General features: G+C 33.1%; 93 protein-coding genes and 1 pseudogene (1 of these 94 running past the window's edge). 31 read left to right on the top strand and 63 right to left on the bottom strand.

Annotation, left to right across the window (positions count from 1 at the left end; translation table 11 throughout):
• Positions 1-1659, bottom strand: a 1659-nt coding sequence (locus IEU88_RS10190) for a YSIRK-type signal peptide-containing protein (RefSeq protein WP_188350417.1), incomplete at its 3' end; no start/stop codon positions are given.
• A gap of 575 nt (positions 1660-2234) precedes the next feature.
• Here IEU88_RS10190 and lqo point away from each other — a divergent pair.
• Positions 2235-3725: an L-lactate dehydrogenase (quinone) gene (gene lqo / locus IEU88_RS10195; protein ID WP_096808159.1), complete on the top strand. Its 1491-nt coding sequence runs from the start codon at positions 2235-2237 to the stop codon at positions 3723-3725.
• Positions 3726-3952: 227 nt separating this feature from the next.
• Positions 3953-4054: an SE2200 family small protein gene (locus tag IEU88_RS10200; RefSeq protein ID WP_096808158.1), complete on the top strand. Its 102-nt coding sequence runs from the start codon at positions 3953-3955 to the stop codon at positions 4052-4054.
• A gap of 124 nt (positions 4055-4178) precedes the next feature.
• On the opposite strand, the gene speB is transcribed toward IEU88_RS10200, so the two are convergent.
• The 3 genes from speB to IEU88_RS10215 form a co-directional block, all read right to left on the bottom strand.
• Positions 4179-5153 carry an agmatinase gene (gene speB / locus IEU88_RS10205; protein ID WP_103373225.1) on the bottom strand — a complete coding sequence of 325 codons (975 nt, stop codon included), beginning with the start codon at positions 5151-5153 and terminating at the stop codon, positions 4179-4181.
• Between the two features lie 31 nt (positions 5154-5184).
• A complete protein-coding gene (locus tag IEU88_RS10210; protein WP_369967530.1) occupies positions 5185-6576 on the bottom strand; it encodes an MFS transporter in 1392 nt (463 codons plus the stop codon).
• 261 nt (positions 6577-6837) lie between these two features.
• The gene (locus tag IEU88_RS10215; RefSeq protein WP_096823736.1) at positions 6838-7731 is read right to left on the bottom strand and encodes a LysR family transcriptional regulator; all 894 of its coding nucleotides are present in this window, start codon (positions 7729-7731) and stop codon (positions 6838-6840) included.
• Between the two features lie 190 nt (positions 7732-7921).
• Between IEU88_RS10215 and IEU88_RS10220 the strand changes: the two genes are divergently transcribed.
• Together IEU88_RS10220 and IEU88_RS10225 are read left to right on the top strand one after the other, a co-directional pair.
• Positions 7922-8566, top strand: a complete 645-nt coding sequence (locus IEU88_RS10220; RefSeq protein WP_103373227.1) for a DUF2975 domain-containing protein — start codon at positions 7922-7924, stop codon at positions 8564-8566.
• Positions 8567-8578: 12 nt separating this feature from the next.
• Positions 8579-8788: a helix-turn-helix domain-containing protein gene (locus IEU88_RS10225; RefSeq protein ID WP_096808154.1), complete on the top strand. Its 210-nt coding sequence runs from the start codon at positions 8579-8581 to the stop codon at positions 8786-8788.
• A 275-nt stretch (positions 8789-9063) separates the two neighbouring features.
• On the opposite strand, the gene IEU88_RS10230 is transcribed toward IEU88_RS10225, so the two are convergent.
• Positions 9064-10773, bottom strand: a complete 1710-nt coding sequence (locus tag IEU88_RS10230; RefSeq protein WP_103373230.1) for an ABC-ATPase domain-containing protein — start codon at positions 10771-10773, stop codon at positions 9064-9066.
• Between the two features lie 252 nt (positions 10774-11025).
• On the opposite strand from IEU88_RS10230, the gene IEU88_RS10235 reads away from it, so the two are divergent.
• Positions 11026-12246, top strand: a complete 1221-nt coding sequence (locus IEU88_RS10235) for an MFS transporter (RefSeq protein ID WP_229719066.1) — start codon at positions 11026-11028, stop codon at positions 12244-12246.
• Between the two features lie 217 nt (positions 12247-12463).
• Here the strand turns inward: IEU88_RS10235 and IEU88_RS10240 are convergent, their stop codons facing one another.
• From IEU88_RS10240 to melB, 3 genes are all read right to left on the bottom strand, one after another.
• Positions 12464-13285, bottom strand: coding sequence for a poly-gamma-glutamate hydrolase family protein (locus IEU88_RS10240; protein ID WP_229719067.1), 822 nt, complete (start codon positions 13283-13285; stop codon positions 12464-12466).
• A gap of 205 nt (positions 13286-13490) precedes the next feature.
• Positions 13491-16466, bottom strand: coding sequence for a glycoside hydrolase family 2 TIM barrel-domain containing protein (locus tag IEU88_RS10245; RefSeq protein ID WP_103373229.1), 2976 nt, complete (start codon positions 16464-16466; stop codon positions 13491-13493).
• 15 nt (positions 16467-16481) lie between these two features.
• Positions 16482-17873 carry a melibiose:sodium transporter MelB gene (melB, locus tag IEU88_RS10250; protein WP_103373231.1) on the bottom strand — a complete coding sequence of 464 codons (1392 nt, stop codon included), beginning with the start codon at positions 17871-17873 and terminating at the stop codon, positions 16482-16484.
• Between the two features lie 177 nt (positions 17874-18050).
• Here melB and IEU88_RS10255 point away from each other — a divergent pair, with 177 nt between their 5' ends.
• Together IEU88_RS10255 and IEU88_RS10260 are read left to right on the top strand one after the other, a co-directional pair.
• Positions 18051-18896, top strand: coding sequence for an AraC family transcriptional regulator (locus IEU88_RS10255; protein ID WP_096808149.1), 846 nt, complete (start codon positions 18051-18053; stop codon positions 18894-18896).
• Positions 18897-19123: 227 nt separating this feature from the next.
• On the top strand, positions 19124-20218 hold the full coding sequence (locus IEU88_RS10260; protein ID WP_103373065.1) for a flavin monoamine oxidase family protein: 1095 nt from the start codon (positions 19124-19126) through the stop codon (positions 20216-20218).
• 105 nt (positions 20219-20323) lie between these two features.
• Here the strand turns inward: IEU88_RS10260 and IEU88_RS10265 are convergent, their stop codons facing one another.
• Both IEU88_RS10265 and IEU88_RS10270 read right to left on the bottom strand, forming a co-directional pair.
• A complete protein-coding gene (locus tag IEU88_RS10265; protein ID WP_157772534.1) occupies positions 20324-20746 on the bottom strand; it encodes an OsmC family protein in 423 nt (140 codons plus the stop codon).
• 353 nt (positions 20747-21099) lie between these two features.
• Positions 21100-22389, bottom strand: a complete 1290-nt coding sequence (locus IEU88_RS10270) for a YhgE/Pip domain-containing protein (protein ID WP_103373066.1) — start codon at positions 22387-22389, stop codon at positions 21100-21102.
• A gap of 159 nt (positions 22390-22548) precedes the next feature.
• Between IEU88_RS10270 and IEU88_RS10275 the strand changes: the two genes are divergently transcribed.
• The 5 genes from IEU88_RS10275 (at position 22549) to IEU88_RS10295 (ending at position 29664) form a co-directional block, all read left to right on the top strand.
• On the top strand, positions 22549-23163 hold the full coding sequence (locus IEU88_RS10275) for a TetR/AcrR family transcriptional regulator (protein ID WP_096808145.1): 615 nt from the start codon (positions 22549-22551) through the stop codon (positions 23161-23163).
• A gap of 480 nt (positions 23164-23643) precedes the next feature.
• Positions 23644-24468: a BglG family transcription antiterminator LicT gene (licT, locus tag IEU88_RS10280; RefSeq protein WP_103373067.1), complete on the top strand. Its 825-nt coding sequence runs from the start codon at positions 23644-23646 to the stop codon at positions 24466-24468.
• A gap of 303 nt (positions 24469-24771) precedes the next feature.
• Positions 24772-26730, top strand: a complete 1959-nt coding sequence (locus tag IEU88_RS10285) for a beta-glucoside-specific PTS transporter subunit IIABC (RefSeq protein ID WP_103373068.1) — start codon at positions 24772-24774, stop codon at positions 26728-26730.
• A 27-nt stretch (positions 26731-26757) separates the two neighbouring features.
• Positions 26758-28188, top strand: a complete 1431-nt coding sequence (locus IEU88_RS10290; protein WP_103373069.1) for a 6-phospho-beta-glucosidase — start codon at positions 26758-26760, stop codon at positions 28186-28188.
• A gap of 24 nt (positions 28189-28212) precedes the next feature.
• Positions 28213-29664, top strand: coding sequence for a glycoside hydrolase family 1 protein (locus tag IEU88_RS10295; RefSeq protein ID WP_103373070.1), 1452 nt, complete (start codon positions 28213-28215; stop codon positions 29662-29664).
• A 102-nt stretch (positions 29665-29766) separates the two neighbouring features.
• Here the strand turns inward: IEU88_RS10295 and IEU88_RS10300 are convergent, their stop codons facing one another.
• The 10 genes and pseudogenes from IEU88_RS10300 to IEU88_RS10345 form a co-directional block, all read right to left on the bottom strand.
• Positions 29767-31038, bottom strand: coding sequence for an amidohydrolase family protein (locus IEU88_RS10300; RefSeq protein WP_103373071.1), 1272 nt, complete (start codon positions 31036-31038; stop codon positions 29767-29769).
• A gap of 451 nt (positions 31039-31489) precedes the next feature.
• Positions 31490-32548: a penicillin-binding protein PBP4 gene (pbp4, locus tag IEU88_RS10305; RefSeq protein ID WP_103373072.1), complete on the bottom strand. Its 1059-nt coding sequence runs from the start codon at positions 32546-32548 to the stop codon at positions 31490-31492.
• Between the two features lie 115 nt (positions 32549-32663).
• Positions 32664-33341 carry a M15 family metallopeptidase gene (locus tag IEU88_RS10310; protein WP_103373073.1) on the bottom strand — a complete coding sequence of 226 codons (678 nt, stop codon included), beginning with the start codon at positions 33339-33341 and terminating at the stop codon, positions 32664-32666.
• Positions 33342-33726: 385 nt separating this feature from the next.
• The gene (locus IEU88_RS10315) at positions 33727-35226 is read right to left on the bottom strand and encodes a glycosyltransferase (protein ID WP_096808137.1); all 1500 of its coding nucleotides are present in this window, start codon (positions 35224-35226) and stop codon (positions 33727-33729) included.
• A 156-nt stretch (positions 35227-35382) separates the two neighbouring features.
• A complete protein-coding gene (locus tag IEU88_RS10320) occupies positions 35383-36879 on the bottom strand; it encodes a glycosyltransferase (RefSeq protein WP_103373041.1) in 1497 nt (498 codons plus the stop codon).
• A gap of 413 nt (positions 36880-37292) precedes the next feature.
• On the bottom strand, positions 37293-39308 hold the full coding sequence (ptsG, locus tag IEU88_RS10325; protein ID WP_103373691.1) for a glucose-specific PTS transporter subunit IIBC: 2016 nt from the start codon (positions 39306-39308) through the stop codon (positions 37293-37295).
• A gap of 189 nt (positions 39309-39497) precedes the next feature.
• Positions 39498-40331, bottom strand: coding sequence for a glucose PTS transporter transcription antiterminator GlcT (gene glcT / locus IEU88_RS10330; RefSeq protein WP_096808134.1), 834 nt, complete (start codon positions 40329-40331; stop codon positions 39498-39500).
• A gap of 436 nt (positions 40332-40767) precedes the next feature.
• Positions 40768-41049, bottom strand: a pseudogene (locus IEU88_RS10335) (cation efflux transmembrane domain-containing protein); the annotation flags it as partial.
• Positions 41050-41447: 398 nt separating this feature from the next.
• Complete coding sequence (locus IEU88_RS10340) at positions 41448-41870, bottom strand: carboxymuconolactone decarboxylase family protein (RefSeq protein WP_103373297.1); 423 nt, start codon at positions 41868-41870, stop codon at positions 41448-41450.
• Positions 41871-41992: 122 nt separating this feature from the next.
• The gene (locus tag IEU88_RS10345) at positions 41993-42874 is read right to left on the bottom strand and encodes a LysR family transcriptional regulator (RefSeq protein WP_103373296.1); all 882 of its coding nucleotides are present in this window, start codon (positions 42872-42874) and stop codon (positions 41993-41995) included.
• A 117-nt stretch (positions 42875-42991) separates the two neighbouring features.
• Between IEU88_RS10345 and IEU88_RS10350 the strand changes: the two genes are divergently transcribed.
• Complete coding sequence (locus IEU88_RS10350; RefSeq protein WP_103373295.1) at positions 42992-43768, top strand: 3-hydroxybutyrate dehydrogenase; 777 nt, start codon at positions 42992-42994, stop codon at positions 43766-43768.
• Positions 43769-44059: 291 nt separating this feature from the next.
• Here the strand turns inward: IEU88_RS10350 and IEU88_RS10355 are convergent, their stop codons facing one another.
• On the bottom strand, positions 44060-44947 hold the full coding sequence (locus tag IEU88_RS10355) for a 5'-nucleotidase, lipoprotein e(P4) family (RefSeq protein ID WP_096808130.1): 888 nt from the start codon (positions 44945-44947) through the stop codon (positions 44060-44062).
• A 273-nt stretch (positions 44948-45220) separates the two neighbouring features.
• Here IEU88_RS10355 and IEU88_RS10360 point away from each other — a divergent pair, with 273 nt between their 5' ends.
• Complete coding sequence (locus tag IEU88_RS10360) at positions 45221-46639, top strand: anion permease (RefSeq protein WP_103373294.1); 1419 nt, start codon at positions 45221-45223, stop codon at positions 46637-46639.
• A 192-nt stretch (positions 46640-46831) separates the two neighbouring features.
• Here the strand turns inward: IEU88_RS10360 and IEU88_RS10365 are convergent, their stop codons facing one another.
• The gene (locus IEU88_RS10365) at positions 46832-47413 is read right to left on the bottom strand and encodes a TetR/AcrR family transcriptional regulator (RefSeq protein ID WP_103373293.1); all 582 of its coding nucleotides are present in this window, start codon (positions 47411-47413) and stop codon (positions 46832-46834) included.
• Between the two features lie 165 nt (positions 47414-47578).
• Between IEU88_RS10365 and IEU88_RS10370 the strand changes: the two genes are divergently transcribed.
• From IEU88_RS10370 to IEU88_RS10400, 7 genes are all read left to right on the top strand, one after another.
• Complete coding sequence (locus IEU88_RS10370; RefSeq protein ID WP_103373292.1) at positions 47579-49270, top strand: CocE/NonD family hydrolase; 1692 nt, start codon at positions 47579-47581, stop codon at positions 49268-49270.
• A 229-nt stretch (positions 49271-49499) separates the two neighbouring features.
• Positions 49500-50333 (top strand): alpha/beta hydrolase, encoded by an 834-nt coding sequence (locus IEU88_RS10375; RefSeq protein ID WP_103373291.1) that lies wholly within the window; start codon positions 49500-49502, stop codon positions 50331-50333.
• A 36-nt stretch (positions 50334-50369) separates the two neighbouring features.
• The gene (locus IEU88_RS10380; RefSeq protein ID WP_103373290.1) at positions 50370-51215 is read left to right on the top strand and encodes an NmrA/HSCARG family protein; all 846 of its coding nucleotides are present in this window, start codon (positions 50370-50372) and stop codon (positions 51213-51215) included.
• Positions 51216-51267: 52 nt separating this feature from the next.
• Positions 51268-52299 carry an amidohydrolase family protein gene (locus tag IEU88_RS10385; protein ID WP_103373289.1) on the top strand — a complete coding sequence of 344 codons (1032 nt, stop codon included), beginning with the start codon at positions 51268-51270 and terminating at the stop codon, positions 52297-52299.
• A 366-nt stretch (positions 52300-52665) separates the two neighbouring features.
• A complete protein-coding gene (locus tag IEU88_RS10390) occupies positions 52666-54123 on the top strand; it encodes a carboxylesterase/lipase family protein (RefSeq protein WP_160148676.1) in 1458 nt (485 codons plus the stop codon).
• Positions 54124-54337: 214 nt separating this feature from the next.
• Complete coding sequence (locus IEU88_RS10395; RefSeq protein ID WP_103373287.1) at positions 54338-55291, top strand: NAD(P)-dependent oxidoreductase; 954 nt, start codon at positions 54338-54340, stop codon at positions 55289-55291.
• Positions 55292-55305: 14 nt separating this feature from the next.
• On the top strand, positions 55306-55671 hold the full coding sequence (locus IEU88_RS10400) for a cupin domain-containing protein (protein ID WP_103373286.1): 366 nt from the start codon (positions 55306-55308) through the stop codon (positions 55669-55671).
• A gap of 247 nt (positions 55672-55918) precedes the next feature.
• On the opposite strand, the gene IEU88_RS10405 is transcribed toward IEU88_RS10400, so the two are convergent.
• From IEU88_RS10405 to IEU88_RS10430, 6 genes are read right to left on the bottom strand one after another with little or no spacing between them, the layout of a single operon-like run.
• Complete coding sequence (locus tag IEU88_RS10405) at positions 55919-57007, bottom strand: DUF871 domain-containing protein (RefSeq protein WP_103373285.1); 1089 nt, start codon at positions 57005-57007, stop codon at positions 55919-55921.
• A gap of 6 nt (positions 57008-57013) precedes the next feature.
• On the bottom strand, positions 57014-57301 hold the full coding sequence (locus IEU88_RS10410; RefSeq protein WP_096808125.1) for a hypothetical protein: 288 nt from the start codon (positions 57299-57301) through the stop codon (positions 57014-57016).
• Between the two features lies 1 nt (position 57302).
• Entirely contained in the window at positions 57303-57623 is a 321-nt protein-coding gene (locus IEU88_RS10415) for a PTS lactose/cellobiose transporter subunit IIA (RefSeq protein WP_096808124.1), read from the bottom strand.
• Positions 57624-57640: 17 nt separating this feature from the next.
• Positions 57641-58936: a PTS sugar transporter subunit IIC gene (locus tag IEU88_RS10420; protein WP_103373284.1), complete on the bottom strand. Its 1296-nt coding sequence runs from the start codon at positions 58934-58936 to the stop codon at positions 57641-57643.
• Positions 58937-58972: 36 nt separating this feature from the next.
• Positions 58973-59272, bottom strand: a complete 300-nt coding sequence (locus tag IEU88_RS10425; protein ID WP_096808122.1) for a PTS sugar transporter subunit IIB — start codon at positions 59270-59272, stop codon at positions 58973-58975.
• Positions 59273-59286: 14 nt separating this feature from the next.
• Complete coding sequence (locus IEU88_RS10430) at positions 59287-60171, bottom strand: MurR/RpiR family transcriptional regulator (RefSeq protein WP_255312511.1); 885 nt, start codon at positions 60169-60171, stop codon at positions 59287-59289.
• Between the two features lie 518 nt (positions 60172-60689).
• On the opposite strand from IEU88_RS10430, the gene isaB reads away from it, so the two are divergent.
• Positions 60690-61652, top strand: coding sequence for an immunodominant staphylococcal antigen IsaB family protein (isaB, locus tag IEU88_RS10435; protein ID WP_115359549.1), 963 nt, complete (start codon positions 60690-60692; stop codon positions 61650-61652).
• A gap of 332 nt (positions 61653-61984) precedes the next feature.
• Here the strand turns inward: isaB and IEU88_RS10440 are convergent, their stop codons facing one another.
• The 3 genes from IEU88_RS10440 to IEU88_RS10450 all read right to left on the bottom strand — a co-directional run bounded on the left by IEU88_RS10440 (position 61985) and on the right by IEU88_RS10450 (position 65010).
• A complete protein-coding gene (locus IEU88_RS10440) occupies positions 61985-63445 on the bottom strand; it encodes a Mur ligase family protein (RefSeq protein WP_103373281.1) in 1461 nt (486 codons plus the stop codon).
• Between the two features lie 151 nt (positions 63446-63596).
• Positions 63597-64451, bottom strand: a complete 855-nt coding sequence (locus IEU88_RS10445) for an anti-sigma factor (RefSeq protein WP_103373280.1) — start codon at positions 64449-64451, stop codon at positions 63597-63599.
• The gene (locus IEU88_RS10450; protein WP_103373279.1) at positions 64441-65010 is read right to left on the bottom strand and encodes an RNA polymerase sigma factor; all 570 of its coding nucleotides are present in this window, start codon (positions 65008-65010) and stop codon (positions 64441-64443) included. The genes IEU88_RS10445 and IEU88_RS10450 overlap by 11 nt, the downstream gene beginning before the upstream one ends.
• A gap of 594 nt (positions 65011-65604) precedes the next feature.
• Here IEU88_RS10450 and IEU88_RS10455 point away from each other — a divergent pair.
• From IEU88_RS10455 to IEU88_RS10465, 3 genes are all read left to right on the top strand, one after another.
• On the top strand, positions 65605-67125 hold the full coding sequence (locus IEU88_RS10455) for an AbgT family transporter (protein ID WP_103372721.1): 1521 nt from the start codon (positions 65605-65607) through the stop codon (positions 67123-67125).
• Positions 67126-67233: 108 nt separating this feature from the next.
• Entirely contained in the window at positions 67234-68751 is a 1518-nt protein-coding gene (locus IEU88_RS10460) for an AbgT family transporter (protein ID WP_103372720.1), read from the top strand.
• 98 nt (positions 68752-68849) lie between these two features.
• Complete coding sequence (locus tag IEU88_RS10465; RefSeq protein ID WP_096808114.1) at positions 68850-69584, top strand: NAD-dependent protein deacylase; 735 nt, start codon at positions 68850-68852, stop codon at positions 69582-69584.
• Positions 69585-69818: 234 nt separating this feature from the next.
• On the opposite strand, the gene IEU88_RS10470 is transcribed toward IEU88_RS10465, so the two are convergent.
• Genes IEU88_RS10470 through IEU88_RS10485 form a run of 4 tightly spaced genes read right to left on the bottom strand, consistent with a single transcriptional unit; the run spans position 69819 to position 74660 of the window.
• On the bottom strand, positions 69819-70385 hold the full coding sequence (locus tag IEU88_RS10470; RefSeq protein WP_103372719.1) for a cytidylate kinase-like family protein: 567 nt from the start codon (positions 70383-70385) through the stop codon (positions 69819-69821).
• A gap of 23 nt (positions 70386-70408) precedes the next feature.
• Entirely contained in the window at positions 70409-71815 is a 1407-nt protein-coding gene (locus IEU88_RS10475; RefSeq protein ID WP_103372718.1) for a glycoside hydrolase family 1 protein, read from the bottom strand.
• A gap of 34 nt (positions 71816-71849) precedes the next feature.
• Positions 71850-73736: a beta-glucoside-specific PTS transporter subunit IIABC gene (locus IEU88_RS10480; RefSeq protein ID WP_103372717.1), complete on the bottom strand. Its 1887-nt coding sequence runs from the start codon at positions 73734-73736 to the stop codon at positions 71850-71852.
• Positions 73737-73769: 33 nt separating this feature from the next.
• A complete protein-coding gene (locus IEU88_RS10485; RefSeq protein WP_103372716.1) occupies positions 73770-74660 on the bottom strand; it encodes a LysR family transcriptional regulator in 891 nt (296 codons plus the stop codon).
• A gap of 149 nt (positions 74661-74809) precedes the next feature.
• Here IEU88_RS10485 and IEU88_RS10490 point away from each other — a divergent pair, with 149 nt between their 5' ends.
• On the top strand, positions 74810-75580 hold the full coding sequence (locus IEU88_RS10490) for a sulfite exporter TauE/SafE family protein (protein WP_103372715.1): 771 nt from the start codon (positions 74810-74812) through the stop codon (positions 75578-75580).
• A gap of 191 nt (positions 75581-75771) precedes the next feature.
• Here the strand turns inward: IEU88_RS10490 and IEU88_RS10495 are convergent, their stop codons facing one another.
• Genes IEU88_RS10495 through IEU88_RS10505 form a run of 3 tightly spaced genes read right to left on the bottom strand, consistent with a single transcriptional unit; the run spans position 75772 to position 78087 of the window.
• The gene (locus IEU88_RS10495) at positions 75772-76332 is read right to left on the bottom strand and encodes an HD-GYP domain-containing protein (RefSeq protein WP_103372714.1); all 561 of its coding nucleotides are present in this window, start codon (positions 76330-76332) and stop codon (positions 75772-75774) included.
• The gene (locus IEU88_RS10500; protein WP_103372713.1) at positions 76322-77188 is read right to left on the bottom strand and encodes a Sir2 family NAD-dependent protein deacetylase; all 867 of its coding nucleotides are present in this window, start codon (positions 77186-77188) and stop codon (positions 76322-76324) included. The genes IEU88_RS10495 and IEU88_RS10500 overlap by 11 nt, the downstream gene beginning before the upstream one ends.
• Positions 77189-77208: 20 nt before the next feature.
• On the bottom strand, positions 77209-78087 hold the full coding sequence (locus tag IEU88_RS10505; protein WP_103372712.1) for an SIR2 family NAD-dependent protein deacylase: 879 nt from the start codon (positions 78085-78087) through the stop codon (positions 77209-77211).
• A gap of 111 nt (positions 78088-78198) precedes the next feature.
• On the opposite strand from IEU88_RS10505, the gene IEU88_RS10510 reads away from it, so the two are divergent.
• On the top strand, positions 78199-78528 hold the full coding sequence (locus IEU88_RS10510; protein WP_096808105.1) for a winged helix-turn-helix transcriptional regulator: 330 nt from the start codon (positions 78199-78201) through the stop codon (positions 78526-78528).
• Positions 78529-78594: 66 nt separating this feature from the next.
• Here IEU88_RS10510 and IEU88_RS10515 read toward each other — a convergent pair whose 3' ends face one another.
• Positions 78595-79059, bottom strand: coding sequence for an Lrp/AsnC family transcriptional regulator (locus tag IEU88_RS10515; protein WP_103372711.1), 465 nt, complete (start codon positions 79057-79059; stop codon positions 78595-78597).
• A 123-nt stretch (positions 79060-79182) separates the two neighbouring features.
• On the opposite strand from IEU88_RS10515, the gene IEU88_RS10520 reads away from it, so the two are divergent.
• Entirely contained in the window at positions 79183-79734 is a 552-nt protein-coding gene (locus IEU88_RS10520; protein WP_039067942.1) for a cysteine hydrolase family protein, read from the top strand.
• Between the two features lie 371 nt (positions 79735-80105).
• On the opposite strand, the gene IEU88_RS10525 is transcribed toward IEU88_RS10520, so the two are convergent.
• Complete coding sequence (locus IEU88_RS10525; RefSeq protein ID WP_103372710.1) at positions 80106-81482, bottom strand: cryptochrome/photolyase family protein; 1377 nt, start codon at positions 81480-81482, stop codon at positions 80106-80108.
• 191 nt (positions 81483-81673) lie between these two features.
• Here IEU88_RS10525 and IEU88_RS10530 point away from each other — a divergent pair, with 191 nt between their 5' ends.
• Positions 81674-82099: a pyridoxamine 5'-phosphate oxidase family protein gene (locus tag IEU88_RS10530; protein WP_096808101.1), complete on the top strand. Its 426-nt coding sequence runs from the start codon at positions 81674-81676 to the stop codon at positions 82097-82099.
• 61 nt (positions 82100-82160) lie between these two features.
• On the opposite strand, the gene IEU88_RS10535 is transcribed toward IEU88_RS10530, so the two are convergent.
• From IEU88_RS10535 to IEU88_RS10605, 15 genes are all read right to left on the bottom strand, one after another.
• Positions 82161-83666, bottom strand: coding sequence for a phytoene desaturase family protein (locus tag IEU88_RS10535; protein ID WP_103372709.1), 1506 nt, complete (start codon positions 83664-83666; stop codon positions 82161-82163).
• On the bottom strand, positions 83663-84538 hold the full coding sequence (locus IEU88_RS10540) for a phytoene/squalene synthase family protein (RefSeq protein WP_103372708.1): 876 nt from the start codon (positions 84536-84538) through the stop codon (positions 83663-83665). Before IEU88_RS10540 ends, IEU88_RS10535 begins: the two co-directional genes overlap by 4 nt.
• 56 nt (positions 84539-84594) lie before the next feature.
• Positions 84595-85635 (bottom strand): glycosyltransferase family 2 protein, encoded by a 1041-nt coding sequence (locus IEU88_RS10545; RefSeq protein WP_103372707.1) that lies wholly within the window; start codon positions 85633-85635, stop codon positions 84595-84597.
• A gap of 66 nt (positions 85636-85701) precedes the next feature.
• Complete coding sequence (locus tag IEU88_RS10550) at positions 85702-87192, bottom strand: phytoene desaturase family protein (protein ID WP_103372706.1); 1491 nt, start codon at positions 87190-87192, stop codon at positions 85702-85704.
• Entirely contained in the window at positions 87193-87666 is a 474-nt protein-coding gene (locus tag IEU88_RS10555) for a glycosyl-4,4'-diaponeurosporenoate acyltransferase CrtO family protein (protein WP_103372705.1), read from the bottom strand.
• A 4-nt stretch (positions 87667-87670) separates the two neighbouring features.
• A complete protein-coding gene (locus IEU88_RS10560) occupies positions 87671-88171 on the bottom strand; it encodes a TspO/MBR family protein (RefSeq protein WP_096808095.1) in 501 nt (166 codons plus the stop codon).
• Between the two features lie 46 nt (positions 88172-88217).
• Entirely contained in the window at positions 88218-89717 is a 1500-nt protein-coding gene (locus tag IEU88_RS10565; protein WP_103372704.1) for an NAD(P)H-binding protein, read from the bottom strand.
• Positions 89718-89934: 217 nt separating this feature from the next.
• The gene (locus IEU88_RS10570) at positions 89935-90654 is read right to left on the bottom strand and encodes a TspO/MBR family protein (RefSeq protein ID WP_096808093.1); all 720 of its coding nucleotides are present in this window, start codon (positions 90652-90654) and stop codon (positions 89935-89937) included.
• A gap of 630 nt (positions 90655-91284) precedes the next feature.
• Positions 91285-91653 (bottom strand): DUF1722 domain-containing protein, encoded by a 369-nt coding sequence (locus tag IEU88_RS10575; RefSeq protein ID WP_229719071.1) that lies wholly within the window; start codon positions 91651-91653, stop codon positions 91285-91287.
• 183 nt (positions 91654-91836) lie between these two features.
• The gene (locus tag IEU88_RS10580) at positions 91837-92505 is read right to left on the bottom strand and encodes a hypothetical protein (RefSeq protein ID WP_103372703.1); all 669 of its coding nucleotides are present in this window, start codon (positions 92503-92505) and stop codon (positions 91837-91839) included.
• A 79-nt stretch (positions 92506-92584) separates the two neighbouring features.
• Positions 92585-94387 (bottom strand): purple acid phosphatase family protein, encoded by a 1803-nt coding sequence (locus IEU88_RS10585; RefSeq protein ID WP_103372702.1) that lies wholly within the window; start codon positions 94385-94387, stop codon positions 92585-92587.
• 513 nt (positions 94388-94900) lie between these two features.
• The gene (locus IEU88_RS10590) at positions 94901-95269 is read right to left on the bottom strand and encodes a hypothetical protein (RefSeq protein ID WP_103373619.1); all 369 of its coding nucleotides are present in this window, start codon (positions 95267-95269) and stop codon (positions 94901-94903) included.
• Positions 95270-95901: 632 nt separating this feature from the next.
• On the bottom strand, positions 95902-96342 hold the full coding sequence (locus IEU88_RS10595; protein ID WP_107644020.1) for a universal stress protein: 441 nt from the start codon (positions 96340-96342) through the stop codon (positions 95902-95904).
• 757 nt (positions 96343-97099) lie between these two features.
• The gene (locus tag IEU88_RS10600; protein WP_103373711.1) at positions 97100-97954 is read right to left on the bottom strand and encodes an MBL fold metallo-hydrolase; all 855 of its coding nucleotides are present in this window, start codon (positions 97952-97954) and stop codon (positions 97100-97102) included.
• A gap of 573 nt (positions 97955-98527) precedes the next feature.
• Entirely contained in the window at positions 98528-101377 is a 2850-nt protein-coding gene (locus IEU88_RS10605) for a YhgE/Pip domain-containing protein (RefSeq protein ID WP_096808087.1), read from the bottom strand.
• Positions 101378-101594: 217 nt separating this feature from the next.
• Between IEU88_RS10605 and IEU88_RS10610 the strand changes: the two genes are divergently transcribed.
• On the top strand, positions 101595-103796 hold the full coding sequence (locus IEU88_RS10610; protein ID WP_103372473.1) for an amidase domain-containing protein: 2202 nt from the start codon (positions 101595-101597) through the stop codon (positions 103794-103796).
• A 131-nt stretch (positions 103797-103927) separates the two neighbouring features.
• Here the strand turns inward: IEU88_RS10610 and IEU88_RS10615 are convergent, their stop codons facing one another.
• Positions 103928-105949 carry a hypothetical protein gene (locus IEU88_RS10615; RefSeq protein WP_103372472.1) on the bottom strand — a complete coding sequence of 674 codons (2022 nt, stop codon included), beginning with the start codon at positions 105947-105949 and terminating at the stop codon, positions 103928-103930.
• A 207-nt stretch (positions 105950-106156) separates the two neighbouring features.
• Positions 106157-107008, bottom strand: a complete 852-nt coding sequence (locus tag IEU88_RS10620) for a LysR family transcriptional regulator (RefSeq protein WP_103372471.1) — start codon at positions 107006-107008, stop codon at positions 106157-106159.
• A 115-nt stretch (positions 107009-107123) separates the two neighbouring features.
• Here IEU88_RS10620 and IEU88_RS10625 point away from each other — a divergent pair, with 115 nt between their 5' ends.
• Positions 107124-108200 carry an oxidoreductase gene (locus IEU88_RS10625; protein WP_096808084.1) on the top strand — a complete coding sequence of 359 codons (1077 nt, stop codon included), beginning with the start codon at positions 107124-107126 and terminating at the stop codon, positions 108198-108200.
• 352 nt (positions 108201-108552) lie between these two features.
• Here the strand turns inward: IEU88_RS10625 and IEU88_RS10630 are convergent, their stop codons facing one another.
• The 6 genes from IEU88_RS10630 to IEU88_RS10655 form a co-directional block, all read right to left on the bottom strand.
• Positions 108553-108885: a winged helix-turn-helix transcriptional regulator gene (locus IEU88_RS10630; protein ID WP_103372470.1), complete on the bottom strand. Its 333-nt coding sequence runs from the start codon at positions 108883-108885 to the stop codon at positions 108553-108555.
• A gap of 241 nt (positions 108886-109126) precedes the next feature.
• Complete coding sequence (locus IEU88_RS10635) at positions 109127-109984, bottom strand: arginase family protein (RefSeq protein ID WP_103372469.1); 858 nt, start codon at positions 109982-109984, stop codon at positions 109127-109129.
• Positions 109985-110270: 286 nt separating this feature from the next.
• Complete coding sequence (locus tag IEU88_RS10640; protein ID WP_096808081.1) at positions 110271-111689, bottom strand: sodium:solute symporter family protein; 1419 nt, start codon at positions 111687-111689, stop codon at positions 110271-110273.
• A 407-nt stretch (positions 111690-112096) separates the two neighbouring features.
• Positions 112097-112486, bottom strand: a complete 390-nt coding sequence (locus IEU88_RS10645) for a tautomerase family protein (RefSeq protein WP_096808080.1) — start codon at positions 112484-112486, stop codon at positions 112097-112099.
• 128 nt (positions 112487-112614) lie between these two features.
• Positions 112615-114114: a sodium:solute symporter family transporter gene (locus IEU88_RS10650; protein ID WP_103373487.1), complete on the bottom strand. Its 1500-nt coding sequence runs from the start codon at positions 114112-114114 to the stop codon at positions 112615-112617.
• Positions 114115-114131: 17 nt separating this feature from the next.
• Positions 114132-115343: the 3' portion of an LLM class flavin-dependent oxidoreductase gene (locus tag IEU88_RS10655; RefSeq protein WP_103373486.1), read on the bottom strand. The gene runs 165 nt beyond the window's last position; 1212 of the gene's 1377 nt are visible here — the last part of the coding sequence; the start codon falls outside the window, past its right edge — the gene reads right to left on this strand; its stop codon occupies positions 114132-114134.

Genomic DNA, 115343 nt, shown 5'->3' on the forward strand with positions numbered 1-115343 from the left:
TTCACTCTCACTTTGTGACTCAGATGAACTTAGCGATTCGCTCTCGCTTATTGATTCAGAGGCACTCAATGACTCGCTTTCACTTTGTGACTCGGAAGCACTCAACGATTCACTCTCGCTTAATGACTCAGAGGTGCTCAACGATTCACTTGAGCTAAGGGATTCAGACTCGCTTATTGATTCAGACTCACTACCATCATCTTCTAAAACTATCGTATCATCATTACCATTATTTGAAAGAAGATCAACATCTATTAAACCTGTTCCTACAGCTGAAGTGAAATCATATTCATGCCTTCCTGGTTGATTTGACCCGGGTAATATACCTCCTTCTGTTAATGAGTTTAAATCTATGTTCAAATTATAAGAAACTCTACTTCCAACACTTAAATTCAATAAATTTCTAACACTCCCAAAAATCACTCCAGTGTTAGCATCAATATTTAGATTATCACCGTTAATCGTGCCTTTATTTCTTATAGCTCCTAAAACGCCTGGTAGGTCATAATCTAATGTGACTGCGTTTTTGAAGTTAGGATTTGTCATTAAATTATAAAATTGTTCTGGTAATTGAAAAGTTGGATAAGTATTTCCTACTCCCAGACTTACTAATGGATACCCTTCTAATTTTAAACTTAACACTCCATCATTATGGCTCGCTATCAAATCCATATTATCTAAGAGTGTAACATCTGCAAGAGCAGCCATTCTTATGTTTTCATTAATAAGTTGGTTATTTTCAATTGCTCGTTGTTGAATTGTTACATTTGTTTTGTTATTTTCTTTTCCTGATTCATCTCGCACTGATTCAACAGTTTCTTGTCTATCTCCCTTTATTAATTCTAGATTTTTTTCCAATTTTGTTATTTCTTTGTTTTCTTCTGTCTCTTCTGATGAAGGTGCCTTATCTTCTTCTACTTCTGGATTGCCTTCTGTCTCTTCTGATGAAGGTGCCTTATCTTCTTCTACTTCCGGATTGCCTTCTGTCTCTTCTGATGAAGGTGCCTTATCTTCTTCTACTTCCGGATTGCCTTCTGTCTCTTCTGATGAAGATGCCTTATCTTCTTCTACTTCTGGATTGCCTTCTGTCTCTTCTGATGAAGGTACCTTATCTTCTTCTACTTCCAGATTGCCTTCTGTCTCTTCTGATGAAGATGCCTTATCTTCTTCTACTTCTGGATTGCCTTCTGTCTCTTCTGATGAAGGTGCCTTATCTTCTTCTACTTCCGGATTGCCTTCTGTTTCTTCTGATGAAGATGCCTTATCTTCTTCTACTTCCGGATTGCCTTCTGTCTCTTCTGATGAAGGTGCCTTATCTTCTTCTACTACTTCTGCCCTTTCTTGAAGAGATTTATCCATTTTATTATCATATTTAATTGATAATTCCGAATTTTTTTGTTTCTCCTCCTGAGTATTCCCTATATCAGTAATTTCTCTGTTCTTACTTTCTTGAAAGTATTCTAATGATGAGTCACTCTTTTTAAGTGAATTCTCATTCCCTATATCACTATCAGATAGAACTGAAGTTGATTGCCTTTCATTATTTTTTCCCTCATTAGCCTCTGCAACATCTCCAGTTGAATAAATCGTTAGACCAATCAATATTGATCCAACACCAACGCCCAACTTTCTTATAGAATACCTTCGTCTTTCTTTCACAGCAATAATTCCCCCTTTTAATAAGTATAATTACATATTACATTGCATTTCTGAAAAATACTATATGTTTATTAAAAAACAAATTATTAATCTTGATAATTACTTTTTATTTTAAAAATTAATTAGTAATATATTTATTTAAGATATATATTGCATCTTTTTTCTGATGAAATGTATATCATAGTAATCAAAAGAAAATATGCATATTATTATAAAAAGTCAAAAATTATTTTTTAATAAATTATTTCATTTGCTCAATTGCTTTTCTGCTTTTCACAATTTTCTCCTAATCTTCAATAATTTTTACTGTTAATGTATTCACTTGTACTCTCCTGACAATATAATGTAAAATTACTATACAGCACTTATAAATGTCTATACTATGATTTATATGCATAATATAGGGTAAATATTTATATGTATATCGACGTATTCCATAGTAGAATATGTTCTATGACTAATATGTATTTTTACATGTAAGAATAGCGTAATATAATAGTAAATAAAGACATAAGATGAGTGACAATGTGTGACACACTGTTACTGATGTTATTAAGAATGAAAGGTGAGGAACTATGGCTAAAACTGAGTCAAAAGACGTCATTCTTATTGGCGCCGGCGTATTAAGTACTACATTTGGTTCTATGCTTAATGAACTTGAACCGGATTGGAATATTAAATTATACGAACGTTTAGATCGTCCTGGTGAGGAAAGTTCAAACGAGCGTTATAACGCAGGTACAGGGCATGCTGCACTTTGTGAATTAAATTATACAGTTCAGCAACCTGATGGTTCAATTAACATTGAAAAAGCAAAAGAGATTAATGAACAATTCGAAATCTCTAAACAATTCTGGGGTCACTTAGTTAAAAATAAGTATATCGAAAATCCTAGAGAATTCATTCATCCATTACCACATATCAGTTTTGTAAGAGGTAAAAATAACGTCAAGTTTTTAAAAGACCGTTACGAAGCTATGAAAAACTTCCCTATGTTTGATAATATCGAATATACTGAAGATATAGAAGAAATGAGAAAATGGATTCCATTAATGATGCAAGGTCACAGCGCAAGCGATATTATGGCTGCCAGTAAAATTAATGAAGGTACAGACGTAAACTTTGGTGAATTAACTCGTAAAATGGCAGCAAACCTTGAAAAAGACCCGCATGTAGAGGTTCAATATCATCATGAAGTACTTGATTTCAATCAACGTAATGACGGTAAATGGGAAGTTCATATACGTAATGTGAATACTGGTGAAACACAAACACAATTGGCGGATTATGTATTTATCGGTGCTGGTGGTGCCGCTATTCCATTACTACAAAAAACAGGTATTCCTGAAAGTAAACACTTAGGCGGATTCCCTATCACAGGCCAATTCCTAACATGTACAAATCCAAATGTTATTGAAGAACATGGTGCCAAAGTATATGGTAAAGAACCGCCAGGCACGCCACCAATGACTGTACCGCATTTAGATACACGTTTCATTAATGGTCAAAAAACACTATTGTTTGGACCATTCGCAAGTATCGGTCCTAAATTCTTAAAATATGGTTCAAACTTAGATTTATTTAAATCTGTTAAACCATATAACATCACAACATTATTAGCAGCGGCAGCGAAAAACTTACCGCTACTTAAATATTCATTTGATCAAATTTTAATGACAAAAGAAGGTTGCATGAATCACTTGCGTACTTTCTACCCAGAAGCACGTGATGAAGATTGGCAGTTATATACTGCAGGCAAACGTGTTCAAGTAATCAAAGATACTGAAGAATACGGCAAAGGATTCATCCAATTCGGAACAGAAGTTGTAAATTCTGAAGATCACTCTGTCATTGCATTACTTGGTGAGTCACCAGGTGCATCAACTTCTGTATCAGTTGCATTAGAAGTATTAGAGAAAAACTTCTCTGAATATAAAAATGACTGGGAACCTAAAATCAAAAAAATGATTCCTTCTTATGGTAAATCATTAATTGATGACGTTGATTTAATGAGAAAAACACGTCGTCAAACTTCAAAAGATCTTGAATTAAACTATTACGAATAGACTTTTGATTGCTTAAGTGTGAAAATCTAAAATGAACTTAGACTAAGATACGATTAAACACCTATTTATGAACCTACACTCATAGGCTCATTTCTGATACATCTTGTTCTAAATGTCTCTAGAAATTGAGTCATTAAAGTAATCATATCGGTTTCTTATGTCTATTGTTCATTGGCATTTTTTAAAGATACTTTGTTATCATTGATTCACTTAAAGGAGCGAAATTTATGAAAAAATTATTAATTGTTGTGGCCATAGGTGCATTAGCATTCGTAGGCCTTAAACGTTATCAACAACATGTAAACCAAGCGCCAAATATTGAATATTAATAAAGCTTGTAAGCCGTCACAAGGTAGTTTCACCTGTGACGGCTTTTTTATACTGTACCGCAAAAAGATGGCTATAAACTTGTGGTCGTCTATAGCCATGCTTTTTTTATAATATACGCCCTATTTATCTCTCACCTTTTAACTCTCTTTCTTTTAATACATAACTCAATAAATCCAACATAATACGTGCGGCAGTCTGACCTGTCATACCAGTTGGGTCATAAACAGGTGCCACTTCTACTAAGTCAAACCCGACTACTTCATTGTGTTTTGCTACTGCTTTTAATAATTCATTCACTTCGTCATAAAGTAAACCGCCGGGAGATGGTGTACCAGTGCCAGGTGCAATAGAAGGATCAATACCATCGATATCAATTGTAATATATAATTTTTCGCCTTCCGGAATTAATGCAGCTAAATTTTCAGGACCCTTTTCACGCATTTGTTTCGGCGACAAAATAGTTGCACCATAATCACGAGCCGCATCTACATCTTCTTTTAAACTACTGCTAATGCCTCGGATACCATATTGGTATATGTTTTTTACATGATCCATTTCAGACAACCTTCTAATACAACTGCCATGACCGTATCTTTGTCCTGAACGATGGTCAGCCCAATCTAAATGTGCATCGATTTGCAACACATGGAATGGTCCCAAAGCTTCAACACCTTTTCCTGTAGCAGCAGTAATTGAATGATCTCCGCCGATAATGACTGGCATGACACCTTTATCAACAATTTTTTGTAATGTTGCTTCGGTGTTATCATGACTTTGCATAATGTCTCCATGCACGATATCCACGTCACCTACATCAAATACTTTCCATTTTGGCCCTAAATATGTGATATCATTTTCAATATCATAAGCACCTTCTAGACCAAAGCTATATAGTGTAGAACCTTCTCTCACGCCACGTGGCCCCATACGAGCGCCTGATTTCCATTGTGTTCCCATATCGTTAGGCACACCAATTACTGCCACATCTGCGTTAATATCTGATAATTTTTCAATATTATCACACACTGGATATTTACCAAATGTACAAATACCTGTAAATGGTAAATTTAATGTTTGTTTTTCTTCTGGTTTCATCATAATAAAATACCCCCGTTTAATTAAAATGTGTTTATATACAATCAGCTTTCATAGACTTCTCATACATTGTCACCATCAAAATAACAATTGAAATAATGCCGAAACCTAATGGTGTTAACATACCAAGTGCGCCCGCCAAGTGTTCATTGTGAAACAGTTCAGCAAATGAAGTATATATTGCGGTAGAAATAGCAATACCAAATGAATAACCTAAAGAACTAGCCATTTTGTAAATACCTGAACCAATCCCTACTTTGTCGTCGTTTACGTTAACCAATAATGTATCTAATGAAGGCGTTGCATACAAACCAATACCAATACCTGCAATTAAAAATCCAATAAATACAACGATAATGTATGGTAAATTAGGCAAAAATGTTAATGCTCCAAAACTCATACCTACACTCGCTATAATAATTGAGATAAACATTGGTTTATAAGGGCCAATTTTCTGTAATAATCGTTCTCCTACGCGTATCATCAACAATAAAGCTATAATATTGCCCAACGTCAGTAACCCTGTTTGAAAAGCCGTAAAGCCTCTTCCAATCTGAATATATGTGTTCGCTACGACAATGGTTCCAGCAATACCATTTTGCAAGAAATTGGTAAGTACAGCACCAGTAAATGGTTTAGATTTAAATAACTCAAAATCTATAAATTGATGTTTTCTTGTTCTTTCAAAAAAGATAAATATGAATGTTAATATGATAGATGCAATGAATAATGCCACAATAGGAAAGCTTGTCCATCCTAAGTCTTGTCCTTGTGTCACAATAATATTAATAACTAATAAGGTAACTACAAAAATTGAAAAGCCAATAATATCAAATTTTTCTTTATTTGCTTTAGCAACTTTCGTTTCTTCTATATTTTTCAATAAGACCATCGCAATGACTGCAATCGCAATAGAAAGAATAAATATCATTCGCCAATCAAAATAGGTAGCGATTAATCCACCCACAAATGTAGTTATACCGCCACCGCCCCAAGAACCAAATGACCAATAACTCAAGGCACGTTGTCGTTCACTTTCTTGAAATGTTGTCTTAATCAATGCTAATGTAGCTGGCATCACAAGTGCCGCAGATAAACCTTGAAGCACCCTTGCAAAGATCAATAAAACAGGTTCTCTTGCCAAAATGACAAGTAATGAACCGACGATGCTAATAACTAAACCAACGTAAGTCATTTTCTTTCTCCCAAGTCTATCTGAAATACCTCCGCCGACTACAATAAACAACCCACAAAATAACGAAGTTAGACTCGTGGAAATATTTAAAATACCTGACGAAACATTTAGATCTTTTTGCATTGTTGGAATGATATTAATCATTGATTGTGCAAAAAGCCAAAATGTTAATATTGCCAAAACCATGCCTAAAATATACAAATCTATTTGTCTTTTAGCTTTCATGGCAATCCCCCTTTGATTTGAAGGTTCCTTCAAATTAGTTGAAGTTTAGCACCATGTTTGCAATTCAGCAACTTTGTTTCTGAATAGTCTGACAAATTATAATTGGATATTTTTTTAAAAAGTATTGATATCATAGTGTTTATTTAGGTGATTTTGTTATAAAGTACAGAGGGTTATAAAATTTCTTTATGCGCTTATAAAAACGATTACAAATAGTAAAAAATAAAACGCTAAGCAGCTTAAAAAACCACTTAACGCTATTTTAAATTACTCTATTTCAAAATATATCTTACAAAATGATATAAAGTTTTTTATATCATTATTCATTGCTTCTTCTCTATACAATAACCATGTATTTCTTGTGATACTATCACCGTTTTTAAATTTCAAATCCTTAGTATAAAACGAATCATTATCTAAAATACATGATTTAGGAACGATAGCATATCCCATACCTTTCTCTACAAATTTTTTACATATTTCAATTTTATCAGCTTGAAATATGTTTCTAGCGTACGTATCGTAACGTTCATTCCACCAATCATTGATTGATTTAGTAATTGAATTTTCTAGCTCAATATAGGTGTTGAAATTTTGATGTGATTTATAAACAATTCGGTATTCTTGATGTAAATGTTTCAAACTTATCGGTTTTTTACTAATAATTGTTAATGGATCACGTTTCAATAATATTTTCTGACCATACCAATCATAATCACCTGTTAAAATCCCCACATCAAGATCATTATTTTCCATTTGTTCCAAAATTTCGATACTCCAACCACTTGTCATAGATATATAAATATCTGTATAGGCTTGATAATATTGTTGGATTAATTCTGGCATTGTATATATAGCAAAATTTGTATTTGCTCCTAGTTTCATATTACCTTTCAAATTTTCTCGAAGTTCATTAATATTTGATTTTAAATTTTGAATTTCAAATAAAACTTTATTAGAAAATTTGACTAGATACTCTCCCTCAGGTGTGAACTTAAATTGATTTCCCATTTTTTCAACTATATTAATCCCAAAATCTTTTTCAATTTTTTTTAACCTATAGGAAAGTAATGGTTGAGACATAAATAATCGTTTGGCAGCTTTAGTAAAACTTTGTTCTTTATTAAGCATCGCTAAAATTTTATAATCTTCTTCTTGCACAAAGCAATCCCCCTTTGCTTAAAACACTTATACTCATTCTACATTATTATTATTATATTTTCTTTTTTTATAATATCCGAGTATTGGCTGAGAATTAAAAACATATTTTTATCGTTATTCGATAAAAAAGTATTGAATAGCGATAAAATTAAGATATAATGTAGATAGAAAATTAAAAAGGAGAATTGATATGACTACAATTAATAACAAACATTTTAATATTTTAGTAAAAACTTTAACTGTTATCGCTACTATCGCTTTAGTATTAACCACGCTTATTATGTTACCAATTTTTATAGCAATAATCGCAATTTTAATCATCCCCTCTTCATTTATCAATACGCAACTCGATAAAGCAGATAAATCTTTTTGGGTTGATTCATTAGGCGTGACTGCGCAAAATATTACAAATTATGATTTAAATAGTATTACTTTTTCAAAACCATCTGTTATATTAATACTATTATTAATGGCTCTATTAACCGCTTTGTATATTGTAATTATTGATCAAATAAGAAAATGGCTTAAAAATGTGAGTAGAGGTTATATTTTTACATATAAGAATGCTAAGATAATTATTTTAATTTCATACTGTTTCGTATTATTAGGCCTCTTTGAATCCATTATTAAACTAGCTGGCAATTTTGCGATGTATCATTTTTTAGGACATAATAGTAAATTATATGCACTCATCGATAAAGATATCGAAACTTTCGGTGATTTCTTTTTTAATTTCAATTTCACGCTTATATTTGCTGGTATTATTATTTGGGTGATTGGTAATGTATTTAAATATGGTGCATTTTTGCAAGATGAATTTGATTATACTGTTTAGGAGATTTTATAAATGATTGTAGTTCGATTAGATCGCATATTAGCCGATAGAAAAATGAAACTTAGTGAATTAGCAAGCGAAATTGATATTACAGTAGCAAATTTATCCAATTTAAAAACAGGAAAAGCAAAAGCAATCCGTTTTTCTACTCTAGATGCCATTTGTAAAGCACTAGAATGTCAACCTGCTGATATTATAGAATATACTGATAATGAATCGTGAGCAACGAATAACGAACAGAAATCTTATTCTCTTTGTAAGGGCTGGTCATTCTACTATGGCGGACTATAGTTTGATAAGACTTATCATAAATTTTTCTTTAAAAAGCGATTAACAAGGAGCATATTATATGTGCAGTTAGATTACACGTTGCTATACAGCTTTATATCTTAACTGGTAGGCTCACGTGTGTATGGCCTCAGACTCCCCACCTGCTTATAATGCTTTTTATAAATAATAAGCGTGTCTCAAGTATTCATGCTTGGACACGCTTATACTTACTTACCTTTAATTTTTAATCCTCTATAGCGATTAAGGGCGCCACAGAACTCTTGTTTTCTAGGCAATGCTAAGTTACCAGGATGTCCATCATGAGGTGAGATAACCTCTAATCCTGTTTCATCAATAAGTTCAAAAATTTTATCAGCTGCTTGAGACACAGTGTCTTGTTCATTTAATAAATTACTTTGATAATAATCAATCATCATGGCTAAACAATTGGTTTGGCTTGAGTCGACAAGTTGCTCCAAACCAGAAATATCGATACGTGCTTTACCGTATAAAATTGTATGCATACCTTTCACTTTAAAACGTTGGTCTCTGCCTTTATTAGAAAAGCTAGATTTTAATGGAATTCGTTTGGGTATTTCACCAAATTGATAATGAAGATAATGTCCTGGTTGATAGTTATCTGTCTCAGCAATTGCTTTAGCTTTATCTGTAACATCTTTTAGTATATATTCATCCATCATAAGTACTTGATCAGCTACTTCAAAATAATCACCTGAACCGCCTACGATTAAAATCGTTGAAACCTGATGCTTTTCAAACAAAGGCTTAACTTTATTAGCAAAGGGTGTAATAGGCTCTTTGTCCAGAGCTATTAATTTTTGCATTCTAGTATCTCTAATCATAAAATTAGTCGCTGAGGTGTCTTCATCTATTAACAATAATGATGTTTGTGATTCTAAAGCTTCCATTACGTTCGCAGCTTGTGATGTACTACCACTGGCATTTTCAGTAGAAAATTGCGTCGTATCTTTTTTACCTGGTAAATTATTGATAAATGGTTCTATATTCACCTTTTCAATACTACGGCCATCTTCTGCGCGAATCTTCATTGCGTCTTCACGTGTAATTATCATTTCACGACCATCCCCAGGTACATGATGGTATACACCACGCTCTAAGGCCTCAAGTAATGTAGACTTGCCATGAAAGCCACCGCCTACAATCAACGTTATACCTTCAGGTAAACCCATTCCTTTAACTATTTTACCACTGGGTAAAGTCATTTGAATTTCAAATTTTTCAGGGCTTTGGAATAAAACAGCACCAGGTAATGGCTTGCCAGATACACCACTTTTTCTCGGTAATATTGAATCATTAGCCACAAAAGCGACTAAATGTTGGTGTTCAAGTGTTTCACGTATAAATACTTGGTCTGTAAACAAAGTCACTTGTTCATTTAAGGCCGCTTGATTCACATGTTTATATAATAATGATTGTTCTACTATTTTGGGTAATAAATCTAGAAATATATGATCAGCTACTTTTCCTAAAATCTTCCTTCCAGCAGCTGGTAAACCAACTTCAAAACGGACTTCAATATCACATTTATTGATGATTACAGAGGACCGTTTTAACATCTCTTGCCCACAATGATCTATAACAATATCTGGAGTTTTTTTCGAAAATTGATCAGATTTAAGGACGGATTTAATGCGATCGCTAAACGTTCTTGTTAAAAAATCAGAGACAGCAATGATTTTAGCCGATGAGTCTAATAATTCATTAGGTATTTTAGCAATATCTCGCTTCATTTTGACACGTACTTTAGATGGTGGTGCGTATGGATCTGCTTGTATATGATCTATAGCTAAACGAAAATGGTCAAATTGATATTCACCTTTGAGCCGTTTATATGCGCCATATTTTTGCCCATCTAACGATTTTAATAATTTTTCAAATTCCAATGCATTTTTCAACATGCACACTCCTTCAACCTATGTTAATGCTTTGTTATTTTATACCCATGTTAGCAATTAGTTGAAACTATCTATCGTATCAAAACCATTACATTATAGTACAAATGTGAATCGTTTAAAAATTTTAATTTAAAAATTAAAAGATGTAATTTATTTCAATTCCGCACAATATTTTCGTCGATTTTACCAAATCCTATTTCCCAGAAAATAGTTACTATCAAATTGAATAAACTTATGAAAGGAGTATCTTATATGCAACAAGAAACAACACCCATCCATAAAACATATTGGATTAAGTTAGTTACTATTTTCACGTTTGGTTGGCTCGTGATTTATGCTGCCCGAACTATTCTAAATCCTATTATGGGAGACATCAAACAGGCATTTTCATTAAACAATGCACAGTTAGGTTTAATTATGAGTATCTTCTTTATTGGTTACACATTAACGCAAATTCCTTCAGGTATTTTAGGAGATAAAGTCGGTCGTAAGACAATACTTGTACCTAGCATGCTTATTTTCGGTATATTTACCGCCGTTACCGGTACGATGCCATCTTTCTTCCTATTCATGTTTGCTTGGCTCATGGTAGGCCTAGCACAAGGTGCGTACTATGGGCCACAATATGCCCTATCTTCGGAAGCAATCCCTGAAAAACATATCACATTAGGTAGCGCACTGATTAATAGTGGCATGGCTTTTGGGACATCCATTGGATATTTTATCTCAAGTTATACGGTTCAAGAGTTTGGTATGCATTGGCGTGTACCTTTCTTTATTATGGGCATTCCAGTGCTTATCTTAGCTTTGCTTATGTATAAAGTAATCAAAGAACGCCCGAAGCAAATCACCATTTCTAATGAATCGGTTCAAGAACCATTTAAATTTTCAAGTTTGTTTAAAAATCGAAACCTTATTTTAGCGTATATTATTATTTTCTGTTCTATTTATGGTTTTTTTATGATTATCACATGGTTACCTTTTTACTTAGAAACTGAACGAGGTATTAGCGGCGCACAAGTCGCTTTTGTCGCGTCACTTGTACCTTGGGCAGCGATACCTGGCTCTTTATTCTTTAGTTGGTTATCTGATCGTTTAGGTAGACGTCGTCCAGTGCTCATTATCATGTTGCCATTAGCATTTATTTTCACAATATCTATAGTGATGTTTAATAATTTATGGGTTTTATATATCGCTTTAATTGGGTATGGTGTTGTTGGAAAAATAAGTACTAACCCTGTGCTCATCGCTGTGGTATCAGCCAATGCGCCTAAACATGCATTGAGCACTTCTTTTAGCGTCTATAACTTTATTGGTATGACCGCTTCTATATTAGCGCCTTATTTAACAGGTTACTTAACCGATTTAACTGGCAAAATGGCAACTGGTTTCTACCTAGCAGCTGGCCTACTCATTATCGGATTTATTTGTGCTCTTTTATTAAGAGAACATAATAAAATAAAAGTAAGCTAATTTTAAGCATTGGGCTATACTCATAGTCTTCTCGTTTAATAAACATAGTATTCATATGATGACTAGGTTTTAGAGCATTTTGATACATCTTATTCGAAATCTAGTCATTTTTGTTGTTCATCACTTATTATAATTATATATATAAATAATATATTCGATTGACTTATTTCAAATTAGGCTAATTATAATCTTCAATAAAATTGAGCTGAATCTCTTGTCATTCTTCTATTTTCACTTTGTTAATTGCTTGATTAATTGCTTTGGCCATATCTAACATAGTCGCACTATAATTAGACTCGTCGCTTCTCGATTGGCTACTTAAATCATTATTAGAGAATAACTGTTCTCTTAAAGCAGTTGTCATTTCAATTTGTACGCCCTCTCCTTTTTCATTCATATTGGCTGGATTACTATTTGCACGACCTTCAATTAAATCAGGCGCTTCTTCTGCTTTAATTCCTTTGGATTTTAATTCATCCGTTATCTCTAAACGTAATGCTTTATCCTTACCTCCTATATAAGCAATCGCTTTATCCCCTTTATAACCATGGATCATTACACTATATTGCTTATCTGAAACCATGTTGTGCAATACGTCATTATTATAATTTACTGATGTGACATGTAATTCAGAGTTATTTTCACTTCTAATACCTTCAAACGAAAAATAATCATAGTTGCCAAGTCGGGCAGTATATTTTGCTAACTCTGTAGTACCTGGTTCAATTGCGCCTCCATGCATAGCTGCAATAATTGTATCGCTGTCATTTTTTTCTGTGTTGATTTTCCAATCAACACCTTCATTTGTTTCTTTTTGGAGCTCTTCCATAGATTCATATTTATCAGGATTTCGGTTAGCAACTTCATAATTAATATGGTATGCATTTATGGTGTTTGGATTTTCAATGTTGTGTGTTTCAGATGCATCACTTTTATTTGAGTTAAAAATCAAAATACCTAAAACATTTAATATAAACAAACTACTCACGATAATCATTTGATTCAATTTAAAATACTTTTTTAAAATATTTCTCCTCATGGTTAACCCCCTTATTATAGATACAGATATGCTGAATGTGAATTTAAATCAAATTAAAATATTTTAGTTATTTTATATTTATGTATTACCACTTACTTTATTAAAATATCTAAACCATAATTAAATTTTTCAATTAGACGTAGAGATTATAAAAATGCAAACTCCCCACAAAATCAAATGTGTTTTGTGGGGAGTCTTACTTCATTTATTTAAATCTCAATTCAAATTGGAAGTGGATATATTTGTCGTTTAAACGGTAAGCTTCGCTTAATTCTGGTCCGCAACTATTCGAGCCGATACCACTTTGCGCGTAATCAATATATAGATAAGTATCGCCTTCTACTAGTTCATCTTTATGCGTTGTATGCGTTAGTTCTTCTAATGTGTAATGTGTTACATTGAAGCTGAATGGTTGTTCGCTGGATACCACAATTTGATGTTGGTCACTTGAAATGTTTGCATAAGTTGTACCGTTATGACTGCCTGTTTCTTGTGGTTTGATATGATTACCACCGTTATCTGTAACAGTTGTTTCGAAATAATCTAAATAGTTCGCTACACCTTTGTCTGGATAACCACTAAATGGTCCACTGCCGTAATAGGTTACTGATTCAAATGCTTTTGGCAAAACCATAGCTAAACCAAACCTAGGTAAAAATGGCCCTTCTGTATCTTTTTCTAAATCGTAATTCACGTTAAGACGTCCATCATTATACACTGTCCATGTCATTGCCCCCTGTAGTATAGGAGGAACGACATCATTAATTATTACAATTTCAAAAATAACACTGACCGCATCATCAGTTTCTACAATTTTATAATCACGTATGCGAGTGATTGCGTCATAATACCCTAAATACGCCCAATCCTTTCTAATATTAATATCATTATCTATAGGCGCACGCCAAACATTGTTTTTTGTAGGTTGGGTTAAAATAATCTCATTTTTATGGATAACAGATGCTAAGCTACCATCTGCTTTATTCAATACATATTGGTTATCATTTGTTGCAATGGTAATACTTTGATTATTTTCTTTATAGCTTAATTCACCACTTTCTCGAGTAGTATCATATCCAACTGGTTGTCGTTGGTAGACAATTTGGTCATGACCTAGTTCAAAATGATTGTGGCGTAACGGTTCTTCATTTTTCAATTTATAACGTAATAACACATCACTTAATTCACTCATTTCAATATAGTCACTTAAATCAACATCTTTTATACTATGTGGTCCAAAGTTATTCATCATAATTTCAAACGGCTTTTTGTCACCACTTAAATAAGTCGCTGTACCTTCAATAGTTAAATAGTGCTCTACACTACTGAAATCTAGTTGATTACGTAATTTTAAAATACCGTCCGCTTCATGTATTACTTTGACAGGCCTATGTTCGTGTTTAAATTCATAATATCCTTCGTGCGGTATACGATCAGGAAAAACAATACCATCAACACAGAAGTTACCGTCATGCAGTTTTTCTCCAAAGTCTCCGCCATATCTAAAGATAGGATCACCATGATGTTGACCAACTTGTATGCCATGATCACACCATTCCCATACAAACCCGCCAATAAAACTATCATATTGTTCTACAAGTGTTTGATAAGCGTGCAAGTCACCAGGGGAATTCCCCATTGCGTGTGCGTATTCGCAAAGAATAAATGGTTTATCTAAACTGGGGTCTGTCAGATATGTTGTTTCTATTTCTTCTGGTGAAGGATACATTCTACTAATCATCTCAACATTTGATAAATCATATGATTTTGACTTGTCTCTATGGAAAGTGCCCTCATAATGTAATGGGCGTGTCGCATCTAATGTTTTTGCGTGTGCCATAGCTTTGACCATATTCACACCAAAGCCTGATTCATTGCCCATAGACCAAGATACAATCGAACTATAATTCTTTAACGGCGTAATCGATGCTTCAATGCGTTCAATTATTGGTATTTCATACTGCGGGTCATCCGTAATAATGTTAAAGTTATCTGTATTTTCATCACCATAAAGCCTAACAACACCATGGGTTTCTAAATCTGCTTCGCTCATCACATAAAATCCGTATTGGTCTGTTAATTCATAGAATAATGGCGATTTAGGGTAATGTGCTGTACGAATCGAATTAAAATTGCCTTGTTTCATCAATGCTAAATCCTTCATAAATTGTGATTCACTCATCACATAACCTGTTTGAGGATCACTATCATGATAATTAGTACCTCTAAATTTAATAGATTGGCCATTGATATAAAATTGGTTGTTTTTGATTTGTATTTCTCTGATACCAACTTTTTGTGTAATAACTTCTGTTTCGGTAGAAAGTGTCACAGTATATAGTGTTGGATTTTCAGTTGACCACAATTGTGGTGTTTCAATTGTAAAGCTATAGTTACTTGAAATATCTTCTTCTTGAATCATCACGCCTTTAGGATCATATACGTGTGCCTTAACTTTCTCCAAATCTTGTTTATCTTCTAATTTAACGTCAATTGCGCCTTGAGTTAGCAATTCATTGACACGTGTTTCAATTTTAAAATCGTTAATACGTGCTTTTGCACGTTTTAAGATATAGACATCTCTAAAGATACCTGAATGTCTAAACATATCTTGGTCTTCAAAATACGTGCCATCTGAATATTTTAAAACAAGTACTTGAATCGTGTTGATACCATCATGAATCAGATTGGAAATATCAAATTCAGAAATCGAATGAGAAATTTGGCTATAACCAACAAATTGATTATTGATCCATACATAAAACGCACTATCTACGCCTTCAAAATTTAAATGATAGTCACTTTTTTCATCATATGTTGTCACTTCAAATGAGCGTGTATAACGGCCGCATGGATTCTCTTTAGGTACATACGGCGGTTCAAATGGTATCGGATATTGTGTATTTAAATATTGTATTTGATCATACCCATATAAATTCCAAACTGACGGCACGGGAATATGATGTTTATCCACTTCCCTCGTCGCATTCAAACAGTCTACCAATGTATTAAAATATTCAAAACGCCAATCTCCATTTAATAACGTTACATTATTAGTTTGATAACGTGTTTCTAGACGATAAGCGGCCTCTCCTGGTTGATAAGGTATATAAAATGCACGACGTGGCAAAGTATTTACATGTTGAATATCTATATTTTCATGAAATTGTTGTTCTATCATTGATTATTTCCTCCTTTATTTACTCATACGTTCTTTGTGTTCTCTCTGACGCTTGTTTTGCAGTGTCTTTTCTATATCCGTTAAGAAATCACCTTTTAAATGAAAAGCTTTATGATATAAAAATGCAGCTAAAATTACGAAAACGATAGGCAATACGATAATTAAAATACGTAGCCCATTAATTGTCAGCGCTGTTTGCGCTTCATTTGGTGTATAGCCTAAAATGGATAATCCAAGGCCTACAATAAGCGCAGCTACAGCTTGTGAAGTTTTTGTTAAAAATGTATTCGCTGACGTAATTACACTTTCATTACGCTGTCCAAATTTAACTTCACCGTAATCGATAACATCTGCTAATGACACCGTTGTAATACCAATCATAAATCCTGACCCAATGCGTAGTAAGCCTGCGCCTACAATTACAGTTATTACGTTTTGTGGTGCGACAAAACCTGAAATTAAAATAAATAATAAACCTACAATGATGAGTGTAATTGAAGTATTAAAAGCTTTGGTTCTCCCTACCCATTTGATATAGCGTGGTAACATTAATAAACCGAGCATTTCACAAAGAATCATTGCATTGAAAATAGCAAATAAATGCTCTGCATTTACTACATATTTAAAGTAATAGATAATAGAACCATTTAGTGTCTGCAAACAAAGGTTAAATGTTAGTAAAACACCCATAATTGCTAATAATTCTTTATTTTTAAATAAAATTCTACCAATATCTTTAAAATTCACCTTAATACCTGTTTGTTGTTCCATTTCTTTATCTTCGGGTACTTTCCATACTGTGACACCGATTGTGAATATAAAAACAGCACTACAAATAACCGCAAATACAAAAATACCTATTGAATCACTACCTTTACCAAATATATCACCGAGTTTATGTATAAAAAATAAACCAAATGTCCCTACAGTAAATGCAGCTAAACTTGCGAAAAATCTTGGTATTACGGATATTTCCTCACGTTCTCTAGGATTATGCGTTAAATTAGGCAACCAAGACCAATACGGTATATCCATCATCGTATAAGTCATGCCCCATGCAATATATATAATTGATATATACACATACATCGCAGTTTGTGGTAAATCAAAGTTTGTGAATAATAAAATTGTAACAATAGCATTCACTATCGTTCCGATTACTAACCAAGTTTTAAATTTACCAAAATTATTCCGTGTATTATCGACAATCACCCCCATAATTGGGTCATTAATCGCATCCCATATTCGTGCAACAAAAAGCATTACACCCACAAACGCTGGGCTTAAACCGACAATATCTGTGATATAAAACATTAAAAATACACCAACAATGTTGAATATGGCGTCCTTACCTATGGCACCGAACCCAAAAGAAAATTTTTGCATGCCTGTTAAGTGTCTATTCATTTTTTCACCCCTGAAATTCATAGAATATAAAACGCTTTCATAATGTGTTAACTTTATTTTATCAATCATTTATAAAAATTATGAATAGCATTATGATGATAAAATATAGCAAAATGTTTCATTTATACTTAAAATGTGATTATATAAACTATATAACTATAATTTACGAGGTATTCTATGCAAGTGTTATGGAAAAAATTTCAAAAAAAGCATATTGATGCAGATTTAGTAGAATGCGGCATTGAAATTGGCGTGCCAAATGTTGGTTATAAATATTCAGTAATCAAAGAATTTGTTTTACATATCGTAACCCATGGCGAGGGTGTGTTTATATACAATGGTAAAAAACATGCATTAAAAGAAGGCGATATGTTTTTATTAGAAAAAGGGATGGATGTAGAATATAGACCGTCGTTTTCTAACCCTTGGACATACTATTGGATTGGCTTAAGTGGTAAACAAATTTTAGATTATTTACAAAGGTGCCATATTGTAGATAAACATGTCATTATGAATCAAGAGACGTCCGAAATAAGTCATACTATCCAAAAAATATGCAACCTTTCAAAATCAATTGATACAAATAATTCCAATGACATTTTAATTATGCAATACTTATATGATTTAGCTTACAAATTACAAAAACAATTTCCTAAAATATTTTCAGTAAATGTCGATATTATTAATGAAGATATTCAAAACGCGGTTACCTATATCAATGCAAATTATCAAAATAATATTATGATTGTGGATGTAGCGGATTATGTCAATGTAACACGTAGCCACTTATTTAGACTGTTTAAGAAAAACTTAAATTGTTCTCCTAAGGCATATTTAACTTATATTCGAATGTATCATGCTTCCCAATTATTAATTCATAGCAATATTTTAATAAATGAAATAGCGCGTCAAGTTGGTTATAAAGATCCACTCCTTTTTTCTAAAAGTTTCACGAAACATTTTAAAATTAGCGCTTCTGAATATCGAAATCAGTTTGCCAATCAATGCGCTTGGAAAACTTAACGTATTTAATTACAAGCATAGCAAGTCACCGACATTTCAACATGGATAAATTTTTATACTAACTTTAATCTTTTTTATCTATTCCATATGCTTAGTTATATAAGCAAACGATGTGCTTTATTTTAATTGCCCTATATGTTTTGGAAAAGCGGGTTATTTATAAAAGTATAACGGTTATGTTATAATTATCTCAATTTTCAAAATTTAAAAAGAAAGGTGTTTTAAGTATGCCATTGCAGGTATTAATTATCGGAGGCGGTGTCGCTGGTCTGCGTATCGGCACTTTACTTTCAGAAAACAATATCTCTTTCAAAATTGTAGAATCACGAGAAAGATTGGGCGGAAGAGTGCTAACTAAACACGACAATACCGAAGACTATTTTGATTTAGGCCCCACATGGTATTGGCCAGACACCGAAAAGCATATCGAATCCCTATTAAATACATACAACCTTTCTACAATCGAGCAATATAATGAAGGCGACAGTTTACTAGAATTATCTCAAAATCAACTACCCAAACGTATTGCTGCTTCTAATGTAAATAATAGAAGCAAGCGAATTGTAGGCGGTGTTAATGCGTTAGTAACAGCATTAAACAACCATATTTCTGACGATCATATTATTTTAAATCATAAAGTTGAGTCAATTTACCAAGAAAATCAATCATCTTATTCTGTTGTTACTTTAAACCAATATAGCCAGACACATGAAACATTTCATGCTGATATCGTTGTCTTAACTGTGCCACCTAGATTAGTCCTTAATTCAATTGATTTTAGACCGCCTCTCCCAGAGCCATTACAAATGGACTTACTTAATAAACCGACTTGGATGGGTGCGCAAGCTAAAATAGTGGTGACGTATCAATATCCTTTTTGGAGAGATGAAAATCTTTCTGGTAATGTCGTCAGTTGGGCAGGCCCATTAAGAGAAATTTATGATGCTACTACATCTTCTGGCAAAGCTGCATTATTTGGTTTCTTCAGTCTTCCTCCTGCTGAAAGAAATTCAAAATCTGAAGTATCGATTAAAGAGGAAGTCATTCAACAATTAACCAAACTTTTTGGTAGTCAAGCACAAGCATATGAACAGATTTTATATAAAGATTGGTCTCAAGATGGTCATACTGTAACTGAAGGCGATAAACTTAATATCGAAAGTTTTCCGAGTTATGGTCCGCCGCCAAAATATTTCAGCAATATGCTTTTTGCTGGCACAGAGTACGACGCTGTCCATGGTGGCCATATTGAAGGCGCATTGTCCTCAGCAAATCAAATTTCCCAGGAAATTAGAAATATAGTTAGCTCATCATCAAAATAAAAAGCGGGACAAAAATCATATTTTTATAAAATGATTCCGTTGTCCCACTTCTTATTTATAATATAGTTCAAACGTATTTGGCGTTTTTAGATCCTCAATATGCGTTTAGCTATTAACTTCCCCTTGAATACGAATAGATACATCTGCTTTTTTTAATAACTTACCAATCGTACATCCTCTGTCAGCTATCTCAAAAAGTCGATTTACTTCTTCAAAATCTTTTTTGTCTGCGTTTTCAGGTAAAGTGATTTTAGGATAATGTATAAATTCGAATGCTTTGTTTTCTAATTCTTTAATTTCAGTGTCCATTTGTACATCTACTACTGAAATCGTTCTTGCTTCAATCGCATACATTAATGTAATGATATAACATGATGCTGCTGAACTTGCTAACAATTCTTTTGGTGTCGCGCCTTCTCCAGTGCCACCTGATTTAGTTGCTACTGCAATCTTTGCATCTAAATGCTCCGTTTCTACTTTTCCAAACCCTTTAATGTCACCGTTCCAATTTGTTTTTATTACAGCCATGATAATGTCCTCCTTTTTATTATTTGTAAAGCGTGGCATACCATAAATTTAATACAAAATTCATTTATTAGTAATAAAATTTGTTTTATTATCATATCAGCACGCATTAAGCTTAAAATTTCATTGCCTTTATCACATATTGAGTAATTATAAAGGCTATTTAGATAGTCATTTATATCATAATTAAAATGAAACTACTTACTATTACTTATATTATTCCCATTAAATCATTTACCAATCTTTATTATTCATTTTTTAAACATATATATCTATACATAAAAAAACGCTAAAACGATTAATCAAAAAGCGTTTTAACGTTTTTATGCATTATAGATTAAGCAAAATATTAAATTTTATGATGGCACCTCTGTACGTTTGGTACTATGCTTTCTAATTGCTGCAGCTATCACTGTAGAAGCAGCGCCAAAAATCATAAACCCAATAAACATCCACATCGTTGTATCTAATTGGATACCTTCATGTAAATATAAAATCTCTCTTAATGAATTGGCATAATGCGCAAATGGGTTCCATCCAACAATATATTTTTGATAGAAATCAGGTAACATTTGTTTTGGTAATGTCACTAATTGCATACTGAAAAACATTAAAAGGAAAAAGATTGGTATAGATTTTAAACCGAGCCAAGTCATCGTACCTAATATAAGCCCTACAAACCCCATAATTGCTAGAGCAACAAATGTAGCTGTCGTATTTGTGTTGTTAAAATCAAAGCCCAGTACAACTTCCATAAAGTAAATATATGCAAACGCACCTACAAATGCCGTAACGATCGTCATAGCAATTTGTCCTAATGAAGCAATCATGCGGTGATGTATTGCAATATTATTACTCGTTCTAAATGCAAAAAAGAGCAATACTGAAATGAGAATAGAACCCATCCATACTGGCATAAACATTAAGAATGGACCATTGCCACCTGCTTGATGACTACTTATTTTATTTATTTTTTCACTACTTACGTTAACTGGATGCGTTAAACTTTGAACGTCTGATGCTTTTACATCAACATCTTGTTTTTGTAGTATAGACAAGCTTTGTTTTGTAATTTGTTGGTTTACGTTATCACCCATGCCTTCCAATATTTGAGAAGCCATTTGCGATATTTGTGTCCCTCCGCCATCATTGACCATTGTTTTAAAACTCGCTTTTTGAGTTGTTATTTTCTGGTCGCTTCCAGATTCTGTCATTTTTTCCTGCATTTTTTTCGCTTGCTCTGCTGGTACCTCTCCAGATTGAACTTTATCTTTCATTTCTTGTTTTTTAGCGTCCATAACTACATTTTGTGTTTTACTTAGTGCATGTTTTGAAAAATCTTTTTCAATAATTGCTGCACCATAATATTTTTGATCTTTCATGCCTTTTTTGATATCTGCTTCACTATCAACTTGAACCCATTTAACCGCATCTGAATTGCTGTCCATTAATTTATCTTCTAAATGCTTACCTATATTAATATTTTTTCCTTGTATGTCAGTACCTTTGTCTTGGTTGACTATTGCCATCGGAATATCTTTAGGTTTTGGATTAAATGCTGGGTAAAAAGCAATTGAAAAAATAACAAATATTAGAATAGCTACAATAGGTGCAAGCCATAGTAATTTACTTTTAAAAATATTCATCTATCGTCCCTCCTATTTAACAAACACAGTGTTGAATATTTATCACTTTGTCTATTATAATAGGAAATAAGCCGTATACAATAAGCAATGATACGCAAGTCGTTCATTAATGAACACTTTATCTATAAATGTCTATTAAATATAAAGGAGTTTCAATTTATGCCAGAAGATAGACGTGTCCGGAAAACACAAAATGCGATTAAACAAGCGTTGATTCAATTATTAAATGAAAAAGATTTAGATAAAATAACGATCAGTGATATTACTCAAAATGCTGATATTAACCGCGGGACTTTTTATCTTCATTATGAAGATAAATATATGCTTTTAAATAAGATGGAAAATGAATATATTGAATATTTATCAAATACACTAAATACAAAGGATAAATTCTATGTTGGTATGGATGCTAAAGCATTTGCACGTATCTTTACCGAAGAAAAATTAAAAAAAGTTGTACTTCACATCGATGCCAATTTCGAGTTTTATAAAACCATCTTTTCATTAGAAAGACGTAGTCAATTAGAAACAAAATTAAGCCAAGTGATTTATCAAAATATGAAAAAACATATCGCAACTAAAGATACGATAGACGGTATTCCGCTAGACTATTTTCATAGTTATGTCTCAGGTGCGACGATATCTTTTATTAAATATTGGGTCAAAGATAATCGTAGAATCGACCCTTACACGTTAATAGACAGTCTAGTCAAAATTATTTTTAATGGCCCATTAAGACTAATGGCGAAAGAACAATATAACGTTCGCGAATGATAAGTTAGATTATTGTTGAAAGCCAATGCTCCAGTTAATTTCATTATTATAATTAACTTGAAAATAGTAATAGCATTTTGATTCAACATCATAACATATAAATTATTTTAATAAGTGCTGTTTAAGGACTTATTATTTATCTATGTACACTTTCAAACTTGAAACGAAGCAAAAAACACTTTTTAAAAATGGTTGCATCGACCATCTTATTAATATGACTAGTAAAAAGAATACAAGCACTAGCTTCATGATAAGCATCTTTAAAATTAAAAAACGTGTTTTAAGTAAAATGGTTTTTAAAATTCGTATTTTTAATAAACGCATTTTCATTGCAATCAGCAATTGTCTACACGATATTCACGGCTAAGTGACTATTTATAGCTCAATTTTCATGCTCAAAATATTTTGACTACTGATCATATTCTCGGCTATATTTAATGTATTATCATTTCAAAATCACATAACTAAGGGAATGTTTTTATGAAAATCACTAAAATCTTAAACAATAATGTTGTATTGTCCAAGATTAATGGGGAAGAACGTATCGTTATGGGAAACGGATTAGCGTTCGGCAAGAAAAATGGACAACAACTAGAACGTTCAAAAATTGAAAAAGTTTTTCGGTTAACGAGTGAAGATCAAGAACGCATGTTAACTTTATTAAATGAAATCAATCAAGATGTGCTTTTAATTACTGAAAAAATTATAAAATCGGCAAACCAACTTTATGAGTCACCCGTTTCAGAAACGATTTATATTGCACTAACTGATCATATTAATTATGCAATTGAACGTACGCTTGATGGTTTTGATATTAAAAACCCATTACTTTATGAAATACGTTCACTATATCCAAAAGAATATGAAGTAGCTCAAAATGGATTACACGAGATTAATCATTATTTCAACGTTACGTTACCAAAAGATGAAATTGGATTTATTGCTATGCATATTGTGAATGCCAGTTTAGATGAAAATATTGCCAATATTTATGAAATCACTAAAATCACTAAAAGTATGCTTGATATCGTTCGTTATCATTTCAATCTTGCTATCAACGAAGATGAGCTAAATTACTCTAGGTTTATGACACATCTTAAATTTTTTAGCCAAAGGCTAATTAGTCATCAATCTTTAAACGAAGTTACAGATGAAAGTCTACTAGAAGCTTTAAAGCAAAAGCACGCTAAATCAGATGCTTGTGTAGATAAAATTGCAGACTTTTTACTCAAACATTATCATCACCAATTATCTAACGACGAACGCGTTTATTTAATATTACATATTGCGAGATTGCTAAAGTAATCGATGTAAGCGTTGACATATTTTTTTATAGAGGCTATACTGTATTCAAACTTATATTTTGTTACTTTTGACGTTGCTATCAACGTTTGGGGTTGTAACTTTAAGTAGGCAAAACCCAGAGTAATGCATTACGAACCTAACTAGAGGTCCGTATGTGTATTATTCTGGGTTTTTTTGTTTTTATTTAGCTAAAGCTAGCCTAGCTATTTGTTTTTAAATAAATTACGTTAATTGATTGGCCACAATCGACGTATTAAACTTATTTATCCTTTAAACAAAACGAAAATTGAGGTGAATTTATCAATGAAATACGAAGATTTAGCAAAAGATATCGTAGAAAAAGTGGGAGGAGAAGAAAATATTAATTCTCTTACCCACTGTATTACACGTTTACGTTTTAAATTGAATGATGAAGATAAAGCTGATACAGAATATTTAAAACAGCATGATGAAATCGTCACAGTAATGAAATCAGGCGGACAGTACCAAGTGGTGATTGGTAACCATGTCCCTGATGTATACGATGCAATTAATAAAATAACACGTTTAGGCTCAGATAATGAAAATCACACACAAGAGGCTAATTCAGGTAATATGTTAAATCGATTTATTGATTTAATATCTGGTATCTTCCAACCTATTTTGGGCATTCTTGCAGCTGCTGGGATGATTAAAGGTTTCGCTGCACTATTCTTAGCACTTGGTTGGTTAACTGAATCATCTGGTACCTATCAAATATTATTTGCATTGGGAGATGCATTATTTTATTTCTTCCCTGTATTTTTAGGTTTTACTGCTGCTAAAAAATTTGGCTCAAATCATTTTATTGGTATGGCCATAGGTGCAGCCATTGTATACCCTTCATTAGTATCTGCAATGGAACTAGGAGCTAAAGGAGCGCATATACTTTTTGCTGGTACCATTTTTGAAGTAGAGTCAAATTTATCATTTCTAGGTATACCAGTTATATCTATGACCTATACATCAAGTGTTATTCCTATTATTGTTGCGATTTATTTTGCAAGTATCCTTGAACGTAAATTGAAACGTATTATTCCAGATGTTGTTAAAACATTCTTTGTGCCATTTTTCACTTTACTCATTATTGTTCCACTGACTTTTATAGTGATTGGACCTATATCTTCTTGGATCGCTAATTGGATTGGTTCAGGAGCAATAAGTATCTATGAATTAAGCCCTATATTAGCTGGTTTATTGCTAGGTGCTTTTTGGCAAGTATTTGTTATATTTGGAATCCATTGGGGGCTTGCTGCAATTATGATTAACAATGTTTCTACCATTGGGTATGATATTATATTCCCACTTATTTTTGCAGCATCTTTTGCTCAAACTGGTATTGTTATTGGTATTTTCTTAAAAACAAGAAATACTAAACTGAAATCAATTTCTTTACCAGCTGCTATTTCTGGCTTGTTTGGTGTGACTGAACCTGCAATTTACGGTGTTACATTACCTAGAAAAAAACTCTTTATTTATAGTTGTATTATTAGTGGCTTATTTAGTGGATTTGTTGGTTTCGCAGGTACAAAATTATACTTTATGGGCGGACTTGGCATTTTTGGTTATACCACATTCATTGGCGATAATGGCTTAGATTCTACGTTCTGGGCTATTGTAGTTGCTTCACTATTAGCCGTGGTTGTCGGTGGTATCGTTGGTTATATTGTCCATTCTGATAAAAAAGAAACTAAAGTACAAGCTACCGCACCAGAATCAGAACAACCTAATAATGATCAAAATAGTAATGATACAGTCAATGCCATAAATGAAAATATGCCAGAACCCAAGGATGACTTTATTGTTGCACCTGTGCCCGGTGAGATGAAAAAGCTTGAACTTGTTGATGATCCAGTATTCTCATCTCTTGCAATGGGTAAAGGCGTCGCTATTAAACCTTCCTCGGACATCATCGTGGCTCCGTTTGATGCAACTGTAGAAAGTCTATTCCCTACTGGGCATGCAATCGGTCTGAAATCAAAAAATGGGACAGAATTACTCATTCATATAGGTATTGATACAGTGAAATTAGATGGTTTAGGCTTTGAACCATTAGTAAATCAAGGCGATATCGTTCAAGTCGATCAACCGCTTATACAATTTGACTCAGAAACAATACGCAACCATTCATACGATGACATCGTCATGGTTGTAATAACCAACACAAACGAAACAAAAGACGTCGTTATACAAGCACAAAACACAATTAAAGAAAAAGACTCGCTCATCTCTGTTATTTATTAATTTCAAAAATTCAAGGAGGTCAATGATATGTCAGTATTAGGTAAAGATTTTTTATGGGGCGGCGCTATCGCTGCCAATCAAGTTGAAGGTGGATATGATACAGCTGGTAAAGGACTAAGTCTTGTAGATTTACTTCCTGCAGGAGAAGCACGAAAAGCACCACTATTTAATCCAGCTAAAGGGTTAAATAACAGTTTTGATTTTTACCCTAGTCACCAATCTATTGATTTTTACCATCGTTATGAAGAAGATATCAAATTATTTGCTGAAATGGGATTTAAAGCATTACGCTTTTCAATTTCTTGGCCTAGGATTTTCCCACACGGTGATGAAACTGAACCGAATGAAAAAGGTCTAGCATTCTATGATAAGGTATTTGACACTTTAGAAAAATATGGTATTGAACCGATTGTTACTATTAATCATTTTGATACGCCCTATTATTTAGCTGAAATTTATGGTGGATGGTATAACCGTAAAACTGTAGATTTCTTTTTAAATTACGCTACTGTCCTATTCAATAGATATAGTCATAGAGTTAAGTACTGGATTACACATAATGAAATCAATATGATTTTGCATATTCCTTATATTGGTGGCGGTTTAATTATCCAGGAAAATGACAATAAAAACCAAATCATGTACCAAGCTGCCCATCACCAACTTATTGCCTCAAGTCTTGCTACAAAAATTGCTAAAGAAATTGATGAAACAAACCAAATTGGCTGTATGTTAGCAGCTGGTGACGTGTATCCCAATACGTCACATCCAGATGACGTCATGGCTGCACTATCAAAAAATAGAGAACAATATATATTTATAGATGTTCAATCTCGCGGTGAATATCCTAGTTATAGTAAACGTATGTTTGAAGATTTGGGTGTATTTATTGAAAAACAGACTGGTGACGACGAAATTTTAAAAACATACACAGTAGATTATATTTCATTTTCTTATTATTCAAGCCGACTCGAAAGTGGAAATAAAGAAATTAACCAAAACAAAGAAGCTGGGAACGCCTTTGCTTCACTTAAAAATCCTCATTTAGAAGCGTCAAATTGGGGCTGGCAAATCGACCCAGTGGGGTTAAGAGTAACAATGAATCAGATATACGATCGCTATCAAAAACCATTATTTATCGTGGAAAATGGCCTAGGTGAAATCGATAAAGTCGAAGAGGATGGCAGCATTCATGATACTTATAGAATTAAATATTTAAGCGAACACTTAAACCAAATGATTGAAGCGGTGAAAGATGGCGTACCATTGCTTGGATATACTTCGTGGGGTTGTATAGATTTAGTTTCAGCAGGTAGCGGTGAAATGAAAAAACGCTATGGCTATATTTATGTTGATCGAGATAATAAAGGGCATGGCTCTTTAAATAGATTACGTAAAGATTCATTTTATTGGTATCAACGTGTTATTCAAAGTAATGGAGACAACTTATCATACTAATTTAAATATAAAGGAGTATTAAATATGAGAAAAATCAAAGGATTTAAAAAAGGATTTTTATGGGGCGGCGCTACAGCTGCTAATCAAATCGAAGGTGCGTATAATTTAGACGGTAAGGGCTTATCTAGTGCGGACTTCACAGAATATATTCCTAAAGACCAGCGTCGCGGAGATAATAATATGGAAGTAACATCCGATTTCATTGAAAAAGTTACTTCCGGACAGTATCAAGGTCGCTTCCCTAAACGTGATGGTATAGATTTTTATCATAACTATAAAGAAGATATTAAACTATTTGCTGAAATGGGATTCAAAGCATTTAGGATGTCCATCAATTGGGCACGTATTTTTCCAAAAGGCTACGAAAAAGAACCTAATGAAGCCGGTCTCGCTTTTTATGATGATGTATTCAAAACACTAAAATCATACAATATCGAGCCTGTTGTAACGCTAAGTCATTATGAAACACCTTTTGGTTTAACAGAAAAGTACAATGGTTGGATAAATCGTAATGTCATTAATCATTTTGTTAATTACGCTGAAACTGTTTTTAATCGTTATAAACATGACGTAAAATACTGGATAACATTTAACGAAATCAATGTTATTAATATTTCGCCTTTCACAGGTGGTGGTATTATTTCAGATAAATTAGATTATCCTTTAGCAGCTTCATACCAAGCGCTGCATCATCAATTTGTAGCGTCTGCACTAGCTACTAAAAAACTAAAAGAAATAATTCCGAATGCCAAAATGGGTTGCATGATAGCCCGTATGAAACATTATCCATATACTTGTAACCCACAAGATGTTTTAAAAGCGCAGCAAGAAGACCAAATGAATTTAATGTATACTGATGTACAAGTTAGAGGTGAGTACCCTAACTATTACAAACAATTTTTAGCAGATAACGGAATTGAATTGGATATTCAAAATAATGATTTAGATATCATTAGACAGCATACAGTTGACTACTTATCATTTAGTTATTATATGTCTATGTTATCTTCTGTTTCTCCTGAAGGACAAACTACGCAAGGTAATTTAATGAACAGCTTAAAAAATCCTTATCTAGAAGCGTCTGATTGGGGTTGGCAAATTGATCCGATTGGTTTAAGAATTGTGTTAAATGAGCTATGGGATCGTTATCGCGTGCCATTATTCATTGTAGAAAATGGTTTAGGCGCAGTCGATGAAGTGGTTGATGGCGCAATACATGATGACTATCGTATAGATTACTTAAGCAAACATATGAGTGAAGCTAAAAAAGCTGTTCAAGATGGTGTAGATTTAATTGGTTATTTATCTTGGGCGCCAATCGATTTAATTTCTATGTCTACAAGCGAAATGACAAAACGTTATGGCTACATTTATGTTGATCAAGACAACTATGGTAATGGCAGTATGAAACGAATGAAAAAGGATTCATTTGAATGGTATAAAAATGTAATTTCAACTAATGGCACATCATTATAATACATTCCATTTATGAGCGGGCACTGTTCTAGTGCTCGTTTTTTTATAAAAAATACCAACGACTTAAGCGTTGGCATTATCTAAAAATTAAAAGTACGTATATTATTTTGTTTTGCGATCAATATCTAATTCGGTTGTAAATTTGGGTGTTTCTTTTTTAAATAAATATGATCCATTTCGAATAGATGCAATACAATCCACACGTCGACGTTGTGCTTCAAATACATTTGGGGCATCCAGTACAATAAAGTTCGCTGGTTTCCCTTCAGATAATCCATAAATATCACCCAATCCCATTAATTTTGCTCCATTATAAGTAATTAAGTCAAAATTACGTGGAAAATCTTCTTCGCGCATTAATTGTGTCGCATGTAAGCCGTTATCTAAGATATTCATTAAATTACCAGAGCCAGCTGGGTACCATAAATCAACAATTGAATCTTGCCCAAAAGCGACATTAATCCCATTATCTACAAATTCTTTAACACGCGTTAATCCTCTTCTTTTTGGATAAGTATCTTGTCTACCTTGTAAATATAAATTTTCAGTTGGACAAGAAACAAAATTCAACCCAGATTGACGGAATAACCCCATCATACGAAATGCATAAGCATCATCGGCTGAACCAAACGAACAAGTATGTGAAGCTGTGGTTGATTGACCGTAACCTTGTTTCATCGCTTCTGCATTTAACTTTTCTAAGAAACGCGCTTGTGTATCATCCGTTTCGTCACAATGGACGTCAATTAATTTATCATATTTAATAGCAAGCCTAACGATTTCTTTAATGGATTCGACCCCTTCTTCTGGGCTCCATTCATTATGTGGGATACCTCCAACACAATCTGCACCTAACCGTAAAGCTTCTTCAACTAAGTCACGCCCCGTTTTACCTTCTTCTTTAAAAGAGTACATACCATTTTGTGGAAACGCTACGACTTGAATTGTAATATTATCTTTTAATTCATCTCTTACTTCAAGCGCTGCTTTAATACCAGTTAAGTTTGGATCCGTACAATCTGTTTGTGCACGAATGTACTGTGTTCCATAACCTGCAACATCATTCACTGCTTGGCGCATACGCGATTTCATTTCTTCTTTTGTCGTGCCTTTCTTATAATCATTCCATAAATCAATAGCCTCAAACAATGTGCCAGATGTGTTTTTGATTTGCGGATCTTGTCCTGTAAAGTAGTAATCTAAATGAAGGTGAGCATCAACATACGGCGGCAAGACTAATGCCCCTTCTAAATCAATAATTTCATCGGCTTTACCAAGATTATTGCCAAAAGCCTTGAACTTACCATTTTCTACTAAAATTTCTGACGCCTTATCATGTTTATAAATTGATACATTAATGAATTTTTTACTCATTAATCAAACCTCCTATGCTTTTCTACCATAAGCCTTAAGAGACATTTAAGCAATTGATTTCCCAGGCAATATATTTTTTGTCCCTCTCTCAGTTTCCTCGTACTATAAATGCTTTAACGACTTAGGATATAATAAAATGCTGACACATACCATCGTTAAGATGGCGTATCAACGTTTTATTTAAATGGACGGCACAGTTTTATAAAAATAAGTGCTTACTTGAATCATCATTTAATTATCATCTGTGATATACGCTTTAATTAACTAGACGTTTTCATAAGGAACCTTACGTTTTATAACGGTATGGGCGGTTAGTATATTTTTTAAAAACTACAATGTTTCTAACATACATTATTTTGAAGTTTACTTTGTAATGTTTAATTCATGTTTTATCTAAATAAATTTTTGAAAAAAGCCGTGAATTTGTTTTCCTCTTTCTTCAATGAAACATCTACCTTTGGCGCGTGTGTGTACCCTTAATAAATTGCCGTTTATAAGACACGTATGCTTTGCCTTTTTTATCCACATTCAATTTCACGTTCTTCATCTTTTTAGGGACAACGTCGTACAAATCATTTTTGACATGATATGTTTTATCGTTAATTTCATGTTCGCCTTCGCTTAATACTTTTCTATATTCATATTTATCAAATTGTTTATTGATATGTTTATTAGCTATTTTATGACGTTCGTTTTTTGCTTTATTGCTTGGGAAAGGCTTAACATTTAAAATAGCTTCATTAAGACGCAAACCATCACGTTTACTCGTTAACGCTAGACTGTAGCCTTCATCACTGGTCCCCGTTTTTAAACCATCCGCCCCTTTTAAGTCAAACCGTTCTCCTTTTAAAGAAAGATTTTTAGTTTTCAATTCTGTATCAAATTGATTATCTTTCGTCTTAGAACTATACGTTAAAACCTCAGGATGATCTTTTAATAAGTGTTGCATTAAAATTGTCATATCTTGTGAAGTTGTCTGAGTCTTACGCTCTTTTTTATATTTTTCAGGCGCATATTGATGTAATAGTTGATTATCTGCACCTGTAGGATTTACAAAATGCGTATGTTCCATACCAATCTTTTTAGCTTTATCATTCATTTGATTTGTAAATCTCGACGTTGAACCAACTATTTTTTCACCTAAAATCAGTGTCGCTGCATTACTTGATTCTAAAGTGATCTGTCTTAAAAATTGATCAATAGTATAAGCCTGTTCTGCCTCTAAAGGGACGCTTGCTAAATTAGGTAACTCAGACATCTTTTCATAATCTGGCGTTATCTGTATTTTGTCTGATGCTTTTATATCCCCATTTTCTATAGCATCAAAGGTCAAATACATGGTCATCATTTTAGTTAGAGAAGCTGGATCTGTTACTTTGTCATCATTAGATTGATAGAGAATTTGACCAGTTTGAGTTATCACACTAACACTTTCTGGTTTATATTGGTCACCATATGTATCTTCGGGCGTTGCTGATTGAGCTATTGCTGAAGATGTTGGTATCATCATAGTTAAAGAAAGTATACAACTTAGAATCACCACGCTTATTTTGTTTAACACTTATGTTCATCCCTCTCTCAATGATTTATAATAAGTAGCCAAAATACCTTAAATGTGAACCGTATTATTTTGGGTATAAATCTAAATATTCCTCTAATGTTTCGCGATGATTATATAGCGTTTTAGCTGTATCTTTTCCTACATATCTTATATGCCAAGGCTCATATTGATAACCAGTTATATGCGTTTTGTCCTTAGGATATCTTACAATAAACCCGTATTTATGCGCATTACGTTTTATCCATTGTCCTTCTTCTGTTTTACCAAATGATTCTTTGAAGTTGGTATCTGTGTTCTCAGAAACAACATCATATGTCAAACCAGTTTGATGTTCTGAATGACCTGGTTTAGCACTATATTTATTGGCAGCTTCTTCTCCATCTCTTTGAACATAACGATTAAATAATTGTTCTTGAGTTTGATAACTTCTAAAACCACTTGCACTTGATAAATGATATCCTTTCTTATTACCGGCGTTTAATAATTTATGTAATGCTTCACGGGCCACTTCGTTCTCACCCGGGTTAAAATGTTCTGGTAAGGAAATATCTTTATTTACAATTAAAATCTCGTCGATATAAGTAACACCGTTCTTAACTGTTTTATTATGTTCATTTTCTTTTTTTTGACTTTGCTGTTTTTCATGTTTTTTGCTATCTGTATGACGGGGTTCACTCTCTTGGTTCGAGCATCCAACTAAAATTAAACACAACATGATAACCAATAATTTAAACTTATTCATTGTTACTCCTTCAGAAAATAAATTTAAAACTAATATAATACACAATATAATAGTTAAGCAATTAATTGCATTCACCATTAATATAACACGCGGTACACAAGAGACAAAGTTTTTGCTAGCATTTTTATCTTTTATTATTAATAATAGCAAAACTATAACGGTTAAAACGTTATTTCTTTTTTAATAACATATGATTTATAAAGACAAAAGAACTTTGTAGCAATAGCACAAAAATGACATAAAATATACCAATCTCTTGTATGCTAAAAAACAGTTACCATCCTGAGTTTGAGAATGGCAACTGCTTTTACGTTATATATTCAAATTGTTAAGTTGGATGTTTAAATTATTAATAAGTAGACTTTATAAAAAATGTCTATAATATTTATTTAGTATACCCTATATCTTGAAATAGTTTATTATAGTTTTCTACAGCTTTTTTATGACTTAGTTCTGATCTGGTCTCAACGTGGTCAAATGGCTCTTCTACAGTTTTCACCATATATTCTGTAAAGGCGGTAATATCGTCCGGTTCAACTAGATAACCATTTTCCCCATGTTTAATAATTTCTGACGGCCCATACCTCACATCATAAGAAATTACTGGACAGCCAACTTCAATACTCTCCATTACAGTTAACCCAAACCCTTCAAATTTGCTTGTTAACAATGCAGCTTTTGATTTTTGGAACTCTTTTAAAGGCGTATTTGTATATTCATTAATCTCTACTTTATCTTGAATACCAAATTGCTCGATTAAGTCTAACAATGCTTCTTTCTGACCGTCTTCATCTTTTCCAAATATTGCTAATTTCATATCATATCCATTGTCTAAAAACTGTTTATATGCCTTAATTAAATGATCTATTTGTTTAGCTTTACCTAACCGTCCTAAATAGATAAATCTATTTAATTGCTCAATATCATTATCGCGCGGATAGGGCTCCATGGAATGGGGTATAATTGCAAAACGATGCTGATCAATCGCTGTTTCTTTTTGGATATCATAGGTTTGCTTATGTGTTAATATAATATACTTTTCAACTTTGTCAGAGTGTTCTAGTGCAAATCTATAAGAACCTTTGATTTTTTCTCCATTTAGATGACTACTATGAAATACTAGAATATTTTTCGTAGCATTGGATTGCGTTAATAATGGTTTATCTAATAATCTTGCATCATTAAATACGATGTCGTTATCATTAAAACGTTGTCCAAAATAATATTTAAATAAATCCCTCTCATTACTAAAAGCTAAATAAGGTCTGCTATTGTTGTATATTTGTATATAGTCTAACGTGTTATCTTTATCATTTTTAAAAAACTTTTTACAATATACATTTTCCTGTGTGTCAAAATATACTTCGTATGATTTTGCAAACGGGTTATGTATATAATAGATTTTTCGATGTAATTGACCAAACATATTATATTCCCAGCGTTCTAATCTTTTTTCACTAATTGGCGACATAAAATCTTCAAATTGTAGAACATCACTAGACTGATAATATTTGCGATAAAGTACAAATTGATTTTCATTAAAATAGCGTATGACGCTTCCATTTTTTGACGGTTTATCCGTTAAACCTTTGATTTTACGATTTGTCGTTTGATATTTTGGTTGATTTTTAAATTTCTTTTTAGGTGTCTCTAATAGTTTAAAACCACTCAACCAATCATATAAATTTTCAAACTCTGTATTTTTGGTTACTTTTCCCTCATTAATGAATTTTTCATATACTGAAGGATAATTTGCGTTATAGTTCGTCGTAAAAATTTTATTGGTTATACCTAATTCCGTATCCATTAATTTAATACGGCTTAACAACGCTTTCGTTCTACCACCATGTACTGGCGGCAATGTACTTGTCACTGTATAAATCATGCTTTTCCCTCATTTTCATCCCTATTATTTATTACTTTATACTATCATTTTACATTTTTTAATACGACAATATCAGAAAAGTGTTTTCTTTTAATCGATAGTAATTACTAACCAAAATAATTGAGTTTAATATGTTTATACTGTATTAAAATGCTTTTATTTAGTATAGCCGATGTCTTGAAAAAGCTTTGTATAATTTTGAATCGCTCTATCATGGCCTAGTTCTGGTCTTGTGTGTACATGAGTGAGTGGATTATCTATTATCTTAGCCATATAATCTGCAAATGCTTTAATGTTATTAGGTTCAACCAAGAATCCGTTTTTATTATGATCGATAATCTCTGAGGGCCCATACCTAACATCATAAGAAATTACTGGACAACCAACTTCAATACTCTCCATTACAGTTAATCCAAAACCTTCAAATTTGCTTGTTAAAAGTGAGGCTTTTGATTTTTGAAACTCAATTAAAGGGTTATTTGTGTATTCATTAATATCTACTTTGTCTTGAATACCAAATTGTTCGATTAAATCTAACATTTTCTTTTTCTGTCCCGCTTCATCTGGCCCAAAAATTGCTAATTTTGTTTCATATCCATAATCTAAAAATTGTTTATAAGCTTTGATTAAATGATCTATTTGTTTTTGAGCCCCTAGTCTGCCTAAGAAAATAAATCGATCTAATTTCTCTACTTTGTCAAGAGATTTATAAGATTTAATAGAGTGCGGAATCACATTCAAACGATTTTGTTCAAGAGATAGCTGATTTAAAATATCTTCTTTTTGTTTTTCCGTTAATAATATATATTTTTCTACTTTTTCAGAATGGTTTAAAGCAAATTTATAAGCATTTTTAATATGTTTACCATTTATATGACTATTATGAAAAACTAAAATGTTTTTAGTAGCGTTCGTTTGATTTAACAACGGCCCATCTAATAATCTTGCGTCATTAAACACTACATCGTTATCACTAAAACGTTGTTCAAAATAAAATTCAATCAATGCTTTTTCATCACTAAAAGCTAAATAAGGCCTGCTATCCTTATAAATTTGAATGTAGTTTAATGTATCAGTATCAGTATCAAAATACTTTTTACAATATATATGTCCCTTCGTATCAAAATACACTTCGCATAATTTTAAAAAAGGTTTATGGGTGTAGTAAATCTTTCTATGCAATTGACCAAATTCATTATATTCCCAACGTTCTAATCTTTTTTTACTAATGGGTGACATAAAATCTTCAAATTTAATCACATTACTATCTTCGTAGTATTTTCTGTATAATACATAATTTTCATCATCGTAATATCTCATAACATTTCCATCATCATAGCTTTTATTTTCTAAGCCTTCAATTTCACGATTCATTGTTTGATTTTTTAAATTTTTTTTAAATTTTTTTTTAGGTGTCGTTAATAAATTAAAACCACTTAACCAATCATATAAATTTTCAAACTCTGTACTTTTCGTTACTTTTCCTTCATTAATGAATTTTTCATATACTGATAGGTAATTCGCATTGTAATTTGTCGTAAAAATTTTACTCGTTATACCTAATTCCGTATCCATTAATTTAATACGACTTAATAACGCTTTTGTTCTGCCACCATGCACTGGTGGCAATGTACTCGTTACTGTATAAATCATGCTTTCCCCTCATTTTCACTATTGTATTTACTTAAATCGTTATGTTTCATGTTACGATGCTAGTAAATTAATTATTTATTTTGAATGATTTAATAATTATGTCCTATATATTATAAACTACTATGTATAAAACATCTAATATTATTTAAGCTTACATTTATTTTCAAAAAAGTAATATTTGAATATCTAATTAAATATTTAAGTAATCCGTCATTTTATTTTTTGCGTATACTACTCATTTAATTTCTATTACCTTACTTTTAAATTCTAATAAATAAGCAACGCTTTTCATAAAAAACACTCTCGTATCAATTCATTTTAATATGAATTCAACGAAAGTGTTTTTAACTTCCTTCTCCAAATAGGATTTAGTGCAACACATCTATCATGTATTAAGCAGATTAATTATATTATTATAATTTAATTAAAACTTCGCCTAGATCGACTGTGCCATCATGTGATGATTTAATGTCGTGTTCCCCAGAATTTGTGACAATAACTGGTGTAACATCGCTTTTCGCATTTGCTTTAATATAATCTAAATCAACTGTCATAAGCATTTGACCTTTTGTAATCTCTTCGCCTGACTCTACATGAACTTCGAAACCTTCTCCCTTTAATCCAACCGTTTCTAGACCGAAATGAATTAATACTTCTATACCTGCTTCAGATTTTAAACCTATCGCATGTTTGGTAGGGAATACAAGTTCTACTGTTCCATCGAATGGTGCAACAACTTCCCCATTTTCAGGGTAAATGGCAATACCATCCCCCATTAATTTATCACTAAATACTTGGTCAGGAACTTCACTTAACGGTACTACGTGACCCTTAAGTGGCGCATAAATGGTTTCCCCTTCAATAGCAACTGTTTGATTCGTATCTTCATTTTCAATTGTCGTCTCTTCAGGTCTGGTAATGTTACCCGCCATAATTTGTGCCATATCGTGTTTGATTTGATCTGATTTAGGCCCAAAAATAGCTTGCATATTATTACCGACTTCTAATACGCCCGAAGCGCCTAATTGTTTTAACGCTTCCACGTCGACTTTAGATTTTTCATTAACTTCTACTCTTAAACGTGTAATACACGCATCAAGATGTTTAATATTTGCATTACCACCCATTGCATCTAATACTTTAAATGGTAACTCATTTACTGATACGGTATTACTTTGCAGTTCTTTATCTTCTCTACCGGGCGTTTTATAATTTAATTTTTTAATAATGAATCTAAATATAAAGTAATAAGCAAACGCATAAACGATACCTACTGGAATGACAAGCCACCATGCTGTCTTATTTGGTAAAATATTCAGCAGTAAGAAATCAATAAATCCACCTGAGAATGTATAACCTAAATGAACATTTAACACATACATAATCAAGAAGCCAAATCCGTCTAAAACTGCATGAATAAAGAATAAAAGTGGTGCTACAAATAAGAATGAGAATTCTAATGGCTCCGTAATACCTGTTAAGAATGAAGTTAAAGCACCTGATAACATCAGCCCACCAACTACTTTACGATTTTCTTTCTTTGCTGAGTGATAAATCGCTAGTGCTGCGGCTGGAAGTCCGAACATCATCACTGGAAATTCTCCACCCATAAATTTACCAGCAGTTAATGGCACGTTTTCAGTAATTTGAGCAATAAAAATACGTTGGTCCCCATGGATGATTTGTCCTGCAGCAGTTTTAAAGCTACCAAATTCAAACCAAAATGGTGCATGGAAGATATGGTGTAAACCAAATGGAATCAATAGACGTTTAATAAATCCAAATAAAAACACTGCTATACCAGTATTTGAATCTAATAAACCTTCACTAAACGCATTTAAACCATGTTGAATCGTTGGCCAAATCCACGCCATTGGAAACGCTAGTATAAACGCGCATGTTGCCATCATAATGGGTACAAATCGTTTACCAGCAAAGAATCCTAAATAACTCGGTAACGAAATATTATAGAATTTATTATAACACCATGCAGCAAGCGCGCCGATAATGATACCACCGAAGACACCTGTTTGGAGTGTTGGAATACCTAATACGCTTGCATACCCACTTGCTGCGTCATTGACATTGTCAGGTGTAATACCTAAAAATGCGCCCATTGTCTTATTCATAATCATAAAACCAACAAACGCAGCGATTGCAGCTACACCATCGCCCCCAGCTAGACCAATGGCCACACCTAACGCAAAGATCATTGGCAAATTATCAAAAATAACAACACCAGCGCCCTCCATCATTTGCGCTACATGTTGGAAACCATCCGCTTTAACAAAAGGTATATAGGATTGTAATACTTCTCCTTGTAAAACCGTCCCAAATGCTAATAACAAACCAGCAGCTGGCAAGATTGCAACAGGTAACATGAGTGCTTTACCTATACGTTGCAGCTGACCAAAAAATTTCTTCCACATACTGTATAATCCTCCATTTTCAAGAAACTCTATTTATTTCATATACTGAGCTATGAATTTATGTGCGTTTCTATGTATTTGCGTCAAAACAAGTTTAAAGACACAAAAAAAGGCATGAGTAAATAAACTGAGCTTTTGCTCGGTCTAAGTACTCATGCCTGATCGAATCAGTTACACGTGCTTCATTTATTATTGTGTTAAGTGGTTGATATGAAGTGTCAGATATACAACTTCCGCTTCATATACTGTTACACCTAATTGTTTTTGCATCATTTTCATTATCTTGACCGCTATATTATAGCACAAGGGGTAATGCGCTTTCAACATATTCTCAAATTCAGTTTGTGACTTGATCGTCTCGCCTTTACTAAGTCTTCTAATTAAGAATTGAACATGCCTAATAAAGCGTTGATATTGTATAGATGACATATCTATAGATTGATGTAAATCATGCTCTATAATTTGAATGCATTTGCTAATTAAATCATTAATATGATTCATTTGGCTAATCGTTAAATTTTCCATATTAGACGCAATATGTAATGCAATAAAACCAATTTCGTCTTCTGGGAATTGAATTGGTAACACTGAATTAAGTTGGTGAATAACTGAAGCGGATATTTTATATGCTTCAGGGTACAAGTGTTTGGTTTCCATCGTAAATGGATTACTAATATATTGGTTTTGTTTCAACCGTTTATATGCAAATATAATATGATCTGTTAGTGAAACAACTAAATGATTGCCGTCAATTTCTATATCTGAATTGGTAATCATATTAATTGCATCAATAACCGCTTGGATAACAGCGTCATCTGCTTCTTCAATGAGCGCTTTATAATGTTCTTGTTGTGTCTTATGTTCCAATGCATAAATTTTTTCTATCATTGCTTCGTCATCCACGACCATCCCAGGTTTCTTATTAAAACCGATACCTTTGCCAATAACTACTACTTCTTTTTGCTGACGTGTACAAATAATAACATTATTGTTTAATGGTTTTTTAATATGATATTGTCCCATCATAAACACCTTTCTTGGTTAATGCTTAAAATTATATAGTTTATTTTAATCCATTAAAACTATGATGATGTACGTTTTTATTAAAATGAAAGATATGCCATAAAAAATACCCAAATCGCATACATAAGTGCAACGTTAAACTCATTTCCATCTTTACACTTAATAACTATTTGGGTAGTTATCTGTTAAAAAGTAATCGTTTTAAATACCATATTAAACGTTTATTTCTCCAAATTCTCAAAATACTTTTGGAATGACTATTAAATTTAAGATTCTCAATTTGTAACGTGGTATGTTTCATGTGATATTGATGCTCTAATAATCGAGATATATTATTATATGGTTTCATATGCTTTCTCTTCAGAAGCGCTATCAAACACTACATGAGCACTCAAAAGGAGGGTGTTCTGTGGTGATAACATGGTTAGTGCTAAACATTCAAAAAAGCAGCTCGTATTTTCAATCTAAGAAAGCCAAAGATAAGCGAACAGTTGATTTTTCCAGCCGCAAAATAAATAGCTACCATAGACAAGCTCAATGCTAAAACGTCACTTAACATATGAAATGAATCTAATATCAACGTTAAAATGTTGGAAACCATGCCACCGATAAATATTACTACTATAAATATTAATGTGATAATTAAAGTTATCCATATTGTAAATTTAGAGTTTTGCTTTGTTTTTCTGTGATCAAAGTGATGAAAGTATGCTCCTCTACGCTTTACATACCCCTCCTATTGGCTTTATACAACAAACTATTTTTATATGTATATATACAGTTGTTACAACCCATTTATATTATAGAACGTTTTAAAAATCAATTATACAATTATTTTAGGTTAAAATAAATTTATTTTCGAATTTTCAAAATCACTATTATCATCATTTTTATAAAAAAGCGAAAACACAGTTACAATAAGCATCTGCATTCTCGCTCTAAAGTGTATGATCGCGTTTTAAAAATCATTTGTCATACTATTATATTATTTATTCTGGCCAAAGTTTACCATACACCGTCCCAACACTCGCAATATAATATACATGTTCTCCAATCATTTAATTATAAACTGTTTATTAAATATAGCAGGTAATATATTGTCATCCATCTGTTCAATTATAAGGATTGGGATTGTTCTACTTTACGTGTATCAACGGAAATACCTCTGTCCGCAAACACTTTTTTAGCTACAGTTAAGGCATTTAATACACGTGGAAATCCAGTATATGGTATTAATTGTGTGATGACTTCGACAAGTTCTTCTGCTGTCACCCCTGACGTCAATGCGGTATTCATGTGTAACTCCAATTGCGGTTCCGTACCTTGTGTAATTAACGATGATACTGTCACCAATGCACGCTGTTGGTTGGTTAGCCCGTTACGTGAGTATATGTCACCGTATGCGAATTCCATGATATATTTTGATACATCTGGTGCAATATCTTTAAGATTTTCAGCTATCTGTAAATGTGTTGTGCCTGTTTCTGATGTATATGTCATTAATTTATCTATACCTTGTTGGTATCTTGTCTTTTCCATCGTTTATCACTCCCATGTATTCATTCAAATCTATCTCTGAACAATTAATACTATAAGATTGAACAAACGATTTGTTAAATACATAATCGTCATCATTGCTATAACTCATAGTTATAGTACATCTAAAGATCACTATCTAATATATAATCAACCAAAGCTTGAGTAGCAAAAGAACGATGACTACCTTTTTTTACAATAATACCTACTTTCCAAGGTATATAAGGATCGGTGATGGGTAATGAAATGATTTTCTCTTTATTTATTTTGCGATTAAGTGAGCCAGGAAAAAAAGTAATCCCCAAGTTATTCTCCACCATATCTTTGATAAAATCCCATTGCGAACTTTTATATGCAATATGCGGTTGAAAACCGAAATCATTACATTCCTGAATAATACGATCATGCATTGTAAAGTCTTCAGTAAATAAAATCATGGGCTCATCTTTAACATCCATCATTGAAATCTCAGAATGATTTGCAAGTACGTGAGACTTGTGCAAAAACAACATCAATCTATCTTGAGTCAATGGAATAACATCAAAATCATTTTGATCCACAGGTAACATCACAATACCGCAATCTAAATCTCCTTTATCTACAAGATGAATTACGTTGTTTGTCCCCTCCTCTGTTAACGCCACTGTTATACCTGGATAGGCTGAAGCAAACCCCTTCATAATATTAGGGAAAAACATAATTCCAATGAGGGAAGGCAAACCCATTTTAATGTGACCGCTTTTAAGCATTGCATTATCTTCTAAACTTGAAGTTAACGTTGAAATTGTATTAAGTATTTGTTTACCATATTGATAAACAATTTCTCCAGAATCAGTCAGTCTTACACGTTTATCTGTACGGTCTAACAATTCGACACCAAGTTCTGTTTCAAACGCCTTAATTGTTTTACTTAACGCTGGCTGGGAAATATGTAATGTTTGAGATGCTTTGGTAAAACTACCCTGTTGTGCAACTTCTAAAAAATAACTGATTTGGCGTATTTCCAAGTTTGTTTCCCCCTTTCACTATTACTAAAAGTTATACATTTGATTATATTTATTCATTTTACTTATCATTTTTATAGATGTAAACTAAACATTATAAACAATGATGGAGGGATAGATATGTTAAAAGATAAAGTAGCAATGATTTCAGGATCCGCTAGTGGCATCGGGTTAGAAATTGCTAAAGTCTTTTTAAACGAAGGTGCAAAAGTCGTGTTTACTGATATTGATCAAGATAAATTAGACCATGTCATTCAATCATTTCAAACAAAAAACTTTGAATGTATAGGTATTGTAGCTGATGTTTCCGATGAAGAAGATGTTAAAAATTTAGTAAATCAAACTGTAAAACATTATGGCCGTATTGATATATTAATCAATAATGCAGGTTTGCAACATGTAGCAAATATAGAAGATTTTCCAACTGATAAATTCAAACAGATGATCGATATTATGTTGGTTGGCACTTTTATTATGACTAAATATGTGCTACCTATTATGAAAAATCAGCAATATGGGCGTATCTTAAATATGTCTTCTATTAATGGACTTGTCGGCTTTTCTGGCAAATCTGCTTACAACAGTGCCAAACATGGTATTATAGGTTTAACAAAAGTGACTGCTTTAGAAACCGCACAAGACGGCATTACTGTCAATGCAATATGCCCTGGTTATATTGATACGCCACTCGTGCGTGGCCAGATGGAAGATCTTGCTAAAACGAGAAATGTCAGTATCAATCAAGTATTGGATGAAGTGCTATTTCCGTTAATTCCTCAAAAACAACTAGTTGATATACAAGAAGTAGCTGATTACTCTGTATTTATTGCCAGTGACAAAGCTAAAAGCGTTACAGGTCAAGCCATCGTTATTGACGGCGGTTATACAGCACAATAATCTTCTCAACCTAAAAGTCTATTGGCATAGTTCGAAACAGCATGCCAATAGACTTTTTTATATATTTTATTTTTTCACGTGAAACACTTCGTTCATTTTAAACTCATATAATCAGTTGTTTTCATTAATTGACTATAGTGAACTCAGGCATCTGAATACTGCCCCGTTGGTTTTCAATCTTACTTCTTCAATCTATGCTTATTCTATCTCTATCCTAAAATGGATCAAGCTAGTTTTCGTTTAATCCAATAAAGGTCATACCATGTAACGTGTTTCCATTGTCTCTCTTTATTATTCTACTTCGCCTGTGGATGGATTAAACTGTTTAATAGATTCTTTTCTTAATGCGTCTTTTTGTTCATCGCTAATATCAAAGTCGTTATTATACAATGTGCCTTCCCAACTACCATACATAGGATTTGGGAAAATAATGTATTTCTTACCAAATTCGTCTTTGTGTTTTTGCACAAATTTTTCACGTTCTTCAGCAGTAGGTTTTTTAGGTTCTCCAAAATCTAACAAGTTATCACCAAATAACATAACTAACTTATGGTCTTTTTCTACTGCTTGTCTACGTGATTCTTTACTTTTATCATTTTTACCTTTTAACAAAATATGATCTTCTGTTGCTTGTGGAATACCCTGCGCTTTTAAATTCTTTTGTGTCGCTTTAAAATCTTTGTCTTGGTCTCTATCAGAAATATAATAAATAGCTATCCCTTTTTGATCAGCGTATTTTAGAAATTCCTTTGCACCATATACAGGTTTCGCTGTTGCAGCTTCTACCCACTCGTGCCAACCTTCTGGATGTACTTTGTTATTTAAGGATGCATAACCTTGATAAGGAGAATTATCTAAAACTGTTTCATCTAAATCTAATGCGATTGCAAGTTTATGATCCCCTTTATTCTTTTTAATTTCTTTATCTAATTGGACTTGGGCGCTGTTATACCCTTGCAAATACAATGCTTTTGCTTCAGCGGAATTTTGATACCATGAAACAGCCATCGTATTTTCAGTACCTAAATTCACTTTTTCTTGCTGCTGATCCTGTTGTTCAACGACCGGTGCGCTGCCCCCACTAGCGTTAGCAATTGATGTGTATGTAGAGAGTGGCGCAGCAACTGAAAATACCGCTGACAGTGAAAATGTCACAACATATTTTGAAAATTTATTCATATACTCACCTCATAAAATTTGATATATATTATATTTTAAAGAATATATTAATTTAAACAAAATGTGAATAGTTACTTTAACTATTATATTTTTCACATTGCCATAAGAAATATTTCATAGCTCTTTTTTGTAAATACACGTTTGCGTTGATCATTAAAAAAATCATTGCTAAATATATAATTTTTTTCCATTCTTTTTCTTTACAGCACTTTTTTATAAGGGTAGATTGATAATTGTAATGAGTAATCTGTGTAGAAAGAAGGAAAGTTCAATATGCAAAATTCAATAAGATACCGCAAATTCATTCTCCCCCTTGTCATCGGTATACTGATTTGGGCGCTGACCCCCCTTAAGCCAGAATCATTAAGCATACAAGCTTGGTATATGTTTGCTATTTTTGTATCAACTATTATCGCTTGTATTACGCAACCTATGCCAATTGGTGCTGTATCCATATTAGGTTTTACTTTTATGGTGTTGACTGGTGTTGCCGATATAAAAACGGCTGTGCAAGGGTTTGGTAATAATAGCATTTGGCTTATTGTCATAGCCTTTTTTATCTCAAGAGGCTTTGTAAAAACAGGACTAGGACGTCGCATCGCTCTAAGATTTGTGAAACGATTTGGTAAAAAAACATTAGGTCTCGCCTATGCGCTTGTAGGTGTCGATCTTATATTAGCCCCTGCTACACCAAGCAATACGGCCCGTGCGGGTGGTATTATGTTTCCAATTATTAAATCTCTATCAGAATCATTTGGTTCAGACCCTAAGCAAGGATCTGAGCGAAAAATGGGCGCGTTTCTAATTTTCACAGAATTTCAAGGTAATTTAATTACTGCTGCAATGTTTTTAACTGCTATGGCTGGTAATCCCCTCGCTCAAAACCTTGCAGAAAGTACTGCTCAAATACATATAACATGGATGAATTGGTTTTTAGCTGCCCTAGTCCCTGGATTACTTTCTCTCATTATTGTTCCATTCATTATTTATAAAATATACCCGCCAAGTATTAAACAAACGCCTAACGCTAAAAATTGGGCAGATAATGAGTTAACTAAAATGGGCAAAATCTCAATGCCAGAAAAATTTATGATTGTCATCTTTATCATAGCATTGACGCTTTGGGTTACAGGCAGCCTAATTCAAATTGATGCTACATTGACTGCATTTATCGCACTATCATTATTACTCGTTACTGGCGTATTAAACTGGAAAGATATTTTAAATGAAACAGGTGCATGGAATACATTAATCTGGTTCTCAGTACTTGTATTAATGGCTGATCAATTAAATAAACTAGGCTTTATTCCATGGTTAAGTAAACTGATTGCAACAAGTTTAGGTGGCTTTAGTTGGCCAATCGTACTGGTTATGTTACTCATTTTCTATTTCTATTCACATTATCTATTTGCTAGCGCTACTGCTCATGTTAGCGCAATGTACGCTGCACTGTTAGGCGTTGCTATTGCAGCCGGTGCGCCACCGTTATACAGTGCGCTCATGTTAGGTTTCTTCGGTAATCTATTGGCTTCGACAACACATTATAGTAGTGGACCTGCGCCAATATTATACGCGGCTGGTTATATAAGCCAAAAACGTTGGTGGACAATGAATTTTATCTTAGGTATCGTTTATTTTATTATATGGATTGGTTTAGGATCTCTTTGGATGAAACTCATCGGCATTCTGTAATACACTGTGCCGGTTCTAATTGAGTCTAGAACAAGTCAAACACTAAAAGAATTAAACAGTATAACCATTAGCTAGATAGATTGCCTTCCACTCATAATCATCATAAAAAACGCTGTATAAATGTATACAGCGTTTTTTTAAGTTATTTTTCAAGCGTTTAATCGTTGTAGTAAGACGCTCTATTAATATATTTTATTTTTTAATCATACTAGCTGTCCCATTATTCATTAGATTATAAAAATGATCAATCAGATCTTCTTTAGAAATAGGTGTGCTATCTTGTACCCAGTGCTTAATGAGTGAAATGCCTGCTCCCGATACATAGCTCATAAAATATGAAAAAGGCATTGTTTCAATGGTGTCATCTGTACTTTTATATAAACTTAAATGGTTATAAATCAACATATAAAGTTTTTCTTGTATCATAGAAGCTTTACCTATACTAAACAACATATAATAGCTTTTTCTATTTTCTTCAATATGTTCAATTAGGTAAACCATAATATTTTTAACAACATCTGTAGGTATACCTTTCTTCTCTCTATGATGTTGGTCACTTATAAACTTCTGTAAATCGTCTATTATTTGATTTTCTATTTGTTCTAACAAATCATACTTATCTAAATAATAACTATAAAATGTACCTCTATTAATATCAGCTTTATCTGCCAATTGTTGTACTGTCAGTTTTTCAAATGATTCACCTTTTAACAACTCTAAAAAAGCAGACTGGATTGCTTGTTGTGACTTTCGTACTCTCCGATCTTGAACCATAACCCTTTTCCACCTCCGACATTTCTATTTATTGAACAATATTAACTCAATTGTTGTTTTTCGAACAGTTATCACACGCTTGATTGTTGTTTATTACTTGATTCGAATATAAGGTAAAAGTGTATTAAAAAACAAGTATTACCTTATGCGAAAGGAATGGTTTATATGACTAAACAAATGTTAGGTAATTCAAAATTAACTGCAACTAGAATTGAAGATATTAAAGAAGGCGTAAATCATATTGTTATAGATAGCATACAATACGGTAATCAAGAAATGATTATGGAAAAAGATATTGCTGTGCCCATGTCAGATGGTGCAGAATTATACGTCAACGTCATCCGTCCTAATAAAGAAGGCACATTCCCCGTTGTAATGTCTGCAGACACATACGGTAAAGATAACAAACCAAATATTAATAATATGGGCCCGCTTTGGCCAACACTTGGTGCAATTCCAACTTCAAGCTTAACACCAGAAGAATCTCCAGACCCTGGGTTCTGGGTGCCTAATGACTATGTCGTTGTCAAAGTTGCGCTACGCGGTAGCGCTAAATCAAAAGGATCTTTATACCCTTGGGGGCTTTCAGAAGCAAAAGACTATGCCGAAGTAATTGAATGGGCTGGAAAACAGCCATGGAGTAATGGCAACGTTGGTACAAATGGCGTTTCTTATTTAGCTGTTACACAATGGTGGGTAGCCTCATTAAACCCGTCTCATCTGAAAGCAATAATTCCTTGGGAAGGCTTAAACGATATGTACCGTGAAGTGGCTTTCCATGGCGGTATACCTGATACAGGCTTTTACAGATTTTGGCACGATGGACTTATCAATAGATGGCCAGATTCAGACATTGAAGATTTAAAAGGTTCCCAAAAAAATCATCCATTATTTGATGATTATTGGAAAGGCAAACAAGCAGATCTTTCTGCTATTAAAGTGCCAATGTTTGTTTGTGCAAGTTGGTCTACCCAAGGTTTGCATAACCGTGGTACATTTGAAGGCTTTAAACAAGTTTCTTCTCAAGATAAATGGCTTAAAATACACGGACGTAAAGAATGGGAAACTTACTATGCACGTGAATCTCTTGAACAACAAAAAGATTTCTTTGATTATTATCTCAAAGGCATCGACAACGATTGGCAAGATACACCTAAAGTGAGCTACGAAGTCAGGGATAAATTTTATCAAGGCTATACAAAATATGCGTCTGATTTCCCAATCTCAAATACAAAAGAAACAGCTCTATATTTAGATGGTCAAACAATGTCACTCGACATTTCAAAACCTCAAGAAACAGCTAAAGTTTCTTATGACAGTGAAGCTGAAGGCAATGATGAAGTGAGATTTAGTACAACATTTGATCAAGACACAGAAATTACAGGCAATATGAAATTGAAGTTATGGGTTTCAGCAGATGAAGCAGACGATATGGATTTATTTGTGGGTATTAAAAAATTAAATCGTCAAGGCGAAGAAGTGCATTTCCCTGATTTCAATCATATTGAACATGGACAAGTTGCGACAGGTTGGTTACGTGTATCTCACCGTGAATTAGATCAAGATAAATCTACGCCGTTACAACCATGGCATACACATGAAAAAGAAGTTAAATTAAACGGCAATGAAATTGTACCTGTAGAAATCGAAATTTTACCATCTGGCACATTATTCAAACAAGGTGAAAGTGTCCAAGTCGTTGTTAAAGCAAGCGAAGTTGTTAAAGGTAATAGTACACCTGGACTCAAAACACGTTATGAACATGACGAAACAGTAAATCAAGGGACACACAATATTTATACTGGTGGTAAATACGATTCACATTTACTTGTACCTATAGTGCCTAACAACTCATAATTTATGGCAATACGAGGAAGTAAGTCATAGTGAAAATGAATGGCACTCAAGCAGACTAATAATTAAAATTTAATATGGCTTTTTCTAAAGCCGCCTATTTAAATTATCTAAAAAGTCAACTGAAGCTTTAGACCATAACCAATGCATATTGATGAAATAAGAGGGAAATATCTAACAAGAAATGCAAATCACACACATCCCCAATTCTTAACATTAGGAGGACTCAGTCATGAATAGATTAAAATTAAAAGGGGCGACATTAAATTATTATAAAGTAGGCCAAGGTCCTATACTTATTTTAGTGCCAGGCGCCAATGGTACAGGTGATATATTTTTACCTTTAGCAGAGCACTTGAAAGATAACTTTACCGTCGTAGCTGTAGACCGTCGTGACTATGGTTATAGCGAGTTAACTGCACCTCTTCCTGAACGAGCACAAAAACCTGATGACGATTATCGTGTTAAACGTGATGCTAAAGACATCGCAGAACTTGCTAAACACTTAAGTGACGAACCTGTGTATTTACTAGGTTCTAGTTCTGGCGCTATCGTTACCATGCATGTCTTAAAAGATTATCCTGAAGTGATTAAACAAATTGCTTTTCATGAACCGCCAATTAATACTTTTTTACCAGATAGTAAGTATTGGAAAGATAAAAACGACGAGATTGTAGAACAAGTTTTAACTGAAGGACTACAAGCAGGTATGAAAACTTTCGGAGAAACGCTAAATATTTCAGCCATTGACGCAAAAAGTATGGCTCAACCTGTTTCCGAGGATGAAAAAGCGCAAAAAGCACAATATGAACGCATGATGTTTTGGGCAGAATATGAAATTAGACAGTACACACATTCTGATATTAAATTAGAAGATTTATCACAATATAAAGACATCATAACGTTATTAAATGGGAATGACTCTAAAGGATCGTTTCCTCAAGATGTCAATTTTTATATCGCTGAACAAACGGGTATCAAAATCGTCGACATACCTGGCGGACATTTAGGATATATTCAGAAGCCTGAAGGTTTTTCAGAAACAATATTATCGATATGGACGTAATATTTTGATTAAAAAATGGGATGAAAGGTGATTACGATGGAAAATAATAAAAACATTTTAGTAATGGGCGCTTCCGGAAACCAAGGCAATGCAGTTGCAAAAAGTTTACTATCCAATGGTTGGATTGTGCATGCTATGACGCGGAATCCTAACCAATCTGCGATAAAAGAATTAGAACAAGATGGAGCTGTTATTGTACAAGCAGATATGAATGATAAACAGTCTCTTGTCGAAGCAATGGGAAATGTTTATGGTGTTTACAGCGTACAATCATTTGATCCTAAAGACCCTGATAAAGAAGTACAACAAGGAAAAATGGTGGCAGATGTAGCTAAGCAAGTAGGTACTACTCACTTTGTATACGGGTCAGCAGCTGGCGCTGAAAAGTATAGTGGCGCTGATAACTTTGCAAGTAAATGGCAAATTGAAGAATATATTCGTGCATTAGATTTACCGTATACAATCTTACGCCACACATTTTTCATGGATAATTTCACTGGTTTTGCGAAAGTGCAAGATGACAAAATAGTGATGCAAGGCTTTATGGATTCTGAAATACCATTACAGATGCTTGCCGTACAAGACATCGGTACTTTTACCGCTATTACTTTTAGCCAACCAAAACAATATATAGGCAAAGCTATGGAATTAGCGGGTGAAGAAATGACTTTAAATGAAATAGCTAAAAAGTTAAGTGAGAAATTTGAAGTATCTTGTGAAATAGTAGATGTGCGTAAAAAGTTCCAACAAATGATGAAAATGTTCGAATGGTTTGAATATGAAGGCTATGAGGCTAATATAGCTGAATTACGTAAGGTAAATCCTCAACTACTTAATTTTGATGCTTGGCTCCAACAATTAGAATGGAAGGATTTCACTTAGTTCAAAATAATATTTTTACTTGGAAAATATATGAAAAGAAAGTTGTGTTTATATGAAGAGTATTACCCTTGAAGAACATTTTATATTACCAGAAGTTAAAGACGAAATGGCAAAACTTGTACAACCTGACCCAGAAGGTGTGCCTTTAAAGACTATGTTAGAGGCTTTAGAAAGTAAAACAGGGTTCACGGATGATGATGAGATACAGAATCACGAACAACGAATCAAATTTATGGAAGAACATAACGTAGCAGTCCAAATATTATCTTATGGTAATGGGGCGCCATCTAACCTGACAGGAGAAAAAGCAATTGAGCTCTGTCGGTATGCTAACGATAAATTGTATGATTATATTGAAATGTATCCAGAACGTTTTCTTGGGTTTGCCTGTATACCAATTAATGAACCTCAAGCAGCGGCTGAAGAATTAGAAAGGGCAGTTACGCAGCTAGGTTTTAAAGGTGTATTAATACCTGGACGACCTCATGATGGCTTTTTAGAGCAAGAGAAATATGATGTTATTTTTGCTAAAGCTGAAGCATTGGGCGTGCCTATATATTTACATCCTGCTCCAGTGAATGCGGATGTTTATCAAGCATATTACAAAAGCGATGCATATACAGACGCTACTGCCGCTTCATTTGCCTCCTTTGGCTATGGATGGCACGTTGATGTCGGTATCCACGCCATCCACCTTGTTTTAGGTGGTGTTTTCGATAAACATCCTAATTTGCAAATGATTATTGGACATTGGGGAGAGTTTATACCATTTTTCTTAGAGAGAATGGATGAAGCACTTCTTTCAGACCATCTTGTTCATCCTATAAGCCAATATTTTAAAAACCATTTTTATATTACACCAAGTGGCATGTTAACCCATCCCCAATTCGAGATGGTTAAAAATGCTTTTGGCATCGATAGAATACTCTATGCTGCGGATTATCCTTATATTAAACCTGAAAAACTTGGTACATTTTTAAACGACTTAGGTTTATCGCTCGAAGATCAAGCCAAAATTAATTATAAAAATGCGCAGCACTTACTCAAACTGAATCATAATCATGTATCGGCTAAAAAAAATTAAATACTTGAGCAATCAGCTTAAGTGACCATGATTGTAAATTATAATAAAACTTAAAAATATTGAGCCTGTGATAAATCAATATCTCAGGCTTTAATTTGGAAAGTATGTTATTATCGGGCGTTTCTTTAATTAAAACTATACTTATATTCACTTTGCACAGAACTACTTTCTTTATTTATGAAAACGAGTATTACTTGCGCAAGCGTTTCAGTGCTTTTATACCTCTTCTTATGTTAGTAATACTTATGCATGAGCCTCCTACTCATGCAATTACCTTAACTTTAAATTTTTTATACACAAAAATTCACTCAATAATGTATTCCATTTTGGAACTATATACTTAAGTTAAAGAAATGAGGATCAATGATGCAAATTCAAATAGAGCAAGGCACAATCGAAGGGATATTGAATGACTCTATTTACAAATTTTTAGGTCTACCATATGCAGAAGCTCCTGTAAAAGAACGAAGATGGCGAGAACCTTTGCCTCCAAAAAGATGGAAAGGTGTTTATAAAGCCATAGAATTTGGCCCAGTGTGTCCGCAAAAAGGTGGTGCGAGCTTTGACTTAAGAACCTTAAAACAAAGTGAAGATTGTCTATACATCAATGTATGGACATCTGATACCGATAAAATTGCACAGCAACCCGTTATGGTTTGGATTCATGGAGGCGGTAATTTAGGTGGCGCTGGTTCAGAAGACGCTTTTGATGGAGCTGAATTGGCAAAACAAGGTGTAACCGTAGTTACCTTCAATTATCGTCTAGGCGCTTTTGGTTTTTTAGCACATCCAAATATAGGGTGTAATTTTGCTGTACTTGATCAAGTTGCTGCATTAAAATGGGTTACTAATAATATAGAATATTTTGGAGGAAATCCCAATAACGTGACGATATTTGGTGAATCAGCTGGTGCCCAAGCTGTGAGAAATTTATTGTCAGTTAAACGTGCTAAAGGATTATTTCACCGAGCTATTATACAAAGCGCTGGTTTTGAACCTTATGTTTTTGCGTCAGAACCAACTTATGAAAAGGTGGAAAATGTTACTGTAGATATGTTAAATAAATTGGGCTCAAGTGATTTGGAATCATTACAACAGCTTTCAACCGATACAGTGTTAGAGGCTTCGACAGAATTTTCAGGTGTATTTCCGCCTCCTGGCGAAGTTCATACACCAGCGAATCTAATTTGGAACCCAGTACCTGATGGGGATATTGTAGCTAAACAAGATTGGGAAAATTGGAACACAGATATACCTATTTTAATCGGTTGCGTTGAAAATGAAGCCCGCTATTTTATAAAACCTGATATGGAATACAGTGTTGATACGCTTAGTAATATGATAACAGCGTTGACGGAACCAGTAAGCGACCGTGTACATCATATATTAAAGGCAGATAATTTAACTACATATGAAGCTTTAGATAAATTATTCACTACTGCAGTATGGTTTGAACCTTGCTATGCAACGGTCAAACGTTTTGAAAAGTTAGGCCACAATATCTATTATTATCATTTCTCGAGAGTTTCTCCAGTGGCGCATAGAACAAAAGAATTAGCTAAACATACATCAGAAATTAGATATATTTTTGGTAACTTAAATCCCAAAGGAGACTACGACGAAAAAGATATAACTATTTCAAAAGCCTTACAACATGCATGGGTATCATTTGCGCGAAACGGCATTCCTAGTAATAAAGATAGTTCGTTATGGCCGCGTTATGATAGCAAATTACCTTATATGACTTTGATAAAAAACGAAATTTTGAGCTGTCCAATAGAGCTTACATCACTTACCAGAACAATCCATTCGTTGAGAGTATAAGTTATGGCACGCTATATTTATGTATTTGGGTAAGCCCCTAAAAGTTGGGTATAGAAATCTAACTTTTAAGAGGCTTTTTTATTTTAAAATTTGTTTGTTTTATACAAAACGAAACTTTGAGTTCATCATTTTAGACATACCTAATCACTAGATAGATGCTACACTTAAGATAAATATTGTGAATATTTTCACATAATAAAAGGAGACGATTTTTATGAAAAAGGTTTTTATCGCAGGCGCAATCCCTGAAATGGGACTTAGTCAACTTGAAAAACATTTTGAGGTTGATATGTACACAGGTAAAACGTTAATTTCTGAAGCATTATTAATTCAAAAAGTTCAAGATGCAGATGCATTAATCACTTTATTGTCTACTAACGTGAGCCGAAAAGTCATTGAATCGGCGCCAAAACTAAAAATCATAGCTAACTATGGTGCTGGTTTTAATAACATTGACATCCAAGCTGCCCGTGAACGCCATATTGATGTTACGAATACACCGATTGCTTCCACAAATGCAACAGCAGATTTAACGATGGGCGTTTTATTGGCTGTTGCTCGCCGTATTCCTGAAGGCGATCAACTTTGCCGTAACGAAGGATTCAATGGTTGGTCCCCTTTATTCTTTAGAGGACGTGAAGTATCAGGTAAAACGATTGGTATTATCGGCTTAGGAGAAATCGGTACGGCAGTTGCAAGACGTGCTAAAGGGTTTGATATGAGTGTGCTTTACACAGGGCCAAATCGCTATAAAGATAAAGAAGCTGAATTAAATGCTGAATACGTCACACTCGATGCACTTTTAGAACGTTCAGATTTTGTAACTATAAATTGTTCGTATAATGAACAATTAAAGCATATGATTGATTACCAAGCGATTCAAAAAATGAAACCAACTTCATACTTAATCAATGCATCTAGAGGGCCAATTGTTTATGAGGCCGAATTAGTCAAAGCACTTAAAGAAGGCGTGATTGAAGGTGCTGCACTGGATGTATTTGAATTCGAACCACAAATAACAGAAGCGCTTAAATCAATGAAAAATGTAGTCATTACACCACACATTGGTAATGCAACTTTTGAAGCAAGAGATATGATGGCTGATATTGCAGCGACAAACGTAGTGAAACAACTTAGCGGTGAAACACCCAATTATATTGTGAACTGACAGGAGTGAAAGCTATGTTACACACATCTAACCGTTTTTTTAAAATTAATGATTTACAACATTTTTCTGATGAAGCAGCGAAAAAAACAATATTCTATGAATCAACACATTCAGCCGGTGCTGTTTGGTGTCTAAAACCAGGTCAAACATTGCCTTGTCACACACACAAAGATGCAGATGATGTTTGGATTGTTCTCCAAGGCAAAGGTACATTTTTCACAAACAATAATAATCAAAAAACCATCCAAGCAGGTGATATATTTGTATCATTTCCAGGCGATGCCCATGGTATGACCAATACAGGCGACGAAGACTTTGTGATGCTAGGATTCGCTGCCCCTATGCCACTCGACTTTAACCCCTATGAATGCCCTCAATAGCCATTATACAAATAAAAACCTAAGATGATTTGTTATACTAAAAAGGATTGGCGAGTACCGTAGCTCCCAATCCTTTGCTTCAATGGTGGGTAGACTAACCTCTCTCCTGCAGTAAATACGTTTCCTATTTTTTAAATCATACTTTGTTGCTTTCCTTTTAACAATTCGTAATATAATCGGTAAGCTTTAAACAGGCAACTGCTCTGTATCCTTTTGTGACATCGTTCGTAATTCAATGACATGGTTTTTAAGATATTACTTTTAATTCAAATGGTTGCCAAGGTTCAAGTAAATCTAATAAAAAATGCTCTTCTTTTCTAACATGGCCTATGACATTTTTATAACCTTTGTTTACCATATCTTGTAATGCGATTTGCATTTCACCTTTGTAATGCCCGTATGCGTCATTACAAATCATAATATCTCCTTTAACAATTTGGTTTGTACTATTTGGAGGGAAATCTTCATTTTTATAATGCACACGACTCATAGTTGAACGTATCACGTAGTCTGATACATCCCCTCGGTTAAAATGAAATTCTTTTTCGATGACTTTTCTATCTAATGACGTAATATCATTACTCAAATAAACATCAAAGCTAGGCATAGTCAAATTAATTTCTGAGAGCGCTCGCAATTCTGATTCAGAAGCAAATGCGTTACCAATCAATAAATCATCTATTACATTTGTCATTAATAAATGCTTGGCTTGTACTGTTGTAAGTAAATTTCTATGGCTTTCTAAAGTAGGCAAACCTTCCATAATCTTCCACGGCCCTATCTTTCCTTCTTGTGAAGTCACAAAAGCTGCAGTTTTAATAGCATTTTTTTTATAAGACTCACTCGTAGTTATCAAACGGTTGTAAGATAAACCAGTGTATGTTTGAGGATAAAAGTTATGGCAACCTATAAGTTGGTTCAAATTGGGTTTATAACTTAAGACATCTTCAATAAAAGTTGCGCTCACACTGATATTTAATTCTACAAACATATGCTCTTGGTTATAACTCATTTGTGCTATTTCTTGGGCTGAAAACCCAGCGTCCACGCGTATGCCTGATACACCTAATGATTTAAAAAAGGATAAATCTTTAAGCGTTAAATTCAAATCTTTAAACACTTTATGATTAATATCTGCAATAACTATCATATTGTTTTCTGTAGCAACTCTAACAACTGATTTAAACTTTTGAAATACCGCTTCATCATCATTTTTTACTGATAATAAATTTGTGAATACACGTTTAAACCCATATTTCGCACTTAATTCAATATAATGAATCATTTCTTCTAAACAAGATTGTGTCGGATAAACTGATATTCCTAATTTATGCATATACATTTACTCCTTATCTGATTTATACAAAATGCCTCTCATTTGTCGTTTATCAATAAGTACACGTGATTTTTCAAAAAAGAGAATACTTGCAAATATTAATAAAAACAACATAGCGCCCCACCCTAATATATTAATCTTTTCAAATATCAATACTGGGACAACAATGATAAATGGAATCGCTACAAGTAATACCCATCTATTAAAATTGAATTTGTTTACTATAAAATGAGCTATTTTGTAGCAGCAAAATACAAGAAAAAACAATAATATAATATAAACAAATCGTATCATATCAACACTTCTCTTCTAATTTTTTATATAAAACAATCATTTTTTCAATTAAATTTTTCTCACTAATGGCTGTCATCAAGTGATCTTGAGCATGAATCATTAATAACGATGTTTCTACTTTGTCACCATTTATTTCAGATTGTATAAGCTCTGTTTGTATATTATGTGCTTTACTCATTTCTTGCTTCGCTTGTTCCATAAATTGGTTGGCTTGTTCAAAATTAAATTCTGTTGCCGCATCAAGCGCTTCATATGCTAAGCTTCTTGCATTTCCACCATGTGAAATGATTTCGAATATAGATTGTTCATTTTGCTCGCTCATCTAATCCCCCATCTCATTTAATCATCGTTTAACGGATCGTTTATGTTACCTTGTTCTTGTTCTATCATTTTACGTTCATACATTTTGAAGAATGGATAATAAATGATAACTGCTACTATAAGGTTAAATACTACCAACACAAGGGCTCGCCAATCACCGTTTGTGGCAAATAATGCACCCAAAGGTCCGGGTAACGTCCACGGTGCTAATATTGTAATCTTTGCAATCAAACCTAACTTAAATACAAAATAAGTAATCGTTGTTAAAATCAGTGGAATGCCTATAAATGGTAAAGCAAGAATCGGATTCATTACTAATGGCGCACCAAATATAAGTGGTTCGTTAATATTAAATATGCTGGGTATAATGGAGAAGCGACCGACCTTCTTCAAATATTCTGATTTTGAAAATATCATCAATATACACAAACTAAGTGTTGCGCCTGCCCCGCCTATCCATACAAACCATTGGAAAAATGGTTCAACAATAATATGTGGTAACGGCTCACCTGCAGCTTTAGCATCGATATTTTGGTCTAATAAAGAAAACCAAATGGGTTGGAATACTGCACCCATGACAGCCACGCCATGTATACCAGCTGACCATAAAAGCACTATGAAGAATACTGGGATTAAAGCGCCTAATAAACTGTCACCCGCAAAATTGCCTAATGGTTCAAAAATTTTATTAATAATCGCATTTAAATCTATATTTAATATGACTCTTACAAACCAAGATATAACGATAATCACTATCGCAGGTACCAAAGATTCAAAAGAACGTGCAACTGATCCCGGTACTTGGTCTGGCATTTTAATTGTAAAACCTGATTTCACTACTAAACGCATCATTTCAACAGCAAATATCATTGATATAATCGCTACAAACAACCCGGATCCACCTAAGTCAGCCATAGGTAACACGTAACCCATTGCATCCCTTTGAGGTAATTTATCATCCAAATTAACCGGTAAAGTCATCATTAGAAATGTGGCAAGTGAAAGTAAGCCGCCTGCCTGCCCATCCATTTTATAGGATTTCGCCAGACTATACCCCATTGAAAACGCAGCATAAACTGCCATTAATCCTAACGTCATCCTATTGGCTATCATTATTTTTTCAGCATGTGGTTCTACTAATTTTTCCAAAGCAGGTATCGGTGGCGATGCAAATAAAGTAAAAAATGAACCAACAATAATTAAAGGTAGTGTTGCAATAATACCATCGCGAATAGAGGTCAAATGTCTCTGTTCGGATGCTTTAGCCATGGGTGGCATCAATACTTTTTCAATCCATTTCAAAAATTTCTGCATAACATACACCCTTTGTTCACTTATTTAGCTTAGCGCTTATGCATACGTTTGTATTTGCTTTAAAATCTTAGGCGCCCCTATTGGCGTATATCCCATTGGATCTATGACATCTACAGGTTTATTTGCCGCTGCTCCCACCTCTTTGAATTTATCTAATCGATGTCTCACTTGAGGCGCTACTAAACCTAAATCATAGTCAATTATTTGATTTTCAAATGTTTCCGTTCCAACTGCTTTAATTTCTAAATTAAAATTTTCTTTTTCTGCTTCTTTCTTTACAGCGTCAACAATCATAGAACTAGACATACCACCTGAACAAACCATTAATACTTTCATATCAATACACTCCTCTAATATTTTCTTTTTTTAACTTTAACTGCTTGTCGTGTGTTCTCTAACAACTTCGTATACCTTTCATAATTTCTACTAGCTAATGATATAAATAAAATATCTATAACATTTAACGTTGCGATGCGTGAACTCATAGCTGAACTCCTCACTGGCTTTTCTACAGAGCTAAAAAACAAATTAATATTTGCTAAATCAGCTATGTAATTCTTACTATATTTAGTTATAGAAATAATTTGCGAGCCTTTGTCACGAGCTAATGACAGAGACTGTATCATATCTTCTGTTTGCCCCGTGTTCGAAATAGCAATGACAACATCTTCATTCGTTAAATTAGCACTCAATGTCGCTTGTTCATCGTAGCTCTTACCAACCTCGCACCATTTATCAATACGTGTTAACTTCTGTTTCAAATCTTCTGCGATAATAGATGAAGCTCCAATACCAAAAACACAAATTTTCCTAGCTTTATTTAATATTAATATTGCTTGCTCTAGTTCCTCAGGTGATAAAATTTGAGCAGTATTTTTTATAGATTTAATGTTACTTTGAGAACTGCTATTAATCACACTTTCTTTTGAATAGTTCATGTTTAATTCATCATAATCAGGGCCTCTTTCGTTGGCGTTATTAAGTTCCATTGCAATTTTCATTTTCAAATCTTGAAAACCCTTACATTTAATTTTTTTAGATAACCTAACAATCGTCGCTTCACTGACGTTTGTTAGGTTTGCTAGATGTTGTATTGAACTATTGATTGTTTCATGCGGGTGATCTATAACATATTGCGCCACCCTATATTCCGATGGATTCAAATTCGTTAACGATGATTCCAATAATATTAAAGTATTTCTAATAACCATCACCTCTTTAAAACAATATTTCATATTATTTATAATCTACAAAATATTGTTTCGTGTGTCAAATTAAATTATTAATGTATATTCACACTTAGATATGTCTGCTTATTTTGTTAATACATTTGGTTATGCTATAAAAATCTCCTATTAATATAATTGTTTCTCTAATCAAGCTACGTTCTTTTTTGTATTAAGTGTACATATTCATCCTTGTGTTATCATTGCTTTTTCATTAAATAAAGATGGATTACAGGGTGAAGCAGGCTTCGTGATTACCAATTTTTTAGTAATGAGTTATTAAAATAGTATTGATAGCATTATGATTCACGACTTTAATTCAAAGAAGGTCACACTAAAGCCATGTTTTAATTTAACGAAATTTTTTTATAAAAAAGTGAACTTATCACGTTAAACATACGTATATATTAGTGAATAGCATAAAAAGGGGGCCTTACGTACAAAGTGAATGTGATAATACGTTAATTTGTTACTTGTTTTCAGGCGATTCGAAATTGATCATTAAATATAAAAAGGGGCGAAAGTTTATGAATAATAAATTATTATTATTTTCATCATCAGCAATAGCTACAGGTTTATTGTTAGGTGCAAGTAGTACAGCGCAAGCGAACGAAGGTATGAACATGAACCAAGATATGCAGGCCGATATGAATCAAAACGACATGAACATGAACCATGACATGAACGGTAATATGAATCAAAACGATATGGGCATGAACCATGACATGAACGGTAACATGAACCAAAACGACATGGGCATGAACCATGACATGAACGGTAACATGAATCAAAACGATATGGGCATGAACCATGACATGAACGGTAACATGAATCAAAACGATATGGGCATGGATCATGATATGAACGGTAACATGAATCAAAACGATATGGGCATGGATCATGATATGAACGGTAACATGAATCAAAACGATATGGGCATGAATCATGACATGAACGGTAACATGAATCAAAACGATATAGGCATGGATCATGATATGAACGGTAACATGAATCAAAACGACATGGGCATGAACCATGATATGAACGGTAACATGAATCAAAACGACATGGGCATGGATCATATGGCTCAAGAAACTATGATGCCTTATTACAACTATAATGGCTATACAACTTATGATGGCCAATTTACTCAAGACTATAACTTTGTAAGAGCACTAAAATACGACAACGTGATGATTGATGGTTATAAAGTTAATACAGCCGCATCTGATAAAACGGTTGATTCTAGTAAAAAAGTTGATAGTACAATGGTAGATATGAATAAAGACGGCCAAGTCGTTCACATTACTTTTGATACAAAACCGAATACAGTAAGTAAAGACATGTTCAAAAAAGCACATATGTCTAACCACATGACTGATGAAGGCAAAACAGATAATGGTTCATATATGGCTTATGAAACAAACAATGGTATGTACAAAGCTTTCTTTGACGACCAAGGCTATCTGATGAAAGTGATGATTAGCTAATTTAACGAATCTTAGTTAATATGCACCCTAAAAGTTGGATTTAATAAATCCACTTTTAGGGTGCTTTTTAATTATATTTTAAAAAGTATACCGTTTTCATAACATCACATTAAGCAAGCATAAAAGGAAGCGGAACAGAAATCGTATTTTTATAAAATGGCTTCGTTCTCCCACTAGGAATAAAGCATACGAACGCTAAGACTGTTGAGGACTTTACATTTCCATTTTAGCCACCATCTGCCAATACAATGTTAAAGGCTGAAACATCGTTTGCCTCAGCCTCTTTTAAACATAATACTCCTTTTTAAAAATAAACCATTTATACTTTACCTCTATAATAATGTTTTAATATACTGCTCATCATCATGCTCATATTTTTTACCTTTATAATTTTGCGGCTCATTAATGCCTGTAAGTAAAATAATTTCTTTTTCCTTATCTGTTGCGTATAAAAGTTCTTTTATCCCTTCTTTTCGAGAAACACCTTTTAAAACATCATTCACCTTATAACTTGAAGGTAAATGTTTAACCATCATATTAATAATTGTTTTAGGCTCTACATACCCTACTTGTTCAGCAGCAAGCATTAATTTATTAATACCATCAGGCACATTTGATATCGTTCTTTCTACTTTATCGAGCCCTCTAAGCCCAATACCTGTAACCATAACATTCAAATTTCTTTCTATACTTTCACTATATTTCAAAGCATTGTTAATCGATTCTTTGATTGCTAAAGAAGTATGCGCAAAATCTAAAATAATCACATAATTATTTATTTTAATAATTTGAAAGCGATGTAACGGCGATTCAATTACCATTGCAGCTTCAACTATCTTTTGAATATCGAAATTCAATTTATGCAAAGCAAATATACTTGCAGCCAAATTAATGTAGTTATGTCCCCCTTGAAAACGTGGTTTAACTGTATATTGTTTTTGATTAATAACGATATTAATTAAATCATTCTCCATATGATAATGATAATAGGCCGATGGATGACTTGAAAAATGGAACTGGTCTTTTACAACACGGTGATATGATTTTGTATCTAAATTAACTAAATTGGATAAGCTCAAGTCATCTAATCTTAATTTGGCATTTAAATAATTGCTTATACTACCATGATATTCTAAATGTTCAGGGCTAAAATTCGTAAAAACTGCTAAATCATTTTGAATAAAATCTGTCCGTCTTTGGTCTAATGCTATAGATGTAGCTTCGTAAACAATATAATCATAGTTTTTATTATAAAAATAATTTATGATCTCAGCCATTTCAAAATACATCGGTGTGGTCTGCGTTGTATGATTGAAATTAAGTTTATGATAATAACAATCATACACGCCCATTGTTCCGATAATAGCAACTTTTTCGCCAAGTTGTGTTAGTAAATTACCAATCATGTGGCTCGTCGTAGTCTTACCATTAGTCCCTGTGACAGCAATAAATTTCATCCCTTTTATAGCTGGATTATAAAATAATTTTACCAAGTTATTAGCAACTTTAGGGAAATCATCGACATAAACGATAGGTATATTCAATTCAAAATGTTTAAGTTTAGACGAGTGTGCATCTGTAATTATAAATAGAGGCTTCATTTCGTAAGCTTGTTGCATATAATAAGTTGCATTCTTTGAGTCTTTTAATATAAAAATAGTTTCTGGGTCTATATCTTGATACATTGAAGTGATCTTTTTACAAACTTTGTTGGTATCTAACTTTACACTTTCAGAAGTTTTTGATGCGTTTTTTCCAATACTTAATAAAACTTCTTTAATAGTTATTTTCATTGTTCTCCCCCACCTTATTTAATAATTTGCTAAATTAATTAAAACGTTTAGCATTTTTATAAAAAAAGTAATTACAAAATATACGTAGAAAAACGCAAAAAGGATCACATCAATTTGTGATCCTTTGAGAAATTTTTAAAATTTTATTTTATTAAATTTTATTACTCGCCATAATCATTTGTCCCTTAGGCTCATTATTATTTGGTGAAGGTTCTAACGTAAGTGCAATCGTGTCATTCTCATCTACATCCATATCGCTTAAATCAAATACAACCATACCTTTATCATTCTTCGTTGCAAATGTGCCTGCAGGATAAGGTTTATTATCTTTGATTACCCAAACTTGATAGACTTCATTACCTTTTGTAGCTTCAATGTCGTTGGCTTCAACCATTAATTTACTATGTGTTTTATTACTGGATACGTAAGCTTGACCTTGTGTCTTATCTTCATCCATAGATTTCAAATTGATGGATTGAGCGTCATTCGTATTAATCATTGGAGTAGATTGGTTTTGCGATTCCTTTTGTTTAAAGTATTGAACACCATTTCCTATCAAAGATAATAATAATAATGCCGCCATAATGCCTACAGAAATCCGTCGGAACAAAGGTATTTTAGGTTTTTTATCATCGTTTTGTTTAGGTGATGTCGTTGGCTTTTTATATTGATGTGTTTCGCTTGAATCGCCCATACCACCTTTATATGATTGTGCAGCAGTTAAATGGTTATCATCCTCTTTATCCTGTTGTTTTTCAACTTCTGAATTTGTATCAGCACCATTTTCTTCGTTTAAAACTGACTCTAAGATTCTTTGTTTCATACCCGTCGGAGGGTCAACTTCTTTATTACTGTAAGGAAGAGTTTGATGAAGAACATTAATACTATCTAAAGTTTCTTTGCTTTCAGATGACATATTCAATTCTTGTTCAACTTGCGCTTTTTCACTTTCACTTAACTTATCATTGAAATATTCATATATTTTATCAACTTTGTTATCTTTCATTTTCTTCACTCTCCCTTCTCAAAAACTTTTTAATATAGTTATTTAAATGTTGTATTGATAATCTCAGTCTACTTTTCACAGTACCTAAAGGCATTTTTAATTTATCTGCAATTTCTTGTTGGCTCAACCCCTTGTAATAAAATAAGGATATAATCTTCTGTTGGTCTTTGTTCAAATATGAGAGCATTTTCTGTATTTCCTCAGAACATTCCTTATCTAATAAATCATATTCAGGTAAACTACTCGTTTGGATACCTTGAAATGTTTCATCAAATTGGCTTTCTACGACCTTTCTTTTTCTAACAATATCAATCGCTCCATTACGACATAACGTAATAAGCCAAGTTGATAACTTGCCCCTTTCTGGTTTAAAAATTGCTTTTTGATGCCAAATTTTCATGAAAATATCTTGTAAAATTTCTTCACTAGATTGCTTATCTTGTGTAATTTTGTAAGCCAAATTAAATAATACTGACTCGTAACGATCGTATAGAATTTCTAGACACTTACTATCTCTTTTTTCTACGATCATTTTATATAGATCATTTTCATCTTGCATGCCTTCCCCTCCTTATTATAAAACCATCTGCAATACGCATTTTAATGAATATATTACCTTTCAATAAAAGTACGTAATTTTAAAACAAAAAGTTCATCTTAATAGATGAACTTTTGCTTATTTCTGATTATCAAAATAATTAACATTTGATACTCACTTTAATAAATCTACATTTCATCATAACTTATTATAAGAAATAATGTGTAGATATTATTTTCAAAATTTTTAAATTTTTTTGTGCAATATTATATATTTTTGAGGACTGTATTAAGTAGGCTTTCATAACTTAATATATTTTTTAATAATACTATTTAATCTAACTGCTGAATCACTTTATAAAAATCATTATTTAAAATGTATTTACTTTTAATTTGTCTTTATATCCCATATAAAACATTTATTATTGTGCTTAGCTTTCTGACTCGTTATTTTACTTAACAAACAATAATTAACGCTAGAGATGTCATTGTTTCATAAACAATAGTTTTTAACTTTAATATATGATGTATTTAACGTTTAAAAAATCAAATAATTCTGAATTTTATCTGTTATAATAATATCTTAATTTAATTTTTATGGGAGGTTTAAAATGATATGATGAAACGAATATCTATTAATATTCTAACTAGAGTTGAGCGTGCAGGTAATAAATTACCTGACCCTAGTATGCTTTTCTTCTTGTTATGTCTCATTGTGCTTGGTTTATCTTGGGTTTTATCTTTATTTAATGTCCAAGCCACACAACCAACAAATAATAAAACAATTCATGTGGTCAATTTGCTAAATTGGGAAGGTCTAACGAAAATATTAACAGAAACCATAAACAACTTCGTAACCTTTCCAGCCTTAGGTATGGTCTTAGTTGTTATGATTGGTATGGGACTTGCTGAAAAGACTGGGTATTTTGAACATTTATTACATAGTGTTGTCGATAAGACGCCACATAAACTTGTATTACCATTTTTAATTTTAATATCTATTTTAGGCAACGCTGCAGGTGGCGCTGCGCCTATGATTATGCCAATGCTTACGGCAATGATTTTTATTAAACTAGGCTATCATCCAATTTCTGGATTAATTATGAGTTATGCTGCAGTTGAAGTAGGTTATGGGGCAAATTTAATCATAGGCCTAGACGATGCGTTATCATTTTCATTTACACAATCTGCACTAAAATTATTTGAGGGCGATATATCAATTAATGTAGCAATGAATTGGTTCTTTATGTCTATATCGACTTTTTTATTAGTCCCAATTATCTATATCTTAGCGAAAAAAGTGACCATACCCCGTTTTCAAAATTTAAGTATAGATAAAGATACAGACGTTAGCGTAGATAAGAAAACATTTACTACGCAAGAGGGTAAAGCACTGTTATGGTCGAACTGGATGTTAGTGTTATGGTTGGTATGTATCGTTGTTATAGCCATACCTAAACATAGCTTTTTAAGAAATAATGAAACTGGACAATTGCTCGTAGACTCACCTTTAATGAACGGCTTTGGTGTGATACTCTTAATTACTTTTGCTATTCCTGGTATTATTTATGGAATTAAAAGCGGAAAAATACAAAATAGTAAATCATTAGGTAAAATACTGACACAAAGTATGTCTGATATGAGTAGTTTCATTATTGTTATTTTCTTTGCCGCACAATTATTGGCTTTCTTTGATTGGAGTCATATCGGTCAAGTTATTGCGATTAATGGCGCTAAATTACTACAACACCAAAGCGGTGTCACCTTAATTATTGGATTAATTCTACTTACAGCAACAATCAATATTTTTATGGGTAGTGCTTCCGCCAAATGGGGCATCTTGGCGCCGATATTCATCCCAATGTTTGCAACTTTAGGTTTTCATCCTGCATTTACCCAAATGGTTTATAGAATTGGTGATTCGATCACCAATCCGATTACGCCTATGATTCCGTACCTTCCCTTCTTATTAACTGTCGCACGTAAATATAATAAGAAAATTGCACTCGGTACCTTAATTGCAAATTTATTACCATATAGTATTATTGGCGGGCTCATTTGGACTATCTTTATGATCATTTGGTATTTACTCGGTATACCTGTAGGGCCAGGCGGACCGATTCATTTAGGTGATTAAATATTTTAATAAGATCGGTTTAACCTAAATTGTACTAACAAAAGTGATTGAAATTCTTAGCTTTTGGTTTAAAATCATTAGTATAACTATCGGGAAAGAAGTGGTTTTATGAAAAATAATAAAGTTACTCATTATTTAAGTAAAATTGAATACTTAGGTAACAAACTCCCTCATCCTGTAACTATATTTTTAATTTTTACTGTTATCTTATTTATTTTGTCACATATTTTATACACCTTAGATATAACGGTTGATTTTAAAGGTATCAATCCAGACAACAATAAAGTAGAAAACCAAACCATTCATGTTATTAGTCTACTTACTTCCTCTGGTATTTCTCATGTATTTACGAATGTCGTTGAGAATTTCACCTCGTTTGTTGCGCTTGGCCCCGTGCTAGTTGCCATGTTAGGTGTTGGCGTAGCAGAAAAAACCGGTTACCTTGGTGCATTTATCCAAAAATCTGTAGCTAATGCCCCAAAATCGCTCATTACGCCTACGATTGTATTACTAGGTATATTATCAAATATAGCCGCTTCAGTAGGGTATGTTGTTTTAGTACCACTCGGGGCCTTGGTCTTCTTATCATTTAATAGACACCCTATCGCTGGTTTGGCAGCTGCTTTTAGTGGGGTTGCTGGTGGGTATTCTGCTAACCTATTTTTAGGTACTAATGACCCCATTTTAAGTGGTATGACAACAGAAGCAGCACAAATTATAAATCCAAATTATATTGTCAATGCTACGGACAATTGGTTTTTTATGTTTGTATCTACTTTTTTAATCGTTATCATTGGTACATTCATTACTGATAAAATAGTCGAACCTAGTTTAGGGAAATACGATTCACCTAAACATACAACGTTTAATGAAATTAATAACAAAGCTTTCAAATGGGCAAATATCTCATTAGCAATTGTGCTTGTTATAATAGGGTTGATGGTTGTGCCATCCAACGGTATTTTAAGAGGTGACAACGGGAATTTTATAGACTCTCCGTTTATACATAGTATTATATTTTCTATGATGCTGATCTTTTTAATACCAGGTATTGTTTATGGCATCATTGATCACAAGATTAAAAACGATAAAGATGCTGTTAGATTAATGAGTGATTCGTTAACAACTATGTCTGAGTTTATTGTCTTAATCTTTTTTGCTGCTCAATTTGTAGCTTTATTTGAATATACAAATATTGGCACAGTGCTATCTGTAAATGGCGCTGAATTATTAAAATCCTTGCATGTTAATGGGTTAACAGCGTTAATTATATTAATATTGATGACCACAATGATCAATATACTGATGGCTGCTGATTCTGCAAAATGGGCTTTAATGGCACCGATTTTTATACCAATGTTTATGCAGTTAGGTGTTACTCCAGAAGTAACTCAAGTCGCCTATCGTATTGGTGATTCGGCTACGAATATCATTTCACCATTAATGCCGTTTTTCCCTTATATCGTTTCTGTAGCTGAAAAATACAATAAACATAACGGCATTGGTACTGTGGTATCCGTTATGCTACCGTATTCAATTGTTATTTTAGTTTTATGGACAATTTTATTTATCATTTGGTATCTATTAGGTATACCTGTGGGGCCTGGTACAAATACTACAATATAAAAACTAAGATATATTTATATTTTCAAAAATTGACGTAAGTGTAATCAAAGGATTTGCAAAATTCGGTCAGACGTTACTATTCTAATGGAGTGATAGACATGAATCAGAAAATTGAACAATTAAGGGGTATTATAGATAATGCTGATAAAATCACGTTTTTCACAGGTGCAGGTATATCTGTGGCAAGTGGCATCCCTGACTTTCGTTCTATTGGCGGTTTATATGATGAAATTTCAAAAAATGGTTACTCCCCAGAGTACCTATTAAGTGAAGATTATTTTAAAAATGAGCCAGAAGGTTTTATTCGTTTTTGTCATCAGTATTTACTATTTGCTGATAAAGAACCGAATGTCGTACATCAATGGATTGCTCAACTTGAAAGAGATCATCAATCACTAGGTGTTATTACACAGAATATTGATGGCTTACATTCGGATGCTGGCAGTACCCAAACGGATGAACTACATGGCACATTAAATCGATTTTATTGTCTGCAATGCGATCAAAAATATACAAAACCCTATGTCATTGATAAACAATTACATCAATGTGAAATGTGTGGCAGTATCATTAGACCCGACATCGTGCTTTACGGAGAAACGCTAAATCAAGACACTATCTTTGATGCGCTACACAAGATTAAAGCGGCAGACACTTTAGTAGTCTTAGGTTCTTCGCTTGTCGTTCAGCCTGCCGCTGGTCTTATTTCAAATTTTGATGGCAAAAACTTAATCATTATTAATAGAGACCCTACACCTTACGATAACGATGCAGATTTAGTGATTCAAGATGATATGATTTCAGTCATAAACAATCTAAACGATATATCATAGTTTTTGTAGAAATCGAGCAAAATCGTGTATTCTAAAATATAATCAATTCGTAAATGATAACTATGTTAAAGATAAGGCATCATCAGCATCTTGCATTTAGCGAGTGATTACTGATGATGCCTCAATTCAATTTTCTTTTCCATATAATACGCTGGAAACAATTATTCTAACCAATCATATATTTTGGGTTATACCTATTGAAGAATTAAGTATCATAAACGGTAAATTTTAAAGTTACTGTAAAGCACTCTTTATAATATCGACACAAATTGACATATCTAGCGCATTACCAGTCAAAGTATCTGAATTCAGACATAAGTCATATTCACTTAATTCAGCTCTTGTGATATCTGTATATTGTTGATAAAACGCTGCACGTGATTGCTCTTGTTGTTGAATAAATGCTTTTGCGTTTTCTTCACTTTGGCCTGCAATTTTAACTGCTCGTTCAATTTTCTTAGCAATATCAGGTGCGTAAACATATACATTTAAGAATGAAACTGCATCTTTTAATATATAATCTGCGCCTCTTTCCATTAGTATACATGGCCCTTTATGCACGATATTTAAAATGACCGTCTGATAGCCATCAATGATTTTTTCTATATCTATTTCCGCTACTTCACCATATTGATCAAAGTTATGTAGAACCTGTGTGTCAATTTCAAGGTATTTAGCAGTTTCATTTAATAAATCTACCTCGCCATAAAATGGAATGTCTAATGTTTCTGCTAACTGTCTAGCAATTAAACGCGCGCCACTTCCGTATTCACTTGTGAATACTATATATTGTCTTCCCATTTTTCCACCTCTATGATTTCATGTTATTCAAACTTTAATGAAGCTCCATTTGTCTTAATTACTTTTTGATACCAATAAAATGAATCTTTTTTATATCTATTATAAGTGCCGTTGCCATCATCATCGACGTCTACATATATAAAGCCATACCGTTTTTTCATTTCACCGGTGCTTGCAGAAATAATATCGAAAGGACCCCACATCGCATATGCCATGACAGGTACCCCGTCTATCTCAATTGCTTTTTCCAGTTCTAGAAGATGTTTTTTTAAGTATTCTATACGATACATATCACGTACACTACCGTCTTGTTCAACTTTATCTACTGCACCTAAACCATTCTCTACAATCATTAACGGCAATTGGTAACGATCATACAATAAATTTAAAATATATCTTAAACCTGAAGGATCGATAGACCATCCCCAATCGCTTGTATCTAAAGTCGGATTTTTATAACCTGTTTTCACACCGTTTAACCCAACAAATTTTAAAGGTGTATCTTCTCCCACAACGTGACTTAAATAATAACTAAATGAAATAAAATCAACAGTACCAGCACGAAGTTCGTCTAAGTCTCCATCTTCAATTGGCAGCGTAATATGGTTTCTTTCAAACTCTTTTATTTTATAATTTGGATAGTAGCCACGGCATTGAACATCAGCGTAAAAAAGCATCTGATGCATAAATTGGGTTGTACGAATGACGTCAGCAGGATCGGGACTCGCTGGATATGCAATATGTCCGTTATACATCATACCAACTTGATATACTCCGCTCATATCGTGAGCAAGTTGGACTGCCTTGGCACTTGCCAGAAACTGGTGATACGCAGCAGTCATCCTAGCTTGTTCAGTATCTTCTTGAATGCCACCAGCCATCCAAGGTTTCGTTGACATCACATTAATTTCATTAAAGGTAATCCAATATTTCACTTTTCCCTGATAACGTTTGAACACTGTTTCACAGTAATTCATAAAATAATCTACAACCTCACGGCTCAACCATGAACCATATTTTTGTAAACCTAATGGCGTTTCAAAATGGGACAACGTGACAATTGGTTCTATATTGTACTTCAAGCATAAATCAAATATATTATCATAAAATTGCAACCCTGCCTCATTCGGTTCAGCATCGTCGCCGTTTGGAAAAATTCTAGACCACGCAATAGACATTCGATAACATTCAAAACCCATTTCAGCAAAGAGTTTAATATCTTCTTCATAACGTTCATAGTGATTTACACCATGATGACTAGGGTAATGTTTTGTCTCATCAATAGTTTGAGTTACTTCTCTTGGCTGTCCATATTTCGATGACGTCATGACGTCAGCAGTGCTCAAGCCTTTACCATCTTGATTATATGCGCCTTCGCATTGATTTGCAGCAGTCGCCCCGCCCCACATAAATGATTTAGGAAAACTCATAATATACCTTCTTTCTATTATTTTTATATCTATTTCAGCTAATATTTATTATTTTTTCGCCATGTGTCATAGTTTGATTTACTATGGTTTCCACATCATCAAATTCCGCAGTATTCGTGATAATAACTGGCGTTGTCGTTTCGTAACCAGCATCATTGATTTGTTTAGAATCAAATTCCAATAATAGCTGTCCTTGCTTAATTTCTTGACCGTTTTCAACTTGTGGAAAATAAAATTGGCCATTTAATTCGACAGTATCTAGTCCCACATGTATTAAAATTTCTACACCCTCATCACTCGTAATACCTATCGCATGATGACTATCTAACAGTGCTGTAATCGTGCCGTCAACTGGCGCATAAACCTTACCTTCTGTCGGCTTAATCGCTACGCCTTTGCCTAACAGTTCAGCAGCAAACGTAGGGTCATTGACTTCATTGAGTGGAATAACCTCCCCAGTTATAGGTGCATTTACGTGAGCTCCTGTAAATGTATCTTTATCAGCAATTTGGTTATTATCTGAAGCGTTGTGCTGTTCTTCTACGTCTAAAGTTTCTTCATTAATACCAAGGGTTAATGAAATTAAAAATGCAACGACGAAGGCAATGATAATACCGATAATGGCATGAATTAAAACGCCAAAACCATCTGGTCCAATATAACCTGGTATCGATAAAATGCCTGGTGGTATCTGCGCAAATCTTCCTACTCCTGTGATACCATAATACAAACCACCTACACCGCCACCAATCATAGCAGCAACCAGTGGTCGTTTATATCTTAAATTGACACCATAGAGTACTGGTTCAGTAATACCGAAAATCGCAGTGAAACTTGTTGAACTAGCTAATGTTTTTAATTCTTTATTTTTAGTTCTAAAAACAATTGCAAAAGCAGCTCCTGCCTGTGCTAAATTGGATACAAACATACCAGGGCCAGCGATTGGGTCAAAGTTTTTAGAAGCAAGTTCGTTAATTCCTAATGAAATTAGAGCATAATGCATACCAGTCATAACAAGTAGTGGCATAAATAATCCAACTAATGTAGGAACTAACCAACCTACATGAACATTCAACGTTGCAAAAACGTAACTTAAACCAATTCCTAAATAGTTCCCAATCGGTCCTAAGACAATCAGTGTTACGATGGCTACAATAAGAATCGTAAACATAGGCACTAATACAATCTTAATGGCTTTAGGTATAAACTTATTAAGTTGTTTTTCTACAAAACTCATAAACCAAATAGCAAGTATGATTGGAATAACTGTTGAAGCATAATCAACTAAACCCACAGGCATCCCTAAAAAGGAAACACCCTCTCCTGAAGATTTTCCTTCTTTCACTATTTGAATAAATGCTGGATGCAGCAATACACCTCCGATAACAATGGCAATATATTGATTAACATTAAATTTTTTCGCTGCAGAAACAGCTAAAATAACCGGTAAGAAATAAAATCCAGCATCGCCTAGTATGGTTAATATTCTATGGACAGCTGTATCTGAATTGGTTAACTTAAAGGTGTCAATAATCGCAATTAATGCTTTGATCATACCTGAACCAGCTAATACAGGGATAATAGGTGTAAATATGCTAGCAATCACGTCTAACAATTTAATAAATATATTTCTATTATCTACTTCGTCTTCCCTGTCATTGTTATGATTGTCTTCCAAGTTACCTTCTTTCATTAAATTCTTATAAACATCTTCTACCTCGTTACCGATAACTACTTGATATTGCCCTCCCTTATCTACAGCATCAATAACTTCTTTCATTTGTTTAATCGATTCATTGTCTACCTTGCTTTGTTCATACAATGTAAACCTTAGCCTTGTAGCACAATGTGTTACATGTTTAATATTTTCTTTACCGCCAACATGTTTTAAAACATCTTTGGCCACTTTTTGATAATTCATATTTGCACCACCTAGTTGTTAACGCTTACAATTTCAATTAAAATTTTTTCCCTTAATAAAGTCATTAAATTGTCTTACAATTTGTTTCCTAAATTCTGTATCTTTTTGTACAATCCAAAAATCTCTACTTAAGTTTAAGTTAGTCACATTAATATTTCCTAGCACACCTAATGCTAATTCACGTTCTACTGCAATTTTCGGTAGAAAACTAATCCCTAAATTTGCTTCTACCGCACTTTTAATTGTTTGTATGCTGCCTAATTCCATAAATGATTGAGCATAGGTCATATTGTGTCTTTCTAACTCATTCTTTATAATTTTCCTCATCCCAGACATTTTTTCCCTAACTATAAATTGTTCTTTAAGTAAATCGCTTAATTCTACTGAATCTTGTTTCAATAATTTATTTTGACTTGAGCATATTGCGATTAAATTGTCTTCTGCAAATTTATATACATCATATTTTTCTATTTGGAAAACACCTTCGACTAATGCAACATCTACTTCATTTAAATTTAATTTTTCAAGAACTGATGGTGTATTACCAATGGATAATTCAATTTGTATATTCGTATTTTGCTTTTTAAACTCACTGATAACTTGAGGTAATAAATATTCTCCTATAGTAAAGCTGGCTCCAATAACCAGCCTATGATTTTGCTCATTGAGTTCATTCTGTATTTCTTGAAATGCAATTTCATTTATTCTAATTAATTCTTTTGCAAACGGGTAAAATGTTTCGCCTGCTTTAGTTAGTTTTAGTTTTCGCTCATTACGATCAAATAATGTCACGTTATAATAATTTTCTAACTGCTTCATTTGTTTCGTTACAGCTGGTTGAGAAATAAAATAGTTTTGTGCAGCTTGAGTAAAACTTTTTGTTTCAGCAACATCACAAAATATCTTTATACTTTCAAGATTCACTTTCTCCCCTCCTCTTTAACCTTATATAAATTCTAACACGAGTTTGATACTATATAGCATTCCTTCTAGTAATAGGCTATAACTAATCCTTATTTGAGTTTTGTCAAATCTACATGAGAAGATTAAGAAAAAATGATAGGGATGACAAAATGACTTTAAGTGTAATTTTGGTATTACTGTTGATCAGTATCTTTGCTGGCGCTTATGGCACTATTATTGGAGCTGGTGGGGGATTTATCTTTGTACCATTCTTATTGATATTATTTGATTTAGAACCTCGTATAGCTGCTGGTTCAGGACTTGTAATTGTTATGATTAACGCTATTATCGGTGCTATTGGTTATACTAAACAAAAAAAGATTGCTTTTAATCAAGGCATCACAATTGGTGTGAGTGCCATACCTGGCACGTTTATAGGGAGCTGGTTATTACAACACTATTTTTCTAATGCTTTTTATATAATTTTTGCAATATTATTAAGTGTGCTAGGATTCTTTTTACTTTTTAAAAATTTACCTATTAAATTTAACAAAAAGAAACCCGCACACACGTCTACTGCTTCACCTCCTTTTAGTTATTGGTATATACCTTTAGGGTTTTTGATGGGCGTTATATCTAATTACCTAGGAATCGGTGGTGGTTGGCTATTAGTACCTGTTCTCATATATGTTTTTAAAATGCATCCAAAAGAAGCCACCTCAACATCTGTATTTTCATTACTTATATATACAACTGTAGGCGCTATAACACAAATTTCGATTGGTAATTTAAACTGGATGATAGTGATTATTGGGGGGATAGGCATTGCTGTCGGTGCCAAAATCGGTCTGAAAATTGCCGAATTTATACCTGAAAGACGCATCATGCAACTGCTCTCAGCTGTTCTTATTATTATGGGTATTCGTATGTTTTTCATGTGATTTTTTAAATAAAGTTAAAAAAATACAACTAACTAAAAAATGATGGTTTCTACTGTATGTCAGTAAAAATCATCATTTTATTATATTTATATCTCATAGCAGCTCACTCATCTATTTTTTGACGATATTAATGAACATAGGAAGTCAACTGCGTTTTAGCTTACTATTAAACATCCTTATAACATAACTAACTACACATCATTTAAATATTGTGCAAGTTCAATAAGATCCAAACTTTGTTCATTTCTTAAAAAGTTTACATTTAAAGCACCGCTTCCTAACCTATAACGATCTAAGGCATCAGCATCTTTAAATATTTTGTATAGGTACAATGCTTTTTCCGGATCCTGTAGTTCCGATTTGAAGGAGGCTTGCGCTTCATTATCATCTTGATCATGATAAGCCATAATATAAGCAACTGTGTCATTGTATAGCAAGCCATGTTTTAGACAAGATGTTTTATAATATTTAGCCGCTCTCAAACCATGCCCTTTGTCCAGACCTTCGTCTAATCTTCTTGTATCATGGAACACTGAACACGTTGCAAGTTGCTCACACTGATCACTATCCAACTGCAATCGGTCAGCTAATATCAAATTATAAAACATAACTCTAGCGCTATGCTGTTGTGTATGCCAAATGCTATCAGTTAGCCAAAAATCCACAGATTGCATCATAAATCTTTCCCATTTTTTAAAGATATCACAACTACGTTGGCTTAAATACGTTTGTAAGGGTAAATTAATATTCATTTGTACACCCCTTACCTTGACGTTTGAAAGTCACTAACTCACTTAAATTGTGTGCTATATCCCCAGTTACAGATAACGATTTATCTTGAATTGCTAGTGGTATAAATATTTCTTGTGCTAAATTAAAAGTAATGTACACTACATTGTCCCTTTGTTGAATCCATTGCATTATTGGCGCTTTGATTAATTGATTCCGACTGCCTATGCCTAACTCTAGTACTACAATTTTCTCTTCCTTAGTCGTATGAATAAAATGTTCAAACGCTTGGGCTTGCAACTTCCAATCTTCTTGTTTGATAAAATAATGATTTGTCTCTATATGCATTGCCATTGGCCCGTGACATCGAGGGCATTTTGGTAGTATATTTAAAAGCGTTTGATCATCAAGATTATTATTTATCTTTAATAACAATTCACTTATATCGTATAATTTGTTATGACATGCGCGCGCACATTGTGCCGTCTTACAGTTACCTTCAATTTCAAAAATTTTTGAATTCTCAAAGCCTGAATATTCAAAGTGATTATCTATATTTGAAGTAATTACAAAATAATTTTTATCACTAATTAATTCATATAAATGTTTCATAACTTCACTTAATTGATAATCTGCTAAAAAATACTGATATAGTTTACTATAAAATTTCCAGTAAATAAGCTCACTCGGATAAGGGTAAAATAATCCCTCTACAATATTATGAATTAGATACTCCTGTTTGAATGATGAAAAATAATCATTAAAATTTTTATCGTCAGCAAAAATATGAAACCCCTCTGCTATCGACAAACCATTACTTGCGCTTATAAGTACTTTATCTGCAGATTCCAAATGTTGAGTAATATTTTCTGTAATCATATATGCTCCTTTAAAGTTAACTATAAATTAACGCTGTTTTCTAACGTTTGTCGATACTTTACACTATCTCCAAGCACTTGTTGAATATCTTCATGAATAGCCTGCCCTTTATTCTCCAATTTTTCCGGTAGAATAGCATCTTTAGGATTGATGGTAATATAATAAGCATTAGGCCACATATAAGTTAAATTCCAAAATGGTTCTTTTATAAACATTGGTGTCATTGGCCCCACACCCAACTCTAAAAACAATACACGTTTATGTTTTACCATTAACAAATACTCATTTAATTTTTCTAATTCATTTTTATATTTTGTACCTTCTAAAAAGACAAATGATCTTACCCATAATTCCATATTTCCTCCACAAGAAGGGCATATTGGAATATCATCAGAAGGTATTTGAGTGTCTATTATTTTAGTGCATAAGTTATGTGCTTCTTCTGAAAAATCATAAACTTGATCATGACAGCGTTGCGCACATTGGATATGTGTCCAATCACCTTGTATGGCGCTCACCTTCGTTTCAGGAAATACATGGTAAAATTGACGATCTTGATTGGTAGTCAAAATATAGTAATCCTTATTCTGAATTAATTCAAATAAATTTTCATATGGTTTAGCCATCGGAGCTTGTGAAACAAAATTAACTAACCTTGCTAGATAAGCCCATCTTTCCTCCAACGTTTGAAAACGATAATAAAACCCACCAAAAATACTATCTATACCATATTTAATAGCAAAATCTCCGAAATGTTCTCGAAAAGCAGCATTGTCTTCATACCAATTATAACCACCTGCAGCAGACATTCCTGATGCACCGCCGACAACAATAGCATCAGCTTGTTCTATTTTTTCAACTAATGTTTTTATATGCTGTTGGTATCTTTCAGAATACATAATTTTTCCTCCTTATACTTTACCGATTAGCAATTATAGTCTAAACTTTGGGTATCAACTCAACAAGTATGCACTTTTTATATATATACTATCTTAAAAGGAAGTGTAACCATGGAAAACACTCATCACCATAGTCATTTGAACGATACGTATTTTGATTACACGCTGTCGATTATCAATGGAAAATGGAAGCTAACCATTATTTACTATTTATCTACGTATGAAGTGGTACGTTTCAATCAACTCAAACGCTATTTAGGTAAAATCACATACAAAACGCTTAGTGACTCTTTAAAAGAATTAGAGCAAGATGGACTCGTAAACAGAAAAGCTTTCCCTCAAATCCCGCCTAAAGTGGAATATAGTCTAACTGAAAAAGGTAAATCCTTATGGCCAATTATTGAAAATATGTGTAGTTGGGGCGAACAAAACAAATACTAAATATTATGATTTAATTTTGCATATACAAATGGACGCTAACACTGTAAATAAATGTTAGCGTCCATACTATTTTTCCAAATGATTTAAATAATATTGCTCATTAAATTGTTCATCTTTTTTGAGTTGGTTAACTGATAAATACAAGGAGTAATTTCCATACTCTAACAATTTTTGTAATAACGCGTTCAACTTTTCATTCGAAGATACTTTAAACTTCAAATGATAACAACCATCGCCTGAAATGCTATGTGCTTCAATGATATCATTACAAGTCGTTACAAAATCAATAAAATGACCATGTTGTGTCGTCTCCATATATATTATTAAGAAACCCAGCATTCCATTTTTGATAGTTTCTTCGCTAATATTTATGGTATATGACTTTATAATACCTTCATCTTCCATTTTACGAATACGGTTACCTACTGCTTGACCTGTCATGTGTATCTGCTCTCCTATATCTTTCCATTGAGTACGTGAATGATTTGCTAGTATTTTCAATATTTGTATATCAGTACTATCTATTTTCATTGTTGGATTTCCTTTCATCAAGCAAGTTTTTTCATCTAATTCATTTCATAGACCTATCGATAACGAATCGTTTTTAATATATCATTATAATTGTATACTAAATTCAGTAAAGGATGGATAAATATGAATACAGCTTTAATTATTGTCGATATTCAAAATGATTATTTCCCAGGTGGTAAATACCCATTAAGTAATCCTGAAAATGCAGCCGAAAATGCTCAAAAATTATTAACGTGGTTTAGAGAAAATCTTAGTGAAAATATTTTCCATGTTCAACATATTGCGCCTGATGAATCATTAGGATTTTTCGCTCCTGATACCGAAGGTGCAGAAATTCGAGAAGTAGTACAACCAAAAGATGATGAAACACTTATTATTAAACAATTCCCTAACAGTTTCGTTAATACGGACTTACATGATAAATTACAAGCTCAAAATATAGAACATGTTGTAATTGTTGGTATGATGACACATATGTGTATTGATGCTACTGCAAGAGCTGCAGCTGATTTAGGTTATAAAGTATCAGTCGTTGAAGATGCATGCGCTTCACGCGAATTAACTTATAACGAGCATGTCGTTAAAGCAGAAGATGCCCACTATGCATTTATCAGTGCGCTAGACTTATTATATGCTGATATTTATACGACAGAAAATTTTATTCAACAACAATAATGTCAGCTTACAGATCCATTCAAAGCGAAAATATATAAACTAAAATTTTACTATTTAATATCTGTTTTTATCATTTTCTTTATTAAAACGATATTATATCGATGTTACAGTACAAAGATATTAGCATGATATACGACTATATCTATAAAAGCGTATCTGCATTTATTATTATGTTGATACGCTTTTCCATTATTTACAGTTAAATACGATTCTACTTTTGACGCTACAAATTTAACCATGTTTTTAAAAACGACACATTTACCACCATACGGTTAGTATCCGGTTAGACAACCCGAACACTGACCCGTTAGCATATAGTGCCTTTCACTATATGCTTTATCTACATCTCAATATTAAACTACAAAAGATACTTATTTAAATTGTTTGAATTTATCCATAACATAATCTCTACTGTGTTTATGGTTTACGATAGCTTCTGGGTAATCTTTACCAATTTCAACATTATAATTTTCTTTCAACTTGTCTTTGTGCTTTGTTGGATTATGAATATATTGACTAGGCACTTCATTCAATATTTCTAACTGTGTTTTAATAAAATATCCTTGCGCATCGAAGCGTTCGCTTTGACGTATCGGATTAAACATTCTGAAATATGGTGCTGCATCTGTTCCTGTTGAAGCAGACCACTGCCAACCATGTACATTGGATGCATTATCATAATCAATAAGGTACTTTCTAAAGTAATCTTCACCCCAAGTCCAATCTATAAATAAATTTTTCGTTAAGAATTGAGAGACAACCATCCTTAATCGATTGTGCATATATCCAGTACAATTTAATTTTTTCATTGCAGCATCAACGATAGGGTAACCTGTTTGTCCTTGTTGCCACGCCTTAAAATGCGATTGATTATAGGACCACTGCATATTGCGGTACTTTTCGGAAAAAGATTGAGTTGCAGTTTCAGGGTATTGCGTCATTAATATATAATAAAATTCACGGAACATCACTTCTCTGATAAAAGATTCATAGCTGCTTTCATCACTATCATAACCTTCAAGTAAGTCATTTATAATGGCGTGAATATCGAGCAAGCCATATGCTAAATATTTTCCTAACCCACTGACAAAATCTTGTGATACATCATCTGCCAATTGCTTATAATAGGATATATCTTCATCTAAAAACCGATGCCATGCTTTACGTGCTGATTTTTCCATATCTTCATTATTATCTAATCGCAACTCGCTTTGATTGAAACCTTTTTCTGCACTTTGGCTTAACTGCTTATATTGATAACTTTTAGCAGGTGTATGTATGACATTTTTGCGGTTCGCTTTGTAAAAACGAGTAAAAACTTTATAAGGTTGCTGTTGCTTGTTTAATGTCATTAAAGGCGTAAAATAATGATTCACACGTTGCCCAATCACTTTGATTTGATGTTTTTCAAAGGCTGTTTTTATATGGGGGTAGTCGTATGTTTCTTTGTGATAACTCATAATATCTTTAGCGATTAACACATGAGATAAATCTAAATCATCGACTAAAGATGCTAACTTTTTGTATGTAATAACATAGGGATAAATGTCACGCTTTTGTAAAGCAGTTATAAAACCTTTGACTACTTTATAATAATCATTACGTTTCACCTCTGCTGCATCAGATAAATCCTCTAGAGGTAAAATAAAGTATAATTTGTCTAGTTCATTTTGATGCTCTGCTACAAAATCAAATAATGGGTTATCTTTCATTCTAAAAACGCGATTAAGTATAACACCTAGCTGCATGGTCACATCTCCTCATTTTATAAATATATTTCTGAACACTTTGCAAAACATGCTCATTCATATTAAATTGCTGGAATATAGGGTTAATACCCGTTATTGTCTCTCAATAAATATCGCAATATCACAAATGTTTTACCTCATGCTTGCACATTACAGATATAGGGTATGTATTATATAGAGGTGATTGTAATATGAATAAAGAAGCAGTACAAAAAGAAATTGAAAATATTTTAAACCATTCTAATGTTGGCGTGTTATCCACGGCTCATAATAATATGCCAAATAGTAGATACATGATTTTTTATAATGAAGGTCACACACTATACACTAAAACAAGTATTGATTCTAACAAAGTGGCTGAATTTAAAGACAACCCCAAAGCGCATGTTTTAATAGGTTATGACGAAACAAAAAACCGTAGCTTTCTTGAAATAGAAGCAGATGTCGAAATTCTAAAAGATAAAGAAACGATTGATTGGATTTGGCAAAAACAAGATAAGACATTTTTCGACTCTAAAGAAGATCCTAATTTGTGCGTACTAAAAGTAACACCAAAAGCGATTAAAATAATGAACGATAATGCGTTAGATACCCCTCAAACGATTACGTTTAATTAATTTAAAATAACACGGGCGCTTAAATTTACTTCAAAACAAAAGTAAATTAAGCGCTTGTTTTTTAAATACCGTTATTGATATCCTCTAGCATTGCATCCACTGTAATTTTAGCGCTCGTCAAGACGATAGGAACGCCTGCGCCCGGATGCACACTTGCCCCAGCAAAATATAAATTTTTGTAATCTCTACTTACATTAGGTGGTCTATAGTAATTACTTTGTGCTAATGTAGGCATTAAACCAAAGGCAGCCCCAAATTTCGCATTATAATCGCCTTCAAAATCTTTAGGCGTATAAATCATTTCAGTGACCACGTGTGCTTTTAAGTTTTCCAATGCTTTAATGGTAGAAAGTTTATTATAAATAATATCTTTCACATATGCGATTGTTGTCTCATCAGACCAATTTGCATCACTTGTTTTCAATTCTGGGACAGGCATAAGTACATAAACACCTGTCTGACCTTCTGGTGCTAATGACTTATCCTCCACGCTTGGCGCATATACATATATGGAAGGGTCAGCTGGTATTTCCCCGGAAAAGATTTCATTTATATTATTATCAAAATCCTTAGAAAATATAACATTATGTAACAAAATTTCTTCAGATAGATCTTTATCAACACCGATATACATTAAAAAGGCGGAACAAGAATAGTCCATGCCGTCAATTTTTTGTGTTGTGTATTTTGTAGGTTGATGTTTTTCTTTAATCAAATTGGTTGCAGCATATGGAAAGTCGGCAGTACATAGTATTTTGTCATATTTCTTGATCTCTCCATTTACTTTTAGACCTTCCGCACGCTTAAAACGTGTATCAATGATAATTTCTTCAACACTCGCTTCTGTATGGATTCGAGTACTTAACTCCTCATTCAATGTTTGAAGTGCTTTGACGAAGCGATACATACCACCCTTAATAAAATGTACACCAAACATTAGCTCAATCATTGGGATAATAGAATATAAGGAAGGGCTCCGTTTAGGATCAATACCTATATACAATGTCTGGAATGCTAAGATTTTTTGTATTTTTTCATTATCAACATACTTTTCAATCAAGTTATCTGCTTTATCAAATGTTTTTAATTTCATTCCTTGATATAAAGTAAAAGGATTGTAAAAATCTGTAGGTTTTCTAAATGTTCGTTCTAAAAAGTGTTTCCGTGCAATTTCATACCTTTCGTATATGTCTGTTAAAAATGACATAAAGCCATGTGTTGAGCCAGGTTCAATTGCTTCGAGCATATCCCTTAATTGTGCAAGATCTGTAGGCACACGGATTTGGTCAGATTCGCTAAAATACACGTCATATATATGAGATAATTGTTTAATTTCCAAGTAGTCGTTCATATTTCTATGTGCATAATTAAAAACATCACGATAAATTTCAGGCATCATTACAATGGTTGGTCCCATATCAAACGTAAATCCGTCTTTCTTAATTTGGTTCATTCTGCCGCCTATCTGTTTATTTTTCTCATATACATCTACTTGGTGTCCGTTTGCTGCTAACCTTGAAGCTGCAGCTAAACCCGAAACACCGCCGCCTATAACTGCAATCTTCATATTGTTTCACTCCTATTGTATTTTGCAATAATATCTCTATAAATTTTTAGTTTTTTCACTTTACTTACATATACCTTTTTGTGTAACGTATAGCCTGACTTTCTCACTTCTTCAAGAATTTCAAGGTAGGCATAAGCCGCTAATTCAATAATGTAACGAACATCTTCATCAAAATGTACAACACCATTTAATGCTATGTTATACAGTTGCATTGCTTCATGGGCGTAACTTTCCCATAAGTCTATATAATCTTGTGTGATGCCCTCACTGTAGATAGCTTGAACATCGACCTTATATTGAGCTAATTTAGTTTCACTGAGATAAATTCTACCATTCTGGAAATCTTCGCCCACATCTCTTAAAATATTAGTTATTTGTAGTGCTTTACCTAAAGCAATAGCAGCGGCTTCAGCTTGTTTAGGGTTTGCTTCTCTTTGTGATGCTAAAATAGGTGTTAGACATTCACCAACAGTACCAGCCACGCCATAACAATAATGATATAAATCAGTATCTGTGCGCATCATTGTTAAATCAGAGTCTTCTTTTACATATTGAATCAAGGTCCGTAATGGTTTTTGCGGGATTGCGTAAGTATCCAAAGTGTCATTAAATGCGTTCATAATCGCCCCATCACTTTGATAACGTTGAGCATGATGACTATAAATACTTTCTAAATCATGCGCTATATCACCTAATCGTTCAAGGTCTTTATACTTATCTATACTGTCATCAATCATTCGACACACTGCATAAATGGCCCATATCGCTTTTTTTCTTTTAAGTTCTAAAAAATCAAAGGCATAAGAAAATGTCTTTGAATGTATCTTCATAATATTGTGACAGTGTTTATAATCTCTCTCTAATTGATTCACTTGTTGTCCTCCTCGAAAATACGTCGGCATCCCTTTCCGTTAATATAAAAATTAATCTATAAATCTATTTTTCGGCCTTTCCAGTGTATGCGTTTGAAAATGTTGATATCTAACCACGATTTAAAAAATATTCCTACAAAACATACCAAAAGCAATGGATGACAAATACTCGCAATAAAATTAAAATTGCCAGTTCTTCGAATAAATATGTGGAATTGCCACGCATACATAAGATATATAATGATAGCTAACATTATATATATGAAACCTAACTTGGTAGCAAATAAGATAGTCAAAGTAGATATAATGGATCCAAATAACCATAAAAATACTAAAGCAAGTGTAGATTTTTGGGTCGCTTTGGAACCAAGGGCAAAATGTTTACTCCAACCTTCTAATAGTGTTACGAACCCTTGCGGATACATTCTAAAATTAACTGCCCCTTGTCCTTCAAACAAATCAACAGGTAAATTAAAATCATGATATGCGTTACTTAAGGCAAAACCTTCGATCACTTTATCTTTTGCATTTAAATGACCACGTGTCAGTTTATAATCTTGCTTATTAGTTAAAATTAATGGCCCGAACGCACTTTGCTTATTATTCAAAGTCTCCGTTATTGAAAATTTGTTCATTCCTACAATAGTCATCAAATTAAATATTGCAGAGCCATTCTCATATATTTGTTTTATCTTATGGAAAGGTTGGATAGAAAGTAATCCTTTATCTCCTTGTAGATGATATTGGTTTACTATGCGCCATATGCTCGTTTCGCTTGTAAATTGAATATCAGCATCCACAAACATCAATAAATCATTTGTTGCATATCGGCTTCCTTCCCAACAAGCATGTGATTTACCTTTCCACGCCTTATCATTGTTAACCGTATATGCTTTTGCGCCGTAATGTACTGCAATGGCTTGCGTATTATCTGTCGAATCATCATCCATGACGATAACTTCTATACGCTCGTTCTTAGGTATACTGTTAAGCAATTTAGGCAAATTTGCCGCTTCATTTCTCGCAGGAACAATAACACTGACGACTGTCTTATTTTCCTTTATTTTACTAGTAATCGTAGCGCGATACATGTACATACACTTTCCGCTTAACATGGAAGCTAAAGTGAATACTATCGCTATGATATAAGATATCATCTGTTATCAACTACTTTCTTCAGCGATAATAGCTTCTGCAACTTGCATACCGCTTAGCGTAACCATCGGCATTCCCGCTCCAGGATTTACAGAACCACCTACAAAATACAAATTTTTGAAGTATTGGCTTTTTTTCGGAAACTTAAACCCTTTATTCTTTTTCTTATTCGATACTACACCGTAAATGGCACCTTTATTAGAACTATAAGTGTTTTCTATATCATGCGGCGTCCACACATCTTCATAGACGATATGTTGTCTTAAATTTTTCAAGCCCATAGACTCTAATTTATCAAGTATACGCTCGCGAAATTGGAGATATGCCTGTTCACTCAATGGCTGCGCTTGAATATAAGGTATATGTGGTAAAATTTTTATATTTTCATATCCTGTAGGGGCCTGTGAGTCATCTGTTTTATTGGTATTGACTACATAAATTGTCGGATCTTGAGGCAAAACATATTGGTGAAAGACTTCATCAAAATTATTTTTCGAATGGTTAGAAAAGAAAAAGTTGTGATGTCGGAGTTCTGGATAACTTTTGTCTATACCTAGATGCATTACATAACCTGAACTCGCGGGTTCAAACTTACGTTCTAACTTATTTATTTTATTTTCATCAAAATTCAATAAATTTTTATAGACAGGAATCACTTCCATATTAGATATAATGTAATCTGCATAGATGTTTTTGTTATTTGCTAAGGTTATTCCAGTAACTTTATTTTCGCTATTATAATTTATACGTTTTACATATGCATCAAAATGTATAACCACGCCTAATTCTCGTGCTAGTTGCTCCATCGCACCAGCTAATTTATGAATGCCCCCATCTACATACCATAATCCTTCAGCATGTTGCATTTGAGGCAGTAAACTCAACACAGCCGGAGCGTCATAAGATGATGAACCTACATACTTGATAAAGTACCCTAACATTTTTCTTAAATAAGGATTATCTACTCTTTTATCAATAGCTTGTTGCATGGTATGAAAGTAATCAAATTTTTTCAATGCAGTCAATGGCCCATGATAACGAATTATTTCAGAAATCGTGTCTAAACCTTTATCAAAATAACTCTTTTCAGCCGTTTCATGAATCTGTTTCGCATAGTTAAAAAACGCAGTAAGCTGCTGTATATCCTTATCTGTGACTGTCTTATTATTTATCAATGTATCTTGCATAGATTCATATAAATCTATCATTTCACCATCAGGATAGACGTTTCTTATCTGCAAATCTAATTTACGAATGTTCACATAATCTGCTAGCCTTTTACCACATTGCTGGAATAAACGTTGAAATATTTTAGGCATAGTTAAAATAGAAGGGCCAAGATCAAAACCAAAATCTTCCGTCTCTAATCTATTCACTTTTCCACCAATGTGATTATTTTGCTCATATAAATCCACATGATAGCCTGCTTGAGCCATTCGAATTGCACTAGCGATGCCGCCTAGACCGCCTCCAATAACAATAACTTGCTTATTTACCATTTAATCTCCCTTTCTTTTTAACTTTCTCAAATAAACACGTTCCAATTTAGGGCGATTATAGCGCTGCACTATGATGCAAGGTACATTAGCTATAACGACATATACTAGATTTATCATTTTTACGCTGCTTGATGACTTTGCAAATACAATAACAGGCACTATAGACAGCAAGTGGACAAACTCCGCACGTCTCGTTTCTAATATAAATTGGCGTACTTCGTCCGCATGACTCGATTTATCAAAGTTTGATTTACTGATAATAGTCGAATTTATACGTTGGCCATCCGGCAAATGATTTTTCCAATATTGGACTTTAACGACTTTTTGCCACAATTGGCCTTCTTGTTCAATTGGCCAACTTTTAAAATATATATGCCCGTTTTCTAAACATTTACGGCTTATATATGTGCCAAGTTGAGCAATAATCATTTGAATAACAAACCAGTATAGCGCATTATATATTATCTTTTTCATCAATTTAGTGCTCAGTTTTTCCTGTATAGTTTGGGTTCTCTTTATTTAAAAACCAGTTACCTGCTGTTAAATACGTCGCAAATGCGCTCCAAAGCACGTATGGCACAAGCAATATGCCAGCAACTTTCTTCACATTGAAAAATTTTACAGTTGTAGTTACTACTGCACCAAGCAATACAACACTCTCTACTAATGCACTAAAGCGCAACTTATATTTAAAGTACAAGATAGACCATAAGTAATTAAGTCCTAATTGCGTATAGTAAATGCCTTTTAAAGTCTTACGCTCTGATTGATTAGTCACTAGTACATAAGCGACACCCATAGTTGTATAAAGTATTGGCCACACGATAGGAAAGACATAGCCGGGTGGTGAAAAAGGCGGTTTGACATTTTTTTTATAGTCTTTACGTGCATTTTTCACTGCAAATTTGCCCATGAACTTACCACCGAAAATCGGCGTTATAACTTTAGTGGTTGATTTGATAATATCGATTGCTGTCATTGTTCATCCCTCTTTTTTTATAAGTGAATATCTTTATATATAACGGCTATAGTTCGGCGTTAGACATATTATTTTTTTTAGCTAAATATTTTTTTAATCCGTATAGTTTTAATACAATCACACCTACAATAACGACTGGTAAAATAATTTTTTTCATATTTACACTTCTTTTTCTAGTACTTTTTTTAGTTTCTAACTTGAATTTGAAAAGATTCATTACACTTTTATGCACTTTAGCTTGTGTATACTTATAAACCCACCAAGGCAGCGTCGGCTCATATTCTTGTAACGCTATCATACATTCATTGCTATAAGGCAACCTTCTAAATTCTAATCTTGCGTTGCCACCATTTGAATCTAGCGCAAAATCTCCACCGACAATGCGATACAAAATGCTATCCTCATTAGATGCTACGCTATCTTTCCTTAGTAAAAGTAAATCTTTACCCAAACATGGTATTGTTATTGAGAAGTCGTTTTCATTAAAATCACTATTAACGACATTTAATGTGATTTTGTTTAAGAAATCAGCATACAATGCCGTCACTTGACTCATAGTCATATCTTTAGGCAAGGTTACTCTTGAAATTGCTCGAACATCTTTAATCGCACGCTTGCTTGATTTTTTACGCTTCTTCTGTACAGTGTTTTCTTCCGCTAAAGCGTTACGTACACTCGTTTTATAATCGATTTTTCCAATAGAGACACCTTCGACGGTATTTTCTTCATTTCTTACCATATCGTGAACCAAACTATCCATAAGCGGATAAACCATTTCTTTCGGCACCCCAGAAATTAATTTCACCCAATACTTACTTAACCAAATTGGAATAATAGGTAAGTCTAAAGTAGGTAAACGTTTATCTAATACTTCAGCCGTTTGTTTGAATAAGTCTTTATATGTCATATGATTTGGTCCACCAATATCAATTGATTCATTGGCTTGTGGATGACGCGCTACGATTTTATAAAGCCCATTAATCACATCTTCAATAGCCACTGGTAATGTTGTGTTATACGCCCATTGCGGCAATAGTAACCCAGGTAGACGTTCTACTAATTTTTTTAATATTGGGTAAGAACTACCTTTAGAGCCTATAATCAAACCCGCTCTTAAAGTACTGACTGGTACGCCATACGCCCCTAAAATACGCTCACACTCTAGGCGACTTCTTAAATGTGGCGATAATTCATTTGTCTCAGGAATTAAACCACTCATAAACACAATGTGCTTAACTTGATTAACACTAGCTGCTTTTGCAAAATTATCTGCTAACAACGCATCCATATCTTCAAAACTTGCTTGCGTTAATTTAGCTGAAGGCATCATAGAATGGACTAAATATATAGCGATATCCACGCCTTTCATTACTTCTGTTATCTCATTTAAATCAAATAAGTCGGCAGACTTCCAAGTTACATTTTGTTCGTTCGTTTTATGCTCTATATGTCTAGAAATAGCGATAATTTCATAATTTTCTTTCAATTTTTTCATTAAATGGCCACCAATATAACCCGAAGCGCCCGTTAACAGAATTTTTTTCATATATTTAGCCTCCGATTAAAAAAGACGAGCAGGGAAACTTTACTTCAGCTCATCTTTTACATAATAAGCTCACTTGCTCATTATTAAATAAATTTAGTATACATCATAAACACATCGTGTTTATTGGGTTTATTTTACCCTTTTACAACAAAATTAATCGTTTGAGATTAAATTAAGCACAATTCGACGACTTCAAAACGTCCTCACTCATTGTCTTCTATGACTTTTTCATTCTTACCACGACAATAATAGCAGTTATAAATAATAATAAACTTGCAGTGATTAATGTAACATCTAAACTTAAATAATAGTTGTTATTTTCTATATAGATACCATAAAAAGGCCATATCAATACCAGCGGGTATAGCCAATCTTTAAAAGATATTGCTATAAAGATACCAATGATCGTTGCTAATATCAACGCAATCATTGTCCAACTTAACTCATCTAAACCAAATATTGTTTGAATATGATTATTTAGCGCTAAAGAAAAAATATTAACAATTGTGGCAACCGTCGTCCAACCAAAGTAAATTGAAAATGGCAAACGGTTATACCCTCGATAGTCAGATAATATCACATACATTCGAGCAATATTATAAAGTAACGCTAAGATAACGATTACTGATACTAAGAACCATTGTTGTGTATAAACAATAATCCAAGCACTGTTTAACAGGAAGTTAATGATAGGAAGATACTTCAATCGACTTACGATTTTTTTATTATGCGAACGTATCATCAATAACTTGATTAGCCATGCTAAAATAAGCACATAAATTAAGCCCCAAATTGCAAACGCAAAACCAGCAGGTTGAATCATTGCTTGTTTGTCTTCGGCGATATTTCCGATATTGCTACCACTTAAATAATTAATTGCAATCATAATTAAAAATGCAATAACATATAAAAGCACCCATTTTCTTTGCCTTGTCATTATAAAGCCCCCTACATTGCACCTATTATAATCGTCCTTATATCATTATTTCTTATTTTATAATCACTATTTTTAGATGCGCATTGCGTTATCACTTGCGCATTATAAACAATGAAAAAGTGCGTAAAATACCACTTTATACTTTTCCCTAATTCCAAAAATTCATTCTTAAATAACATAGATAACACACTTTTTCTCTATACGCTTTTAAATACTATATTGCTTCACTTATTTTGGCCCAAAGCATATCGCAAATAAGGTAACAATTACTTTCACTGAATTTGACGCTTTTTTATAAAAAACACTTCCATTTAAAATCCAAGATAATTTGGATTCAATGAAAGTGTGCATGGTTCACTCTATTTTTTGGAAGTAACTTAAATCACTGGCTGGGCTTAACAAAGCGCCCGAACATTAGCTTATCGGAATAAAAAGACCTTATACTAAGTTTTTAAAGAAGGTAACAATGCGTTTTCTTCAACATCATACAAATAGCAGGTAGCATAACAAACATTCGTCTATTTCTTTTTATTATCATCATAAAATTTTCTATATGATTTTTTAAAAGAGTTGCTGTCACCTGTCACGATCAACTCACACTAAATTGATATGTTAATTACATATTCAAATTTAGTTGGCAATCTTTATTTTAAAGTTCTTAATTAAACTGGAATCTTTTAGATAAGTCACATCGTAAAACATCGCCATGCAATAAATAAAATAAATCAGTGTGGTTGCCTCTACTTGATCCAATACATACTGTTCTTTTAGCTTTTTAAATAATTCCTTTTCTGACGGTTCACAAACCTTTTTAAAGTAACCCCATACATGAGAAAATGCGTTAACGACAGACCCTTTACTAGGTTCAATCAATAAAGCACTATGAATCATGTCTCTCACTTCATAGTATTCATATTTATCTTTCATCATTTTTCTGATACGGTTATAGCTGTTTTGATCATGCCACATAACTTCGTACTTGTACTTTTTCCATAACATCTCAATGTCATATCTATGCTTGATACTTATCACTCCTTTAACGATAGACTACAAGCTTTATAGAACCAAGTTGCTTTGGCTAATTTGAAATGTAGCAACCTAGTAATTAACCCATTTTATGTCTCTCTTTTACACGGGGGGAATTTTACAAATTAAATGGATTCCTCGCTATATCGACCTTTGTTATGATTGGTATTGCTTCAAGAGCGCTTGGTAAAAGTCGTTAAGTGCTTTATTGTCACTCACTTGGAACATTTCATTTGGTCTTAAGTTTGGATCTTTGCCATTATGATCTTTAGGTGCAAAACCAGAGGACAATGTAACATCTTCTGAGTGCGTAAACTCATATTCGTATACCTTGCCATTATCTGCAAATAAATATTTTGTGACAGGTTTGTTCGTATCCGCCACTTTATTATAACCTTCAATATTAGATAAAGTTTCTGCATCTTTATCTATACCCGTTGTTCCTTTATGGGATGTATAAGTTACCGCCCCTGTTACTGTATGCAAATCGAATGCTTTCGCCCCAGGTTTGTCTCTATTACTCACTTGAATTTCACCATCTTCGCTACCAGCGTACCAATCTCCATCAGACATACTACCATTACCAAAATAACGGTTTGAGACAGCTTTATGATTATCTTTTTCATGCTCATCAAGCCATGATAAGAGCTCTTTTTTAATCATTTTTTTATCTTTATCTGTAATAAGTTCTTTGGAAGATTGAGTTTTTTCAGTATGAGCGGCTTTCTCCTCCGATTGCTGCGTTGTTTGTTTGCTATTACTAAAACTAGCTAAAACGAGACAGAACAATGTCATGAATGTGATGCATTTTACTATTTGTTTCACTATATATCAAACCTCAATTTCCCAAGAAATCAAACGACCTAAGCTAGGCTAATATCAGCTAACTTAGGCATTGATTTAATTATTTATTGTTTTTTTGAATACCAAATTCGTCTACTAATTCAATATTACGCTGTTCACCGTCGTTGATATCGCCATTTAATTGATAGATTTTAACTTTTAATGTATTACCTTCTACTTCATAAACTGAGAAGTTTTGCGAAGAAGAATCACGGTTATTTGAATGACTATCTTTAAATGCATCTGTTTCTTGAGGTTGTTTACCTACTTTAAATAGACTGTTATAGTGTTCTAAATCTTTTTCAGTTAACCAACTCAATTCTGGTCTCACTTTTTTAATATGCTCTAATGAACGATCATAAATACTGTCATACTCTTTTGTACCGCCTGTATTTGGTAACACATACACTGAACCTTTTGGATTATTATAATAAGTTACGTTATCATCACCAACAAATTGCTTCGTATCTTCTTTTTTAGCATTAACGAAACTGTTTTTAGTTGAAGTATGTTCAAGTGGATGCGTACGAGATAATACATGATCATGGCCTTGTAACACTAAATCAACATCTAAATCATCTATTTCTTTTGTAAGTTCTTTTCTAATTTTCTTCACGTCTTCGTCTGATAAAGCGTGGTAAGATTTAGAATACATTGGTTTGTGTAAATTTAACACAACCCAATTTGCCCCATTGTCACGTGCTTTTTTGATATCTTTCTTAATCCATTCCATCTGTTTTTTACCAATGGCTTTTTCATCTGGATTGTCTTTAGATTTTTTATTGTCATTGGTATTTGCAACAACCATGTGAGCACCATTATAATCAAATGAATAATAAGAGCCGCCATTAACCTCATCATTCTCTTTCGGCACGTTCACGTGTTCGTTGAACTTAGTTAATAATTTCTCATCCTCTTCGTTCAGCGCATATTCATCATGATTCCCTGCTGCAGCAACGACTGGCAATGACATGAATGAAGGTCTGGACTGCTCATATAAATCTTTCCATTCATCCTCAACTTCTGCTGTTTCTACAAAATCACCTGTGTGTAAAGCAAAGCTTGGATCTCCGGCAGTTTGAATTGCATTCATTAATGTATCAGCGCCAAATGTTGCTTCGTTTCTTACATGCTCATTCCAAAATGCGTTTTGTGTATCTGTATATTGTACGAAATTAAATGGGTCACCTTTTTTACCAGCCGTTTTAAATTGTCCTATCTGGCTCTTTCCCCCTTTTTCACTACCTACTTTATAATAGTATTTCGTATTCGGTTTTAAATCTTTTGCCTGCGCTTTGTATGTATATTCTGCTTCGCTTATTAAATTTGTTTTACCATGCTTATCACCGCTCATCCATTCCGGTCCACCAGCATGTTTATCTGTATAATAACCGTTTACTTTTTCCTCGCCATTTCTGTCTTTGATAGGTTCACCTTCATCATTTTTAGCAATGTCTTTAAAAATAATATGACCATGTTTATCTCTTTCAAGATATTTTGATTTCACTTTTTTAGGTTTCACATCAAATGTTTTTGCGTTTTTAAAGTTTTTTGACTCTGATACCCATACTTTTGAATCTTCAAATTTATCTGAGGTATACCAACTAAATCCCATTTCTGTCTGAGGGTTCCCATTTATATTTGTAATAACACGATTGGGTTTATTCTGTTTCTTTATATCTGCAACTTCAGGCTTTTTATCTAATAGTTTGATTTTATTATCATTTTCTTGTTGTGTTGTTGTAGTATTGTCTGTCGGTTTTCCAGCGCCACTAGCCTGTGCTGTTTGTGGGGTAATAATAAGACTAAATAATAAGACAAAACTCGTTGCAGCACGAAATGCAATCGATTGATGCTTTTTCATATGATATCCTCCTCTAACTATTTCTTTATGGTCTTGTCTCATCATTTTAGCAATACTCTTTTAACCCTATATTAAGTACGTATTTAATATGTAAATTTTACATTAAAGTTATATATTTATATGAACATAAAATTATTTTATATAACCAAAAATCAGAAGCGATTATTAAATAATAAGAAATAAAAATACGATTATAAAGCTAAACTACTATACATATATTTTAAAAAGATGGTTTTGCGAAAGAGGTAAATATATAGTTTATGAAAATAGGCTTAATTCATCACACGAAATCTTAAAAAACTAATAACAATCAAAAGGCTATATACAATATATCAAACTTTGTATATAGCCCTAATTTGATATATAAGTATTTTATATATCAAACGAATATTCAGTATTTTAAATTAATAAAACAATCATAAATTTATAATAGTCGAGATTTGATAGTAGTGATGAATAAAATTTCATATTGGTTAAAGCATTGATTCTGTGAATAAGTTAATTTATAGTAGCTCAATCTCTTATGTTGAAACTTTTCACTTGAATTTTAGCCAAATCGATACTTATTAGCGTATTATTTTCTTCTTGAACAAAATTGAATTCTGTTTTAAGGTAAGCCTTGCTATCAGAAAAATAATATTTAACCATATACTTATTTTTATGCTTAAAATATTCATAAGAATAATTAGGTGTAATAAAATGGAAGATTTTTGCTAAATAACTATTTTTTATATATTTATTAATGCTTTGGTAAGTGTCATTTGTATATAATTTTTTTCGAAGCGTTTCTAAATCTTTAGCACACAGTAAATTACAAAATCGTTGTACATCTCGTTGAATGATACTGGTTATAAAATCTTCAATACATTTTTCTATTTTCACGGTATCAACCCCTAAATATATCATTGTAATCTTTTAAACGTTAAATCAAAGTTGGAAATAAATATATCATTTTCTAATTTAAGACTTTAATATTTAGAGGAAATAATATATGCGGTACAAGAGGAATTAATTATTATTAGTTATATCTTTTATGAGCTACCTTAGCTAGCAATTAATCAACACTCTTTTTTTAAAATGCCTTAGTTAATGTGCTAATCATTAACTGAAAAAAGCTTAACATTTTTCAATACCATTTTTATACAAATTATTGTTATATGGTCTAAAAATTTTGTTATGGGGCAATAGACATCGGTCTGATTAATAATATTTAGTCCATTTCTAAGCAGTAATGTTTCAAATATTTATGGGTCGTGTCACCGTTAGAAATCAAAACATCAGTGTCTCCAAACAACTTTCTTACTGTACATGTGTTAGAAATAATTAATTCAAATAAATATATAATAAGACGTAACAGAATTTAACCCTGTTATCATATAGACATTCTTCTAAAATACCTCCAAAAATTATAAAATAGACGGTGAGACCCTGGGAGTAATCTGATATAAATTTCTCTATATTAAATTTCTCACTTTTGATTTTAAAATCGTTTTGAAGTCCGTATTATTGGTATTTTATCTAATAATAAGTGTAGGGACTTCTGTATTTTTGGATATTTTATACGATGCATTTCCTAATGCATCTTTTGTTTTAAATTTAGTATTTCGGTTACTTAAAACTATTAAATCATAATCTTTTCTCTTTAATTCGTTGAGTACTTCTTTCTTAACGTTGCCACAAATATATTTTGTTTCGTAACGGAACCCACAAATTTCTAAATCTTCAAGAAAAGGTTTGAATTTCCTTTTTTCTTCCATAACGATTTTTTTAAAATGTTTATTTTGATAAGCGACAGATTTTTCAAGCAATTGCTGAGGGATGATAACGAGCACAGTTATTAAAGTATCCTCTTCTTTAGCGTCGTTACGCTTATTACTAATAAGGTTATTTAGTTCTTTTACGGCCGTTTCAAATTTTTCTTCGCAATCGTACGCTAATAGTATATTTTCATACATAATGACACAGACTCCTTTTTTCGCTTAAAGTAATCTTTTTACAGATCCCTCATACGAATCATATTATTTTTTAATTAATGGCTTTTATTTTACATATTACCTAGGACTAAGTCTTATAATTGATAGTCCTTTTCTATAGTTAGAAATTATATTTTGTTAAATTATTGAAATTTTAAATTCGCGTCGAGGGACAGTTTTTATGGCTTATCTTTTAATTAATCACTTTAAGCTACAAATTATAGACATCTTAGATTTCTATAATGTGGAGCCTTTATATATTCCAGTGGATTTTTAATTGGTTTGCTATTGGGAATTTATAAATCGTTGATAAAAGTTAATGTTTTATTAGGAAAGTTTGTTTACTTGAATAGTTCTATTTTTTAAAAATAAGAGTTTGAACTATCACGTGGAGCTTTATTATCAAAATGTGCGTTTTTTGCTAGTTTTTTTATATTAACTATTATGCGCATATGGAGTATCGATTAATTATTATATATTTTTAATCTTTTAAATTCGAACTGTATATATTTATTATAAAGAAGCATTGAAGTATTTCCTTACAATTAAATCTACTAAATTGTATACCACCTTTGATTGTTATTAAACATCTAGGGTTCTTTACAAGTATTTTAGCTATCTTTACATAACCACTACTATATTTACGTGAAGCGTTACATATTTTTAAAAATTATAAAAAGTTATGGTTCAGCCTCAATAAATTATACATAAAGATATACTACATAAAATTGGTTAAATACTAATCATTTTGATTCACGTATTTACCATGCTTTGGCAAAATAATTTCATCTAAATGATTATTTAATTCATCTAGCTTTCTCTGTGCTTCATGATTTTTTAAAGGACGCCCATGTCCAGTAGTTATTATCTCGGGCTTCAATGCTAATAATTTACGAATTGAGTCTTTGACTTGTGCCCAATTGGTCGTAAAATATCTAGGGGGTCCATAAATAGCTTGTTTTTGTGTTAAAACATCCTTTAAATTATCTTGTTTAACTGTCGTTATTGCATCTCCTGCAACCAACAAACTATCCTCCGCTCTGTATAATGATATATGCCCTGGCGTGTGCCCAGGCGTATGCACCCATTTAAAATCTGGCATATAAGGGACACTAAAATCTTCTGGTAACGCTTTAATATATCCATCTAAATTAATTGCTTTATTCGGAAAAATTTTTGACATTTTTGAAATTAATCCACCATCTACTGTAGCATCTGGTGCCGGGTAATCTTTCGCTCCTGTTAAATAAGGCAATTCTTCTGGGTGTGCATAAACTGGCACATCCCAATATTTAATGAGTTCAATAATTGATCCAACATGATCAAAATGACCATGTGTTAAAATGATTGCTTTTGGTTTTGCATGACTTCCAAAACGTGCTTCTGCTTCGCGGATAATTTCTTTAGACTTTCCAGGCATACCCGTATCTATTAACACAAATGACTGAGAAGAAGGTTCGCCATAAAATACGATATTAACTATTTGCGTTGTATATTGGTATAAATCTGAGGCAATTTCTACGCCTTTTTTACTTTTAATAGATGAAACAGGCAGACTTTTATAATCTTTTCCATAGTACATTACGTTTTGCATATTTAACCGCTCCTTTGTCATTTATCTGTTTTCTCTTTGTTAGCGCCATTTAACATTCAAAAGGTTCAAAGTGTTTATAATATATTGCTTAGCTTTATGTTCCCCTTATTAAATTGATTTAATTTATTTAACGTCGTCGTCATATCAATTAATCCAAAACATTATTTAAGTTAACTATATCGGCGAAATATAAAATACAGTTTAAGAAATAAGCTGTTCTGTATAAATCAAAATAAGTTATTTTAAATATATTTTTAAAAAACATATTAGTCTTAATTTTGCCAATAATTCTTAAATTAAACACTTTAATCACTATAGATAGCAGCGTTTAATTTATAAATCAGTTACATATTTAGTTAATTGGCATACATATTATTTTATGAAGAAACGCATTGAATCATTTATAAAATAATTTCATTTAACCATCGTTTAAGTTCTTTTCAATGATTAAACGACCTATCAAACACAAAAAGCGAGTCAGAAATCTATGTCGCTACAAAGATTTCTGGCTCGCGCTCATATTAAATATCAATGAATGGGCTTAGTAATCGTATATATTATATCGTTACGGTACTATTCCATTACATCACTTTTTTCTGCTTTTTCAGTTGCTTTTCTCATCAATGGATCTGTAATCGGCTTAAAGATGACGCCAATTAATAAAAATCCTATACCAAATAATGAGAGTACGGTTAATTTTTCAGTTAAAATTTTAGGGACAGGTCCACCAACCGCTTCTCTTAATGCGTCTATTGCGTAAGAGAAAGGCAAATAAGGATGGATCGCTTGGAAGAACTCTGGTGTAACTTGAATAGGGAACGTTCCTCCACCACCTGCAATCTGTAGAACAAGGAAGATGATTGCAATTGCTTTCCCTGGGTTGCCTAACAATGATACTAAAGTATAAACAATTGAAACAAATACGATGGAAGAGAATACTGAGATGCCAATAAACCAACCAATTGATTCCACTTGCGCTTTCAGTATCACTATATCTCCAATAGATACGATAAGTGCTTGAATGATACCCAACAGATAGAACAATCCACTTTTACCTAAATATATTGCTCTTGTCGATAGATATGGCGCTAATGATTGGTGTTTATTATCTGTCGTTAATAAGCTCACCATTAGTAACGCACCTACCCATATGGCTAACGCTGTGTAGAATGGCGTACTCGCTGAACCATAGTCTTTCACAGGGAATATATCTTTTTGGTCTATATCGATTGGATTAGCAATCACGTTCGCTTGTTTTTTTAAATCGTTTTTCAATAAATCTACCATTTTATCTACTGCATCATCATCTTCGATCTCATCAAATAGATCATTCGCCTTAGCAAGATCTTTTTCAACGTCTGGTAATTGATTACGTGCGAAATCTGCTAAATTGTGTAAGCCTTCTTTAGCCCGTGGTTGATTCGCATCTAAAATATCTACTAATTGATCATAACGATTAAATAGTGTAGGTATTGTATTATTTACCGTCGCTGTTGTATCAGACAACTGCTGTTCTAAACCTGGCAAATCATTTTCGATAAATGACGCGGCGTTCGCAACACTTTGTTCAAATTGCGGGTAAGCATTTTGTGCAATTTCCATTGCATCCATATAACTTTGTTCAATAACTGGCAGTGCACTTTGAATCGTTTCTATTCTATCTTTGCCAGCAGTTAAAATACTTTCTCCAGAATTTATCACTTGATCTATCGTATTTAATTTCGATTGAACTGTTGATAGTCTCGTATCACCCTCGTTTAATACGGACATTATATCGTTAGATATGTTGAGCAATCTTTGGTTTAATTCGGTTTTAATATAGTGCCTTAAATCATCTAGGCTACTATTTACACGTGGTAGATCTTTAAGTAGTTCTACTGCTTCTGCTTTACCTGAACTTCCATTTGAAAGTGCGTCACTGAGTTGATTTTGGTTTTTAATTAAATTGTTAATCCTGTTATTTGCTGATTCTAATGTTTGAATTTCATCTGATAAATCCACGTTTTCTCTCTCTTCTAGCTCTGATAATATATCTATAAATTGCTGATTAGATTTGCTTGTGACTTCGAGCCTAGATTTAATATGATCTAACGTTTTTTGGAAATCTTTAGGTTTATCTGTAGATAAAATGCCATACGTAACATTTTTCAATGCTTCTATGTCTTCTTGGCTACTTTCAGCTTGTTTATCGGTGTAATTAGATAGCGATAATAGCGATTCTGATAAGGAAGATGTCATTGCACTGACATCTTTACTACTTACCGTTGTTTCATTCTGATCGTTTTCATTATTGTCGCTTTGATTGTTACTTATTTGCGAAGTTTTAATATTTGAATAACGATCTGATACCGTAGTACTTTGTTGCTCAGTTTGCATATTGTTTTGTAATCGATTATTAACATTTTGATTTGCATCTTGCGCATTATCAACGACTTCTTGATAGCTTTCAACACGTTGCTGAATCGCAGGTAAATAACCTTGTGCATCATTCAGCCCTTGTAAGCCTGCATCTACTCCAGCACTTGCAATGTCAACGCCACGATTTATTTTTGGAAAGGCTTCTGGCACATCGTTAGAGGCAACATTAAGCGCATTTTCAATATTTGGCATGTAATCATTTAATGCTAATATCAATTTGGCGCGCTCATTTAATGCAGGTATTGCAGCATTAACTTGATTTAACTTATCTGCCGCATCTATAACTTCGCCTTTATAGTCACCTAGTTCTCTAAATCGATCAGCGTAATCGTCAATTTGATCTTGGTTTTCATCTAAGTATATAAGCGTATCTGCAAAATCGTTAATTTTTGGCATAGCCTCATTAGCTTTAGAGACTGCGTCTTCAATTTTATTGATTGTTGGAATTTCTTCCTCAAGTTTCACACCTAGTCGGTTTGCTTCATCTAATAGCGCTTGTGTCACCGTTTCATTAAACTGTTCATTTGCTTTTTGGACAATAGCACTCGTACCAGCATCGGTCATTTTCGGTGCAATGGCATTAAGTTTTTGGTTTACTTTATATTCTACATCGGCTTGTTGCGGGTCTTTTCGAAGTGTGCCAGTAATTTGGTGTGTAAACTTATCTGGTATGTAAATGGCAGCATAGTACTCTCCCATCTTCAAATCATGATCAGCTTTTTTCCGGCTTACAAATTGCCAATCAAAGTTATCGTCTTTCTTTAAGGTATCGGTAATTTGATTACCCACATTCACCTTTTTATCTTTTACTGTATCTCCCTTATCCTCATTCACAACGGCAACTTTAATATTTTTAGTATTACCATATGGATCCCATGTCGCTTCCAAGTTAAACCAAGCATAAAATGAAGGAAGCAATGCTAAACCGCCTAAAATGACTAAAACACCAGGCGTCTTAGCAATCTTTTTTAAATCCATAAAAAATAATTTTATTGCGTTTTTCATTTATACACCTCTGAAACTGTATCTATTTATCTATTCTTATATTAATTCAAATTACTATTTGTTTATTACATATAAATTGATATACTGAATGCATTAATACAATTTATTCAATTTATGGTTGATAGGAGTCAACTAAATGCGAGACTGTTTCTAGTGTACCAAGACAAACGCTAGTTTGTACATAGTAAATAATATATTTTAGAAAAGAGGTATTTTCATGAAGCAACAAAAATTATTAGTCTGCTTGCTTTCAACTTCTTTACTTATTCCATCATTCCCTATCAACGATGTTAATGCCGAAACGTCAGAAAAAAGCACGACGGCTTCCCAATCAAATGATGCGCATAAGGATAAAGAGCAGGATAAGGAACAATCTAAACCATCTGAATCTGATCAATCGCATTCATCTCAAAACAGTCATACTGAAAAAGAGACATCTGATGACGCAAAAGATACGTCTAATGATGATGACAATGCGAAAGATAAATCTAATGATGATAAACAAAATAGTGAACAGAAACAAAATCGTACAAATAATGAAACACCTAACGACGGTACACGTAATGCCAGTCATAAAAACGGTAGACATACATCTTCTGACAAAGTTACGCCCAATTCAACTGAAAATACATGGGACGTATCCGCATCTGATTACCGTTCAAATCTATTAGATATGTTTAAACCAGCGCCTTTGAAGCGTGATAATCACAGTTTATCTGAATTATTAGATCAATTATTTTCTAATAATGATACAATGCGATCAAGTTCCCCTATAGAACAAAACGATGCGCAAAATGAAGACAGCAATAACCAAACAACGTATCCTACGTCGATTGATCAAACAGATCCAGAAGATACAAATACGATAGATGCTAACGGTGATGACGATGGAAATGCAGATGATCCAGAAGAAAATAATGAGGATACATCACAAGAACAAGATAATACTAACAACAACGATATCGAAGATACAACGCATCAATCAGAAAACAATGATATGGATGATGGTAGCGACTCAAACAAACTGACAGATGCTAAAAACCAACAACACGACGATACTGAATTAGATTCACAACAAAAACAATCTCATGAGAATGCAAATCGTGACGATGATAATCTAAATGACCAGCAGAATGAAACACCTAAGCGCGATAATAACGTCAAAACGGGGGACCAATCAGATTCATCATCTGACGATAAAGTATTAGAAGCAATCTTAGATGAATACAGTGAGGATGCTAAAAATAATCAAAAACAGTATGACGCTCAAAAAGAAAGTGCGTCGAATGAAGATGCTGACGATAAGAAAAGTAGCTCTGACAAACAAACATCAAACAACCAGGCCAATCCACAGTTACCTTCTAAATCACAATTAGCAAAAAAGGAAAAACCAACTCAATCATTTGAGCACGACATCAATCAATCTGATATACGATCTACTGCCGTTTTCCAACAATGGCCAAATTTATCAGACGATGATAATGCTGCAAACAACATAACCATAACTGAAAATAAAAACACACGTGATTTCATTAAAAACATCGCACAAGATGCACATGACATCGGGCAAAATGAAGACATTTACGCGTCTGTGATGATAGCTCAAGCCATATTAGAGTCAGATTCAGGCATGAGTATGCTTGCGCGTTCACCTCATTTTAATTTGTTTGGTATCAAAGGTACTTACGAAGGTAAGTCAGCTAAGTTCAACACACTTGAAGATAATGGAAACAATACATTCCAAATCTCAGCAAACTTCCGTAGTTATCCAAGTGAAAAAGAATCATTAGAAGATTATGCTACATTAATTAAGCAAGGCATCGATGGTAATCAAAATATTTACAAACCGACGTGGAAAAGTGAAGCGCATAGCTACCGTTCAGCGACTGCCCATTTAGCTACCACATACGCGACTGATTCACAATACGCAGACAAATTGAACAGTATTATCAAACACTATGACTTAACACAGTTAGATCATAAACAAATGCCGAATTTAGATGATTATAAAGTGAATAACGACAATGATGATTCAGATTTCAAACCATTTTCAGAAACTACAAATGATACGCCTTACCCCCACGGTCAGTGCACGTGGTATGTTTACAATCGTATGGCACAGTTCGACCAATTTGTGAGTGGAGACTTAGGTGATGCAAGAAATTGGAATAATCGCGCCGAGAGAAAAGGTTATACGGTGGCTTCAACGCCAAAAGCACACACCGCCGTTGTATTTGAGGCAGGCCAACAGGGTGCAGATGCGATGTACGGTCATGTAGCCTTTGTAGAAAAAGTTAATGATGATGGTTCTATCATTATTTCAGAGTCCAACGTTAAAGGTCTCGGTGTCGTTTCTTATAGAACTATCGATGCAGATGATGCAAAGGAATTAAGTTATATTACAGGTAAAAACAATTAATTTAAAATGGCTTTTTCCGCCAAAATAAATATGCGCCATTCAAAAGTTTCACTTACAAGTGTTCACTTTGAATGGCGCATTTCACTTATATTATAGTGAACGGTCTGGCCCACGTTCCATATATTTATAATTTACGATTCTTTTGATTTTTTACGCTTAGCAAACCATATGAGTCCGCCACCTACAGCTAGCAATACAACGCCAAATGGGATGGTTGATTTTTTAGCTACGGTGCCTGCATCAGGTAAAGAGAAATTACCCTCATCATCGAACAAACCACTTAAAAAACCTTCTGATCCGCCCAGAGACAAAGCGCGGCCAGGTGAAGGGTTAGGTATATCTCGGACGCCATCTAATATATTGTGGCCACTGAGTAAACCGCTTAATAAACTTGGCGTTTCAAAGCGTTGTACATCGTTACCTAATGTCGGTGTTTCTATATCTTTGTCTAACAAGCTGCCACTCAATGTATTCGAAAGATTTGGTGTATGTTTTAATGGTTCGAATATACCATGTATATTCTCTTTAAATTGACTTATATCTTTATCTACCTTTAATAAATCATTCAACTGCTGATCAACGCCAGATTTCATTAAGTCAACTAAGTTATGCTTAGCGTCTTCTTTTTTAGCAATAACATCAGCAAGCGCTTTAGCTTTCGCATCATTTAATTGAGTAGCCAACATCGTTTCTAAAGCTTTACGTTTATTTTGAGATTGGTCTAATATCTGTTCTAAAATATCATCACTTGTAACATTGTCGCCGAAATAATGTTTCATTAATGCTACAATTTGATCATTAGTGGGATTGTCATGCATGATTTTTTCAGCGATTTCGGATGCATCCGTATGGTCTAATTGTGTTGATAATATGGTTTTAATTAACGCTTCTTTATCAGTTGTTTCATTAAACATAGATTGTAAAATCTCATCACTCGTAGTCGTAGATAAGTCATCTAACTGGCTAATCACTTGACTTGCAATTTGTTGGTCTGTTTTACCCTCTGTATCTATGCGTTCCAATATAGATTGGGCACGTTTTTCGTCAAATGTATCGTTAACAATATTCTTAACAGCTTGTTCTTTATTATCTACAGATTTTAAATGATTCAATACAATATCATCTTGTTCTTTTAAACTTTGCTCTGTTTCCTTTATTTCTGCCTTCAATTTCTCTTTATTTTCAGCCGATATTGAATCTCGCTCAGAAAGCTTAGATTCTAATGTTTGTAGATTCGCAGCTTTATTTTCGACATAATCATCTAAATGATCTTTTGCTTGGGAATGGCTTGTCATCACTTTATCAATATCTTTTTTAATTGCCTCTAATTGTGGCGTTGGGTTATGCTCAGCATAAGACGTATTTTTTAATACACCACTGTTTGGGTCGTTCCCTTCAACAGTGTTGTTATCCTTTTCTGAGATTGTAGTTGGATTGCCTTCCTCTTCACTATCTTTGGCCTCCTGTGATACTTTAGGGCGATCGTTTAGTTTACCCCCGTCAACTTTATTAGACAAGGTAACCACATCATCAACCAATTGGTCTATGTTTTGTTTTGTATCTTTGCTAGGTGTACGCACATCAGACGTTTGCGCTTGACTATTATCTTGGTTTATTAGGGCTTTATTGTCTGTTGGTTCACTATGAGTAAAATTTTCTTTATTAGCAATTGGTTGTTTTCGGTCATCTAGCGCATACTCGACATTTTCCTTGCCTTCAGATGACGTATGTTTATTTTCCTCTTCTATAGTAGCATCATCTTGTCCTTCGTCTTTAGCAGATGCTTTATTTTCTTTATGTTCTTTGATGGTTTCATTGTTATCATTTTTGACTTTTTTCAATATTTCTTTAACTTCTTCTATACTTTTAGCATCCGTCATGTCTTGAATAGCAGCTTGCTTTTGACTGCCTTTAATATGCTTTAATTTTTCAATTTTTTCTTTACCTGCTTGAATGTGTTTTTCTAATGATTGTGCGTTATCCAAATGTGTTTCAATGTTCAAATCAGTCTTATCTTTTGCCTCTGCTGATGATACTGGGGTCAAACCATATCCAATTAAAGTAGTACTCATAATAAGTGCGATACTGGATAATTTAAATTGATGATTTAATCTGGCTTTATTATTTAAATGATGATTGCTTATCTGTTTCATTAAATTCACCTTTTCCCTAGTTATTCTCCCCCATTATATCGGTTATATCATTTTATTCAAAGGGCAATATCATCTTGATTGGTTTTATTAATAAAATCACTTTCCAAAAACCATTATTTGTTAATATTCCCGTTTAATAATTATATAAATTATATTCCTTTCTTGTGTCTATTAATGTTTTAGTGATATCGTTTTATATTTACACTTTCAATACCATCTTTTAGCACAATCTTTAATGGTTTCAATCATTGCTATTTCTGATGAAGACAGTGTCTTAGATTGATGATAGACCAAAAATGTCGCAATACCTTTGTTATTTACATCTACTGCTTCTCCAGTAAATTGTTTACGTTCCAACTCTTTTTTTATTGAAAAATATGGGAAAATTGAAATACCTAACCCATGTTCTACACATTGTTTAATTGCTTCAATGCTTTGAAATTCAAAGCTATCTTGTACGTCCCAAGAATTAATTTTAAAGTACTCTTTCAGCATTGGTTGATAACTACAAAATTGGTCTGAATATAGCGCTGTATTTAAATTTTGCTTGGTATTACTATAAGCTAAAATCATTCTTTCAGTATTTAATTTTTCAATATAAAAAAGTTTATTTTGCCAATTTTCATTTTCTAATATAAGTGCTAAATCTATAACACCTTTTTGAAGATGTGCTTTAATATCGTTAGGTGCTACGGACTTCAAAGAAATTTGGACTTTAGGGTAATTTTTTTTATACATTTCTAAAATTTCTGGTATTCTACATATCATTAAAGATTCCGATATACCTATAGTTAGTCGGCCTTTTGGTGCATCATCTAAATCCTCAATTTGATAGTAGATTTGTAGTAATTGCTTCACATAAGGTAATAATTTCTCACCATAATGAGTGAGTGTGACATGATTACCTAAGCGATTAAATAATTCGTGTTCAAGTTCTTCTTCTAAATTTTTTATATGTGTGGTTATAGTAGATTGAGCATAATCTAGTTGCTCCGCTGCTTCTTTAAAACCGCCATGTTCTACAATACATTTAAAAGTGATTAATTGACGAAATTCCATTTGTGTTCCTCCTTCAAAAATATTGAACAGATGATTCAATGATTTCAATTTTACTAAACTCATGACTAAAGTTAAAATGGATTTATTGAATTTATTAGAGGAGGTCAAGAACTGAATGTTTTTTCAACCATTAGATACTTTAAATGTTAAAAACAGAATAACTCTCGCACCTATGACACGTATTAGCGCTACATTAAAAGGCATCCCTACATCTGAGATGTTGAATTATTATCGTTCTTTTGCTGAAGGTGGCTTTGGCTTAATAATTACTGAAGGTCTTTTTATAGATGAAACACATAGCCCTGGGTACCAACACCAACCTGGTCTTGTAACTCAAACCCAAATCGACGCTTGGAAAAATATCGTGGATGCAACGCATAAAAACGGCTCTAAAATGATTGCTCAACTTATGCATGCTGGCGCGCTCGTACATGGTAACGCATTTGGTTATACGTCTGTCGGACCTTCTTCAATTGTGCCTAAAGGAGAAAAAAGCCCAATGTATAATGGCGAAGGTAAATATCCAACGCCTGAAGCTTTATCTGTTGATGGTATAAAGGATGTTGTACAAAGTTTTGTGAAAACTGCTAAAAATGCTCAATGTGCAGGATTTGATGGTATTGAAATCCACGCTGCAAATGGATATTTATTAGATCAATTTTTAACTACGTATACCAATCAAAGAAATGATGATTATGGCGGTTCATTAGAAAATAGAATCAGAATGATATTAGAAGTTATTACAGCTATTAAGTCAGAAGTCTCATCGGATTTTATCGTGGGTATCCGTATTTCTCAAAGTAAGGTAAATGATTTTGACTACAAATGGGAAGGTGGCGAAAAGGATGCTCAAGTTATTTTTGAAAATCTAGCTGACTCCGGCATTGATTATATCCATACAACAGAGTATAAAGCTTGGCAACCTGCTTTCAATGACAATACGCTTTCGTTAGCTGCTCTCGCTAAACGTCATACTGATGTTCCCATTATTGCAAATGGGCATTTAGAGGATATTGAAACGGCCATAAGCATGCTTAAAAATAAAGAAGCTGATTTAATTGCGCTTGGTAAAGCTGCTTTAGCCAATCATACTTTACCTCAAAAAATACATGCAAATCAATCTTTAAATGAGTTCAATCCAGATAAAGTTTTAAACCCTGACGCAACGCTTAAAGATTTTGAATTAAAATAATTTATTAATTATATGAAATTTTTCCAGTTTTAATATGGCATTTTTCATTGGTAAAAATTATTGTCATATAAGTTTGTTAAATTTAGTAAAGCATGTTTTTTGAAGCAGTATCTGCAGATAGCGTTCAGTATGCCGGCCAAATTTTAACCTGTGATATTAAGCTATATTATACGCCAAAGACAGTAAACTCACATGATTAGTAAAACAACTATATATTTAATCAATTACAATATAAAGCCAGAGATGCATTAGTTCTTTTGATCTCTGGCTTTTATAATTTAAATGTCAAACTGATTGATATAAATTAAAAAGATGCATAGTTAAATTTTAATACATTTCATTTTCATCCTATTTAATGATCTAGTCCCCACTCACATATGGTTTCTAAAATTGGGATTAAAGATTTGCCTTTTTCTGATAGTGAATATTCTACTTTAGGTGGTATTTGTGGGTATTCTGTTCTAATTATAATGCCGTTTGCTTCCAATTCTTTTAACTGTGTACTTAACGTTTTATAAGTTATAGTACCTATCATTCTTTTCAGCGCGTTAAATCGAACCTTTTCATTTTCAGCTATTAAATAGAGAATCACCATTTTCCATTTACCACCGATAATAGACATTGTATAACCAAAAGGCGTATCGTCAATATTTTTTACTTTACCATGAAATGCTTGCATACTCATTAAATCACCACCCATATACATTATTTTAACACTAAAGAAGGTTGAAACATAAATCATGTTTCAACCTTAAATATCGTATTAGCAGTAAACAATAAAAATGCAAATATACTTATATCCAACTTTTAAATAGACATTGATACAATAACTTCAGCTTTTGTATTCTTTTTTCCTACACATACTTGATGGATTGGAGTGAAGAAATCATTTTATAAAAATATGATTTCTATCCCTTCCTCTTTAGTTACTCATTTTTTAACAATGGTAAATTACTCAATAGATGACGTAACGCGTTAGCATCCCAAGGCATATGTTCTGTAATACCTAAACCAACGACACTGGTATGCTTAGAAACATCGTCAATGAGCCTGCCAATTTGCCCCAAATTCATTTCACCTTCAGCCCAGTTGATAGAAATTGGTTCTGGACTGGCAAAAATCTGGGAACGGAATCGGTTTGGATCCAATATATCGACATCAAAGTGAACGATTAAATGTCTAATACTGTTATCATTTATCCATTTTATAACAATATCACTATCTCCTTCAAAATCTTCAGGATATGCTACTTGGATGCCTAATGCTTCAATCCGTTCAGCCTCATAATCTTTTGGCTTAATACCAGCTAACATAACATTTTGAGGTTTCAATGGCATTTTCACTTTGTCAGCAAATGCTTGATCTCCTTCTCCTAACAAATTACCTAATACCATTGTATTGGCATTTTCCATTTCTTTCGGGGATGAAATATCCCCATGCGAGTCTATCCATAACACACCGACATCCCCACCATAACGTTCATTAAGATAAGCATAAGGTGCTTGTCCAACTAAACAGTCACCACCAAATATTACAATATTATCTGGTTGATGTTGCTCTATTAAATGTTCTGCTGATTGCAATTGTTTTAATAGTGCCTGACGTGCAACTACACCTTCCTCAGTTTTTAATAATTCAGGGTCTGATTCTATAGGTACCTCTACTAAAGGGTCATCGCTTTTTGGCGCTAACCACGATAAGAGTTCTGCTCCTAAAGCATATCCTGCCTCATTATTTCCACCTTGCCACTGTGGCATCAACATACGTAAAGTACTATTAGCCATTGTTCTTTCTCCCCTTTTCATATTTCGTTATTGATTATCTTAACCTACCTTTATTATATTACTCATATAATTTGATGTAAGTATGCACTTTTATGCCACCTACTATCTTAAATGATAGTAGACCCATTTTGAGTTATTCGCTTTTTTAAAATTGAATAGGAAAAAGCGTTCAATTATGTCTATCTAACAATATTGAACGCTTTAAGTATATGAATGCATATGTGCTATTTAATTTTTAGATTTTATATAATGAATTTCCGTTCAAATCTATAATATATAGGGTACCTTAAACACGAACGTAATCTTTCTTTCCAAATAATGTTACAAGTAATAATATTATAGTTGAAAGCGGCAGTCCAATTAAGATTGGATGGAGGCCAAACGGATGACCAAGCAATTGCCAAACGACTGCCGATATCAGTCCACTCCACATTGATATATTACCTGCCATTTTTGAAGGTTTTTGCCAAAACAATCCAAAAACTACAGGCGCTAGCAAACCTGACACGGACATCGCAGTGCCTGTGACCATAAGATCTACTAACCCAGGAATCATGAGGGACAACACTAAAGCAATCACAGATACGATTAAAACCGAGATTTTGCTATATAATAGCATTTTCGTTTGACTAAAACTTTTAACGTTTGGTTTTATAATATCGTTAGCAATCGATGAAGCACCTGCAATAAAGAAGGAATCAGCACTTGAAATGACTGCTGCTAATAATACTATAATCATGATTACGACTACAGGAAATGGAAATACTTCTTGAATAACATGATAATAGACCAATGGTGTTTCAGTTATATTTAAATTCAAACCAAACTTACTATATACACCAATAAATACAGTCATGGCGCCTAATAACACAGCTATAATCATCGAAATCCAGTAACCATTTCTTGCCGTTTTCAAATTTTTGGCCACCCAAATACGTTGCCAAACATCTTGTCTTATAAATTGATAAAACGCTAATGTTAAAAGATAGATTAAAATTTCATTAGGCGTAATATTAAGAAAATCTAACATTTGATTTTGGTTACTATTTTGAGCGTTGGCTTGAATACTACTCCAACTTCCTGAATAATAAATCACCACAAAAAATAAAACTACAATACCAACCGTAAGTATGAGACCTTGAACAACATCTTGCCAAACGACCGCTTTTAAGCCGCCCAAATACGTTTTTATCGTTAGCAAAATCCATCCTATTATAATTCCAGTTGTCATATTTAGTCCCGTCGTTAAATTTAAAATAGAAGCAATCGCAACAAACTGCATGCCTGTCATCGCACAATAAGCAAAAAGGAAACTAAGCACCGTAGGGATACGTGCTGATTCCCCGTAGCGAAGTGCCGTATAGTCACCGATGGTTACCATATTATGTTGTTCTCCTAATAGCCTGATGCGTTTCAAGAAAAATACAGCAAGGACAATAACCGCACTTATCATAGTGATATGAATCCACTGTTGTCCCATACCTAATGTATATCCATTTTCCATATAGCCTAATAACGTAGCTCCTCCGACGCCCGTGCTAACGAATGTTAAAATCAATGGAATAATGGAGACAGTCCTGCTCGCCATATTATAGTCATCATACGTTTTAATTTTTCTTTTTATGTATAAAGACATGAGCATTAAAAAAATAAAATAAACCGTGATAATTAAACCTAAAGTAAATTGTTCACTACTATTAAACACTACAATTTCACCTCATAAATATATTACAATAGTTAAACCTATTGTTACTTTTACTTAAATTAAACTTTACTTAAATCTGTATGATTAAAGTCGCCTTTATACTATTGAACTTTTCTTTAAAAAAGTCAATATCATGTATTCTAAATTTTAAAAATACTCTAATTTTATTTATTAATAATTTAATATTCACAGATATTATATTGAGTAGAAATACCTTTACTAATGTTAATTTATGAAAATATGCATACAAAATTTTAACCGCCAACAATGTAATTTTAATTGTTGGCGGCTTGTTGTATAAGGTTCTTTTCCTAGCTTACTACACGTTGAATTAATTTTTGAAAGGCTTACATCGCATGATATCGTTAATTAACGCTTCACCTATATTGAAATTAAGTTTTCTCATATTATAAATCGCCTGTAAGGAATTGGGCTTTACCATTGAAAAAACTCCAGTCTTCATCCGTATTTTCAACGAGACTAATCATTATATCTTCTTTACGTATATTTAATGATTCATTTAATGCTTCTGCTAACTTTTTATAAAACTCAATTTTTTGATTCTTTGTTCTAGGCCTTGTAATTATAGTAAATACAATCACATGTTCCGTTCTAGAAACACCTAAACCTGTATCTAATATTTGCATTTCATAATCCTCATGTTGGTTAACAATCTGATATCTGTCACCAATTGGCGCTTGAAATGCGTCTAACATTACATCATAAGTGATATCTAAAATACGTTTAATTTCTTCCTTTTCTCTACCTTTAATCATATCTAATTTTATTAGTGGCATATGCATTCTCCTTTAAAATAATTCGTCTATCTATTTATCTGTATATGCAATTTTCAATACAATGATTACTGCAATAAACATTCCTATAAATCCGTACAACCATATTGTTAGCATTTCATTAACAAACATTAATTATTACCTTCTTCTATAGCATATTTTTTATTATCTTTAACCTTAATTACAAATGAAGCAATTGTAATCGTTGCTATACCTATAAATGTTGCTACTGCACCTGCTGACATAGTACTTGGGATAATCCCTCCAAAATAAATAATTAAGTACGAACCTAAGCCTACAAACATAGACATTTCTGCAGCTCTAGCTGGCGCTTTATGCTTGGCATAAATAGCATGTAAAATAGGCCCTAAAGTTCCGGCAGCAATACCTGATATACCGATCCACATAATATCACTCATGTGTTTTGGAGGTTGTAATACTAATAAAAATGATAACAAACCGACAACAGGCACACTGATTTTACTAATTTGAAATGCAATTTTATTGGCTTTTGCCTCACTAACGTTAACAATTTTTCTTTTAACCAAAAATTTCAAAAAGATATCGTTCGCGAAAACTGTGGAAATAGATACAAATAAGCCATCTGTTGTTGACATAGCTGCTGCCAATATAACCACGCCAAAAAGTGCTACAATCACTGCTGGGAAAGCCCAAATAATATATTCAAGAAGCGCTAAATCTGAAGTTTCAATACTATTACCAAGTGCTACACGACTGAATACGCCCCCGAACAACACTAATAAGCAAAGACCGGTCACAATAACATACGTGTTGATCATTTTTCCTAAGTCTTTTTCATTTTTAAGACCTAATATCTTATTAAATAAATGAGGCGCAGAAGCAAACGCCCATTGTATGATGATAGCACCTAAAACCATGCTAAAAGAGTTAAAATGTACAGAGTCAGGATTAAACACTTTAACTAAATTTTCATTTTGATTACCTAGATTATGAACGATACCAGAGAACGTACTTGTAATACTTCCTTTCCAAAAGATGACAACACCGGAAACAAAGACCACTACACCTGCAATTGCCATAATGATAACTTGTATAGCATCCGTATAAATATCAGCAAGCGCGCCTCCAACGTAAACGTACAATACAACGATAACTGCGATAAAAACAAGTCCACCAAAGTATGACATACCCAGTAAATATTGAAAAATCCTTGCGCCTGCAACAAACTGACTAGCGATATAGAAAATATTAAATAGTAAGATAATACCCGTACCTACACGTAAAATATCACTATTATAGAAGTCCCCCAACCAATCTGGAAGCGATAAAGATTTTTGCTTTGTATTCAATTTTCGTACTTTTTTAGCGACCATTAACACACCTGTGGGTCCACCGATAAACATGGCTAAAAATAGCCATAAGTTATTTAGTCCCCATTCATAAGACCAACCAGGATAACCTAAAAAAGTTGCTGCACTTAAATAAGTTGCTGCAAATGATAATCCGAGTACTCTAGGGCCAATAGCGCCGCCCCCAGTTGCAAAGTCAGCAATATTTTTCATTTTACGAGCGCTCACATAACCAACAGCAATCATGACTACCATAAATAATATAAAACCTATCCATGTGTAAAGAGAAATTGCATCCATTCGCTTTTACTCCTTTTTTAATTTATATGTGCATTTTTATTATTTTTTGCTGGATGATTTTCTTTTATTGTTTTATGACCTTTGCCAAACATATGCTCACGAAGTGTGCTTCCTTCATACTCTGTTCTATATAAACCTCTCTTTTGTAATTCAGGAATAACCTCATCAACAAACTCTTCAAATGTGCCCGGAGAATAACTCTGAGCGATATTAAAGCCAGCCGCTCCACCCTCAATCGCCCATGTTTCAAATTGATTTGCTACTTGTTCTTTCGTTCCTATAAATTTAACCGTGCCATTTCCAAGTCCGTGGTTTTTCACAGCTTCTCTTAAGGTCCATTTATAGTTTGGGTCTTTAGTATAAATATTAAGATTACCTTGCATGGCTTCGGTCTCAATGTCTTCTATATACTGGTCTGGGTCATATTCAGAAAAATCAATGCCTGTGTGGCCACTTAATAATGAAGCTGAGCCTTCGTAACTGATGTGTTCTGTTAATGCTCTATATTTTTGATAGGCTTTTTCTTCAGTTTCTCCAATAATAGGAAGCACCATAGGAAAAACCAAAAGATCTTCCTTATTTCTTCCGTATTTTTCTGCTCTTGTGTGTATATCATTGACATAGTTTTTTAATGATTCTAATGAAGTATGTTTTGTAAAAACCGCTTCTGCATGTTTAGCTGCAAATGTTTTACCTTTTTCTGAAGCGCCTGCTTGAAATAATACGGGCGTTCTTTGTGGAGACGGTTCAACCAAATGAGGCCCAGGAACACTAAAAAATTCACCTTCATGGTTAATTTTATGTACCTTGTTAGCATCTGCATATATATCACTTTCTTTATCATTAACAACTGAGCCATCTTCCCAACTATCTTCCCAAAGTTTATAAACAACCTGGAGGAATTCATCTGCTCTATTGTATCTTAAGTCTTTTGGCAACCTTTCTTTAAGACCTAAATTAATGGCTTCACTTTCTAAGTAAGAAGTTACAACATTCCAACCTAATCGCCCATTTGTTAAGTGGTCTAATGTAGATAATTGTCTAGCTAAACTATAAGGTTTCGCATATGTGGTAGATATTGTTGGCGCAAATCCAATATGTTTTGTAACGGCAGCCATAGCAGAAATAATAGGTATCGGATCATGCGCAGGCAGCTGAACTGCATGTCTAATTGCAGCATCACTCGATCCATTATAAACACTATACGTTCCTAATACGTCTGCAATAAA

It is taken from the genome of Staphylococcus nepalensis (assembly GCF_014635045.1).
Classification (GTDB): Bacteria; Bacillota; Bacilli; order Staphylococcales; family Staphylococcaceae; genus Staphylococcus; species Staphylococcus nepalensis.

Coding starts and splice junctions, on each gene's coding strand:
- IEU88_RS10565 (WP_103372704.1), bottom strand. CDS start 89,717: ATGAAAAAAATTCTGTTAACGGGCGCTTCGGGTTATATTGGTGGCCAT.
- IEU88_RS10480 (WP_103372717.1), bottom strand. CDS start 73,736: ATGAATTATCAAAAAGTGGCCAAAGATGTTTTAAAACATGTTGGCGGT.
- IEU88_RS10465 (WP_096808114.1), top strand. CDS start 68,850: ATGAATCAGAAAATTGAACAATTAAGGGGTATTATAGATAATGCTGAT.
- isaB (WP_115359549.1), top strand. CDS start 60,690: ATGAATAATAAATTATTATTATTTTCATCATCAGCAATAGCTACAGGT.
- IEU88_RS10560 (WP_096808095.1), bottom strand. CDS start 88,171: ATGACAGCAATCGATATTATCAAATCAACCACTAAAGTTATAACGCCG.
- IEU88_RS10405 (WP_103373285.1), bottom strand. CDS start 57,007: ATGCATAAATTAGGAATATCAGTTTATCCGACACAATCTTGTTTAGAA.
- IEU88_RS10225 (WP_096808154.1), top strand. CDS start 8,579: ATGATTGTAGTTCGATTAGATCGCATATTAGCCGATAGAAAAATGAAA.
- pbp4 (WP_103373072.1), bottom strand. CDS start 32,548: ATGATGATACCAACATCTTCAGCAATAGCTCAATCAGCAACGCCCGAA.
- IEU88_RS10235 (WP_229719066.1), top strand. CDS start 11,026: ATGCAACAAGAAACAACACCCATCCATAAAACATATTGGATTAAGTTA.
- lqo (WP_096808159.1), top strand. CDS start 2,235: ATGGCTAAAACTGAGTCAAAAGACGTCATTCTTATTGGCGCCGGCGTA.
- IEU88_RS10530 (WP_096808101.1), top strand. CDS start 81,674: ATGAATAAAGAAGCAGTACAAAAAGAAATTGAAAATATTTTAAACCAT.
- IEU88_RS10630 (WP_103372470.1), bottom strand. CDS start 108,885: ATGAGTATGCAAGCATTTCATGGTAAAGTAAAAAATATTGACGATACG.
- IEU88_RS10650 (WP_103373487.1), bottom strand. CDS start 114,114: ATGGATGCAATTTCTCTTTACACATGGATAGGTTTTATATTATTTATG.
- IEU88_RS10295 (WP_103373070.1), top strand. CDS start 28,213: ATGAGAAAAATCAAAGGATTTAAAAAAGGATTTTTATGGGGCGGCGCT.
- IEU88_RS10380 (WP_103373290.1), top strand. CDS start 50,370: ATGGAAAATAATAAAAACATTTTAGTAATGGGCGCTTCCGGAAACCAA.
- IEU88_RS10275 (WP_096808145.1), top strand. CDS start 22,549: ATGCCAGAAGATAGACGTGTCCGGAAAACACAAAATGCGATTAAACAA.
- glcT (WP_096808134.1), bottom strand. CDS start 40,331: ATGGGACAATATCATATTAAAAAACCATTAAACAATAATGTTATTATT.
- IEU88_RS10455 (WP_103372721.1), top strand. CDS start 65,605: ATGATGAAACGAATATCTATTAATATTCTAACTAGAGTTGAGCGTGCA.
- IEU88_RS10625 (WP_096808084.1), top strand. CDS start 107,124: ATGTTTTTTCAACCATTAGATACTTTAAATGTTAAAAACAGAATAACT.
- IEU88_RS10515 (WP_103372711.1), bottom strand. CDS start 79,059: ATGAAAATAGATAGTACTGATATACAAATATTGAAAATACTAGCAAAT.
- IEU88_RS10400 (WP_103373286.1), top strand. CDS start 55,306: ATGTTACACACATCTAACCGTTTTTTTAAAATTAATGATTTACAACAT.
- IEU88_RS10545 (WP_103372707.1), bottom strand. CDS start 85,635: ATGTACATGTATCGCGCTACGATTACTAGTAAAATAAAGGAAAATAAG.
- IEU88_RS10510 (WP_096808105.1), top strand. CDS start 78,199: ATGGAAAACACTCATCACCATAGTCATTTGAACGATACGTATTTTGAT.
- IEU88_RS10375 (WP_103373291.1), top strand. CDS start 49,500: ATGAATAGATTAAAATTAAAAGGGGCGACATTAAATTATTATAAAGTA.
- IEU88_RS10555 (WP_103372705.1), bottom strand. CDS start 87,666: ATGAAAAAGATAATATATAATGCGCTATACTGGTTTGTTATTCAAATG.
- IEU88_RS10245 (WP_103373229.1), bottom strand. CDS start 16,466: ATGATAGAACAACAATTTCATGAAAATATAGATATTCAACATGTAAAT.
- IEU88_RS10395 (WP_103373287.1), top strand. CDS start 54,338: ATGAAAAAGGTTTTTATCGCAGGCGCAATCCCTGAAATGGGACTTAGT.
- IEU88_RS10615 (WP_103372472.1), bottom strand. CDS start 105,949: ATGAAACAGATAAGCAATCATCATTTAAATAATAAAGCCAGATTAAAT.
- IEU88_RS10290 (WP_103373069.1), top strand. CDS start 26,758: ATGTCAGTATTAGGTAAAGATTTTTTATGGGGCGGCGCTATCGCTGCC.
- IEU88_RS10340 (WP_103373297.1), bottom strand. CDS start 41,870: ATGGAAAAGACAAGATACCAACAAGGTATAGATAAATTAATGACATAT.
- IEU88_RS10600 (WP_103373711.1), bottom strand. CDS start 97,954: ATGCAAAACGTAATGTACTATGGAAAAGATTATAAAAGTCTGCCTGTT.
- IEU88_RS10445 (WP_103373280.1), bottom strand. CDS start 64,451: ATGAAAGATAACAAAGTTGATAAAATATATGAATATTTCAATGATAAG.
- IEU88_RS10355 (WP_096808130.1), bottom strand. CDS start 44,947: ATGAATAAATTTTCAAAATATGTTGTGACATTTTCACTGTCAGCGGTA.
- IEU88_RS10300 (WP_103373071.1), bottom strand. CDS start 31,038: ATGAGTAAAAAATTCATTAATGTATCAATTTATAAACATGATAAGGCG.
- IEU88_RS10440 (WP_103373281.1), bottom strand. CDS start 63,445: ATGAAAATAACTATTAAAGAAGTTTTATTAAGTATTGGAAAAAACGCA.
- IEU88_RS10350 (WP_103373295.1), top strand. CDS start 42,992: ATGTTAAAAGATAAAGTAGCAATGATTTCAGGATCCGCTAGTGGCATC.
- IEU88_RS10370 (WP_103373292.1), top strand. CDS start 47,579: ATGACTAAACAAATGTTAGGTAATTCAAAATTAACTGCAACTAGAATT.
- IEU88_RS10390 (WP_160148676.1), top strand. CDS start 52,666: ATGCAAATTCAAATAGAGCAAGGCACAATCGAAGGGATATTGAATGAC.
- IEU88_RS10595 (WP_107644020.1), bottom strand. CDS start 96,342: ATGTATGAAAATATACTATTAGCGTACGATTGCGAAGAAAAATTTGAA.
- IEU88_RS10320 (WP_103373041.1), bottom strand. CDS start 36,879: ATGATTTATACAGTAACGAGTACATTGCCACCAGTGCATGGTGGCAGA.
- IEU88_RS10260 (WP_103373065.1), top strand. CDS start 19,124: ATGCCATTGCAGGTATTAATTATCGGAGGCGGTGTCGCTGGTCTGCGT.
- IEU88_RS10365 (WP_103373293.1), bottom strand. CDS start 47,413: ATGGTTCAAGATCGGAGAGTACGAAAGTCACAACAAGCAATCCAGTCT.
- IEU88_RS10425 (WP_096808122.1), bottom strand. CDS start 59,272: ATGAAAGTATTAATGGTTTGTTCAGGTGGTATGTCTAGTTCTATGATT.
- IEU88_RS10535 (WP_103372709.1), bottom strand. CDS start 83,666: ATGAAGATTGCAGTTATAGGCGGCGGTGTTTCGGGTTTAGCTGCAGCT.
- IEU88_RS10420 (WP_103373284.1), bottom strand. CDS start 58,936: ATGCAGAAATTTTTGAAATGGATTGAAAAAGTATTGATGCCACCCATG.
- ptsG (WP_103373691.1), bottom strand. CDS start 39,308: ATGTGGAAGAAATTTTTTGGTCAGCTGCAACGTATAGGTAAAGCACTC.
- IEU88_RS10490 (WP_103372715.1), top strand. CDS start 74,810: ATGACTTTAAGTGTAATTTTGGTATTACTGTTGATCAGTATCTTTGCT.
- IEU88_RS10635 (WP_103372469.1), bottom strand. CDS start 109,984: ATGGCTAATAGTACTTTACGTATGTTGATGCCACAGTGGCAAGGTGGA.
- IEU88_RS10220 (WP_103373227.1), top strand. CDS start 7,922: ATGACTACAATTAATAACAAACATTTTAATATTTTAGTAAAAACTTTA.
- IEU88_RS10620 (WP_103372471.1), bottom strand. CDS start 107,008: ATGGAATTTCGTCAATTAATCACTTTTAAATGTATTGTAGAACATGGC.
- IEU88_RS10385 (WP_103373289.1), top strand. CDS start 51,268: ATGAAGAGTATTACCCTTGAAGAACATTTTATATTACCAGAAGTTAAA.
- IEU88_RS10585 (WP_103372702.1), bottom strand. CDS start 94,387: ATGAAAAAGCATCAATCGATTGCATTTCGTGCTGCAACGAGTTTTGTC.
- IEU88_RS10605 (WP_096808087.1), bottom strand. CDS start 101,377: ATGAAAAACGCAATAAAATTATTTTTTATGGATTTAAAAAAGATTGCT.
- IEU88_RS10525 (WP_103372710.1), bottom strand. CDS start 81,482: ATGCAGCTAGGTGTTATACTTAATCGCGTTTTTAGAATGAAAGATAAC.
- IEU88_RS10575 (WP_229719071.1), bottom strand. CDS start 91,653: ATGTTATGGAAAAAGTACAAGTACGAAGTTATGTGGCATGATCAAAAC.
- IEU88_RS10265 (WP_157772534.1), bottom strand. CDS start 20,746: ATGGCTGTAATAAAAACAAATTGGAACGGTGACATTAAAGGGTTTGGA.
- IEU88_RS10315 (WP_096808137.1), bottom strand. CDS start 35,226: ATGATTTATACAGTGACAAGTACATTGCCGCCAGTACATGGTGGTAGA.
- IEU88_RS10460 (WP_103372720.1), top strand. CDS start 67,234: ATGAAAAATAATAAAGTTACTCATTATTTAAGTAAAATTGAATACTTA.
- IEU88_RS10645 (WP_096808080.1), bottom strand. CDS start 112,486: ATGCCACTAATAAAATTAGATATGATTAAAGGTAGAGAAAAGGAAGAA.
- IEU88_RS10550 (WP_103372706.1), bottom strand. CDS start 87,192: ATGGTAAATAAGCAAGTTATTGTTATTGGAGGCGGTCTAGGCGGCATC.
- IEU88_RS10570 (WP_096808093.1), bottom strand. CDS start 90,654: ATGACAAGGCAAAGAAAATGGGTGCTTTTATATGTTATTGCATTTTTA.
- melB (WP_103373231.1), bottom strand. CDS start 17,873: ATGAATAGACACTTAACAGGCATGCAAAAATTTTCTTTTGGGTTCGGT.
- IEU88_RS10475 (WP_103372718.1), bottom strand. CDS start 71,815: ATGAGTTTTCCTAAATCATTTATGTGGGGCGGGGCGACTGCTGCAAAT.
- IEU88_RS10520 (WP_039067942.1), top strand. CDS start 79,183: ATGAATACAGCTTTAATTATTGTCGATATTCAAAATGATTATTTCCCA.
- IEU88_RS10495 (WP_103372714.1), bottom strand. CDS start 76,332: ATGAATATTAATTTACCCTTACAAACGTATTTAAGCCAACGTAGTTGT.
- IEU88_RS10450 (WP_103373279.1), bottom strand. CDS start 65,010: ATGCAAGATGAAAATGATCTATATAAAATGATCGTAGAAAAAAGAGAT.
- licT (WP_103373067.1), top strand. CDS start 23,644: ATGAAAATCACTAAAATCTTAAACAATAATGTTGTATTGTCCAAGATT.
- IEU88_RS10470 (WP_103372719.1), bottom strand. CDS start 70,385: ATGGGAAGACAATATATAGTATTCACAAGTGAATACGGAAGTGGCGCG.
- IEU88_RS10240 (WP_229719067.1), bottom strand. CDS start 13,285: ATGAGGAGAAATATTTTAAAAAAGTATTTTAAATTGAATCAAATGATT.
- IEU88_RS10415 (WP_096808124.1), bottom strand. CDS start 57,623: ATGAGCGAGCAAAATGAACAATCTATATTCGAAATCATTTCACATGGT.
- IEU88_RS10270 (WP_103373066.1), bottom strand. CDS start 22,389: ATGAATATTTTTAAAAGTAAATTACTATGGCTTGCACCTATTGTAGCT.
- IEU88_RS10505 (WP_103372712.1), bottom strand. CDS start 78,087: ATGTATTCTGAAAGATACCAACAGCATATAAAAACATTAGTTGAAAAA.
- IEU88_RS10285 (WP_103373068.1), top strand. CDS start 24,772: ATGAAATACGAAGATTTAGCAAAAGATATCGTAGAAAAAGTGGGAGGA.
- IEU88_RS10410 (WP_096808125.1), bottom strand. CDS start 57,301: ATGATACGATTTGTTTATATTATATTATTGTTTTTTCTTGTATTTTGC.
- IEU88_RS10360 (WP_103373294.1), top strand. CDS start 45,221: ATGCAAAATTCAATAAGATACCGCAAATTCATTCTCCCCCTTGTCATC.
- IEU88_RS10200 (WP_096808158.1), top strand. CDS start 3,953: ATGAAAAAATTATTAATTGTTGTGGCCATAGGTGCATTAGCATTCGTA.
- IEU88_RS10430 (WP_255312511.1), bottom strand. CDS start 60,171: ATGAAATATTGTTTTAAAGAGGTGATGGTTATTAGAAATACTTTAATA.
- IEU88_RS10610 (WP_103372473.1), top strand. CDS start 101,595: ATGAAGCAACAAAAATTATTAGTCTGCTTGCTTTCAACTTCTTTACTT.
- IEU88_RS10310 (WP_103373073.1), bottom strand. CDS start 33,341: ATGAATAAGTTTAAATTATTGGTTATCATGTTGTGTTTAATTTTAGTT.
- IEU88_RS10500 (WP_103372713.1), bottom strand. CDS start 77,188: ATGATTACAGAAAATATTACTCAACATTTGGAATCTGCAGATAAAGTA.
- speB (WP_103373225.1), bottom strand. CDS start 5,153: ATGATGAAACCAGAAGAAAAACAAACATTAAATTTACCATTTACAGGT.
- IEU88_RS10255 (WP_096808149.1), top strand. CDS start 18,051: ATGCAAGTGTTATGGAAAAAATTTCAAAAAAAGCATATTGATGCAGAT.